This window comes from Saccharothrix sp. S26 (genome assembly GCF_021390395.1).
GTDB lineage: Bacteria > Actinomycetota > Actinomycetes > Mycobacteriales > Pseudonocardiaceae > Actinosynnema.
Map to the genome: position 1 here is coordinate 114,458 of NZ_JAJUWT010000013.1, position 115,343 is coordinate 229,800.

The window sequence follows — 115,343 nt, forward strand, 5'->3', positions numbered from 1 at the left end:
CGGCAGGCTCCGGAACCGGTCGAACACGCCCTTGCCGATGTCGGTGTTCAGGTTCACCCCGGTCGCCATCCCGCCGAACATGGTCGTCTGCACCATGATCGCGGGCAGCAGCAGTTGCAGGTACTCGTGCGTCGACCCGGCCACCGCGCCACCCAGGAGGTACACGAACAGCACCACGAAGATCACCGGTTGCAGCGTCACGTCCAGCAGCTGCTCCGGCGACCGCATCGTCTTGATCAGGCTGCGCCGGGCCAGCGCCAGGCTGTGCCGGGCTAGGGCGAACGGTCGCCGGTCCGCCTCCTGGCGCACCGCCACCGGTGCGGTCGCCACCGTCGTCATGCCGCCACCTCCGTGTGCTTGCCGGTCAGCGTGAAGAACACCTCGTCCAGGCTGGGCAGCCGCAGCGACAGCTCGGTCACCGCGATCCGCCGCTGGTCCAGCCGCCGCACCACCTCGGTGAACGCCGCGTCACCGTCCACCGGCACGGTCACCACGCCCCGCCCGGTCGACTCCGGCCGGTGCCCGGACACCTCGGCCAGCACCGCGGCGGCCTCCGCCAGCCGGGCCGGGTCCGCAGGCCGCACCAGCACGGTCTGCCCGCCGACGATCCGCTTGAGCGACGCCGGCGTGCCGTGCGCGATCACGCGCCCGTGGTCGATGACCGAGATCTCGTCGGCCAACGCGTCCGCCTCCTCCAGGTACTGCGTGGTCAGCAGCACGGTCGCGCCGTCGGCCACGAGTGCGCGCACCACGTTCCAGATGTCGTCCCGCTTGGCCGGGTCCAGCCCGGTGGTCGGCTCGTCCAGGTAGATCACGTCCGGTCGGCCGACCAGGCTCGCCGCCAGGTCCAGCCGACGGCGCATGCCGCCGGAGTAGGTCTTGACCTGCCGCCCGCCCGCCTCGGTGAGCTCGAAGTCGCGCAGCAGCTCCGCGGCCCGCGCCTTGGCCTGCGCCGTGCGCAGGTTGAGCAACTGCCCGATGAGCACGAGGTTCTGCGTGCCGGTCAGGTCCTCGTCCACCGAGGCGTACTGCCCGGTCAGCCCGATCAGCCGACGCACCCGCGCCGCGTCGGACACCACGTCGAGCCCGCCGACGGCGGCACGTCCGGCGTCCGGCCGCAGCAGCGTGGCCAGGATGCGCACCGCGGTGGTCTTGCCCGCGCCGTTCGGGCCGAGCACCCCCAGCACGGTGCCCGGTCGCGCGGCGAGGTCGACGCCGGCCAGCGCGGTCGTCTTGCCGTACCGCTTGACCAGGCCCTCCGCCTCGAAGGCGTACTCCATGTCCGTTCCCCTTCCTGTGTTCGGGGCGGACAGTCCCGGATGGACATGTCATCGGGCGCGCAGATCCGTGTCAGGCCGCGTGTCGAGACCCGTGCCGATGACATGCCGAGGTGTTCACAGACGTTCGCAGGCGTTCCGGGCCGTTCCGGGCTCAACCCGCCGGCACCCGCCGGACCGTTCGACGTTCCGCTTCCCGAAGCGGAACGCGCGCGTTCGGTTCTGCGCAACGCTTCGCTGAGTCATCCTGAGCCCCTCCGCACCCCCGGTCAGCGGTGCCCCGTTCCGGGGACGGACCTTGTCCGACGCGTCCGCCCGCTGCTGACCTTGCCGGGGTCCGACGTCACCCCAGGAGGAACTCTCGATGACCGTTGCCCACGACGATCCCCACGTCGCGCGGCTGTTCGACCACCTGGCACGGCTCGTCTGCGACGGCGTCGGCGACCCGCTCGACCTGCACGGGCAACTGCTCGAGCTGGCCATGGAGAACTCGCCGGACGTGGCCCGCTACTGGAAGCAGGTCGGGGTGGGCGTCGGCGTCCCCGACTCCGCCTACAAGGACGGGGGTCCGCACCTGTTCCCGGACGCGCCACCGGTGCGGGTGTTCCGCACCAGCGGAACGACCGGCAGCGTCCGCGGCACCGTGCGCTACTCCCGGCTCGGGCTGGAGCTCAAGCGCCTGGCCATCACGGCCAACGCGAAGCGGCACCTGCGGCCCGACGACGGGGTGCGGCCCGTGGTGCTGCCGTTCGCGCCCTCCGAGGAGGCCGCACCGGAGATGGCGATCGCGTTCGACATGGCGCGCGTCGCCGAGTCGTGCGGCGACCCGGAGCTGAGCACGGCCGTCGTGGGCGCGGACGGGGTGGACTTCGACCTGCTGGCGCAGCGCCTGGACGCCGCCGTGGCGGAGGGCCTGCCGGTGGTGCTCGTCGGCGCGACCTTCGCGTTCGTCAACATCTGCGACGCCTTGGAGGCGCGGGGCCGCAGCTGGGAGCTGCCGCCCGGCTCGCGGATGTACGACGGCGGCGGCTTCAAGGGCCGATCCCGGGTCATGCGCGTGGACGACCTGCGCGCGGCCGTGCGCCGGGTCTTCGGCATCGAGCACCACGGCAACATCTTCGGGATGACCGAGCTGGCCAACATGCTCTACGACGCCGCCGACACCCCGGTCGGGCCGTTGGGCGAGCGGCCCAAGGGCAGCCACCCGGCGGGCGGGCCCAAGGTCCGCGACCCGCGCACGCGGGAGCACCTGACCGAGGGGCAGGGGCTGCTGGAGGTCACCGACCTGTCGCTGCTGGACCGGCCGCACGTGCTGCTCACCGGCGACCTCGGCATCGCCGGGCCGGACGGCGTGGCGATCGCGGGCCGCATCGCGGGCAGCACCAGCCGCGGCTGCTCGCTGACCCTGGACGAGATGACGGCAGGTGCGGCATGACGGTGTCGTGGACCCCTGGCCGGCTGACGGCCGACGGCGTGCCGTTCACCCTGAAATCCGGCGCGCACGAGTGGCGCGGCGTGCGACCCGCCGACTGGGCCGCGGTCGGCGACGGCCTGCGGGCCGCGCACGAGGACCTGCGCCGGCTGCCCGTGCGCCGGATCGTCGACGCCGTCGACGCGGTCGTCGACCTGTGGTCCAAGCGGGACTTCACCGCCCGCCGCGCGGCCGTGCGCAACGCCGCGCTGGTCACCGGCATGTCGGAGGAGACGATCGACCGCGCGCTCGACGCCGAGCTGGGCAACCTGCGCGCCGAGCCGCTGCTGGCGGCGTTGACCCGGGAGCTGGGCGACCCGGAGGTGCTCGACGGCTTCCGCGGCGGCACCACGGCCGTCGGTCCGCGCACCGTGCTGGCGGTGTTCTCCGGCAACGTGCCCGGCCTGCCCGCGCGGTCGCTGGTGCGGGCGCTGCTGGTGAAGGCGTCCGTGATCGCCAAGATCCCGGCCCGCGAGCCGCACTTCACGGCCGCGTTCCTGCGCACCCTGCACGACGTGGAGCCGGTGCTGGCCGACGCCGTCGTGGCCACCTACTGGGACCGCGACGACGAGGCCGTGCTGGAGGCGGCGCTGGGCCAGGCCGACGCCGTGATCGCCTACGGCGGCGACCAGGCGTGCGCGGCGATCCGCGCCAAGGTCGGGCCGCACCAGCTCTACGAGGAGCACGGGCACAAGCTCTCGTTCGGCATCGTCAGCGCCGAGTACGCGGTACTGCACGGTCCCGCCGAGGTGGCGCGGCGGATCGCCGCCGACTGCAGCGAGTTCGACCAGCACGCGTGCCTGTCGCCGCAGGTCTACCTGGTGCAGCGGGAGCACGCCCGCGCGATCGCCGAGCACCTGGCCGCCGCGATGCGGCGCGAGGCGCGGGACAGCCCGCCCGGGACGATCGACGCGCAGGACGCCACCGTGCTGCAACACCGCCGGCTCGTGGCGGAGTGGCGTGCGGCGACGTCGGACTACAGCGAGGTCTGGGCGTCCGGCGGTCTGGAGTGGACCGTGGTGCTGGACGACGCGCTCATGCCGCTCAGCGGTGCGGGCAACCGGGTCGCGCGCATCGTGGCCGTGCCGGACGTGGACGCCGCGGTCGACGCGATGCGGCCGTTCGCCAGGCACCTGCAGAACGTCGGCCTCGGCGCGGTCGGCGAGCAGTTCCGGCGCACCGCCCGGGAGCTGGCCGTGCTCGGCGCGAGCCGCGTGTGCGCGCCCGGCGCGATGACCAAGCCGTCCATGGTGTGGCGGCACGACGGGCAGCCGCGCATCGCCGGCCTCGTGCGCTGGTGCGACATCGAGCTCCACCCGGAGCTCGGCAGACCCTAGCCCCGCCCGGGGCGACGACTGGCGCCGTGCGCCGCCCGTGCGGGTGGGGCACGGCCATCCTCTGGGGAGGATCAGCAATGTCCGTAACGGGGATCGGCGCGCCCGGCGCGCCGGCGGAGACAGACCGCCGCCGAGTGGTGGAAGCCGTGGCCTTCGTGCGGGACCGGGGCACCGGCGACGCGTTGGCCGCCGTGGTGGGTGACGGGCCGGCCGCGTCCCTGTCGGGGCACCTGGAGTTGGCGCACGCCGCGGTGCTCGTCGACGCCGCACGGCCGGTGGACGTGATCAGGGCGTTGGCCGACCTGGGCGTGGTAGCGAGCGAGCCGTGCCCGAGCGGGGTCGTGCGTGGTCGGGCCGGGCAGGAGTTCGACGTGCGGGTCGTGTGCGGCGCGGTCGGCGCGCGTGAGGTGCGCCTGCTGGTGCCGCGTGACGGCTCGGCGTTGTCCGAGGCCGACCGGGAGGCCGGGTCGCACGTGGCGTTCCGCGTCACCGGTGACGACGTGGTGCTGCGCGGGGTGTGCGAGACGTTGCGGGAGGCGGGCCTCGCCGCGGACGGCGGCGACCACGACGGGCAGGCGGCCACGTTCTACTTCCGCGGCGCGAGCCGGTTGGCGGTGCGGGCCGACGGTCACCACGCCGAGCTGCTGGAACGCCACGTCGGACGCCCCGACCAGCCGCGGCGCACGATGCTGGACCTGATGACCGGCGCCTGGCGGACCCGGGCCGTGGCGGCGGCGGCCGAGCTGGGGATCGCGGACCTGCTCGCCGACGGCCCCCGCGACACCGCCGACCTGGCCGCGCGCACCGGCACGCGCCCGGACAAGCTGCGCCGCGTGCTCGCCTACCTGGCCGGGCTGGGCGTGCTCCGGCGCGACGGCGAGCGGTGGGCGTTGACCGAGGCGGGCACGATGCTGCGCGGTGACGTGGCCGGGTCGCAGCGCGACCTCGCGCGCATCTACGGCGGCCTGTTCTACCGGTCGTTCAGCGGGCTGGAACACGCCCTGCGCACCGGCGAGAGCGGGTTCCGCCACGTCTACGGCGCGCAGCCGTTCGAGCACTTCGCCGCCCACCCGGCCGACGCGCGGCTGTTCGAGGGCGCGATGGCGGCGGGCACGGCGTTCCTCGAACTGGTGCCCGGCCTGCTGGACCTGCCCGCCTCCGGCACGGTGATCGACGTGGGCGGCGGCGACGGGCGGCTGCTCGACCTCGTGCTCACGGCCGCGCCGGGCCTGCGCGGGGTGCTGTTCGACCGGCCGCACGTGGCTGGCGCGGCGACCGAGGTGCTGGCGGCCCACGGTGCGCGGGCGTCTGTGGTCGCGGGCGACTTCTTCCACGACCCCGTGCCCCGGGGCGGCGACCTCTACCTGCTGTCGCGGATCATGCACGACTGGGACGACGAGCGGTGCTCGACGATCCTGCGCAACGTGCGCGCGGCGATGGCCGAGGGCGCGACGCTGGCCGTGGTCGAGCGCCCGATCCAGGACGACCCGCGCACGTTGCTGCCGTTGGCGTTCAACGTCCACATGATGGTCAACACGGTGCAGGGCGGCGAGCGGACCACCGAGGAGCACCGGAGGTTGTTGGCGGCCAACGGCTTCGCTCTGGAGGATCTCCGCGAGCTGCCGCTGGACATGGCGGTGCTGGTGGCGCGGGCCACGGTGTGAGCGCTCTCACCGGTCCGGATGCTGGAAATCGGCTTCCTCGTCGTCCACCCGGCCGACGAGGATCGCCGCGTGCCCGTCTTGAGCGAAACCCCTGCCACACCCCGCTCCCACTCCTTCGTCCCGCTCGTGTCGATGAGCCTGCTGACCGGTGTCGGGTACGCGTTGGCGGGCCCGTTCCTGTCGCTGTTCCTGATCAAGGAGGTCGGCGCCGGCCCGGTCGCGGTCGGCGCGTTCCTGCTGATCAGCGCCCTGGCGTCGATGCTGGTGAGCACGCTGGTCGGGCGGTTGTCCGACGCGCGGGCGATCCGCCGCACGCTGCTCGTGGTCGCCGGGGTGTCCGGCGCGGTGGGGTGGGTGCTGTTCTCGGCGTTGCGGAACTACTGGCTGCTGCTGGTGGTCGCGGTCACGTTCTGGGCGGTCTCGTCCTCGCAGATCCCGCAGATGTACGCCTACGCGCGGCAACTGCTGGAGCGCAGCGGTTCGGCGAGGGCGCCGCTGGCGATGAGCGGCCTGCGGATGACGATGTCGATCGCCTGGGTGGGCGGTCCTCCGCTGGGCGCGCTGCTGATCGGGGGCGGCGGGTTCACCTGGCTGTTCGGCGTGAGCGCGGCCATCTACGTGGTGGCGGTCGTGGTGGCGCTGACGTGGCTGCCCGAGCTGGGGCCGGCCGCACCGCCGGTGCACGAGGTGGCGCGGCGGTCCGGGCTGCGGCGGGAGGTGGTGCTCGCGGCGCTGGCGTTCGTGCTGCTGCAAGGCGCGACGACGGTCGGCGTGACGGCGATGCCGTTGTTCGTGACCGAGAGCCTGGGTGGCACGACCGGTGACGCGGGCCTGGTGCTGGGGTTGTGCGCGGCGCTGGAGATCCCGCTGATGCTGGCCTTCGGCGCGTTGGCGCTGCGGGTCAACCACCGGGTGCTGGTGCTGTCGGGTGGTGCGGTCGCGCTGGTGTACTACTCGGTCATGCTGCTCACCCAGGCGACGTGGCAGGTCATGGCGGCGCAGGTGCTGCACGCCGTGGTCATCTCGGCGGTGATGGGCGTCGGCATCTCCTACTTCCAGGACCTGGCGCCCGACCGGCCCGGGTACGCCAGCACGCTGTTCACCAACACCTACAAGACCAGCGCGATGCTCACCGGGCCGTTGGTGGGCCTGGCGCAGCACTTCGGCTACCGCACCGCGTACGGGATGGGCCTGGCGATGTCGGCGGTGGGCGTGGCCCTGCTGCTGGCCGCACGTCGGAAGGTGGCCGCGTGATCGAAGAGCTGCGGCGGCGGCAAGCCGAGTTGCAGGCGGGCGCGGACGCGGTGGTGGCGGACCTCGGACTGGCTGAGCCGCTGTCGGCGCTGGGCGAGCCGGTGCGGACGGGCAGCTCGGCGTTGGGCCTGATGGTGGTGCCCGACATCGACATCACGGTGGTGTGCCGGTCGTTGGACGTGGCCGCCGTGGTGGAGCTGGCCGCCCGGCTCGGGCGGCACGAGCGGGTGCGCGCGGTGCGGTTCCGCAAGGACCACGGCCGCTGGAACGCCGAGCCGGACGCGTACCCGGACGGGCTCTACCTGGGCCTGAAGTACCGCGACGGCGACGGGCCGGAGTGGAACGCCGACATCTGGTTCGTGGACGAGCCCGACCGCCAACCCGACCTCGGGCACGTGCGCGCGTTGCCGGGCCGGCTCACGCCCGAGGCGCGGGCGGCGATCCTGCTGATCAAGCACGCGCGGCCGGACTACCGCAGCTTCGACGTCTACCGGTCGGTGCTGGACGACGGCGTTCGGACACCCGAGGACTACGACGCGTGGCGCACTACGCACGGTCAATGAACCGACCGTCCGGTTTGCGCTCATCGAGCGGTTCTCCGCGAAATTCGGGTCTCGGGGCCGGTGGCGTTGCTAGACCTTCCTGCAGGGGGAGGAGGTCACGGTGCCCAAGGGTTTCTACACCGACGACCGGGGCCGCGTGCGGGTGCGGTCGGCCGCCGGCGGGGGAAGGCGCAGCAGGTCGGCGCTGATGGCCGGGCTGATCGCGTTGAGCGCGGTGGGGTACGGGGGAGCGGTCGGGCTCAGCGCGGGCGGTGCCGCCGGTGGCGGCGGTCCGGGGCTCGGCGTCGAGCAGCGCAAGGAGGAGAGCGGCGAGCTCGCGCGGCTGGGTGACGCCGACGCGGCGTGGCGGCGGATGGGGCTGCGCGGGCTGAAGCGGACGGAGAAGCAGCACGCGGCGTGTGAGGACGCGTCGTTCGGCGGTGTGCGGGAGTTCCTGCGGCGGCACGGGTGCGCGTCGGTGGACCGGGTGCTGTTCATCGTCGGGGACGACGTGGGCAACTCGGCGGTGATCGCGGTGGCGTGGGTCGGGTTCGGCTCGCGCGGCGACGCGCGCGCGTTCCAGGATCTGGTGGACGCGGCCGGCACCGGTGACGTCAAGGCGTTGGGCGCGGCCCAGGTGGGGCTGCCCGACGTCGCGTTCACCGGGGCCAACTACGGCTCGGAGCGGGACCGGACCACGGTCGCCGTCGCCGAGGCCGAGGTGGCGACCGGGTACGTCACGCCGGAGGTGCTCGACGCGTTGGCGGAGGTGGCGGCGCGGCTGCCCCGGTGAACACCGGGTCGCCGAACGACGCCCGGCGGGCGGCCCGGCGCAACGTGCGCAGCAGCACCGGGCCGGTCACCAGGACCAGGACCGTGGTGGTGATCGCGCGGCCGACGTCCCAGCCCAACGACGTGGCCAGGCTGAACAACACCACGCGCACCAGGTTGTCCAGGATCGGCGCGCCCGGCTGGAACGACAGCGTGGTGCTGCCCGCGCCCAGCGCGAACGGCCAGAACGACAGGTTCAGCAGCAGCCCGTAGACCAGGGACGCGGCGGCGCTGTACGCGGCGAGCAGGGCGAGTTCGGCCCGGCCCCGCCACGACGGCAGCAGGCCCGCGCCCAGCGCCACCCAGGCCGCGCCGAGCATCTGGTACGGCAACCACGGCCCGACCCCGCCCGTGAGCAGGGCGGACGCGAACAGCATCGTGTTGCCGAGCACGAACCCGAAGCCGGGCCCGAACACCCGACCGCCGAGGACCAGCAGGAAGAACACCGTCTCGACCCCGGCCGTGCCCGCGCCGAGGGGCCGGATCGCCGCGCCCAACGCCGACAGCACGCCCAGCATCGCCACGGCCTTGGCGTCCAGCCCACCCTCGCTGATCTCGGCCAGCACGACGGCCAGCACGAGCGGCAGGAGCAGCGCGAACGTCCACGGCGCGGTCGCACCCCGTGCGATCACGGCGTCCGGGGAGACGAGCAACGGCCACCCGAACGCGACCACGCTGATCCCCGCCGCCACGACGAGCGCCAGGGTGGCCCGCGGCCGGATGCGAACCGCCCGGTTCGCCGGCCTCATCGGGCCGCCAGGGCCGTGCGCACGTCGGCCACCGTCAACCAGGGCTCCGGGGCCAGCACCTTGGCCACCTGCGGCGAGAAGATCGGCGACGCGGTGACCACCTCTGCGGTCGGGCCGTCCGCCACCACCTCGCCCTCCGCCAGCACCACCACGCGGGTCGCGTACTCGGCGACGAACTCCACGTCGTGCGTCGCCAGCACGATCGCGTGACCCCGGTCGGCCAGCTCCCGCAACGCCGCCGCCAGCCGGGTCTTGGCCGGGTAGTCCAGCCCCCGCGTCGGCTCGTCCAGCAGCACCGCCCGCGGTGACGGGGTGAGCGACACGGCCAGCACGAGCGCGAGCCGCTGCCCCTCCGACAGGTCGCGCGGGTGCCGGTCGTCCGGGATGCCGGGCGCGAGCCGGTCCACCAGCGCGCGGCACGTGCCCGAGGGCCGGCCCGACTCGCGGTCGGCCTGCGCGCACTCGCCGCCGACCGTGTGCAGGTACAACAGGTCACCGGGCTGCTGGGGCACGAGCCCGATCGCCTCACGGCGCGGACCGGGCTTGAGCGCCGCGGGGTCGACACCGTCCACCGCCACCTCGCCGCCGGACCGCTTGCCCGTGCCCTGCACCGCCCACAGCAGGCTCGACTTGCCCGACCCGTTGCGCCCCATCACGGCCACCCGCTCGCCCGCGCCGACGCTCAACGACACGCCCCGCACCGCGTCCACAGTGGAGTACCGCACCCGCAGGTCGCGCACCCGCACCACCTCCGCCGACCCCGGTGACGTCACCTCGGGCGGCGACGCGAGACGGTCGCGCAACGGACCGGCCAGCCGCCGGGCGTCGCGGATGGACACCGGCACCGGCTCCCACCCGGCCAGTTGGCCCAGCCGCACCACCGGCGGCGCGACCGGCGCGTCGGCCAGCACCGAGCCGGGCTCGCCCGCGACCGGCGGCTGCCCGCCGCCGGGCAGCCACACCACGCGGTCCGCGTACTGCGCGACCCGTTCCAGCCGGTGCTCGGCGATCACCACGGTCATGCCGAGGTCGTGCACCAGGCGGTGCAGCGCGGCCAGCACGTCCTCCGCCGCGCCGGGGTCCAACGCCGACGTCGGCTCGTCCAGCACCAGCACCGGCGGGTGGGCGGTGAGGGCCGCGCCGACGGCCACCCGCTGCTGCTGGCCGCCCGACAACGTCGCCAGCGGCCGGTGCCGCAGCTCGGCTAGGCCCAGCAGGTCCAACGTCTCCTCGACCCGCTTGCGCATCACCGGGTTCGGCAGCGCCAGCGACTCCATCGAGTACGCCAGCTCCTCCTCGACGGAGTCCGTGACGAACCCGGCCTGCGGGTCCTGCCCCACCATGCCGACGACGTCGGCCAGCTCGCGCGGCGGGTGCGTGCGGGTGTCCCGGCCGGCGACCAGCACGCGGCCGGTGAGCGTGCCGCCGGTGAAGTGCGGCACGAGGCCGTTGACCGCGCGCAGCAACGTCGACTTGCCCGAGCCGGTGCGCCCGACCACCAGGCACAGCTCGCCCTCGGGCACGTGCAGGTCCACCCCGGCCAACGCGGGCGCGGCGGCGTCGCGGTAGGTGACGGAGACGTTCTCGAACCGGATCACGTGTTCACCCTGTTCCTGGCGATGACGACGGGCGCGAGCGCGCACAGCAGGCCGATCGCGGGCAGCAACGGCAGTTCGGGCACGGTCAGCGGCACGGTGCTCGGCGTCAGCGCCGAACCGCCCCAGCCCCGGGGCGCGAGGAACGTCGCCAGCGCCGCGACCACCCCGGACGCGACGATCAGCAGCTCGCGGGAACCCCACCGGTCCGGCCGGTACCGGCTGCGCCGCACCCGACGCGACCCCGTCCACAACCCGGCGACGGCCGCCACCGCGCCCGCGACCAGCATCTCGATCGCGGGCGTGCCGCCGCCGAGCAGCCCGTACGCGCCGACGCACAGCCCCAGCAACCCGCCCAGCACCAGCGCCCCGGTGAGCACCCTGGCCCGCTTCGGCAGCCCCGCCGTCCGGCCGTACCCGCGCGAGTCCATCGCCGCGGCCAGCACCAGCGACCGTTCGAACGCGTCCTCCAGCACCGGCACCATGAGCAGCCGCATCGCCTTCACGCCACGCACCACGTCACCCCGCAACGCGCGGGCCCGCCGCACCGACCGCGCGCTGGCCACGAGCTGGGGCGCGACCGTCAGCGCCACCACCACGGCCACGCTGACCTCGTACAAAGCGGCGGGCAACGACCGCAGCAGCCGCTTGGCGTTGGCCAACGCGTTCGCCGCGCCCACGCAGCACAGCAGCGTCGCGAGCTGAAGCCCTTGGTACACCGCGAAAGCCAGACCCTCGGCGCTGACCGGCCCACCCAGCCGGATGCCCTTGGCCCACTCGGGCAACGGGATCTCGGGCAACGTCACCAGCACCGTCGGGCCGCTCACGCCGCCCAGCAGCACGTGCAGCACCACCCGGACCGCCAGCACGACCAACGCGAACTTGAGGAACACCCCGTACGCGCTCGCCCACGGGCTGTCGTCACGGCACGACACCGCCACGTATCCGGCCACCGCGATCACCAGCGCCAACAGCAACGGGTTGGTGCTACGTCCGGCGACGGCGGCCAGGCACAACGCCCACACCCACCACGCGCCGGGGTGCAGGCTCACTCCGCCGCCTTGGCGCGCCGCCGCGCGGTCCACACGCCGAGCCCGGCCAGCGCGGCGATCATCACGATCCCGACGACGAGCCCGACCGCGCCACCGGAGTCCGCAGGCGGTTCCGCCACCGGTGGCGGGGTCGTCGGACCGGCCGTCGTGCTGCCGGTCACCGTTCCCGCCGAGGAGGGCGGGGTGGTCGTGGTCTCGGGAGTGGTCGACGCGGTCGTCGTCTCGGACTGCTCGGACGTCGGCTGCACGGCTTGGCCCGGCTGCTCGGGCACGACCGGCTGCCCGGGTTGGGCAGGCTGCCCCGGCTGCGCGGGCGGGGCCGGTTGGCCGGGCGCGGGTGGTTGCGGCGCGGGCGGGGCGGGCTGCGGCGCGGGTGCCGGTGGCGCGATGCCCGGTGGTTCACCCGCCCCGAACGACCAGCCCTCCGCGCTGCCGGGCGCGGGGTCGTACGCGGCGGCACTCGTGCCGCTGTAGACCCACGACCCGCCGGGCTGCCCGTGCCAGTAGCCCCAGTACGCCGTGGTCGGGGACGTGTTCACGCACGGGTCACCGCTCGGCTGGCCGTTGATCCGGCACACGAACCCGGGCTGTCGCGCCGCGAACGTGTAGCCGAACCCGGCGGCGGTCAGCGCGGCCGTGCCCGTGGCCGGATCACCCGCGGCGCACCCCGTCCGCACGCCGCCGCCCAGCGACCGGAAGTCCACGACCACCGTGACGCCCGAGCAGTCGGCCGCCTGGGCGGTCGGCGGCGCGCACGTCAGCGCGAACCCGACGACGGCCAGGGCCGCCAGGGCCCGTCGCACGCCGCCCCTCACGGCGCGACGAGGACGGCGGCCGTCGTGCCGCGATCACGTGCGGTCACTTCCGGGCCTCCGCGTGCCGGCGGCGCGACACGGCGACCACGAGCACGCCGCCGACCAGCAGCAACGCGCCGACCCACAGCATCGGGCCGACCTGCGCGCCCGTGCGGGCCAGCGAGCCCCGGTTGGCGGCCACGGCCACCACCGCGGCGGTCGTCGTGCCGGCGTCGGAGGTGATCACCGGATCGGTGCTGGTGGTCGTGGTCGTCGTCGTGGTGCTCGTGGTGGACGAGGTCGGGACCGTCGTGGTGACCGGGCAGTCGAGCACCGGCGCACCCGCCTGGCCGCCCCGCGCGGACAGGTCCGCGAAGTTCACCCCGACCAGGCCGAGCACGCCCTGGGCGCTCGCCCGCAGCGACGTGGTCCGGGTGAACCCGACCCGGTCGAACGCGATCGCGCCCCGGTCCGGCTCGGCGGCCGCGCACCCGACCTGCAACGACCGCAGGAAGCCCGCCGCCTTGTCCGCGGCGGCCGTGCGGCCGCCCGCGCGCAGCGCCTGGGCCGCGAGACCGGTGCTGTTGGCGTTGCCCTCACCCGCCGCGCCCTCGTCGCGGAACCCGCCGCCGGGCTGCTGCACGCCGCTGAGCCAGTCGAGCGCCTGGCCCGCCTCGGCCGTCTTGTCGACCGCCAGCAACGCCTGCGCGACCATCGAGGTGGCGTCCACGTGCGAGGCGCAGGTCGTGGCCTCCAGGATCAGCGGGAACCCGCCGTCCGGGCACTGCGTGCCGACGAGGTAGTCGACGGCGGCCCGCGGCGCGCCCCGCCACCGGTCCAGCGCGAGCACCGCGAACGCCTGGGTGAACCCGTTGGAGTAGTCGCCGTACTTCGACTTGTCCTGGAACCGGCCGGACGGCGCCTGCAACGCGGTGAGGCCGGCGATCAGGTCGACGCCGCCGAAGGCGCTCGGGTCCAGCCCGCGTGCCTGCACGGCCAGCGCCAGCTTGGCGTGCGCGCCCGCGAACGACTCGGTGGGGTCGCCGAAGCTCAGGTAGTTGGCGAGGATCTCGGGCTCGGCCAGCCACGCGGTGGCCTTGTCGGCGCTGTCGGACGCGACGCCGGCCGCGGTGAACGCGAACAGCGCGTCCAGCGTGAGGCCCTGGTCGGGGTAGGCGGTGCCGTCGAGGACGTTCTCGAAGTGGTCGCCGTCCACGAGCTGCCGGGCCAGCCAGCCGGCGGCGGCGTCGCTCACGTCGGTCGTCGGCGCGGCCTGGCCCAGGGACGGAGCCGACCCGAGCACGGCGAGGGCAGCGACGACGACGGCGGCGGTCCGTCTCAACGACATGTTCGGCCTTTCCGGGGCGCAAGGCGCGAGCGGACCCCGGACAGCCGCGACCGACTTCCCCCGGGCTCCGACCCGTTGACCTCGACGGTGTCAGGAGCGTGGCACGCGTGGCGGGTGTTCGGGCTCGTCCCGGGTGGGACCTACCGTTGCGGGTCAGCGCCGGATTTCGACCGGCTTCCCCCGTTCCACGCGCGATTGCCGATCGTCTGTCACGGATCTCGGCGTGTCAATCCGCCTCTAGCGCGATGCTGCTCACCCCTACGTACGGTTACCGTCGGTCGATTCGATCTGGGGAAGAGGGGTGTTCGATGACGACTCTGGCGTCCGTGCGCGACGGCTTGGTGGCGTGGGTCGCACGGCGTTCGGCGACGCGGTGGGTGTTGGGCAAGATCGGTTCGCGGGCGTTCGCCCTGCTCCCGGACCGTGCGCTGGTTCCGCTGAAGCGGGACGGGGTGGTGCCGGTCGCCGAGTTGGAGCGGATGCGGGTGGCCGGCGCGGTGCACCGGATCCCGGTGCCGTTCGGCCTGCGCGTGTGGTTGGTCACCGGTCAGGACGAGGCCAAGAAGGTGCTTTCCGACACAGGTGCGTTCAGCAACGACTACGCGCGCCTCGGGGCCGCGGTCGGTCGGCTGGAGCAGTCGCCCGGCGGCCTGGGCTTCGCCGACCCGCCGGACCACACCCGGCTGCGCAAGCTGCTCACGCCCGAGTTCACCATGCGGCGGCTGTCGCGGCTCGTGCCGCGCATCGACGCGATCGTCACCGAGCGGCTCGACGCCATGCAGGCCGCCGGCAGGCCGGTGGACCTGGTCAAGGAGTTCGCCCTGCCGATCCCGTCGCTGACGATCTGCGAGCTGCTCGGCGTGCCCTACGAGGACCGCGACCGGTTCCAGGAGCTGGCGGCGGCGCGGTTCGACCTGTTCGGCGGGGCGGGGCAGGCGTTGGGCGCGATCTCGGAGTCGCTGTCGTACATGCAGGAGATCGTGCGCCGGGAGCGCCGGTCGCCCGGTGACGGGTTGATCGGCTCGATCATCCGCCAGCACGGCGACGACGTGAGCGACGTGGAGCTGGCGGGGTTGGCCGACGGGGTGCTGACCGGCGGGTTCGACACGACGGCGTCGATGCTCGCGCTGGGCGCGATCGTGCTGCTGAAGGACGACGCCGCGCGGGCGGCGATGCGGGACGACGACGCGGCGGCCGCGCCGTTGGTGGAGGAGCTGCTGCGGCACTTGAGCGTGGTGCAGGTGGCGTTCCCGCGGTTCGCCCGGCACGCGTTGAAGGTGGGCGAGCAGCAGATCGAGGAGGGTGACGTCGTGGTGGTGTCGCTGTCGGCGGCCAACCGCGAGGAGGCGTCCGAGTTCGACGCGGGCCGGCCGGCGTCGCAGCACCTGGCGTTCGGCTACGGGGCGCACCGGTGCGTCGGCGCGGAGCTGGCCCGGATGGAGCTGCGCGCGGCCTACCCGGCGTTGCTGCGCCGCTTCCCGAACCTGCGCCTGGCCGACACGCGGCCCGCGTTCCGGACCGCGTCGATCGTGCACGGCGTCGACTCGTTGTACGTGCACACCCGCTGAGCGCGTTCCGAGCGTTGAACTCGGGGGTTCTGAACGTAGGACACGCGCCGCGAACGTAGGACTCTCGCGAGAGTCCTACGTTCGCGGCCCGTGTGTCGAACGTTCGGGTACGCCGAGTTCTGCGTTCAGGTGCGGTCGTTGTAGTGGAGCTTAAGGGATGGTCAGGAGGTTTCACTTTTCTTGAAGGCCGGTGTGGGAGACGGTGGACCCATGACCGGACGTGGTGGGATGCGGATGGGCGCTCTGGCCCTGCTGTGGGGCTCGGTGTTCCTGTGGATCGAACTGGCCCTGACCGGGCTGTCGCCGGTGCAGATCACGGTGATCCGCTGCGCGCTGGGCGCGCTCACGCTGCTCGTGCTGGCCCGCGTGAACGGCCAGCGCCTGCCCCGCCGGCTGTGGGGTCACCTCGCGGTCGCCGCGTTCTTCTGCAACGCCCTGCCGTTCCTGCTGTTCGCCGTCGGCCAGCAGACCGTCGACTCGGGCGTGGCGGGCGTGCTCAACGCGACCACCCCGTTGTTCTCGCTCCTGATCGGCTTCGCCCTGCGCACGGACGGCCCCGTCACGCCGGTCCGCGTGCTCGGCCTGGTCGTCGGCTTCGCCGGCGTCACGCTGATCTTCGCCCCCTGGCAGCAGCAGGGACTGCTCAGCCTCGGCGCGCTCGCCCTGCTCGGCGCGGCGGCCGGCTACGCGGTCGCCTTCGCCTACATGGGGCGCAACCTGGTCGGCAAGGGCGGCCCGATCGCGGTGTCCGCCGCGCAGCTCGTCGCGGCCACCGGCCTGAGCACGGCCCTGCTGCCGTTCGACCACACACCCGCCACCCCCAACGTCACGGCCGTCGTCGCGGTGGTGGTGCTCGGCGTGTTCGGCACCGGCTTCACCTTCGTCCTCAACTACCGGATCATCGAGGACGAGGGCCCGACCAGCGCCGCCACGGTCGGCTACCTGCTGCCGGTGGTCTCCGTCGCCCTGGGCGCGCTCGTGCTGGACGAGCCGTTGAGCCCGCGGACCGTGGTGGGCATGGCGGTCGTCCTGGCCGGTGTCGCGCTGACCCGGCTGGCGCCGGCCCGGTCAGCGGCGGACAAGCGCCCGCCCGAGCGAACCGGCCATTACCAGTTGTCGGTTATGTCCACTGAGCGTGACGGGGCGGGCGGCCGTTCGACCGACCACCGTTGACCGGGGCATAACCGCTGGTCAGGCTGCTGGTCTGGACCTCGGGCGAGTGAGAGGTAGACCCCGTCAACCCTGCGTCGGGGCGCACTCGTCCGGGTTCTCCAGGAGGAGCCGGCCGTGCGTCCTTTCCCTCGAACCCTCGCCGTCCTGGCCGCCGCGACCACCGCCGCCGGCCTCACCACCACCGCCGCCTCGGCCGAACCCCTGCACCAGGCCGAGATCGTCACGGCGACGGCGTCCGCGACCGCCCACCCCATCAAGGACTCCTACATCGTCCTGCTCGGCCCCAGCGCCCGCAGCGGCTCGAGCGTGGCCGCCACGGCGGGCGTCACGCCGACCCACGTCTGGGACGCGGCGCTGCACGGCTTCGCCGCCAAGCTCACCCCGGCGCAGCTGCGCAAGCTCAGCCGCGACCCGGCGGTCGTCACGATCGAGCAGGACGTGCTGGTCACCGACGCGCTCGACGCCACCCAGGCCAACCCGCCGTCGTGGGGCATCGACCGCATCGACCAGACCGCCCTGCCGCTGTCCAAGAGCTTCACCTACAACTACACCGGCGCGGGCGTGCACGCGTACGTCATCGACACCGGCATCACGCCGGGCCACGCGGACTTCGGCGGCCGGGCCACGTTCGACTACAACGCCATCGACACCGACAACACCGACTGCCACGGCCACGGCACACACGTCGCCGGCACGGTCGGCTCGGCCACCTACGGCGTCGCCAAGGGCGTGCGGCTGCACGGCGTGAAGATGATGAACTGCTCGGGCAGCGCCACCACCACGTCCGCCCTCAACGCGATCAACTGGGTCACGGCCAACCACGTCAAGCCGGCCGTGGCGAACACGTCGTGGAACTTCACCGCCTCGGCGAGCCTGGAGACCGCGATCCGCAACATGATCGCCGCGGGCGTCTTCCTGGCCACGTCGGCGGGCAACACCGCGAGCAACTCGTGCGACCGGCTGCCGCGCAAGGTGGAGACGGCCAGCGTGGTGGCGTCGTCCACGAGCACCGACGGCCGGTCGTCGACCTCCAGCACCGGCCCGTGCGTGGACATCTACGCCCCCGGCAACCTGATCGTGTCGACCGTGCGCACCGGCGGCGCGGGCACGATGAGCGGGACGTCCATGGCCACGCCGCACGTGACGGGCACGGCCGCGCTGTACAAGCAGCGGTTCGGCGACCAGTCCTCGGCCACCGTGCACAACTGGCTGAACGCGAGCGCCACGCCGAACGTGATCGTCGGCGGCGACACGGGCGGCACGGTCAACCGCCTGCTGTTCACCAACGGCCTGTGAACCTCCCCGGCGCGCGGGGGTGGCGCCCTCACCCCGCGCGCCGGGGAACCTCAGTCGTCCAGCACCGCCGACAGGTGCCGGGCGATGGTGGACACGTGCGGCAGGTCGATCATCGACAGGTGGTCGCCCGGGACCGGCACCACCTCCAGCGAGCCGCACGCGTCGGCCCACCCCAGGTCGTCGTCGTCCTGCCGGCGCAGGTAACGGGGGTCCAGCAGGGTGGTGAGGGTCTCCCGGTCGGTCGCCCGGTAGAACACGACCCGGCCCGGGTAGTGCCGGGGCGTGAACCGCTCGGCCGCCCGCGCGTCCAGGTAGGACGCGCGCTGGTGGCGCAACGCGCCGGGGCTGATGCCCACGTCGGCGACGGCGGCCAGCACCGCGTCGATCTGGCCCACGTCGTCCAGCCCGGACAACGCCTCCCACGGCAGCTCCACGCGCCGCCCGTAGACCTCTTCGAGGTGCCGGGCGTAGCGGGCGAACCGGTGCCGCACCAGGTCGGCGGGCGTGACGTCGGGCGCGGGCAGCGGGCGGACGGTGTCGATCATCACCACCAGCGCGACCTCGGCCCCCGCGTCCCGCAGCCGGCACGCGACCTCGTGCGCCAGGCACCCGCCGAACGACCAGCCGCCCAGCACGTACGGCCCGGACGGCTGCACGGCCCGCACCAGCTCGGCGTACCGCGCCGCCTTGGCCGGGATGTCCGGCACCTCGTCGATCCGCTCGTACCCGTGGCACGGCCGGTCCTCCAGCAACCCGGCCAACGGCTCGTACACGCTCGTCGGCCCGCCCGCCGGGTGGAACAGGTGCAACGGCCGCCGCGACCCGCCCGCGCGCAACACCCGCACCGGACCGCCCGCGTCCTCGAACGCCGCGCGCAGCCGTTCGGCCATGGCCTCCACGGTCGGCGACGCGAAGACCTTGTCGTCCACCTCGACCCGGCGGCGCAGTGCCGCCAGCAGCCGCTCCCGCGAGCCGCCGAGGGCGAAGAAGTCGTCGTGGACGCCGAAGTCGCGCCGGCGGAGCACCTCGGCCCACAGCCCGAACAGCCACCGCTCGGTCGGGTCGCGCGGACCCACCGGGGTCGACGTCTCGGCGGCCGACCCGCGGACGTGCCGCTCCACGTCACGCAGGCTCGCGCCGCGCAGCAACAGCGGCACGGGCAGCTCCACGCCCAGGTCGTGCTCGACCGCGTTGCGCAACCGCATCGCCATCAACGAGTCCAAGCCCAGTGACGTCAACGGCAGCGAGGGGTCCGGCGCACCGCCCATCACCCGCGCCACGATCGCGCTCACCCGGTCGGCCCGTGGAACTTCGGACGGCGGCTGGAGGAACGACTCGAAGAACGGCCGGTGCGCCAACCGCGGGAACAGCTCCACCACCCGCCGCCGGTCGAACCGCACCACCCCGGTCGCCACCCGCCCGGACAGCAGCAGCGCCTCCACCGCCTGCACGCCCTCGGCCGGCGAGATCGGCCGCAGCAACGGGTTGTCGGTGTCGCGGGCCAACCCGACCCGGCTCCACGCGCCGAAGTCGATCGTCGTCGCGGGCAGCCCGGCCGCCCGCCGCCACCGGGCGAACCCGTCCAGCCACGCGTTGGCCGCCGCGTAGGCGACCTGACCGGGTGAGCCGAGCAGCGCCGCCGCCGAGGAGAACACCACGAACCAGTCCAGCCCGTGCCCGGCCGTGGCCTCGTGCAGCCGCAGCGCACCGGCCACCTTGGGTCGCAGCACGCGCCGGACGTCGGCCGCGTCCAGCCGGTCGAACGGCGCGTCGGCCAGCACACCCGCCGCGTGCACGACGCCGCACAGCCGCGACCCGCCGTCCACCGCCGCCGCGACCGCGCGGTCGGCCACCCCGGGTTCGGCGACGTCACCGGTCAGCACGACCACGTCCGCGCCGAGCGCCCGCAGCTTCGCCACCTCGGCCCGCGCGTCGGGCGAAGGCTCACGACGGCCGCACAGCACGATGCGGGCGGCACCCCGTTCGGCCAGCCAGCGGGCCATGACCAGCCCCAGCGCGCCCAACCCGCCGGTGACCAGGTACGCGCCCGAGTCGACCGCGGACCCCGTCGTGGGCACGTCGACCTCCACCCGCCGCAGCCGTGCCGCGTAACGGGCGCCGTCACGCCACGCCACCTCGTCGTCGGCCTGGTCGGCGAGCAGTTCGCGGGGCAGCGCCGTGACGTCGTCCACGTCCACGACGGTGGCCCGCAGCTGCGGCCGTTCGAACGCCAGCACCCGCACCACGCCCCGCCACGCCGCCTGGTCCGGCACGCCGGCCTCGCCGTCCAGCACGCACGCCGCGTTCCGCGTGACGATCCACAGCCGCCGGGTGTCGTGTGCCAGTCCGGACAGCCGCACGAGGTCCTGCTCGAGGCTGTCGGGCACGAACACGATGCCGTCCGCTCCGGCCGCCGGGTCGGTCGTCACGCGGTGCCCGGCGTCGGTCAGGGCGCCGGCCACGTCGGGGTCGTCGGACAGCAGCAGCCACGTGCGGGGCGCAGGCTCGACGGCCGGCAGGTCGTGCCGCTCCCACCGGGCCTCCAGCGCCAGCCCGGACAACACCGCGGACGCGGGTCGCACCCGGACGTCCACCACCTCCAGCAGCAGCGTGCCGGCGTCGTCGTACAACCACACCGACCCGGTCAGCCCACCGCCGCCGCTGTCGCCGATCACGGCCTCGCAGCGGTGCGCCCGCCGGGGGTCTCCGTGCAGCCGCACGGCACCGATGCCGACCGGCAGGTACGGCCCGCCGGCGGCGAGGTCGAGCGCGGCGGCGGCCAGGGCGTGCAGGCACGAGTCGAGCAGCGTCGGCGGCAGCCGCAGCGCGCGGTCCGGGCCTTCGGGCCGGTCCAGGATGCAGCTCGCCACGCCCACGCCCGCACGGGCCGACCGGACGCCCCGGAACACCGGCCCGTAGTGCATCCCCACCTCGGCCAACCGGTCGTACAGGCCGACCGGCCGCAGTCCACCGCGGACCGGTGGGGGAGGGCCGGGTTCCTCGGCGGGGACGATGGTCGCGGTCGCGTGCCGCACCCACCCGTCGGCGGTCTTGGCGTGCACCTCGACGCGTCCGTCCCGGAACGTGGTGCTCAGCGCGACCTCGTCGGCCAGGGGCAGCAGCGCTTCGAACACCACGTCCCGCACGGACAGCGGACCGGCCACGGCCCTCGCGCCGGCGGCCAGCGCGAGCTCCACGCAGGCCGCGCCGGGCAGCACGGCGGTGTCCTGCACCCGGTGCTCACCCAGCCAGGGCAGCGCGGCCAGGCCCACGTCGGACTGCCACGCGTGCGTGCCGTCGGGCAGCTCGACGTGGTCGCCGAGCAGCGGGTGCCCGGCCCGGCGGGGCGGGGGAGCGGTCCAGTGCGGTCGGTGCTCCCAGGGCGCGGTCGGCACGTCGGTGACGTGGTGGGCGGGGCCGAGTCCGTGCAGGTGCAGCGACGCGAGGTTGTCGTGGAAGGTGGCCACGTCGTCGGTGTCCCGGCGCAGCGAGCCCACCAGCACCAGGTCGGGCGCGTGCTCGGCGATCGCGGGCAGCGCCACGGGGTGCGGCGAGACCTCCAGGAACGCGGTGCGGCCGTCCTCCAGCGCGGCGGTCACGGCCTGGGTGAACCGGACCGGCCGGCGCATGTGCGCGACCCAGTAGTCGGCGGTGAACGGCGGCGCGTGCCTCGGGTCGGCCAGCACCGTCCCGTACAGCGGCACGTCACCGGGCCGTCCGGTGACGCCTCGCAGCGCGGACGCCAACTCGGCCAGGACCGGCTCGACGGCGGGGGAGTGGCCGCTGGTGCGCAGCGGCAGGACCCGCGCCGCACCCCCGTCGGCCTCGACGCGGGCGACCAGCGCGGCGAGCCGGTCGGCGGGGCCGGACACGGTGCAGCGGCGTGGTGCCGCGTGCACCGCCACCGACAGCGCCGGGTCGTCCACCTCCTCGGCGGGCAGCTCGACCGCCGCCATGCCGCCGTCACCGGACGCGTCGACCACGTCCAGCAGCCGGGCGCGGGTGGTGATCACCAGCGCGGCGTCCGGCAGGGACAACGCGCCGCTCACGACGGCCGCGGCGACCTCGCCGGCGGACTGCCCGATCACGGCGGCCGGGCGCATCCCGCGCGACTCCCACAGCCGGGCCAGCGCCACCTGCACGCCGAACAAGGCGATCTGCCCGTCGCCCAGGGCGTGCGACGGCGTCTGGAGCAACGCCCGCACCGAGTGCGGCGCGATCAGCCGGTCCACCTCGTCCACCGCCGCCGCGAACACCGGTTCGGCGGCGAGCAGCCGACGTCCCATGCCCGCCCAGCCCGAGCCGTACCCGGAGAACACCCACACCGCGCCGGTCCGCCGTCGCGCCCGGCTCACCGGGTGGTCCCCGGACGCCACCGCGCGCAGCCCGGCGACCACGGCGTCCCGGTCGGCTCCGGTGACGACCGCCGCGTGCGGCTCGCGCCCACGCCGCCGTGCCAGCGTCGCGCCCACTTCGTGCAGGTCGGCGTGCGTGGTGGACAGCCAGCGCGCCAACTGCGACGCGTGCCGCCGCACGCGTTCCTCTGACGTGCCCGGCACCACCAGGAACGCCGGTCCGTCGGGCCGGTCCACCGGGTCGGGAGCGGGAGGTTCCTCCAGCACCACGTGCGCGTTCGTGCCGCCGAACCCGAACGACGACACACCGGCCGTGACGCGGCCCGAGTAGCGGGGCCAGGGCGTCGGCTCGGTCACCACGCGCAGCCCGGTGAAGTCGATGTGCGGGTTGGGCGCGCGGAAGTGCAGGCTCGGCGGGACCTCGCCGTGCCGCACCGCCAGCACCGCCTTGACCAGCCCGATCACCCCGGCCGCCGACTCGGCGTGGCCGAAGTTCGACTTCGCCGACCCGAGCAGCAACGGCCGGTCGGCCCGTGCCGCCGCGTCCGGCACGAGCACGTCGCGCAACGCGCCCGCTTCGATCGGGTCGCCGAGCAGGGTGCCGGTGCCGTGCGCCTCGACGTAGTCCACCAGGGACGGGTCGACGCCCGCGTCGGCGTACACGCGGCGCAGCAGGTCGGCCTGCGCTTGCGGGTTCGGGGCCATCAGGCCGTTCGAGCGGCCGTCGGAGTTCACCCCGCTGCCCCGGATCACCGCCAGCACCCGGTCGCCGTCGCGGCGCGCGTCGGACAGGCGCTTGAGCACGACCGCCGCGCAGCCCTCGGCTCGGGCGATGCCGTCGGCGGCGGCGTCGAACGGCTTGCACCGCCCGTCGGCCGACAGCAGGCCCGCGCGGTGGAAGGTGAGCGTCACGGCTGGACCGAGCAGCAGGTTCACCCCGGCGACCACGGCGGCGTCCGTCTCGCCCGTGCGCAGGCTCTGGCACGCGTGGTGCACCGCGACGAGCGACGACGAGCACGCCGTGTCGACCGCCAGGCTCGGCCCGCGCAGGTCGAGCAGGTAGGACAGCCGGTTCGCGGCGATGCTCAACGCGCCACCGGTCGCCGTCCACGGCTCCACCCGCCCGAGGTCGGCCGCGCTCGACGCGCCGTACTCGCCGGTGGAGATGCCGACGAACACGCCGGTCCGGGTGCCGCGCAGGGTGTCGGGCGCGATGCCCGCGTGGTGCAACGCCTCCCACGACACCTCCAGCACGAGCCGTTGCTGCGGGTCCATCAACGCGGCCTCGTGCGGCGCGATGCCGAAGAACTCGGCGTCGAAGCCCTTGAGGTCGGCCAGGAAGCCGCCGAACCGGGGCGTGCCGTCGGGCAGGCCCGGCCACCGGTCCGGCGGTGCGGGCGCGACCGCGTCACCGCCCGAGCGCAGGAAGTCCCACAACCGGTCGGGGCCGTCGACGCCGCCGGGCAGCCGGCAGCCGACGCCGACGACCGCGACGGGATCGGCGGTCGGTCCGACGAGCCGGGCGTCCACCGCGGGGGCGGGCGCGGCGAGGTGGCGGGCCAGGCGGGCGATCGTGGGGTGCTCGTAGAACACCGTCGCGGGCAGCGGCACGCCCAGGAACTCGCCCAGCGCGCCCGCGAGCACGACGGCGTCACGCGACGACAGGCCGACCTCGGCCAGGGGTTGGTCGAGGTCCATCTCGCCCCCGGGCAGGTCGGCGAGTTCCGCGACAGCGCGCGCCAACCACGCGCGGAGTTCTGCTTCCGCCGGCGTGCCGAGGCCGCTCATGGGTCACCTTTCATGTGATTTGCACAAAACGCGGGGGAAGTATTCGCGAGGCAGGGGGAAAGTGTCCGCGATCCGGGTGTCTCCGGAGTGAGACCGATCGTGGCCTGGGTGAACGTCGGTGAACAATACGCCGATCGGGTTAACGAGGCTTCGTGTGAAGTAGCCGTTGACAGTTCTCGTACTCGCCGGTAGCTTCTGCGCCCGACCTGGTTGGAAATCGCTTAGGCAAGAGTTGTGACGGCCACACAAAAGCTATTTCGGAATTTGTCATCGCGCAGAGGAGAGGGTGCTCATGACGGTCACCGCGACCACCGCCGGCACGGTCGTGGACGCCGTGCGGCGCTGGGCACGCGAACGGCCCGGCCGCACCGCGTTCACGTTCCTGGACCACGAGGCGCACCCCGACGGCGTGCCGGTGTCGCTGACGTGGGCCGAGCTGGACGCGCGCGCCTGTGGCGTGGCGGCGGAGCTGCGCCGCCGATGCGCCCCCGGCGACCGTGCGCTGCTGTTGCTGCCGCAGGGATTGGACTACGTGGTGGCGTTCGTCGCCTGCCTGTACGCCGACGTGCCGGCCGTGCCGCTGTTCCCGATCACCGGCGACGGCCACCGCGAACGCCTCGACGGCATCCTGCGCGACTGCGCGCCGAAGGTCGCCCTCACCGCCGCGCCCGTCGCCCTCGACCTCGACGTGGTGGTGGTCGGCAGCGTGCCGCCGTCGGCCGAACCTCCCGTGCGGCGGCTCGGCGGCCCGGCCTACCTCCAGTACACGTCCGGTTCCACGCGCACCCCTGCGGGCGTGGTCGTGACCGACCGGAACTTCCAGGTCAACGTGCGCCAAGCGCTCACCGCGTACGGCTTGGCGGACGTGGAGGCGGCGCCGGTGAGCTGGCTGCCGCTGTTCCACGACATGGGGTTGGTGCTCGGTGTCGGCGTGGCGCTGACGACCGGCGTCGAGGCGGTGCTGATGGACCCGCTCGCGTTCCTCTACCGGCCCTCGCGGTGGTTGCGCGCCCTGCACGGGCGACGTCACGTCATCAGCGCCGGGCCGAACTTCGCCTACGACCTGTGCGTGCGGCGGGTGTCGGCGGCCGACCGGTCCGGGCTGGACCTCAGCGGTGTCGTCGCGTTGATCAACGGCTCCGAGCCGGTGCGCGCCGCGACGCTGGCCGGGTTCCAGGAGGCGTTCGGGCCGTGCGGGCTGCGGTCGGACGCCCAGCGCCCGTCGTACGGCCTGGCCGAGGCGACCGTGTTCGTGACCGCCGCGGCACGGCCGACGTCCACCGGGTTCGACCGCGCCGCGCTGGCCAGGGGACGCGCGGTGCCGACGGACGACCCGGAGCGGGCGAGCGTGCTGGTCGGCTGCGGCAGGGCGGTCGACCAGCACCTCGCGATCGTGGACCCGTCGACCGGCTCGCCGGTCGACGGCGACCGGGTGGGCGAGATCTGGGTGTGCGGGGAGAACGTCTCGCCGGGGTACTGGTCGGCCGGGGACGGGTTCGGCGCGCGGCTCGACGTGCCCGGGTTGCCCGAGGGGCCGTGGCTGCGCACCGGTGACCTGGGCGTGCTGCACGAGGGCCAGTTGCACGTGGTCGGCCGGATCAAGGACCTGATCGTCGTCGACGGCCGCAACCACTACCCGCAGGACGTGGAGGCGGTCGTGGAGGAGGCGGACGACGTGATCCGGCGCGGTCACGTCGCCGCGTTCGCCGTGCCGACCGACGAGGGCGAGGCGATGGTCGTGGTCGCCGAACGCGCCGCCGAGGTGCCCCGCGAGGCCGTCGACCAGACCCGCGTCCGGGGCACGGTGCGCGCGGCGGTGTCGCGGCGCTACGACGTGCGCGTGCGCGACGTGCTGGTGGTCGAACCGGGCTCGGTGCCGAAGACGTCCAGCGGCAAGCTCTCCCGCGCCGCCTGCCGCGACCGCTACCTCGCCGGCCTGCTGCCCGCCTCATGACCACTGTTCGCGATCTTGCCGGCGAGGTCTGACAAATCCGGGAGAACTGATGTCGCGCGTGCTGCTGCTCGCCCTGTCCGCGGTCGTCCTCATGGTCGTTCCGGCGCACGCCGCGCCGCCGGTCGCGGCCGATGGCGGGGCGCTCGTCGTCGGCGAGAGGTGGCTCGACGGCCGCACCGTCGACCTCACCGTGTCCTCGCCCGCGATCGGTGGGCAGGTGCCGGTCCGCGTCCTCACCCCGCCGGGCTGGTCGCCGACCGCGTCCCGCACCTGGCCGGTGCTGTACCTGCTCCAAGGCGTCGGCGACGACTACACCTCGTGGGCCAGGGAGACCGACGTCGAGGAGCTGTCCGCGTCCAGTGACGTGCTGGTCGTCATGCCGGACGGCGGTCGCGCCGGCTGGTACACCGACTGGTGGAACGGCGGACGCGGCGGCACGCCCCGGTGGGAGACCTTCCACACCGCCGAGCTGCCGCAGCTGATCGAGCGCGACTACCGGGGCGGCACGGCACGCGCGGTGGCCGGGCTGTCGGCCGGCGGCACGGGCGCGTTCGGCTACGCGGCCAAGCACCCCGGCATGTTCCGGGCCGCCGCCTCCTACAGCGGCCTGCTGTCGACGCAGTTCCTCGGTGTGCCCCAGTTCATCTACACCACCGTGCTGCGCGAGGGCCTCGACCCGTACGGGCCGTGGGGCCGCGAAGCCCTGGTGCCCGCCGTCTGGGCGGCGCACAACCCCAAGCAGCTCGCCGCCAACCTGCGCGGCCTGTCGCTCTACATGTCCTACGGCAACGGCCTGCGCGGGGCGCTCGACACCGACTGGTGGTCCTACGACCCGTTCGAGACGATCGTCGGCACCACCTCCCCGGACTTCGTGGCCCGGATGCGGTCGCTGGGCATCCCGATCACCGTCAACGCCTACGGCGGCGGCACGCACACGTGGAAGTACTGGCAACGGGAGCTGCGGGCGTCCTGGCCGATGCTGATGTCCGCGCTCACGTGAACCGCGCCGTCGTGCCGGTGGTCTGCTTCGCGGCCTTCGTCACCGCGCTGGACAACAGCGTCCTGATGGTGGCGCTGCCGACCATCGGCCACGACCTCCGCCTGTCCACCCGCGACCTGCAGTGGGCCGTGATCGGCTACATGCTGGTGTTCGCGAGCCTGATGGTGGCGGCGGGCGCGGTGGGGGACCGGTTCGGGCACCGGCGGGTGCTGGTGGTCGGGCTGCTCGGCTTCGCCGCCGCGTCGCTGGGCTGCGGCACGGCGCACGACGGCTGGGAGTTGGCGTTGTGGCGGGCCGCCCAGGGCGCGGCCGCGGCGGCGATCGTGCCGGCCGGGCCCGCCTTGCTGCGGACCACCCTCGACGCGGCACGACGCCGGACCGCGATGGCGGCGTGGACGGCCGCGTTGGCGGCGGCGCTCGCGGTCGGGCCCGCGTTGGGCGGGCTGCTCAGCGAGGCGGCGCACTGGCGGTGGATCTTCCTCGGCAACGTCCCGCTGTGCGTGGTGGCGGCCGTGCTCGCCGCCGCGGGCCTGCCCGCACGCCGGATCACCTGGCCGGCACCGGTGCCGATCCGCTCCACGGCGGCGTTGACGGCGGCCGTCTTCACGGTCACCGCGACCGTGCTCAGCGTCGGCGGCGACGGGCCGGTGGGTGCGCTGGTCGCGTTGTCGGGCGCGGCGTGCGTGCTGTTCGGGTCGGTGGAGCGGTCGTCGGAGCGCCCGTTGTTCCCGCGGGGGTTGGCACGGTCGGTGTTCGTCGTCGGCACGGTCGCGCAGGCGTTGTGGGGGCTGGCGGTCAGCGGTGTGCTGTTCGTGCTGCCGCTGCACCTGCACCGCGCCGAGGGCTTCACCCCGCTGGGCACCGGCCTGTTCTTCGTGCCCGCCGCCTTGGCGGTGATCGCGGGCACGCCGGTCGTGCCCGCCCTGGTCGACCGGCTCGGCCCGTGGCGCACGGCGGCGTGCGGGCTCGGCGCGGTGACGGCCGGGTTGGCCGCGATGCCGTTGGCGAACCCGCCGGTGCTGCTCGCGTGCCTGTTGGTGGTCGGTTTCGGCTCCGCGTTGACCACCCCGCTCACCACCGCGGCGCTGGACGCGGCCGACGCCCGGTCGGCCGGGGTCGCCTCGGCCACCGTCACCGCGAGCCGTGAGCTGGCCGGCGCGTTCGGCGTCGCGGTCATCGGCCTGGCGTTCGGCGCCGCGGGCCACGTCGCCGCGCTGGTCGTCGCCGCCTGCGTCGGCGCGGTGGCCCTCGGCGTCACCCTCGCGCTCGGCCTGCGCCCGGCGAACCACTTGTCGCGTTCCGGCGACGCTCGGTAGTCGCCGGTGCGAGGATCGGTCCATGGGGACCACCGCGCTGGTGCTGCCGCTCGCCGACCCCGACGCCGACCTGGCGACCGTCGGCGGGAAGGGCGCGTCGCTGGCCAGGCTCGCCGCCGCGGGCCTGCCCGTGCCGGACGGCTTCCACCTGACCACGCACGCCTACCGCCGCTTCGCCGCGGGGCTCGAAGCGGAGATCGACCTCGGCGACGAGGCCGCGATCGTCGCCGCCTTCGAACGCCACGCCATGCCGGAGGACGTCGCCGACGCCATCCGCGCGGTCCTTCCGCCCGGCCCGGTCGCGGTGCGGTCGTCCGCGACCGCCGAGGACCTGCCGGACCTGTCGTTCGCGGGCCAGCACGACACGTTCCTCGACGTGTCCGGGGACGACGTGCTCGCCGCGGTCAAGCGCTGCTGGGCCTCGCTGTGGACGGCACGCGCCACCGCCTACCGCGCCCGGCACGGCATCACCGACGTGGCGATCGCGGTGGTGGTGCAGCAGATGGTGCCCGCCGAGGCCGCCGGGGTGCTGTTCACCGCGAACCCGGTCACCGGCGACCGCACGGAGACCGTGGTCAACGCCGCTCCCGGCTTGGGGGAGGCCCTCGTCGGCGGGTCCGTCACCCCCGACGAGTACGTGGTGGGCGCCGACGGCCGGGTGCGCCGGACCGGCTCGCTGCTGCCCGACGCACGGGTGCGGGAGCTGGCCGCGTTGGGCGCGCGGATCCAGGAGCTGCACGGCGTGCCGGTGGACGTCGAGTGGGCCGTGGCGGGCGATCGGGTCGCCGTGCTGCAAGCCCGGCCGATCACCGCGCTGACCGAGGTCTGGAACGACTCACTGCGCGGCGACTACCTGTGGACGTGCGCGAACCTGCGCGAGGCCGTGCCGAGCGTGATGACGCCCGCGACCTGGTCGTTCGCCCGGGCGCTCGCCCAGCCGCCGATTGCCGGGCACCCGACGTCGGGCAACATCGGCGGCCGGTTCTACCTCGACCTCAGCGCCGCGCTGGCCGTCGGCCAGGCGCTCGGCCTGACGCGCGGCGGGTTCATGCAGCGGGCGGTCGAGCTGTACTTCGGCCGCATCCCCGCCGGCGTGGAGGTGCCACCGCTGCCGCTGTCCCGCTGGGCCGTGCTGCGCGCGGCGATCGGCGCGGCCCTGCCGTTCCTGCGGCAGGGCCGCGAGTTCCGGGCGAAGATCGACGGCCTGCTGGCCTCCGCGCCCGCCCGGGCCGAACGCCTGCACGCCGCCTTCCGCGCCGCCGCCACGCCCGCCGAGCTGCTGGCGCTGTGGGAGTCCGATGTGGACGAGGTGCTGCACGTGGACGCGAAGGTGTTCGACTCCGGCGCGCGCACCGGCTCCATGTCGTCGGTCAAGCTGCGCCGCAAGCTGGTGGTGCTGGTGGGGGAGGACGACACGACCGCGTTGTTGACCGGCGCGCACGGCGCGGCGGGGGAGTTGGAGAGCCTGGGCCCGGTGCTCGGCCTGGCCCGGCTCCGGCGCGGCGAGATCACCCGCGAGGAGTACGCGCGGCAGTACGGGCACCGGTTCGCCGACGAGTTCGAGGTGTCCGCGCCGCGCCCCGCCGAGGACCCGGGGTGGCCCCGGTGCGACGACATCGGCATCGATCCCGAGGAGCTGCTGGCCAGGCAGGCCGCCGTGCGTGACGCGGCGTGGGGGCGGTTGCGGGCCGCGCACCCCGGCAAGGTCGCGCGCCTGCGCCGCCGGGTCGACCGGCTCACCGCGCTGGCCCGGGAACGGGAACGGGCGCGGTCGGAGTTCGCCCGGACGTTCGCCGTGCTGCGGGCGTTCCTGGTGCGGGCGGGCGAGGTCACCGGGCACGGCGACGCGGTGTTCTTCCTGCCGATCGAGGAGACGCTGCGCGTCCTGGCGGGCGACGAGACGCCGTTGGCGGCGGTGCCCGCGCGCCGGGCCGCCTACGACCGCTACCGCGCGCTGCCGCCGTACCCGACGGTGATCCGCGGCCGGTTCGACCCCGAGGCGTGGGCCGCCGACCCGAACCGCCGGGTGGACGTCCACGACGCCTGCGCCGCGCCCCTCGGCGACGACGTGTCCGGCTTCCCCGGTGCGGCGGGCGTGGTGGAGGGCGTGGCGCGGGTGATCCGCGACGTCGCCGACGGCGCGGACCTGGAGCAGGGCGAGATCCTGGTGACCACGGTGACGAACATCGGCTGGACGCCGCTGTTCCCCCGCGCCGCCGCCGTGGTCACCGACGTCGGCGCGCCGCTGTCGCACGCCGCCATCGTCGCCCGCGAGCTGGGCATCCCGGCCGTCGTCGGCTGCGGCAACGCCACCACCCGCATCACCACCGGCGACCGCCTCCGGGTGGACGGCGGCCGCGGCACCGTGACCGTGCTCGGTGCCGATGCGCCGTCCGGGTAAGAAGCTCGTGAAGATCCCGAGAACGGCAGGTGGTCCTGCTATCGGTGGACCGGGAGGGATCCGCCGCCGGTGAGGGGAACGCGGTAGTGGGGGAGTTGTTGGTGCTGGGCCCGGTCCGGGCGCGGGCCGGCGCTCGGCTGGTCGAGGTCGGGCACGCCCGGCAGCAGTGCGTCCTGGTGGCGCTCGCGGTCGACGCGAACCAGGTCGTCGGCGCTGACCGACTGCTGGACCGGGCCTGGGGCGAACGCGTACCGGCGAAGGGCCGCGCGACCCTGTACGCCTACCTGTCCCGGCTGCGCCGAGTGCTGTCCGAGCTGCCGGACGTGACCATCGTGCGCCGCTCGGGCGGCTGGGTACTCGAGGTCGACCCGGACGCGGTGGACCTGCACCGGTTCCACCGCCTGCTCTCCCACGCCCCGAGCACGCCCGACCCGGCGGCGGGGTCGGCCGCGGTGGAGCAGGCGCTGGCGCTGTGGCGCGGGGAGCCGTTCACCGGGCTGGACACGCCCTGGATCAACGCCGTCCGGGAGTCGTTGGAGCAGCGCCGCCGGGGCGCCGAGCTGGACCACACCGACCTGGCGCTGCGGGCCGGCCGGCACGCCGACGTGCTGCCCGTCCTCGCTGCCCGCGCCCGCGAGCACGTCCTCGACGAACGGGTCGCCGCGCAGTACCTCCTGGCGCTGTACCGCAGCGGCCGCCAGGCCGATGCCCTGGCGCACTACCACGTGGTGCGGGCACGGCTGGCCGAGGAGCTGGGCGCCGATCCCGGTGCCGAGCTGCGAGCGCTGCACGAGGCCATCCTCACCGCCGACGTCGCGCTCACCGTGACCGAGCCCGCGCGGGTCGTCCCGCGCCCGGTGCCCCGGCAACTGCCCGCCGCGCCGTCGCACTTCACCGGCCGCGCGAGCGAACTGGCCACGCTGACCACCACCGCCGGCGACGCCACGACCGCGGTCATCGCCGGCCCGGGTGGCATCGGCAAGACCTGGCTGGCGTTGCACTGGGCGCACCGCAACGCCCACCGCTTCCCGGACGGGCAGCTGTTCGTCGACCTGCGCGGGTTCAGCCCGGACGGGCCGCCGCTGGACCCGGCGGTGGCCGTGCGCGGGTTCCTCGACGCGCTCGGCGTCGAGCCCGGTCGCGTCCCGGTCGACGCGCACGCCCAGGCCGCCCTGTTCCGCAGCCTGGTCGCGGAGAAGCGGGTGCTGCTGGTGCTGGACAACGCCGCCGACACCGCCCAGGTCGTCCCCGTGCTGCCCGGCACGGCCTCCTGCGCCGTGCTGGTCACCAGCCGCAACCGCCTGCCCGGCCTGGTCACCGGCCACGGCGCGCGCCTGCTGGCCCTGCCCGTCCTCGACCACGCCGAGGCACGCCGCCTGCTCACCGCCCGGCTCGGCCCCGCGAGGGTCGACGCCGAACCCGTCGCGGTGGCCGACCTGGTGCGCTCGTGCGGCGGGTTCCCGTTGGCGTTGAGCATCATCGCGGGCCGCGCCGACACCCACCCGCACCTGCCCCTCGCCGCCCTCGCGGCCGAGCTGCGCGACAGCGGACTGGACGCGCTCGACGACGGCGACCCGGTCGCGAGCCTGCCCGCCGTGCTCTCCTGGTCCCATCGCGCCCTCACCGCCGACCAGGCCACCGCGTTCGCGCTGCTGAGCACCGCACCCGGGCCCGACATCGGCCTCCCCGCCGCGGCCTGCCTCCTCGACCTGCCCCCGAACGACACCCGGACCGCGCTGCGAGCGCTCGAACAGGCGTCGTTGATCATCCAGGACGCCCCCGGCCGCCACCGGATGCACGACCTGGTCCGCACCTGGGCCACCACCGTCGCGGCCCTCCTGCCCGAAGAAGTGCGGCAGGCCGCACTGCGGCGGGTGCTCGACTTCTACGTCCACACCGCTCACGCCGCCGACCGCCTGCTGTACCGGCACCGCCTGCCCGTCCGGCTCGACCCGCCGGCGCCGGGCGTCCGACCCCAGCCGCTGCCGGACGTGCCCGCCGCGTTGGCCTGGTTCGACACCGAGCACCCCAACCTGCTCGCCGCCCAGGACACCGCCGGCGAACATCACCACGCGGTGTGGCAGATCGCCTGGGCGTTGAGCACCTTCCACACCCGGAGGGGACGCCGGCGCGACGAACTGGCCGCGTGGCAGGCGGCGCTGGACGCCGCCGCTCACGTGAGCGACCCCACCGCCCACACCGTCATCCACCGACACCTGGGCGGCGCGTACGCCGACCTGGGCCGCCACGCGGAAGCCACCGAGCACCTGCACCGGGCGCTGGCCTTGGCCGAACGCCACCACGACCTCCTGCACGAGGGCCACATCCGCTACTACCTCGCGTGGGCGTCGGAGCGGAGCGGTGACTACCGGCAGGCCCTGGAGCACTCCCGACGGGTACTGGACCTCGTGGCCGGGCACGACAACCCGGTGTGGGAGGCCGACGTGCTCAACCAGGTTGGCTGGCACGCGGCCCGGGTCGGCGACCACGACACCGCCCGCACCCACTGCCGGGCCGCCCTCGCCCTGCACCGACGCCACCACAACGCCATCGGCGAAGCGCACGCGCTGGGCAACCTGGGCTACGTCGACCACCTGGCCGGAGAGCACGACCAGGCGCTCGACCGCTACCGACAGGCCCTCGCCCTCTACTGCCGCGCCGGTGACGCCTACCACGAGGCCACGGCCCGCGACCTCATCGCTCAGGCGTGCGCGGCCCTCGGCCGGCACGAGGAGGCGCGTGTGGCCTGGCGCGAGGCGCGGCAGCTCTACCGTGAACAAGGACGCCACGACGACGCCGAACGCGTCCGGCATCAGCTCGACGAGCTGGGCACGTCGTCCGCGCTCGTGATCGGCTGATCAGCCCCGGCCGCCTTCGTTCGAGTGACCGTTGCGGCAGGCGGAGTATTCCATTGAGGTGACGGAATCGTTACAGTCAGTGTCTGGGAACGCTCCCAGAAACGACAACGAAGGGGTTGTTGTGCGAAATCTGCTGGCGGCGGTGGCCGCTGTGGTGTCGATAGCCGGTTTGGTGGTGATCGGCGGGACCAGCACCGCGGGTGCGGCTCCCGTCTGCGCCGTGGACTACAAGCTCAACCAGTGGGCCACCGGGTTCACCGCCAACGTGACCGTGACCAACCAGTCCGCTCCGGTCACCTCGTGGAAGCTCACCTGGACGTTCGCCGGGAACCAGTCGGTCAGCTCCGGCTGGAGCGCCGACGTGAAGCAGTCCGGCGCCGTGGTGACGGCGTCCAACATGCCGTGGAACGGGTCGCTGGGCACGGGCGCGAGCGCCCAATTCGGCTTCCAGGCCACCTACAGCGGCACGAACGCGGTGCCGACCGACTTCGCGTTCAACGGCGTCTCGTGCAGCGGTGACGGCCCGACGACCACGTCCACGTGGCCGACCGACACGTTCACCACCACGACCACGACGACCACGTCCACGACGACGACCACGTCCACCGTGCCGGTCGGCTGCGGCACGGCGGCGGTGTGCGACGACTTCGAGCAGCAGACCGGGGCCACCCCGACCGGCCGCTGGACCGTCGGCGCGGCCAACTGCACGGGCCAGGGCTCGGTCGCCATCGACAGCTCGGTCGCGCACAGCGGCCGCAAGTCGGTGCGGGTCAACGGCGCGTCCGGCTACTGCAACCACATCTTCTTCGGCACGCCGCTCACCGGCACCGGCACCGTCCACGGCCGGTTCTACGTCCGCCACACCACGGCGCTCCCGCAGCAGCACGTGACGTTCATGGCGATGAAGGACTCCGCCGACGGCGGCAAGGACCTGCGGATGGGCGGCCAGAGCTCGGCGTTGCAGTGGAACCGCGAGTCCGACGACGCGACCCTGCCGGAGCAGAGCCCGACGGGCGTGTCCAAGAGCAAGCCGCTGCCCACCGGCCAGTGGAACTGCGTGCAGTTCACCGTCGACCCGGCGGGCCGGCTCTCCACCTCGCTGAACGGCTCGGTGGTCGAGGGCCTGGTCGCCGACGGCGTGTCCACGCCCGACATCGACTCGCAGTGGCTGCGCAAGACCAACTGGCGGCCCGCCGTCACCGACCTGCGGTTGGGCTGGGAGAGCTACGGCGACGGCGCGAACACCCTCTGGTACGACGACGTGGCGATCGGCTCCTCGCCCATCGCCTGCTGAGGTGAGGCCCGTGGGGGAGGGCCGGTGACCGGACCTCCCCCACGGGTCGGCTCAGGCGGCGTTCACCGAGACGTCGTCCAGCACGAACGAGGTCTGGTAGGACCAGTCCTCGGTGCCCGTGAAGCTGATCGCGACGGTCTGGCCCGCGTACGCGCCCAGGTTGAAGGTGCGCACCTCGTAACCCGAGGGGTTGAGGTTGGTGTAGGTCGCCAGCGTGGTGCCCGCCACCGAGACCGTGAAGGTGTCGAACACCGCCGGCTCGTACTCCTCGGTGCTGATCTTCAGCCACAGCGACAGCGTCGTGTTGGCGCAGCCCGCCGGGATGGTGACGGTCTGGGTCAGCGTCTCGGTGTTGCTGTAGCCGTAGCCGCTGATCCAGGAGGAGCGGGTGCCCGTGCGGGGCGCGCCCTCGCCGGTCCACGCCGCGATGGTGTGCGTGGCGTTGGACCAGCCGGTGGTGCCGCTCTCGAAGCCGCCGTTGACCGCCTTCTCACCGGGTGCGGTGCACGAGCCGCCGGGCGGGTTGACGGTCCAGGTGAACGTGGTGCTCGCGGACTTGCCCGCGCTGTCGGTCACCGTGGCGGTGACGGTGTAGGAGCCCGCCGTGGTGGGCGTGCCGGAAATCAGGCCCGTACCGGCGGCGATGGTCAGGCCGGGCGGCAGGCCGGTGGCCGACCACGTGTACGGCGGGGTGCCGCCGGACGCCTTGAGCTGCAGGCTGGTGGCCGTGCCGACGCTGCCGGTCTGGTTGCCGGGCGGGGTGATCGACGGCGTGCCGGGGCCGGGGCCGCCGCCGGTGTTGACGAACAGCAGCCGGTTCGGCGAGCCCGTGCCCGGACCGCTGATCTTGTTCGCGGTGGAGTTGGTGATCATCGCGCTCGCCACCTGCGCGGGCGTCAACGACGGGGTGGCGCCGAGCAGGACCGCCGCGCCGCCCGCCACGTGCGGCGCCGCCATGGACGTGCCGCTGATGGTGTTGGTCGCGGTGTCGTTGGTCATCCACGCCGAGGTGATGTTCTGGCCCGGCGCGAAGATGTCCGTGCACGTGCCCCAGTTGGAGAACGAGGCGCGGGCGTCGGTGTTGGTGGAGGCGTTCACCGTGATGGCCTCGGCGACGCGGGCCGGGGTGAAGTTGCACGCGTCGGCGTTGGAGTTGCCCGACGCGATCGCGTAGGTCACGCCGTCGGCGATCGAGTTGCGGACCGCGGCCTCGCCGGTCGGGTCGCTGCCCTGGCCCCCGAGGCTCATGTTCGCCACGGCCGGGCCCGAGGTGTGGTGGCCGGTGACCCAGTCGATGCCCGCGGCGACACCTGCGAACGAGCCGGAGCCGGAGCAGTTGAGCACCTTGACCGCGATCAGCCGCACGCCCTTGGCGACGCCGTGGGCCGTGCCGCCGACCGTGCCCGCCACGTGCGTGCCGTGGCCGTTGCAGTCGGTGTTGTTGCTGTCGACGGTGTTGGTGCCCCAGGACGCCCGGCCGCCGAAGTCGGAGTGCGTGGTCCGGATGCCGGTGTCGATGATGTAGGCGGTGACGCCGGTCCCGTCGCTGGGGTAGGTGTAGGACGAGTCCAGCGGCAGGTCGCGCTGGTCGATCCGGTCCAGGCCCCACGACGGCGGGTTCGGCTGGGTCGCGGTGGCCTTGACCTCGCCGTTCTGCTGGACGTAGGCCACGCCGGGCTCGGCGGCCAGCCGGCGCGCGGCCCGTTCGGACAGCGTGCCGGCGAAGCCCTTGAGCGCGTGGCGGTAGGTGAAGTCGACCTTGGCGTCGTACTTGGCGCTGAGGTCGGCGGTGAGCGCGTCGACGCTCTGGGTGGACAGCTGGTTGTAGACGACGATGTAGCTGTCCTTGATGGCGGTCGGGTTGCTCGCGCCGAGGATGTCGCCTTCGGCCGCGGCGGGTGTGGCGCCGGTGGCCAGCGCCGTGGCGGTCGCCGCGACCGCGGCTAACGCGATCAGGGCTCTTCTGGATCCGCGAACGTCTCCCATTGCAGGGTTCTCCCTCGTGCAGGGGTTGCGGCCGACCCGTAGCGGCACGGGGCGGCCGGGGGAGTGGAGGTTCTGCGATCACGTTCGCGCGGACGTGATCGGGAACGTTAGAGGACCGCCAGGGGTCGGACAATCGGCCGCCAGTGGGAACGACCTGCGGCATTCCGAACAGTGGACCTGATCGGGTGAGCCCCGCCCCGGTGGTCAAAACGCTTAATAACTTCAGTGTTGACTAAAACAAGTCTTCCTCCGGCACTCGACCGAGCACCGAAGGAAGACTTCCCACAAAAAACGACCAAGAAGGTCAGCGTCCGACGTAGGCGCGCAGGTGCTGGGCGGTCAGCGTGGAGGCGTGTTCCACCAGGTCGGCGGGCGTGCCGGTGAAGACGACCCGGCCGCCGTCGTGCCCGGCGCCGGGACCGAGGTCGATGATCCAGTCGGCGTGCGCCATGACGGCCTGGTGGTGCTCGATCACGATGACGGTGTTGCCGTCGTCCACGAGGCGGTCCAGCAGGCCGAGCAGCTGGTCGACGTCGGCGAGGTGCAGGCCGGTCGTGGGCTCGTCGAGGACGTAGGTCGACGCCTTCTCGGCCATGTGGATGGCGAGCTTGAGCCGTTGCCGCTCGCCGCCGGAGAGGGTGGTGAGCGGCTGGCCGAGGGAGAGGTAGCCGAGGCCGACGTCGACCAGGCGGTCGAGGATCGCCCTGGCCTGCTTCTCGGTGAAGAACTCGCGGGCCTCGGTGACGGACATGCCGAGCACCTGGCTGATGTCTCGGCCGCGCAGCTTGTGGGTGAGTACTTCGGCGGTGAACCGCTTGCCCTCGCACTCCTCGCAGACGGACGCGACGCCGGCCATCATCGCGAGGTCGGTGTACACCAGGCCGATGCCCTTGCACTTCGGGCAGGCGCCTTCGGAGTTGGCGCTGAAAAGGGCGGGTTTGACGCCGTTGGCCTTGGCGAAGGCGGTGCGGATCGGGTCGAGCAGCCCGGTGTAGGTGGCGGGGTTGGAGCGTCGTGAGCCGCGGATGGGCGCCTGGTCGACGGTGACGACGTCGTCGCGGCGGCCGAGGCAGCCGTGGATGAGGGAGCTCTTGCCGGAGCCCGCGACGCCGGTGACGACGGTCAGGACGCCGAGGGGGATGTCGACGTCGACGTCGCGGAGGTTGTGCAGGTTCGCGCCGGTGATGGGCAGGTGGCCGGTGGGTGTGCGGACCTGGTCGCGCAGGCGGGCGCGGTGGTCGAGGTGGCGGCCGGTGAGGGTGTCGGAGGCGCGCAGTCCGGCGACCGTGCCGGTGAACGTGATGTGGCCGCCGTTGACGCCCGCGCCGGGGCCGAGGTCGACGACGTGGTCGGCGATGGCGATGGTCTCGGGCTTGTGCTCGACCACGAGGACGGTGTTGCCCTTGTCGCGCAGGCGGAGCAGGAGGTCGTTCATGCGCTGGATGTCGTGGGGGTGCAGGCCGACGGTGGGTTCGTCGAAGACGTAGGTGACGTCGGTCAGGGCGGAGCCGACGTGGCGGACCATCTTGACGCGTTGGGCCTCGCCGCCGGAGAGGGTGGCGGCGGGTCGGTCGAGGCTGAGGTAGCCGAGGCCGATCTCGACGAGGTTGTCGAGGAGTTCCTTGAGGGTGGTGAGCATGGGGCCGACGGAGGGTTCGGTGATCTTGGCGACCCAGTCGGCGAGGTCGCTGATCTGCATGGTGGAGCAGTCGGCGATGTTCAGGCCGTCGATCTTGGAGGAGAGGGCGGCGGCGTTGAGTCGGGCGCCGCGGCAGGTGGGGCAGGAGGTGAAGGTGACGGCGCGGTCGACGAAGGCGCGGAGGTGGGGTTGCAGGGATTCGCGGTCCTTGCCGAGGTAGAGGCGTTGGACTTTGACCAGGAGGCCTTCGTAGGTGACGTTGGTCTTGCCGATCTTCACCTTGGTGGTGTCGCGGTTGAGGAAGGCGTCCCATTCCTCTTCGGTGAAGTCCTGGAGCTTCTTGTCGGGGTCGTAGAAGCCGGATTGCACGTAGGTCTGGACGTACCAGTTGTCGACGGTGAAGCCGGGGACGGTGATGGCTCCCTCGTTGAGGGACTTGGTGCGGTCGACGAGGTGGTCGACGTCGACCTTCGAGACGCGGCCGAGTCCTTCGCAGGTCGGGCACATGCCTTCGGGGAGGTTGAAGCTGAACGCGCCGGAGGTGCCGACGTGGGGTTGGCCGAGGCGGCTGAACAGGATGCGGAGCATGGTGTGGGCGTCGGTGGCGGTGCCGACGGTGGAGCGCGAGTTCGCGCCCATGCGTTCCTGGTCGACGATGATGGCGGCGCTGAGGTTGCGCAGGGCGTCGACGTCGGGTCGGCCGAGGCTGGGCATGAAGGACTGGATGAACGCGGTGTAGGTCTCGTTGATGAGTCGTTGGGACTCGGCGGCGATGGTGCCGAAGACGAGGGAGGACTTGCCGGAGCCGGAGACGCCGGTGAAGACGGTGAGTCGGCGTTTGGGGATGTCGACGGACACGTCGGCGAGGTTGTTCTCCCTCGCGCCGCGGACCTGGATGACGTCGTGGCGGTCTGCTGGTGCGGTCATCGCCTGGCTTCCCCCTGGTTTGTTTATGCCGTAAAGTTCGATCGCGGGCACGGTACTTTACGCTGTAAAGGGGTGACAAGTGGCGGTCTTCGCCGGGCAGGGTGACGCGGGCCGGTCGATGCGGCTGCTGTGGCGTGCGCCGGGTGGCGGGTCGGGGTCGGGCCTGTCGGTGGAAGCGATCGTGGACGCGGCGGTCGCGGTGGCGGACCGGGACGGCATGGCGGCGTTGTCGATGCGCGCGGTGGGTGAGCGGTTGGGGCGGTCGGCGATGGCGTTGTACACGTACGTGCCGAGCAAGGCTGAGTTGCTGGACCTGATGTACGATCGGGTGTTGGGGGAGATGCCGTCGGAGTACCCGCTGGACGCGGGGTGGCGTGCGGCGTTGGGTGCGTGGGCGCGGGACGCGCGGGAGTTGTACCTGGCGCACCCGTGGGCGTTGCAGGTGTCGCAGGCGCGGCCGGTGCTGGGGCCGAACGAGTTCGCGATGGTGGAGGCGCTGCTGCGGATCCTGCGGCCGACGGGGTTGGGGTCGTCGGTGTTGCGGGGTGTGGTGGGCGCGGTGGTGCAGTTCGTGCGCGGTGCGGCGGGGGTGATCGCGGAGGCGCGGCGCGCGGCGCGGGAGACGGGGCTGACCGACGAGGAGTGGTGGTTCGCGCGGTCGGGGGTGTTCGAGGAGGTGGCCCCGGACTTCGCGGAGCGGTTTCCGTTGTCGGCGTGGTTGGGCGCGGAGGAGCCGCCGGTGGTGGAGGGGGAGGAGTGCGTGCCGTACCTGGAGCGGGACGCGGCGCGGAACTTCGCGACGGGGTTGGAGGTGCTGCTGGACGGTGTGGAGGCGGCGGTGGCGCGTGCCGGTGGGGGCTGAGGTCCCGTCAGGTGCTGGACCCTGGTGGAGTCGACGATTCCGCTTTCCAACACTGCCCGGTGGTCGCGGAGTCGGCCGGGCAGCAGTTCCCGTGTGCGTTTGTACTGCGAGTTGCGGCCGTTGGGCGATCCGCTCGACCTCCCGCCGGCACTCCTCATGATCAACGCGAGTCGGTCGCCGTCCGGCTCGATCTCGAACTCGGCGTCGAGCACGGTCCCCGTGTCGCCTGCTGCCCGCACGACTTGATCGTCGTTCGTCGGTGCGACGGGGTTGCCTCAGGGATCCGGACGTCGGTCGTCCGGTGGTGGGATACGGTGTGGAGGTTGGCGCGGACGAGGGAGGTGGGACCCATTTTCGCTGGTGTGCATCGGGTCGCTCCCGGCCGCGTCGTGGCGGTGTGAGGGGCGCCCGCGGGGTTTTCGGCGCGAGAGGCGTTCGTCGTGATGGATCTTGATGTGGTCGCGCGGTTGCGTGCGGCGGGGTGTGTGTTCGCCGAGGACGAGGCGCGGGTGTTGGTGGAGGCCGCGCGTGGTCCGGAGGAGTTGGAGCTGTTGACGGCGCGGCGGGTGTCCGGGTTGCCGTTGGAGCACGTGGTGGGGTGGGCGGAGTTCTGCGGGTTGCGGGTCGTGCTGGAGCCGGGTGTGTTCGTGCCGCGTCGGCGCACGGAGTTCCTGGTTCGGGTGGCGGTGGGTGTGCTGCGGCCGGGTGGGGTGGTGGTGGACCTGTGTTGCGGGTCGGGTGCGGTGGGGGCCGCGGTGGTCGATCGGGTGCCGGGGGTGGAGTTGCACGCGGTGGACGTGGATGCGGCGGCGGTGGCGTGTGCTCGGCGCAACGTGGGCGCGGGTCGGGTGTACGAGGGTGATCTGTACGAGCCGTTGCCGGTGTCGTTGGCGGGTCGGGTGGACGTGCTGGTGGCGAACGCGCCGTACGTGCCGACCGGGGCGATCGGGATGATGCCGCCGGAGGCGCGTGAGCACGAGCCGCTGGTGGCGTTGGACGGTGGGGTGGACGGTCTGGACGTGCAGCGGCGGGTGATCGCGGGTGCGGCGCGGTGGTTGGCGCCGGGTGGGCGGTTGTTGGTGGAGACGGGGGCGCGGCAGGCGTCGGGCACGGTCGAGGCGTTCGCGCGGGGCGGGTTGCGCGCCGAGGTGGTGTCGGACGAGGAGCTGTCGGCGACCGTGGTGGTGGGTTCGCTGTCCTGAGCGGTGTGTTGAGCACTCGCTCAAATCTGGCTACCCTGCGATTTGAGCACTCGCTCAAATCGGGGGGTGGCCGGTGGTCGAGCGGACCGTGGTCGTGGTGGGTGGCGGCATCGGTGGCCTGGCGGCGGCGGTGGCGTTGTGCCGGGTCGGGTGGCGGGCGGTGGTGTTCGAGCGCTCGGCCGGGTTCGGCGAGGTGGGCGCGGGGCTGTCGCTGTGGCCGAACGCGTTGCGCGCGCTGGAGGCGCTCGGGGTGGCGGACCGCGTGCGGGCGCTGGGCGCGGTGGAGACGGCGGGCGGTGTGCGCGACCGGTCCGGTCGGTGGTTGTCGCGGGTGGACAACGCCGAGGTCGCGCGGCGTCACGGCCTGCCGCTGGTGGTGCTGCGCCGGGCGGACCTCGTCCGGGTGTTGGCCGAGGCGGTGCCGCCGGGGTGCCTGCGGTCCGGTGACGAGGTGGTCGGGGTGCGGGCGGACGGTGAGGGCGTCGCCGTCGAGCACCGGGACGGCGTGGTCCGGGCGGACGTGGTGGTGGGGGCCGACGGCGTGCACAGCGGGGTGCGGCGGCGGTGGTGGCCGGAGGCGAGCGGCGCGCGTTACGCGGGGTACACGGCGTGGCGCATGATCACCGAGCCGGTGGACGGGCCGTCGGAGGGTGCGGTGGTCTGGGGTCGCGGTGAGCGGTTCGGGTTCACCGCCCTGTCGGGTGGGCGGTGGTACTGCTTCGGGACCGCGGCCGTGCCCGCCGGTGGTGGTGGGAGTGATGAGCGGGAGGCGGTGTGCCGCCGGTTCGGCGGGTGGCCGGACCCGGTGCCCGCGCTGCTCGCGGCGGTGCCGGAGGGCGGTGTGGTGCGGCACGACGTGCACGTGCTGCCGCCGTTGGCCACGTACGTGCGCGGCCGGGTGGCGTTGGTGGGTGACGCGGCGCACGCGATGGACCCGGCCCTGGGACAGGGCGCGGGGCAGGCGTTGGAGGACGCGGTGGTGCTCGCCGCGTGCCTGGGGTCGGCGGGCACGGTCGAGTCGGCGTTGGCCCGCTACGACCGGTCGCGCGGGCCTCGCACGCGGGCGGTCGCCCGCCGTTCGGCGAGGTTGGGCCGGGTGGCCCGCTGGTCGTGGCCGCCGGCGGTGGCGGTCCGGGACCTGGCGGCGCGGCTGACGCCCGCCGGGGCGACCCTGCGGGCCATGGGCCCGGTCCTGGGCTGGACGCCGCCCGTGCTGCCGGATGGTGGCGACGGACGTCATCGGCAAGGACGGGCTCGCCGTGCCTGACTGGACCTACCACCCGCTGCGCGGGATCGCCGCCGCGCTGCTGGGCACGAGTCGGTCGCGGCGGGTGGCGCTGCGGGCGTTGGCGGTCGTCGGGTCGTCGCCCGGTGGCGGTCGGGCGGTGTCCTGGGTGTTGGGGCACCGGCACGCGCCGTCGTGGCTGGCCGGTTCGGTGGCCGGTGTCGCGGTGCGCAGCCGGCTCGGTGCGGTGGTGCCGCCTGAGGTGGCGTGGGCCGCGGTGAGGGCGTTGCCGCTGCTGGGCGCGGGAGTGGTCGAGGTCGGGCCGGTCGGGCCGGCGGACGTCCGCGCGGTGCGCGTGGCCGCGAGGGGTCGGCGCGTGCCGGTGGTGGTGCGGGCGACGGGGCCGGACGTGGCGGGCGCGTTGTCGCCCCACGTCGACGCCGTGCGCGTCGGGGCCGACCCCGATGTGGTCCACCTGCGTGCGACGTCGCCGGCCCGCGCGGTCGACGCCCTGGCGGACCCGGCGAAGGTGGTGCTGGCCACGCCGGAGGTGCTGGTGCACGCCGGTCCCGGGTGGTTCTCCCGCGTGGTCGAGGCGGCGACGCCGACGCGCCCAGCTCCCTCGGTGCGTGACGTGGGGTGGGATCCGCGACGGTGGCCGGCGTGGTGGTGGGGCCTGCTGATGGGCCTGGGCATGGTCGCCGCGGGGCTGGGCGCCGCCGCGATCACGCTCGGCCCGGTGCTGCTGTGGTACGACCGCGGTTTCCTTGGCGCGGACGTGGACCGGTTGCACGGCATCAACCACCACCTGGTGCACTTCCTCCAGCACGACCGGATCACCATGGCGGGCGCGATGGTCGCCATCGGCGCGCTCTACGTGGGGTTGGCGGTCGGCGGCATCCGGGCGGGACGGCCGTGGGCGCGCGAGGCGTTGCTGGTGTCGGGGTGGATCGGGTTCCCGACGGTGCTGTACTTCCTCGGCTCCGGGTTCGTGGAGCCGTTGCACACCGCGGCCGCGGTGGTGTTGTTCCCGATGTTCCTGGCCGCGACCCGGCGTCGACCGGACGACCCGCGGTGGACGCCCTGCCCGGACGGGCCCGAACGCGAACGGCGGCGGGCGCTGGTCGGGCAGTTGCTGCTGGTGTGCACGGGAGTCGGGTTGTTCGTCGGCGGCGCGGTGGTGTCGGTGGTCGGCCTGTCGGACGTGTTCGTGCCCAGCGACCTGGTGTTCCTGGGCGTCGGGCCGGAGGTGTTGGACGAGGCCAACGCGCGGCTGACGGCGTTCATCGCGCACGACCGGGCGGGCCTCGGCGGCGTGGTGATGTCGGCGGCCGCGGCGATCACGCTGCTGGGCGCGTGGGGTTGGCGGCGGGGCGAGTCCTGGGTGTGGTGGTCGCTGGCGGTGGCCGCGGCCGCCGGGTTCCTGCCCGCGGTCGTGGTGCACGGCGTGATCGGCTACACCGACGCGGGCCACCTCGCGCCGGTGTTCGCCGGGATCGGCCTCACCGCGACCGCCCTGGTCCTGGCCCGCCCGTACCTGTGCGCACGCCGGGAGCGGGACCGGGCGGCCTCGCCCCTACCGTGATGGCATGGGCGACACCCGACAGCGACTGATCGACGGCGCGATCGAGACGATCCGGCGGCACGGCATCACCGGCACGTCGGCCCGCTCGATCGCCGCCACCGCGGGCGTCAACCAGGCCCTGGTCTTCTACCACTTCGGCAGCGTGCACGAGCTGCTGGAGGCGGCGTGCCTGGCCGCGACCGAAGCCAGGGTCGCGGCGTTCGCGGCCCGGCTGGACGAGGTCGCCGACCTGCGCCAGTTGCTGGACCTGGGCCGTCGCCTGCACGCCGAGGAGCGGTCGCTGGGCAACGTCATGGTGCTCGCCCAACTGCTGGCCGGCGCGCAGGCGGACCCGGAGCTGGCCAAGGCGACGTCGGCCGCGCTCGGGCTGTGGATCCGGCCGGTCGAGCGCGTGCTGGAGCGGCTGTTGACCGGCTCGCCGGTCGGCGGCCTGGTGGACACCGCCGGGCTGGCCCGGGCGGTGTGCGCGGGGTTCATCGGGCTGGAGCTGTTCGAGGGCGTCGACCCCGCGGGCGCGAACGCCGCGCTCGACGCCTTGGACCGACTCGCGGTGCTCGTGGACGTGGTGGAGGACCTCGGCCCGGTCGCCCGCCGCGCGCTGCGGGCCAAGCTCCGCAAGTCGGAGACCTGAGACGTCAGCGGCCGACCACGCCGTCGCTCAGCTCGCGCGCGATGTCGAGGTGGCCCACGTGGCGGGCGTACTCCTGCAACAGGTGGAACAGGATCCACGCCAGCGTGGCGCGGGGCGCGTCGGGCCGGTCCCCGCGCACGGCGCGGTCGGTGAGGGCCGACTCGGCGGCGATCTCCCGCGACCGGGCGCACTCGTCGAGGTAGAACGCCCGGATGCCGTCGGTGGTGTCACCGTCCTCGACGACCCACTCGGCGCGCTCGACGTCCGGGTTGCCGTAGGGCCGCTCGACGTCCTCGCCGCGGAAGCACCACCGCAGCCAGCGCAGCTCCACGTGCGCGAGGTGCTTGACCATGGCCAACGGCGTCCAGCCGCTGGGCAGGCGGCTGGTGCGCAGCTCGTCCTCGGACAGGCCGTCGATCTTGCGCAGCACCGCGTCGCGGTAGTGGTCGAGGTAGGCCAGCAGCAGCTCGCAGGTGTCGGTGAGGTCGGGCGACGGCTCGTCGGGCACCGCGATGCGCGCGTACACGCGCGTGCCGTCGACCTCGAAGGTCGCGCCCGCCTTGCGCAGGACCGTCATGGCGGCGACGTTGCCGGTGGTGGTGTCGGCGACGATCGTGGTGACGCCGCGCCGGGGTGCCTCCTCGATCACGCGGCGCAGCGCGGCCAGGCCGACACCGCGGCCGCGGGCGCAGCGGGCGATCCACATGCCGGTCTCGCCCTTGGCGGTCAGCCGTGCCATGCCCACCGTGCGGTCGTCCAGCACGATCTCGTAGGCGTCCTCGGCGAAACCGCGGTAGAACTCGCGGAACTCGTCGGGTCGGTCCAGCGCCCAGCCCGGCGGCATCACGTCGGCCGGGTCCGCGTCGGCCACCGCGAGGCCGAGCAGCCGTTCCACCGCCGCGTCGTCCACCCTCCGCAACCTGATCATCGCGCCAGCTCCTTCTCCAACGGGGTCCGGAAGCGGGGGATCACGCGCACCCCGCCGATCCAGGACGCCAACCGGTCCGCCTCCCGGGCGATCGCCGCTTCGCCGTCCGCGCCGACGTCGCGCAGGAGCTCCCACACGACTTCGCCGTCGGCGCGCTGGGCCCACCCGCCGACGACCTCGCCGTGCCACCAGACGGTCGGGCCGACGTTGCCCGCGGTGTCGAACAGGCGCGGCCGGTGCCGGGCGGGCAGGTACCAGTCGCGAGCCTGCCATCCCATCGGGGTCGGATCCAGTGCGGGCAGCAGCGCCGCCCACGGCCGCGGCTCCGGGACGGGCTCGAGGTCGTCGGGCAGGGCGTAGCCGGTGCCGGTGGACAGGCGCACCTCGACCGCGCCCGCGGCGGCCAGGGCCTTGCGGGTGTGGCCGAGGTTCCAGCCGGTCCACCACTTCAGGTCGGCCTCCGTGCCCGGCCCGTAGGCGGCGAGCCAGCGGCGGGCCAGCTCCGCGCGGGCGTGGTCCGGGTCGAGCTCGGGCCACGGCGTGGCGGGCTCCCAGCGGAACTGGGTGCCCAGCCACGTGCCCAGCGGGCGGCCCCGGCGCATCCGGCCGTCCGCGGCCAGCACGCGGATGATGCGGCTGGACACGTTCTGCCGGGCCTCGTAGGGCTTGCCGGCGGCGACGACGACCTGGTCGAGCAGCGCCGGGACGTCACGGGTGAGCTCGACGGTGGTCGCCGCGCCGCGCCGCCGCAACGCCTCCAGGGTGTCCTGCTCGACCTCGGCGAGGCGGTCGGCGTCCCAGCCCGCGCCCTCGGCCAGGAAGGCGACCAGCTTGCGGCGTTCGTTCGCGGCGACGGCGGCTCCCGCGGCGGCGTGCACGACGGGCGCGGTCGCGGCGGTGACGGCGAACATCGTGCGGCGCATGCACAGCAGCCGCTCCAGCGTCCGCCGCTCGTAGAGCGCGTCCTCCACCTCGGCCACCGAGGGCCGTTCCAGGCGGGCGCACGCGGACAGGAACACCGTGGCCGGGTCGGTGGCGTGCAGCCCCACCACGGCGTCGACCACGTCCTCCACCGCCGCGGCACGCGCGGCGAGCAGGTGTCGCACACCCAGGCGGGCGCGCCGCCCGGCGTCGTCGATCTCGGGAAGCGTCACCGGCACATCCTCGGCGATCTACCCTGGCCGACGAAACCGGGATCGCGGAACCCGGACACCCCCTGGACGAGGACGCGATGTCGGCAACACGGCTGCTGGTGCTCGGGGTGGTGCGCGGCTACGGGCGCGCCCACGGCTACCTGATCGGCAACGACCTGATGTCGTGGGGCGCGGGGGAGTGGGCCAACGTCAAGTGGGGCTCGATCTACCACGCGCTCAAGCAGCTCACCAAGGACGGCTGCCTGGTCGACCACGACGTGCCACCCGGCCGCACCGACTACGAGATCACCCCCGCGGGGGAGGCCGAGTACCGCGTGCTGCTCCGCGACGCGCTGCGGCGGCCGGAGACGCGGCCCGACCTGCTCGCCGCCGGGCTGGCGCTGCTGCCGTCGCTGACCCGCGAGGAGGCCGTGGACCTGCTCACCGAACGGCTCGCCGCGCTGGAGGCACGGCGTGACGCGGCGCGCGGGCAGGCCGGGCGGTGGCGTGAACCGGCGCACGTCAAGGAGCTGTACGGGCTGTGGGAGCACACCGCGGCCACCGGCGCCGAGTGGACCCGGGGCCTGGTCGAACGCCTGCGCGCGGGCGCGTACCCCATGGCCGGCGAGCCGGGATCGCCCGGCGCGCCCGGCAGTTGGGCTATACTCAAACTTGAGTAGCGAGGGGGAGCGCTGAACACAGGGTTGGAGCGGTACGCGGCCGTCTTCGAGGCCGCCGACCCGCCACGCACATCCACGATCGCCTTCTACCCCGCCCAGGATCCGCCCGCCGACACCGGCCCCGACCAGGGGACACCCGGCCCCGACCGGCTCACCGTCGCCACCCCGGACGGCGGCACGCGGACCGTGCCCGCCCTGCGCCTGCCGGTGGCCGAGGCCGTCCCGCTGCTCAGCCGTGCCCGGCGTGCACCGCACGCCCACCCCGCCACCGCGTTCTGGGGCGCGGCCGTGGTCGTGGCGCTGCAACTGGTCGCCCGCGGCCGGGTGCGTCCCGCGGTCACCGACGGGGACTTCGACGCCTGGCTGCTCGGCCCGCTCGACGCCGCCGACCACGCCCGCGTCCGCGACTTGGCCCACGCCATGCCCGCGCACGCCCGAGCCGTGCCGCTGTCCGGGCGCGACCCGCTCGAACTGACCGACGCCGAACCGCTGCTGCACGCCTTCCTCGACGCCGTCGCCGACACCATGCCGCGCGGCGCGGCCGCGGTGCACGCCGCCGGCGCGCCCGCGTTCGCCGCGACCGCCCCCCAGCAGGTGCCGCACCTGCGCGACTGGGCCGACCAGGGCGTGCGCATCTCGCTGCGGATCGAGGGCCTGGGCCCGTTCCGCGCCGTCGTGCAGGTCCACGACCTCGCCGACCCGGCCCGCGTGGTCGACGCCGCCGAGCTGTGGGCCTCGGCCAACCAGCGCTCCCGCGCCGACGCCATGGTCGCCCTGCGCCGCGCCGCCCGCGCCTGGCCGCCGCTGGAACGGCTGCTCGACCAGGCCGTGCCCGACGAGGTCGCCCTGCTCGACTCCGACATCGAGCACCTGCTCGTCACCGGCGCGGTCCGGCTCGCCGGCGCGGGCGTGGAGGTGCACTGGCCCAAGGACCTCGTGCGCGACCTCTCCGCGAGGGTCCTCATCGGCGAACGCCCCACCGACCGGCCCGCGTTCTTCGGACCAGACCAGCTCACCTCCGTGGACTGGCAGCTCGCCCTCGGCGACGACCCGCTCACCCCCGAGGAGCTGGACGCCCTCGCCGAGGCCACCCGGCCGGTCGTGCGGCTGCGCGACCGCTGGACCCTCGTCGACCCCGAGCTCGCCCGCCGCGCCCGCGAACGCCACCTCAAGCCCGTCACCGCGATCGACGCCCTCGGCGCGGCCCTCACCGGCACCACCCACGTCGACGGCGTGGAGGTCGAGGTCGCCGCCACCGGCTGGCTGGACGAGCTCAAGTCCCGCCTCGCCGACCTCGACCGCGAACCGATCACCGCACCACCCGGGCTGCGCGCCACCCTGCGCGACTACCAGCTGCACGGCCTGCGCTGGCTGGACCGCATGACCTCGCTGGGCCTGGGCGCGTGCCTGGCCGACGACATGGGCCTGGGCAAGACCGTCACGCTCATCGCGCTGCACCTGCACCGCGCCCGGCGCGACCCCGGCCCCACCCTGGTGGTGTGCCCCGCGTCGCTGATGGGCAACTGGCAGCGCGAGATCGAGCGGTTCGCGCCCGGCGTGCCCGTCCGCCGCTTCCACGGCCCCCGCCGCGAGCTCGCCCGCGACGGCTTCGTGCTCACCACCTACGGCACGATGCGCCTGGACGCCGACCGGCTCGCCGACGTCGACTGGGGCCTGGTCGTCGCCGACGAGGCCCAGCACGTGAAGAACCCCGCCTCCGACACCGCCAAGGCCCTGCGCCGCATCCCCGCCCGCGCCCGCGTCGCCCTCACCGGCACCCCGGTCGAGAACACCCTGTCGGAGCTGTGGGCGATCCTCGACTGGACCACCCCCGGCCTGCTCGGCACCCGGGCCGAGTTCAAGGCCCGCTGGGCCGGGCCGATCGAAGCCGACCGCGACCACGAGACCGCGCAGCGCTTCGCCCGGCTCGTGCGGCCGTTCCTGCTGCGCCGGCGCAAGACCGACCCCGGCATCGCGCCCGAGCTGCCGCCCAAGACCGAGACCGACCAGCCCGTCGCCCTCACCCGCGAACAGGCCGCGCTCTACGAGGCCGTCGTGCGGGAACTCATGGCCGAGGTCCGCGAGGCCGACGGCATCGCCCGGCGCGGCCGGATCGTCAAGCTCCTCACCGGCCTCAAGCAGGTCTGCAACCACCCCGCCCAGTACCTCAAGGAGACCTCGCCGAAGCTCGCCGGCCGCTCGGGCAAGCTCGAACTGCTCGACGAGCTGCTCGACACCATCCTCGCCGAGGGCGGCGCGGTGCTCGTGTTCACCCAGTACGTCGCCATGGCCCGGCTGCTGGAACGCCACCTCGAAGGCCGCGGCGTGCCCACCCAGCTGCTGCACGGCGGCACGCCCGTCGCGGTCCGCGACGACATGGTCCGCCGCTTCCAGGACGGCGAGTGCCCCGTGTTCCTGCTGTCCCTCAAAGCCGCCGGCACCGGCCTCAACCTCACCCGCGCCGACCACGTCGTGCACTACGACCGGTGGTGGAACCCCGCCGTCGAGGACCAGGCCACCGACCGCGCCCACCGCATCGGCCAGACCCGGCCCGTGCAGGTGCACCGGCTCATCGCCGAGGGCACCATCGAGGACCGCATCGCCGCGATGCTGCGCGCCAAGCGCGACCTCGCCGACGCCGTCCTGGCCCGCGGCGACGCCGCGTTCACCGAACTGTCCGACGACGAACTGGGCAACCTCGTCGAACTCCGGAGCGGCACATGAGCGACCGCGTCAAGGGCTTCCCCGCGTTCGGCAAGGGCGTGCGCCACACCCGCTCCTGGTGGGGCAAGGCGTGGCTGCAAGCCCTGGAGGACACCTCGCTGGACCAGGCGCCGCTGCGCCAGGGCCGCAAGTACGCCCACGCCGGGCTCGTCGGCACCATCACCGTCAGCCCCGGCCGCCTCGCCGCCACCGTCTACGACACCGAGGACACCTACCACACGGTCGTCCACGTCACGCAGCTCACCGACGCCGAGTGGAACCGGTTCCTCGGCCAGGTCGCCGCCAAGGCCGGCCACCTCGCCGCGCTGTTCGACCGGGAGATGCCCCGCGAGCTCGCCGACGCCGCCGCCGACGCGGGCGTGCCGTTGCTGCCCGGCATCGGCGACCTCGACCCCGAGTGCACCTGCCCCGGCTGGGAACTGCCCTGCCGCCACGCCGCCGCCCTGTGCCACCAGGCGTCCTGGCTGCTCGACGCCGACCCCTGGGTGCTGCTGCTCCTGCGCGGCCGCGACCAGGACGAGGTCGTCGCCGGCGCGCGGCCCACCAGCGGCGTCCTGGCCACCGCCGCCTACGCCGAACCCGTCCGCGACCTGCCCGACGACCCGCCGCCCGCCGACCTCGGCCCGCTGCCGGAGTTCGAGCCCGCGCCCGGCCTCGACGTCGAGGTGCTGCGGTTGCTCGTCGCCGACGCCGCCGCCAAGGCCCGCGAGGTGCTCGCCACCGGCCGGTGGCCCGCCCCCGACGACCGGCGCGACCACATCCGCATGGCCGCCACCCACCCCGCCCTGCGCGACCGCCTCGACGCCGAACCGCGTGCCGTGCGCGCCTGGCGACAAGGCGGCGCGACCGCCCTGGACGTCCTCGAACAGCCCTGGACCCCCGGCAAGACCGACACCGCCCGCGCCCGCGCCGCCTGGGACCGCGGCGAACTGCCCGAACCGACCGTGTGGCGCAACCGCTGGACCGTCCACGACCGGCAACTGCGCTACGGCCGCGACGGCCGCTGGTACCCCTACCGCCGCGTCGACGGGGACTGGTGGCCCACCGGCACCCCGCACCGCGACCCCACCGCGGCCCTCACCGACGCCGACTAGCCCCGGCCCGCCGAAAGCACCCGAAGCCGGGGGAGGGTCGCCTACGCTCACCAGGTGGTCGACTCACCACCGAACCCCACCCAGGTGCGGCTGACCAGCCCGCGCTCGGCCCGCGCGCCGAAGATCCTCGCGGCCGTCGTCGCGGTCGGCGCGCTCGTCGGCGGCACGAATACCGTGGCGCGCTCGCAGACCTGGTGGGAAGTCGTGCTGTGGGTGGGCGCGTCCCTCCTGGTGATCCTCGTCGCGGTCAGCATCGGCGCGACCGCCGCCGAGGACGCCCGCGCGTCCGCCGCGCTGCGCGCCACCGCGGTGCCGGCCCGAGCCGAGGTCGTCGAGGCCGAGTACGTCGACGAGGGCGACGACCCCGCGTACCGGCTGACGCTGTGGATCACCCCGCCGGGCGGCGTCGGCTTCCCGGTGGAGCACCGCTGCGACCACCTCACGTGCGTCACCGCCGCCGGACGGTCCGACGCGGTGCTCGACGTCCTCGTCGACCCGACCGTGCGCACCTGGGCCGTCGTCCACTGAAGCGGGTCGAACCGTCCACTGTCACCACGGAGGCACCGGAACCGCAGGTGAAGCCCGCTTCACCACACCTGTGGTACCACACCTGTGGTGGTCGGCGGCGGTGGCGGCGACCCAGGGTGTTCCCGGGACGGACGGGGTCGCCGCCACCGCCGAGGCGGTGACGTCCGCGAAGGCCGCGACGGACCGGCCCTAGGTGATCACACCCGGCATCACCGCGGCCGTCCGCTTGCGGCGCAGCCACACCTTGCGCGAACCGTCGCCGAACAGCAGCGTCCGCGACAGCTCCCACCCCGCGAACTCCGCGTGGATCGTCAGCTGCGTCGTCGCCGTGCGACGGGAGACACCGGCCGGCAACCGCAGCGGCCGGTACTCCCAGTCCCCGTCGACCACCCCTTCGCCCGTCATCCGATCACCTGCATCCCTGCGCCGTCCCCGGACGCGACGAACACGCGCCCGCTGCCTGGATCAACCGCCACCGAATCCGGCTGGCGGACCGTGGCGAAGCGCTGCCGCTCCACCGGCTCCGCACCCGCCACGTCGAACGCCACGACCTCGTTGCGCCCGGTGAGCGTGATCCACACCAGGTCGCGCGCCTCGTCATAGGCCATCCCGTACGGCTCGCCCGGCAAGGGGTAGCGCAGCCGCATGATCAACGGGCCGGTGGAGAACGCCATCAGCTCGCCACCCCGCGTGTCCACCACGAACACCCGGCCGAACCGGTCGGCCACCGCGTTCGTCGCGCCCTCGCCCGCGCGCAGCCCCGCACCGGGGCCCTCGGCCGCCGGGTCCAGGTCGAACACCGCGCTGCGCGGCCGGTCCAGCACCACCGCCGCGTCGCCCACCGCGACCAGCCGGTCCGGGCTGGAGATGCCGCGCACCACGTGCCCGTCCACCGACACCTGCCGCAGGTCCCGCTGCGCCACCAGCGTCTTCCCGCCCACCCGGGCGGTGTCCACGGGCGCTCCGTCCACCGCGCGCTGCGCCGTCGTCCCATCGGGCCGGATCGTCACCACGACACCGGCGGGCACCACCGCCTCCACCGCGTCACCGACCGTGACCAGCCGTTCCGCCGGACCGGGCAACGGCACCACCACCGGCTCACCCGGCGCGTCGACGGGGTAGAGGGCCACCGACGGCGGATCGGCCACCGCGACCGCCACCCGGCCACCGGCGACGGCGACCGACGTGGCCCGTCCCAGCGGCACCACCCGGCCCTGGGGGACACCCGCCTGCTGCGGCGACGCCGCGGGCCGCGCGGGCTCCAACGTGGCCGCGAGCTGCAGCGGATCGGCCGGGTTCTCCTCGGTCGCACAGCCCGAGACCAACGCGACCCCGGTGAGCACTACCGCCGCCAGTCGGCGCAACGTCGGACCTCCCAGTCGACCCCGTTCAGCCCTCCCAGCATCCATCACCGAACCACCATCGTCACGCAGGGGGCGGGTGTTGTCGTTGGTCTGGGCAGGTGATAGTCGGCCGCCACGCGTACTACCCGGCCTTCCCCGGCGACTATCCCAGGTGAACGGGGAGGCGTCGCGATGACGGTCGAGGAGCTGCGCAACCGGCACGGGCAACTGCTGCGGGACCGGCGGGTGGTCGACCGGCTCGACCCGCCCGCGCGGCCCGCCGACACCGCCGAGCGCTACCACACCTGGAACCAGGTGGCCGCCGAACCGCTGCCCGACCTGCTCGGGCGGCTGGTCGACGTGCGCGTCCGGCCCGCCGCCTACCGGCCCGCGCACCTGCGGGAGCTGCAACGCGTCCTCGACGCGGTGCAACCCGAGGTGCTGCACCTGGCCCGTGCCGCCGGCTGGGACACCGCCACCCCCGTGCTGGCCGGCGTGTTCCCCACCGGCACCCTCGACGCGCTCAGCGTCCCCGTGCCCGGCCGGGGCGTGCTGGTGCTGGTCAACACGTCGCTGCCGGACCTGCTCGGCGCCGTGCTCAAGACCATGACCGGCGCGCTGCCCCACTACGGCCCGCCACCCCTGCTGACCGCCGAGCAGGCGTCCTACGCGCTGGCCGAGGCCCTCAACGCCCACCTGTACGGCAACGGGGCGGTCGAGCCGCGGCGGCTGCCCGAGCTGTCCGGGCAACGCGCGTCGCTGGTGTCGCTGATGGGGCGGCGGGCGACCCAGTTCGTGCTGGCCCACGAGGTCGCGCACGTGCTGGCCGGGCACCTGCCGCACGCCCGACGGCTGACCGACCCGAACACGCCGGTCGGCGCGCTGGACGCCCGGTCCGTCGGCTGGCCCCGCGAGCACGAGGCCGACCGGATCGCCGCGGTGATCATGCTGCGCAGCCTGGACGGCCTCACCCACCGCGAGCTGGAGGCGTACGAGCCGTGCCTGGTCGCGGCCGTGCTGCTGGTGCTGTTCCTGCACGAGGTCACCGACCGGCTCGCCGACGAGCTCGGCCTCACCGTCCCGTTCGCGGGCAACCACCCGCCGCCCGTGCGGCGCATCCAGACCCTCGTCGAGCACCTCGCCGGGCACGTGCGCACGCCCCGCGCCCTCGACCTCGCCGCCGACCTCGCCACCTGGCTGGAGGGCAGGCTCGGCGACGTGCGGGAGTGGTTCCGGCTGGTCGACGAGACGCTGCTGGGCGGACCCGCGCCCGGCGCGTGACCTCATCGGCACCACGGTCGAGCAGTACGACTTCTTGCCTTACGGGCCGTCGCGCGGTTCAGCCCAGCGGCCGTTCCGGGTAGCCGAACTCCACCGCGCTCACGTCGTCCAGCGCCGCCCGGATCGCCGGGGGCAGCGTCAGCTCCTCCGCCGCCAACGACCCGAGCAGCTGGGCGGTGTCCCGGGCCCCCACCACGGGGGCCACCACGCCCGGCCGGTCCCGCACCCACGCCAGCGCCACGCACAGCGCGTTGGTGCCCAACCCGTCCGCCGCCGTCGCCACCGCCTGCACGATCCGCGCCGCCCGCTCCGTGCGGTGCTGCTCCACGTACCCGGCGAAGTGCGCCGACGCGCCCCGCGAGTCCGACGGCGTGCCGTTGCGGTACTTGCCGGTCAGCACGCCCCGGCCCAGCGGGGCCCACGGCAGCAGCCCGATCCCGTGGTGCTGCGCCGCCGGCACCACCTCCCGCTCCACGCCGCGCTCCAGCAGGGAGTACTCCACCTGCGTCGACACCAGCGGCGTGTGCCCCGGCAGCGCCGCCGCCGTGCCCAGTTGCCAGCCCGAGTAGTTCGACACCCCCGCGTAGCGGACCTTGCCCGACGCCACGGCCGCGTCCAGCGCGGACAGCGTCTCCTCCAGCGGCACGTTGGCGTCCCACGCGTGCAGTTGCCACAGGTCGATGTGCTCCACGCCCAGCCGGCGCAGCGACCCGTCCAACGCGTGCAGCAGGGCCCCGCGCGACGCGCCGCCGCCGAACGGGCCGTCGTTGCGGCGCGCGACCGCCTTCGTGGCGATCACCAGCTCGTCGCGCGGCACGACCTCGCCCAGCAGGCCGCCCAGGATCCGCTCGCTCTCGCCCTCCACGTACACGTCGGCGGTGTCCACCAGCGTGCCGCCGGCCTCGGCGAAGGCCAGCAGCTGGGTGGCCGCCTCGTCCGCGTCGGTGTCCCGGCCCCAGGTCATCGTGCCCAGGGCCATCCGGGAGACCCGCAGTCCGCTGCGCCCGAGGTATCGCTGTTCCACGCGGGGGAGCCTAAAGGGTGATCGAATCCGCGGCGGCTCGTGGCACGCGCGAGGTCAAGCCCCAATCCGGCCACGATCGGGGCACACCCGCCCTGGCGGACCAGGTTACCGACCGGTAGGGTCGGCGCTCGTGCGACTGGGACTGAACCTCGGGTACTGGGGCGCGGGCAACGACGCCGCGAACCTCGAACTGGCCAGGGAAGCCGACCGACTGGGCTACTCGGTGGTGTGGGCCGCCGAGGCCTACGGCTCCGACGCGCCCACGGTCCTGGCGTGGGTGGCCGCGCAGACCGAACGCGTCGACGTCGGCAGCGCGATCCTGCAGATCCCGGCCCGGACGCCGGCGATGACCGCGATGACCGCCGCCACGCTGGACTCGCTGTCGGGCGGCCGGTTCCGCCTCGGCCTGGGCGTGTCCGGGCCGCAGGTCTCGGAGGGCTGGCACGGCGTGCGGTTCGACAAGCCCCTGGGCCGCACCCGCGAGTACGTCGACATCGTCCGCGCCGCCCTGCGCCGCGACCGGCTGCGCTACGACGGCGAGCACTACACGCTGCCGCTGCCCGACGGCCCCGGCAAGGCGCTCACCCTCACCGTGCACCCGGTGCGCGAGCACATCCCCGTCTACCTCGCCGCCGTCGGGCCGAAGAACGTCGAGCTGGCCGGCGAGATCGCCGACGGCTGGCTCGCGCTGTTCCTGTCGCCCGAGCACTCCGGCGACGTGCTCGCGTCCCTGCGGGCCGGCCGGGAGAAGGCGGGCAAGACCCTCGACGGGTTCGACATCGCCGCCACCGTCCCGATGGTCGTCGGCGACGACTGGCGCGCGTGCGCCGACCGCGTCCGCCCCTACGCCGCGCTCTACGTCGGCGGCATGGGCAGCAGGCAGAAGAACTTCTACAACGACAACGCCGCCCGGATGGGCTTCGCCGCCGAGGCCGCCGAGGTGCAGGACCGCTACCTCGCCAAGGACTACGAGGGCGCGATGGCCGCCCTGCCCGTCGACTTCCTCGACGCCACCTCGCTGCTCGGGAGCAAGGAGCGCATCGCCGACAAGATGCGCGCCTACGCCGAAGCGGGGGTCACCACACTCACCCTTTCGCCCATGCTGCAAGATCTCGATCAGGGGATCGCCGCGCTCCGCACGGCGATCGAAGCTCTGGATCTGGCAGGAGTGGGTAGTTGAGCTGGTTGCAGGCCATCGTCCTCGGACTCGTCCAAGGGCTCACGGAATTCCTGCCCATTTCCTCGTCGGGTCACATCAGGATCGTCTCCACACTGTTCTTCGGCAACGACGCGGGCGCGTCGTTCACCGCGGTCATCCAGCTCGGCACCGAGGTCGCGGTGCTGATCTACTTCGCCAAGGACATCGGCAACTTCATCGCGGCCTGGTTCCGCGGCCTGTTCAGCAAGGCCGCGCGCAAGACCGAGGACTACCGGATGGCCTGGTACGTGATCATCGGGTCGATCCCGATCAGCGTGCTGGGCTACCTGTTCAAGGACGAGATCCGGTCCTCGCTGCGCAACCTGTGGATCACCGCGACCGTCCTGGTGGTGTTCGGCCTGCTGCTGGGCCTGGCCGACCAGTTCGCCCAGCACGTCCGCGACAAGCTCCAGCTCAAGGACGCCGTCGGCATGGGCCTGGCCCAGGCCCTCGCGCTGATCCCGGGCGTGTCCCGCTCCGGCGGCACCCTCACCGCGGGCCTGTTCCTCGGCCTGGACCGCGCCTCCGCGGCCCGCTACTCGTTCCTGCTGGCCCTGCCCGCCGTGTTCGGCGCGGGCATCTTCAGCATCCCCGACGTGCTCGAACGCGCCGAGCCCAACGCCGCCTCCGTGCCGCAGATGATCGTCGCCACGATCGTGTCGTTCGCGGTCGGCTACGCCACGATCGCGTGGCTGCTGCGCTACGTCTCCAAGCACAGCTACTCGGTGTTCGTGTGGTACCGGCTGCTGCTCGGCATCGTCCTGATGGGGCTGCTGTCGATGGGGCTCATCAACCCGACATAGGGTTGGCGGCGTGGCTACCGTGATCTTGCTGCGACACGCCCGCTCCACCGCCAACGGAGCGGGCGTCCTCGCGGGCCGCCGACCCGGCGTGACGCTGTCCGAACGGGGTGAGGAGCAGGCCGCGGCGCTGGTCGACCGGCTGGCCGGCATCCCGGTCGCCGCCGTCGTCACCTCGCCGCTGGAACGCTGCCGGCAGACCCTCGCACCCCTGCTCGACCGACTCGGCCTCGACGCGACCGTCGAACCCGACCTCGCCGAGGTCGACTACGGCCAGTGGACCGGGCGGGAGATCAAGGAACTGCTCGAAGAACCCCTGTGGCAGGTCGTGCAGCAGCACCCGTCCGCCGCGGTGTTCCCCGAGGGCGAGGGCCTGGCCACCGTGCAGGCGCGGGCCGTGGCCGCCATCCGGGCCCACGACGCCCGCGTCACCGCCGAGCACGGGCCCCGGGCGGTGTGGGTCGCGTGCAGCCACGGCGACGTGATCAAGGCCGTCCTCGCCGACGCGCTCGGCGTGCACCTCGACGGCTTCCAGCGCATCGTGGTCGACCCCGCGTCGGTGTCGGTCGTGCAGTACACCGAGACCCGGCCGTTCGTGCTGCGCGTCAACGACAACGGCGGCGACCTGTCCGCCCTCGTGCCGCCGCCGGAGAAGACCGAGCAGGCACCGTCGTCCGACGCGGTCGTGGGCGGCACCACCGGCGCGTGACCTCGCCCTGAGCACCGCGTGGCCCCCGGACAGTGCAGGGTAGTCCGGGGGCCACGGTGCGCTTGGCCGGGGCGGGCGGCCTCGTGCAGACGATCGTATTGGCGTTAACTCGCGGACAAACCTCCCGGCTTCGGCCCGGCATCCGGCGGTATCGCGCCGCTTGCCCAGGTCAGCCCGCCCACCCTCACCCGGCCTGACGGCATAACCGCAGCTCAACAGGGGTGGAAACACCGGCGAAACAAACGCGCAAGCGGTCGGGTGCCCCAACCGGTTGCACCGTTCGGCCCCGGCCGGAAGGACCGGGCGTGTTAGAAGTTAACAACCCGGCGTGCGCTCTTGATCACAGTCCGAGGCGGGTGACCGCGTTGTCCTCCAACGGGTTCGCCGTGCGGATGTAGCGGTGCACCGTGCGCGGGTTCGTCCAGCGGCCCTGCCGCATGATCTCCCGGTCGCTCGCGCCGCCCAGCGCCGCCTGCGTGGCGAAGCCCGCCCGCAGCGAGTGCCCGCCGAACAGCGCCGGGTCCAGCCCGGCCTTCGCCGCGTACCGCTTCACCACGTCCGACACCGCCCGGTCCGACATCGAGCGGCCGCCCAACCGGCCGTGCCTGCTCACCGACGGGAACAGCGGGCCGCGCGCCGGACCGGGCTGGTAGGAGTGGCAGCGGTGCGTCGCCCCCCGCTCGCCCTCGTCCTCCAGCAACGCCCGCGGGTCCGCCGCCGTGAGCACGTCCACCCAGTCCGCGAACGCGCACACCGGGCACGTCGGCCGCCGCGCGCCGCGGGGCAGCACCACCCGCTGCCGGTGCGCGCCCGTCTGGTCGGTCTTCGTCACGCCCAGCTCCACCAGCAGCAGCGGCTCGTGCGTGCGCGGGTCCACGTCCACCGTGACGTCCTCCAACGCCACCGCCGCCAACTCGCTGCGCCGCAACGCGCCCGCGAACCCCACCAGCAGCAGCAACGCGTCACGCCGGCGTGCCAACCCCGTCGGCCAGCCCGGCGGCGGCAGTTCCGCCAGCAGCGCCTCCAACGTGCCCAGCAGCACCGGCCGCTTGCGCCGCGGCTGCGCCTGGCGCGTGCGGCGGACACCGCGCAACGTCAACCGCACCACGTCCGAGCGGGTGGGGGAGGGCAGGCCGCCGGCCGCGTGCACCGCCGCGATCGCCGCCGCCTTGCGCTCCAGCGTGGACGGGCCGAACGCGGGGGAGCCGTCTTCCTTCGTCGCGTCCGCCGCCACCGCCAGGTACACGGCCACGTCCACCGGGTCCGCGGGCAGCGCCACGCGACCCTCGGCCTCGCACCACGCCGCCCAGCCGACCCAGTCCGAGCGGTAGGCGCGCAGCGTGTTCGCCGACTGGGCGGCCCGCAGGTAGCCCGCCAGCGCGTCGGCCTGCTCGGCGTCGAACCGGCGCCGCACCTGCTCCAGCGCGGCGAAGTCCACCAGTGCCGCGTGCTGCACGCGGTCGAGTTCCGCGCGCACCGGCTCCGGCAGGGTCACTGCGCCACTCTAACATCTTTGCGGCCTTAATATCTTCAGTGTGGATTAATAGACCTCTTGACCAGGGTCGCTACTATGCGAAATCGTGCGCGCCCTACAACACCCGGACGTGGAGGATCTACGGCTCGCGACCGTGCTCAGCGCGCTCGCCGACCCGGTCCGGCTGCGGATCGTGGCCGAGCTCGCACGATCGGGTGGAATCGTGTGCGGCCAGTTCGACGTGCCGGTCAGCATGTCGACGCTGTCGCACCACCTCAAGGTGCTCCGGGAGGCCGGGGTGCTGCGCGTGACGCCGCACGGCAGCTACCGCAAGCACGAGCTGCGGCGCGAGGAGATGGAACGCCGGTTCCCCGGCGTGCTGGACTCCATCACCAGGGTGATCGAAGCACCCTGACCGCGGCGGCGCTCACCAGCCCGGCAGGAACAGGCAGAACGGGTGACCGGCCGGGTCGAGGTACACGCGCACGCCCTCCTGCGGCTGGAAGTCGGCCAGGGTGGCGCCCAGCGAGACCGCGTGCGCGCCGGCGGTCTCCAGGTCGTCCACCAGGATGTCCAGGTGCGCCATCATCCGCTGCTCGCCGTCGGTCGCGGGCCAGGTGGGGCGCCGGTAGTCCGGTTCGGTCTGGAACGACAGCCCGGCGCTGCCGTCCGGTGGGCGCAGGGTGGCCCAGCCCGGTTCGTCGTCGCGCAGCGGCCAGCCGAGCAGGTCGCGGTAGAAGCGGGCGAGGGCCTGGGCGTCGGGTGCGTCGAGCACGGTCGCGGTCAGCTTCAGCACGGTCCTGATTTTCACCCGGCCGGGGGATCTTCGCAGCGCGGCGGACACGGGCGGGGGCGGCCGGATCGCTCCGACCGCCCCCGTTGGTGTCCCGTGCGCGCGGGTCAGCCGCCCGGGTTGGGGTGCGGCAGCTCGCCGTACTTGGGCGCGTGCTGGGAGATCTCGAACAGCGCCTCGCCGAGCCGGTAGTCGTTCTGCTCGAAGCAGCCCTTGCCCAGGGTGTGGGCGTAGGCGGAGCAGGTGCCGTCGAGCTGCCTGGTCAACTGGGCGGCGGCGGCGAGGTAGCCGAGCGAGTTGTCGGTGCGAGGCATGTACCGGTCGCCGATGGAGGAGCCCGCGGAGGCGATGAGCAGCAGCAGGGCGGCCAGGACGCCGAGGCCGGTCGACGGCGAGGCGAACGCGGCGCGGACGCGGGCGACGCCGTCGAAGCGGCGCACGCCGTAGTGGGCGGCGAACCCGGTGAGCAGGAGCAGGCAGTAGAGCAGTTCGGCGGTGCTGCGCGGCCACAGCTGCACGGCGTCGGCGGCGTACATCTGGGCGCCGAAGTAGAAGCGCAGCAGCCAGGCGCCGGCGAAGGTCGTGGTCAGGAGGATGACGGCGGTGCGGCTGCGTGCCACCGCGATGGCGGCGGCGAGGCCGACGAGGGCGAGGATGGTGAACAGGCCGACGCCGCCGAGTTCGCCGGGCGGCGGCCAGGGGCCGGTGTTGCCGGGCAGGTCGCCGCGCCACATGGCGATGTAGGCGGGTTCGGTCCAGGTGTCCCAGTAGAAGTAGCGGTCCTTGACCGAGCCGGAGGCGGTGAGCAGGCCGAACAGGTGGCGGGAGGACACGGCGACGAAGACGGCGGCGGTGATGGCGACGAGGGCGAGGCCCTTGAGGCGGCCGGTGCGCCAGGGGAACAGCACGAGGGCGGAGATCAGCACGCCGGGCGCGGACCAGACGAACCAGCCGGAGTAGATGAGGAACACCAGGCCGAGGGCGATGCCGAAGCCGATGCCGCCGAGGACGATGGCGCGCCAGGGTGTGTCGGCGGCGCGGCGCAGGCGGCGCAGCAGGGCGAGCAGGACGGCGACCATCACGACGAGCATGAGGTTGGTGTAGGGCTTGTAGGGGTCGATCAGGACCATGCCGGGGACGACGCCGAGGCCCAGGGCCCACAGGGGTGAGAGCAGCAGTCGCCAGGAGAGGTAGGCGACGGGGCCGAACAGGGCGGTGCCGATGATCTGCAGCGCTTTGAGGGAGTGTTCGGGGTCGGTGTCGGTGAGCTGGGAGAACCAGGCGATGGCGTGGACCCAGCCGGGTGGGTAGTCGGCCTGCATGGTGCCGGTGTCGAGGAGGGTGTGCGCCCAGCGGACGAGGGCGCCGGAGTCGCCGCCGTTGGCGTTGAGGCCCCAGGAGGTGCCGCGCAGGGCGACCAGGACGGCGCCGGCGACGAGTCCGCTGAACAGGCCGGCGGCCGCGGCGGCGGCGATGCGGCGGGTCAGGGGCGCGTGGGCGGTCCAGCGGGTGCGGGCGGCGAGCACGGCGAGCAGGAGCAGGACCGCGGCGATGAGGGCGAAGCGGAGTTGGAGCGCGGCCAGGCCACTGATCTGGCCGATCCGGTCGAGCGGGTTGACCTCGATGCCGCGGGCGAGGAGCACCATCAGCGCCGCGGCGGCCACGGACACGACGGCTTCGGCGGCGACGAGCCATCCTCGGCGGGGTGGTGCGGTGGTGGGCGGCGGCGGGGTGTGCTCGGGGCTGGTCCGCGGCGGTTGTTCTGGCGCGGTCGACAGCACCGTCGATCACTTCCTCACGGGTTTGGTGGTTCCGAATGCGTGGCGGGCGAGGAGCTTGGCGCTGGCGGCCTGCCGTGAGGTGACGGCGCCGGGCAGCAGGAGCAGGGCGTGCAGGCGGGAGGACAGGTGGCGGCGGGCGGCCTTGGCGGCGCGGTGCCAGCCGATGCGGTCCATGCGCTCGGCGACTTCGAGGAAGAAGTCGCGTTCTTCGGTGAAGCGCCTGCCGAGGGAGGCCAGGGAGGAGGACACGCTGGCGTCGTGGCGGCGGTACTGGAAGCAGACGTCGGGGACGACGACGAGTTGTCCGCCGCGTTCGAGCAGGTCGAGCATGAGGGCGAGGTCGAGCACGACGCTGAGGCCTTGGCGGAAGCCGAGGTCTTTGAGGGCTTCGCGGCGCCAGCACAGGGAGGGGAAGTAGGTCCAGTTGCCGCGCAGGAGGCTGATGGCGAGGTCTTCGCCGCCCATGACCTTGGGGGTGGTGGTGTCGGGGGCGTAGAGGCCGCGTTTGACGCGGTCGGTCAGCGGTCGGACGACCTGGCCGGTGCTGTCGATGACCTCGACGCCTGCTTGGACGACGTCGGCGTCGGGGTGGCGCTGGGTGGTGCGGCGGATGGTGCTGACGTAGTTGGGCAGCATCGCGTCGTCGGAGCCCATGACCACGAGGAAGTCGCGTTCGGCGAGGTCGAGGCACTTCTGGAAGTTGGCGTTGATGCCGAGGTTGCGCTCGTTGCGCTGGTAGTGGATGCGGTCGTCGCGCAGCGAGTCGAACCACTCGGGCAGGCCGTTGTCGGTGACGCTGTCGTCGATGACGGTGAGGTGCCAGTTGCCGTCGTCCTGGGCGATGACGCTGCGCACGGCGGTCTTCAGGTACGAGATGTCCCCGTAGTGGGGGAGCATGATGTCGATGCCGCTCATGGTCACCTCGTACGACCGACGATCAGGTTGCGGTGTGGAACACCCATCCCCTTGCCACGACCCTTCCCCTTGCGCCCTGTCCCTCGTGGTTCCACCCGAGCGCCGGGGATACCGGCTTTCAGGAGGTGGCGACGAGGCAGCCTACTGTGTTGGCGGTGAGCGCAGACATCATGCCCCCGAGTCGGTTGAGCCCTGCTGTCGTCGTGGGGTTGGGCACGTTGGTTCTCGGTGCGTCGGGTTACGCGTTCGTGGCGATCGCGGGTCATTCGTTGTCGGCGGCGGAGGGTGCGGCGGTCGCGGCGTTCTACCTGTTGGTGAACATCGTGGGTCCGGGCATCTTCTCGGCGTTGGAGCAGCAGGCCAGTCATGCCACGTCGCGGGCGTTGGCGCGGGGTGAACGTGCTGGTGGGGCGGTGCGGCGGGTGGGTCGTGAGGGTGTGGTGCTGACGGTGGTGGTGTTGGGTGTGCTGGCGTTGGTGTCGCCGGTGTTGGTGGATCGGTCGTTGAAAGGTTCGTGGTCGTTGTTCGTGGCGGTGGTGGTGGCGGTGGTGACTTCGGCGGCCATTTACCTGGCGCGTGGTGTGTTGGGGGGAATGCGGCGGTTCACCGGTTATGCGGCGACTTTGGCGGGTGAGGGTTTCGCGCGGTTGGCGGGTGCGATCGCGGTGGTGGTGGCGGGTGTGGCGGGTGCGGGTCTGTTCGGGATGACGTTCGCGTTGGGGACGGTCGTGGGTGTGGTGGCGGGGTTGGTGTGGTTGCGGTCGCGGCCGGTGTCGGCGGTGGGTGGGTCGGTGGGGCCCGAGGCGGGGTCGGAGCGGGTGGAGAGCCTGGCGTTGCTGGTGATGGCGGGGTTGTTGGTGCAGGCGGTGGCGAACGTGGCGCCGATCGTGGTGACGGCGCGGTTGCCGCAGGACGCGGCGTTGGCGTTGGCGTTCTCGTCGGCGTTCATCCTGGTGCGGGTGCCGTTGTTCGTGTTCTCGCCGGTGCAGGCGTTGTTGTTGCCGGGGTTGACGGAGGCGGCGACGCGGGGTGACCTGGGTGCGGTGCGGGCGGTGTTGCGGCGGATCACGGTGTGGGTGTTGGTGGTGGGGGTGTTGGGTGCGGTGGGGTCGGCGGCGCTGGGTCCGTGGGCGGTGCGGGTGTTCTTCGGTGCGGAGGCGGGGTTGTCGTGGGTGTTGATGGGTGCGTTGGGGGTGGGGACGTTGTTGTTGATGGTGGCGCAGGTGTTGCAGCCGGCGTTGATCGCGTTGGGGGCGCGGTCGGCGATCACCGGTTCGTGGGTGGCGGGCACGGTCGTGCTGTTGGGGGTGTTGGTGTTGCCGGGGTCGCCGGTGGTGGTGGCGACGGTGGCGCAGTTGGCGGGTCCGTTGCTGGTGGCGGCGGGGATGGCGGTGGCGTTGGCGCGTCGGTTGGCGCGGGTGGGTGCGGCCGGGGCGGTGTGAGTGCGAGGTTCACCTGATCGGGAAGGTTTCGCCTGGTCGGGCGACGGGGGCGTGGGCGCGTTCGGCGGCTTCGGCGGTGCTGAGGGTGTGGCCGACGTGGGTGAGCAGGAGGCGTCGGGCGTCGCGGGCGGCCGCGGCGGCGTCTTCGGGGGCGCAGTGGTGCGGTCCGGCGCCGTCGGCTTCGCAGAGGAACAGGTCGGCGCCGGTGGCGAGGTCGTCGAGGGCTGGGCACGGTGCGGTGTCGCCGGAGTAGGCGAAGGTGGTGTCGTCGTGGGTGGCGCGCAGGCCGAAGGCGGGCAGCCCGTGGTGGACGGCGCGGGTGGTGAGGGTGATGTCGCCGATCTCGGTGTGGTGGCCGTCGTGCAGTTCGTGGACGTCGAAGGCGGCGGAGGCGGGGTTGGGCGCGGCGCCGGCGAGGAAGGTCTCGAGCCGGTCGGCGAGTCCGGGTGGGCCGTAGAGGGGGATGGGGGCGTGGGGTTGTTGGTCGGCGAACAGCAGCGCGTAGTAGTAGGGCAGCAGGTCGGCGGCGTGGTCGGCGTGGGTGTGGGAGATCCAGACCGCGTCGAGGAGGTCGGGTCGGTGGTGGCGTTGCAGCTCGGCGAGCGTGCCGGGGCCGGCGTCGACCCACACGGCGGTGTGCTCGGTGCGCAGGAGGTAGCCGGAGCAGGGGTTGCCGGGGCGCGGGTAGGGCGTTGCGGTGCCCAGGACGGTGAGGCGGAAGGTCACGGGGCAGTGTGGCGCAGGACGTGCACGCCCGCCGCTGTTTTCAGGTAGGCCCAGGTGGTGGCGCCGGTGGTGGCGAGGCCGACGTGGGAGGCGGAGGTGCGGGCGAGGTCGTCGGGCAGCGGCACGGGGGTCCAGTCGTGGCCGGTCCAGCGGTGGAAGGCGGGTCGGGTCTCGAAGGTGCGGCGGGTGGCGCGCACGCCCCAGGTCCAGCCGGCGGCGACGCCGTGGACGCTGAGCCGGCCGGTGTCCTCGGGGGCGGGGAGGGGGTGCCACTGCTCGCCGTCCCAGCGGTGCACGCGCAGGCCTTCGGTGTCGCGGACGTGGCCGAGCCACACGTCGTCGGGTGCGGTGGCGGCGAGGCGGGCGACGTGGCCGCGGTCCAGGCGGGGGCCGGTGATCTCGGTCCAGGTGTGGCCGTCCCAGCGGACGAGGACTGGGTAGGTGTAGGTGGCGGGTCCGGCGCCGGCGAGCCCGCCGCCGCCCGCCCACAGGTCGTGGGGTCCGGTGGTGGTGACGGTTTGGAGTCCTTCGCGGGCGGAGGACAGGGCGGGGCGCAGTCGCCATGCGGCGCCGTCGTAGTGCAGGGTGTCGCGGCCGGTGCCGACGACGTGCACGTCGTCGGGTGCGAGCGCGGCGACCGCTTTGGCCCAGGTGATGCGCGGGGTGGGCACGACGTGCCAGGTGGTGCCGTCGTAGTGCAGGACGAGTGGGCGGCCGGCGCTGTTGCCGACGGCCCAGACGTCGTCGGGCGCGGCGGCGGACACGCCGGCGAGGCTGGCGGGTGCCGGTAGGGCGGGCAGCGGTTCGACCCGCCATTCCCGTCCGGTCCAGCGAAGGACCAGCGGTGTGGTCGGGCGGCTGGTGAACACGCCGGTGGTGCCCGCGAGCCAGGCGTGGTGCTCGCCCGCGGTCGCCAGGTCGGCCAGTGCGGTGCTGGGCGGCAGCACGGGCACCGGCACGGGTCGGAACAAGCCAACTCCCCCTCGATGGGTCGTCCCCCGACTCATCGCGTGATCCACCTCATCGGCCGGGGTGGCGGCGCGCCAGCCGCCGAACGGCGGTTTGTGGTTGGCGCGACCGCAGGCCCCCTACCGCGGTCGGGCGCGTTGTTCGAGGTAGCGGCGTTCCGGCAGGCTGAGCGTGGCGCGGGCGGCGCGGGCGTAGTGCTCGCGGGCCGCCTCGTGGTCGCCGGCCAGGTCCAGCAGGTGGGCGCGCACGGCGTGGACCCGGTGGTGACCGGCCAGTGCCGGGTCCGCGGCCGCGTCGTCGAGCCGGGCGAGGCCGGCCGTCGGTCCGTGGACCATGGCGGCGGCGACGATGCGGTTGAGGGCGACCATGGGGCCGGGGGCGATGGCGTGCAGCAGGTCGTACAGGGCCAGGATCTGCTTCCAGTCGGTGGCGGCGGTGTCGCGGGCTTCGGCGTGCAGGGCGGCGATCGCGGCTTGCAGTTGGTAGGGGCCGATGGTGGTGGTGGCGAGGGCGTCGCGCACCAGCCGGGTGCCTTCGGCGATGAGTTCGGTGTCCCAGCGGGAGCGGTCCTGCCCGGTCAGGGGCACGAGCGAGCCGTCGGGGCGGGTGCGGGCGGGTCGGCGGGCGTCGGTGAGCAGCATGAGCGCGAGCAGCCCGGCCGTCTCGCCGTCGTCGGGCAGCAGGGCGCGCAGTTCGCGGGTGAGGCGGACGGCCTCGGCGCAGAGGTCGACGCGGTGCAGGTGGTCGCCGGAGCTGGCGGTGTGGCCCTCGGTGAAGATCAGGTAGAGGACGTGGCGCACCGCGTCGAGCCGTTCGGTGCGTTCGTCGTCGGTGGGTGGGGCGAAGCGGGCGCCGGTGGCTTTGACGCGTTGCTTGGCGCGGCTGATGCGTTGGGCGACGGTGGCTTCGGGCACCAGGAACGCGCGGGCGATCTCGGCGGTGGTGAGCCCGCCGACCGCGCGCAGGGTCAGCGCGACCTGGGACGGCGGGGTCAGTGCCGGGTGGCAGCACAGCACCAGCAGGGTCAGGGTGTCGTCCACGCCGGGCGCGGGGTCGGGGTCGGGTGGGGTGAGCGCGAAGGCGGTGTCCTCGCGGCGGCGGCGTGCGGTGTCGGCGCGCCACAGCTCGATCCGGCGGCGTGAGGCGACCGTGATGAGCCAGGCGGTGGGGTTGTCCGGGATGCCGTCGACGGGCCAGCGGGTCGCCGCGGCCAGCAGCGCCTCCTGCACGGCGTCCTCGCAGGCGTCGAACCCGCCGTGGTGGCGCACCAGCGCGGCCAGGGCTCGGGGCGCGAGTTGCCGCAGCAGCGGGCCGATCGGCGTCACCGCAGGAAGTCCTCCAGCGACGGCCGGGCGGGCCGCACCTCGACCAGGCCCAGTCGCGCCTCGGGGACGCGGGCGGCGATCTCCACCGCGCGGTGCGGCGTGGCGACGTCGACCAGGTAGAACCCGGCCAGCAGCTCCTTGGCCTCGGCGAACGGCCCGTCGGTGGTCAGCGTCCGCCCGTCGCGCACGGTGACGCGGGTCGTGCGGGCCGGGTCGGCCAGCGCTTCGGACACCACCAGCTCGCCGGAGGCGGCCAGTTCCTCGTCCAGCGCGGCGTAGGCGTCCAGACCGGCGGCCTTGTCCTCGTCGGCCAATCGGTCCCAGATCGCGCGGGACTCGGGGTTGCTGTAGATCAGGACGAGGTACTTCACGCGAACCCTCCGGAGAAAAACCGCCCGGGCATGTCGAGAACGGGTGCCCAGCTTCTACGTACCCCGTGACGGGCGCCCGACGGGGGTGCCCCACCGGGAAGGAACACCACCATGAGCGAGTCCGACGACATCCGCGAGCTGCTGGAGCGGCGGGCCGCCGCGCTGCGTGCCGGCGACGCGGAGCGCCTGGTCGCCGACTACCTGCCCGACGTGGTCGCCTTCACGCTCGCCCCGCCGCTCGCGCACACCGCACCGGAGGTGCTCGACCCGGAGGCGAAGCGGGCCTGGTTGGCCTCGTTCGACTCGGCGGTGGACTTCGAGGTCCGGGACCTGCGGATCTCGGTCGACGGCGACCTGGCGTTCTGCCACAGCCTCAACCGCATGTCCGCCGTGCCGCGCGGGCGCCAGGAGCCGTTCACGCTGTGGTACCGCTCCACGGTGTGCCTGCGGCGGGTCGACGGGGTGTGGCGGGTGGCGCACGAGCACGACTCGACGCCGTTCCACATGGACGGCAGCTTCAGCGCGGCCCTGGACCTCACGCCGTAAGGGCCCGGGTCAACGCGTCCAGCGCGGCGCGGTAGGCGTGCTCGGCCGGGGTCGCGTACCCGACGACCACGCCCTGCCGCGTCGCGGCACGCGGGTCGTGCCAGTGCTCGCGCAGCCCGGAGACCGCCAGGCCGAGTGCGGCGGCCCGCGCCAGCACGGCGGTCTCGTCGTGGTGCTCCACCAGCACGTGCAGCCCGGCCGAGACGCCGCGCACGGGCAGGCCCAGGGCGTCCAGCCGGCGCACCAGCAGGTCGCGCCGCCGGCGGTCGCGCCGCCGGCGGTAGCGCAGCCGGCGGCCGCGCACGTGCCGGTCGTAGGCGTGCGTGGCGATCAGGTCGGCCAACGCCAACTGGCCGATCGCCTCGGTGTGGTGGTCGGCGTACAGCTTGGCGTCCACCACGGGGTCCACCCAGCGCGGCGGCAGCACCAGCCACCCCAACCGCACCCCCGGTCCCAGGGTCTTCGACGCGCTGCCCGCGTACACGACGTGGTCGGAGGCGGTGCCCTGCACCGCGCCCAGCGGGTGCCGGTCGTAGCGGAACTCGCCGTCGTAGTCGTCTTCCACCAGCATCGCGCCCGAGTCGCGCGCCCACGCCGTCAACGCCCGCCGCCGCGCGGGGTGCAGCGGCGTCCCGGTCGGGTACTGGTGCGCCGGCGTCACGACCGCCGCCGCCACGCCGTCCGGGACGGTCGCGCCCCGCTCATCCACCGGCAACGGCGTCACCGCGCGGCCGGCGCGGGCCACCACGTCGCGGTGGAACGGCAGCCCGGGGTCCTCCATCGCCACCGGCCCGTCCACGACCGACGCCAGCAGCGCCAACGCCTGCACGTACCCGGAGGTCACCACGATCCGTTCCGGCGTCGCCTGCACCCCGCGCGTGCGTCCCAGGTACTCGGCCAACGCCGTGCGCAGCTCGACGCGGCCGCGCGGGTCGCCGTAGCCGTGCGCGCCGGCGGGCGCCGCGAGCAGTGCGCGTCGGGTGGCCCGCAGCCAGGCCGTGGTCGGGAACGCCGACACGTCGGGGCTGCCGGGCGTGAGGTCGTGCCGCGGTCCGGGCGCGTCGGGGGCGGTGGCGACGGCGGGCGTGGTCGGCCGGGACAGCGGCGCGACCCGCGTGCCCGCGCCCCGCCGGGCCGTCAGGTAGCCCTCGGCCACGAGCTGGTCGTAGGCGGCGGCCACGGTGTTGCGGGCCAGCCCCAGCTCGACGGCGAGCCTGCGGGTGGCCGGCAGCCGCGCGCCGGGAGCCAGTCGGCCCGCCCGGATCGCCTCCCGCACCGCGCGTTCCACCGCGCCGCGGCGGGTCAGCGCGGGATCGAGGTCGAGGTGCAGGTCGACGCCCGCACCGGTCCGCTGGTCCGACACGGGACCGGACCCTAACCAGGATCCGCGCCTCGGCGCGGCCGAATGCACGTCCGGGCACTCGAATTCCGGTGCGAAGGAATTCGCCCAGCGGGCGGGGAATGCGGCGTCACGGACAAACCGTGCGGGGACTCCAAAACCGGTCTTCGGCCGGCCCTCGCCGAGGCAGGAGGGGGTGTCGCGTACTGTCGTCGATCTTCCCCGAATCCGCGCGAACCTGTTTTCCCGAGCCGCAGGCCGACTTCCCGGCCGCCGTGCGCGCCGCCAACCCCGACCTGGTCATCAACGCCCGGATCGACGAGTTCCTCAACGGCGGCAAGTCGTTCGACGACGCCGTGCGGCGCGCGCGGGCGTACTTCGAGGCGGGTGCGGACTGCGTCTACCCGATGCGGCTGCCCGGCGACCGGGTCGCCGAGTCCGTCGAGGCCGTCGGCCGCCGCCCGGTGAACATCGCGCACGGCCCGGGCGCGCCCACCCCGAACGACCTGGCCCCGTGAAGATGGCCACGGACATGCTCGACGGCGGCAGCCCCTACCGCGGCTGAACTACCCACCGGTAACACCCATTAGGGTGAGTCCCATGCACGAGTGGGACGCCGACACGCGGGTGGACGCGACGGGGGACGGGCGGTTCGCCGCCGACCTCACCGACCGGTGGCACAGCGCCGGCGGCCGGCCCAACGGCGGCTACCTCGTCGCGTTCTGCCTGCGGGCGCTCGGCGAGGTGCTGCCCCACCCCGACCCGCTCGTGGTCAGCGCCCACTACCTGCGCCCCGGCGTCGTCGGACCGGCCCGCGTCGACACCGAGGTGGTGCGCCTGGGCCGACGGCTGTCCACCGGCGAGGCACGCCTGACCTGCGGCGACCGCGAAGTGCTCCGCGTCGTCGCCTCCTACGCCGACCTCGGCGACCCCACCGGTCGCGCCCTCGATCTCGGCGAGGCGCCCGACCTGCCGCCGCCCGACGAGTGCGTCGACGTCTACGGCGGGCGGCGCCTGCCCGAGGTCACCGTCGCCGACCGTGTCGACCTGCGCGCCCCCAAGCCCCACGGCTGGGTCGAGGGCCGGCCCAGCGGCGTGCCGAACGCCGAGTTCTGGATCCGCTTCGCCGACGGCCGCCCCGCCGACACCGCGAGCCTGGCCACCCTGGTCGACACCGCCGCGCCCGCCGTCATGGAGCTCGGCGTCACCGACTCGGCCACCGTCGAGCTCACCGTGCACGTCCGTGCCCGCCCGACCGCCCCGGGGTGGCTCGCCGCCCGCGTCGCCACCCGCCACCTCGCCGGCGGCTACTACGAGGAAGACCTCGAACTGTGGGACGTGACCGGCCGGCTGGTCGCCCAGTCACGCCAACTCGCCGTGTCGGCCGGCCGATAATCGGCAGCCCCACCGGCCCGGCCTCGATATCCTTGACCCAAATGAACCAGATGTCGCACGCTGACCTGCGCCAACGCCTGTCCGAACTGATGTCGCGGGACCAGCGGAGGCTGGCACGCAGGCTCGACGGCGCGCGCAAGGTCCGCGACGACACCGCCCGCGCCGCCGTCCTCGCCGAGATCGAAGCCGAGGTCGAGGCCGCCGAGCTGCGCGTCGCCCTGCGCCGCGAGGCCGTGCCGAAGATCACCTACCCGGCCGAGCTGCCCGTCAGCGCCCGCAAGGACGACATCGCCGCGCTCATCCGCGACCACCAGGTCGTGATCGTCGCCGGCGAGACCGGCTCGGGCAAGACCACCCAGTTGCCCAAGATCTGCCTCGAGCTCGGCCGCGGCGTGCTCGGCCAGATCGGGCACACCCAGCCGCGCCGCCTCGCCGCCCGCACCGTCGCCGAGCGCGTCGCCCAGGAGCTGGACACCCCGCTGGGCAGCGCCATCGGCTACAAGGTCCGGTTCACCGACCAGTCCGGCGAGGACACCCTGGTCAAGCTCATGACCGACGGCATCCTGCTGGCCGAGATCCAGACCGACCGGATGCTGTCGCGCTACGACACGATCATCATCGACGAGGCCCACGAGCGCAGCCTCAACGTCGACTTCCTGCTCGGCTACCTCAAGCAGCTGCTGCCCCGGCGGCCGGACCTCAAGGTCGTCATCACCTCCGCGACCATCGACCCGCAGCGGTTCTCCCGGCACTTCGGCGACGCCCCGATCATCGAGGTCTCCGGCCGCACCTACCCCGTCGAGGTGCGCTACCGCCCGATCGTCGACCCCGAGGACCCCGACGCCGACCCCGACCGCGACCAGACGCAGGCCATCTGCGACGCCGTGCGCGAACTGCAGGCCGAAGGGCCCGGCGACGTGCTGGTGTTCCTGTCCGGCGAACGCGAGATCCGCGACACCGCCGACGCCCTGGCCGCGCTGGAGCTGCGCGACACCGAGATCCTGCCGCTGTACGCGCGGCTGTCGTTCGGCGAGCAGCACCGCGTGTTCCAGCCCCACCGCGGGCGACGCGTCGTGCTCGCCACCAACGTCGCCGAGACCTCGCTGACCGTGCCCGGCATCAAGTACGTCGTGGACCCCGGCACCGCCCGCATCTCCCGCTACAGCCACCGCCTCAAGGTGCAGCGGCTGCCCATCGAACCGATCTCGCAGGCCTCGGCCAACCAGCGCAAGGGCCGCTGCGGCCGCGTGTCCGAGGGCATCTGCGTCCGCCTGTACAGCGAGGACGACTTCGAGGCCCGCCCGGAGTTCACCGACCCGGAGATCCTGCGCACCAACCTCGCCTCGGTCATCCTGCAGATGACCTCCATCGGCCTGGGCGACATCGCCGCGTTCCCGTTCATCGACCCGCCCGAGGCCCGCAACATCACCGACGGCGTGCAACTGCTCCAGGAGCTGGGCGCGATCCTGCCCGCCGAGCAGAAGCTCACCCCGCTGGGCCGCAAGCTCGCCCAGTTGCCCGTCGACCCCCGCCTGGCCCGCATGGTCATCGAGGCCGACCGCAACGGCTGCGTCCGCGAGGTCATGGTCATCGCCTCCGCCCTGTCCATCCAGGACCCCCGCGAACGGCCCTCCGACAAGCAGCAGGCCGCCGACGAGTTCCACGCCCGGTTCAAAGACCCGGACTCGGACTTCACCGCGTTCCTCAACCTGTGGCAGTACCTGCGCGAGAAGCAGAAGGAGCTGTCCAGCAACCAGTTCCGCAGGCTGTGCCGCACCGAGTTCCTCAACTACCTGCGCGTGCGCGAGTGGCAGGACATCTACCAACAGTTGCGGCAGGTCGCGAAGACCCTCGGCGTGCACGTCAACGACCAGCCCGCCGACCCCCGCAACGTGCACGTGTCGCTGTTGTCCGGGCTGCTGTCCCACATCGGCGTCAAGGACGTGCCCAAACGCGACCCGGGCAAGCGCGCCGCCACGGAGTACCTGGGCGCGCGCAACGCGAAGTTCGCGATCTTCCCCGGCTCCTCCCTGTTCCGCAAACCACCGCAGTGGGTGATGGCCGCCGAACTGGTCGAGACCTCACGGCTGTGGGGCCGCACCGTGGCCAGGATCGAGCCCGAGTGGGCCGAGAAGCTCGCCGAGCACCTGGTCAAGCGCACCTACAGCGAACCGCACTGGGAAGCCAAGCGCGGCTCCGTCGTCGCCCTGGAGAAGGTCACGCTCTACGGCGTGCCCATCGTCGCCTCCCGCAAGGTCAACTACGGGCGCATCGACCCCGAGCTGTCCCGCGAGCTGTTCATCCGCCACGCGCTCGTGCAGGGGGAGTGGACCACCCACCACAAGTTCTTCCACCACAACCGCGCACTGCTCGCCGAGGTCGAGGAGCTGGAGAACCGGGCCCGCCGCCGCGACATCGTCGTCGACGACGACACCCTCTACGACTTCTACGACCAGCGCGTGCCCGCCGACGTCGTCTCCGCCCGGCACTTCGACACCTGGTGGAAGAAGACCCGCCACACCCAGCCCGACCTGCTCACCTTCGACAAGGCGATGCTGGTCAACGACCGGGCCGCGATCACCCCCGACGCCTACCCCGACCAGCTGCGCCGCGGCGGCCTCACGCTGCCGCTGAGCTACCGGTTCGAACCCGGCGCGGCGGTCGACGGCGTCACCGTCAAGCTGCCCCTGCCCGCGCTGACCACCCTGCCCGACGACTCGCTGTCCTGGCAGATCCCCGGCCTGCGCACCGAACTGGTCGTCGCGCTCATCCGGTCGCTGCCCAAACCCGTGCGCCGCAACTTCGTGCCCGTGCCCGACGTCGCCGCCGCCGCCCTGACCGGCATCGACGCCGACGAGCCCTTGCTGCCGGCCCTGGAACGCGAGCTGCGCCGGCTCACCGGCGTCGTCGTGCCGCGCGAGCAGTGGCAGCTCGACCAGGTGCCCGAGCACCTCAAGCTCACGTTCAAGATCGTCGACGAGCACGATCGCGAACTCGCCCAGGGCAAGGACCTCGCCGCCCTCAAGGCCCAGCTGCGCGGCCAACTGCGCGAGACCCTGGCCGCCGCCGCGAGCAACCTCGCCCGCACCGGCCTGACCACCTGGGACATCGGGGACCTGCCGCGCACCGTGCAGCGGCAGCGGTCCGGCATCGTCGTCACCGCCTACCCGGCCCTGGTCGACAAGGGCGACACCGTCGCCGTCGAGATCCTCGACACCCCCGGCCGCCAGCGGCAGGCCATGTGGCGCGGCACCCGCCGGCTGCTGCTGCTCACCACCCCGTCCCCGGTCAAGACCCTGCAACGCGGCCTGAACAACGCCGAGAAGCTCGCGTTGACCCGCAACCCGCACGGCGGCGTCGCCCCGCTGCTGGCCGACTGCATCGGCGCCGCCGTCGACAAGCTCCTGCGCGACGCGGGCGGCCCGGTGTGGACCGAGGCGGCGTTCGCCAAGCTCGCCGACCACGTCCGCCGCGGCCTGGGTGAGACCACGTTCGACGTCGTGCACAAGGTCCGCCGCGTGCTCGAAGCCGCCCAGGACGTCGAACTGCGCATCAACGGCGTGCGCGGCCCGGTGTTCGAGGAGTCCCTGGCCGACATCAGGGCCCAGTTCACCGGGCTCGTGCACAAGGGCTTCGTCACCGAAGCCGGCGCCGACCGGCTCGTCGACGTGCACCGCTACCTGCAGGGCATCGCGCGGCGGCTGGAGAAGCTGCCCGAGAACGTGCGCCGCGACCAGGAGTGGATGGACCGCGTGCACGCCGTGCACGCCGAGTACCGCGAACTGCGCGCCGCGCTGCCCGCCGACGAACCGCACGAGGAGCTCGACGAGGTGCGGTGGATGATCGAGGAGCTGCGGCTGAGCTACTTCGCCCAGACCATCGGCACCCGCTACACCGTCTCCGACAAGCGCATCTACAAAGCCCTCGACGCCGTCCCCCGCTGAGCACACCCACCGACCGCACCCGGCGGCGCTACTGCTCGCACTGCTCCAGCAGCGTCCGCAACGCGTCGGCGACCACGACCTTCGTGTCGTCGTCCAACGGCTCCAGCAGCCGCGCGTACTGCCGCATGTGCTCGGCCAGCATCCCGTCCACCAGCCGCGCGCCCCGCTCGGTCAGCTTGATCCGCACCACCCGCCGGTCCGCCGCGTCGGGCTCCCGTTCGACCAGGCCCTTGGCCTCCATCCGGTCGATCCGGTTGGTGATCGCGCCCGCCGTGACCAGCGACGCGGACAGGAACGCGCCCGCCGTCATGCCGTGCGCCGACCCCGCCCGCCGCAACGTGGTCAACACGTCGAACTCGCCCGGCTCCAGGTCGAACCGACCCACGAACTCCCGCAGCTCCCGCTCCAGCAGCCGCGCCAACCGCGTCACCCGCGCCAGCACCGCCATCGGCGCGGTGTCGACGTCCGGGCGCTGCACCGACCACTGCGCCAGCACCAGGTCGACCGCGTCCGCCATCACCCCTCCCGACGCTTCGCCGACGCACCGGCACCGGGCAGACGTGTGCCCGAGATCGCGGGCCCCCCTGTGATCCGCACACCCCAACCGTATTCGTGATCGACAACGCGTGCGGGCGTCCCGGCGAAAACCGGCGCGACGGCCCACCGACCCCCGCGCGCCCGGTCCAGTCACGGCCCCCGGTCGCCGGAACCGGCGTTGCGCCGACCGCCGCGCACCGATCACCCCAACGCCGCAACCCGTCCCGGGCAACCCCGGCTCTGAAGCGGACTCGGGCCGTCACGCGCCCCGCAACTGCACCACGACCACCGTGATGTTGTCGTGCCCGCCCGCCGCCAACGCCACCTCCACCAGCCCCCGCGCCACCTCGATCGGCGGCACCCCGCGCGGCAGCACCTCCAGCAGGTCCTCCGGCTCGGGCACGTAGTTCCACAACCCGTCGCTGCACAGCACCAGCAGCCCCGGCGTCTCCACCTTGAACGTCACCGTCTGCGGCGCGTCCACCCCGGAGTCCGCGCCCAACCACCGCGACAGCACGTGCGCCCGCCGGTCGGTCAGCGCCTCCTCCTCGGTCAGCACCCCCTCCGCCACCAACTGTGCCGCCCACGTGTCGTCCGTGGTCAACCGCGCCGCGCCCGCCTCGGCCACCAGGTACGCCCGGCTGTCGCCGACCCACCCCACGGTCGCCGAACCGTCGGTCACCACCACCGACACGAACGTGCAGGACGGCGCGACCTCCGCCGCCTCCGGCCGCGCCAACCGGCCGACCGCCTCGTTCGCCGCCACCACCGCGTCCCCGGTCAACGCCTCCGCGTCCATCCCGGACCGCAACCCCGTCAGCAGCACGTCCACCGCCGTGTCCACCGCCTGCTGCGACGCCTGCTCGGCCCGCTCCGACGACGCCACCCCGTCGCACACCACCGCCGCGACACCGCGCCCGCGCACCCGGCCGAACGCCATCGAGTCCTCGTTGCGCTGCCGCCGCTTGCCCCGGTCGCTCACCCCGGCCACCCCGGGCAGCACGAACTCCACCCGGTCCCGCGCCGACGGCCGCGCCCGCCCGCACTGCTCGCACGACCCGTCCGCGTCGAACTCCTCGCCGCCGCACACGCAGCTCGGCGGCCACTGCGCCCCCGGACCACCCACCGGCGTCCGCTGCACCCGCAGGTTGCGCCCGCACGCCTCGCAGAAGCGGTCCTGCGCCGACACCGGCGACGCGCACTCCGGACACGATTCCATCGTCACACCAACGTCCTGGGCCGGACCGCGTTCGCGCGGTCGACGAGGGCGATGCGCTCCTCGGGGCTGTCGGCCAGCCGCGCCAACTGCCGGTAGCAGCGCTCCAACCCCAACCTCAGCCCCGTCTCGCTCACCTCGCAGTCCAGCAGCGTCCCCGCCACGACCCCGCCGCGCGGCAACGACTCCAACGCCACGCCCAACAACTCCACCGTCAACCCGACCCGCCTCGCCACGTCCAACTCCAACCCCGACAGCCTCGCACCGGCCGCCATCACCTCCGACAACGCCTCCGACCCACCGCGGCCCGCGCACTCCCTCGCCGCACCCAACTGGGCCCGCACCGCCGCCACCTGCGCCGCCACGTGGTGGATCGACGTGTCCGGCACCGAGTGCAGCACACCCACCGCGGCCTCCCGCTCACCCCGGGCCACCAGCACCCTGGCCAGCCCGAACGCCGCCGACACGTACGCGTGGTCGGTCCGCCACACCACCTCGTACCCGGCCGCGGCCGCCTCGCCGTCACCCGACGCCTCCGCGCACACCGCCACCGCCAACTTCGGCGCCGCCTCACCCGGCAACGCGTCGCGCACCCGCTCGAACACCGACCGCGCCCGCTCGTGCCGGCCGTCCGCCAACGCCGCCACACCCCGGTACCAGCCCGGCCGCCAGTCGTCCGGAGCCGTGGTCCGCAAGTCGTCGGGGTCGAACGGCGACGCCAACGCGTCCAGCTCGCCCACCGCCTCCCGCACCCGGCCCGCCTCGATCAACGCCCGCACCACCTGCAACCGCACCTCGACCGTCCGCACCGGGGCCACCCGCAACGCCGCCACCACCTGATCGGGGTCACCCGTGGTCGCCGCCGTCGCCAGGAACCCCGCCGCCTCGTCGGAGGTGTCCACCTGCGGCACCGGCAACCCCGTGGCCGCCGCCCGCACGTCCAGCCCGCCCTCCGTGCCGAAAGCCCGCCGCTCCGGCGTGAACTGCCGCGACACACCCGGCCTCGGCACCCCGTCCTGCTGCGCCAGCACCTCACGCAGCACACCGGTCAACTGCTCGGCCATCTCCTCCGCCGAGCCGAACCGCTGCTCCGGGTCGGGGTGCGTGGCCCGCAGCAGGAACCGGTGCAACGAGTCGTGCCGGCGCAACAACGGCTGCTCCGCGGGATCGGGCAACGACCCCAGGTACCGGCCCCGGAAGTCGAACTGGAAGCTCATCACCGCCAACGCCCGACCCACCGTGTACAGGTCGGAGGCCACCGACGGGCCCCGCGTGCCGATCTCCGGCGCCTGGTAGCCGACCGTGCCGTAGATGGGGGAGTGCCGGTCGTCGACGCGCCGCACCGCGCCCAGGTCGATCAGCTTCAACTGCTCCTCGGTCTGGATCACGTTGTCCGGTTTGAAGTCGCAGTACAGCAGGCCGAGGCCGTGCAGGTAGCCCAGCGCGGGCAGCACCTCCAGCGCGTAGGCGATCGCCTGCGCCACCGGCAACGACTCCGTCCCCGTGCCCTCGGCCCGCAACTGCTTGATCATGTCCTTGACCGACGTGCCGCCCACGTACTCCATCACGATGTAGTCCACGAGCTCGCCGCTGGCCCGGTCGACGTGCTGCACGAAATTGTGGATCTTGACAATAGTAGGGTGCTCCACCTCGGCCAGGAACCGGCGCTCCGCCATCGCCGCCGCCATGGCGTCCGCGTCACCGGAGTCCAACAGGCCCTTCAACACCACCCACCGGTCGCTGACCGCGTGGTCGGCGGCCAGGTAGATCCAGCCCAACCCGCCGTGCGCCAGGCAGCCGAGCACCTCGTACTGGCCGTGCAGCACCTCGCCGGGCACGAGCTTCGGCGTGAACGAGTAGTGGTGCCCGCAGTGCGCGCAGAACCCCTCCACCCGACCCGGCTCGCCGTCCCGGCCGCGCCCGACCTCCTTGCCGCAACTGGAGCAGAACCGCTTCGCCTCCGGCACCTCCGGGTCGGTCAGCACGGCCGCCTTCGGATCCCGGTAGGGCACCGGTGGCACCTCCACCAACCCGGCCCCCAACCGCCCGCGCCCGGACGGCCGACTGGCCGCCGACGCCCGCCGCGACCGCGCCACCGACACCCCGACCGACCACGGAGCCGTCCCGGGCCCGCTGTCGGGCCCGGTCACCGGACCGCTCAACGCGCCCGTCGCCGCGCCGACATCCGGACCGGCATACGCGCTGGTAGCAGGCCCACTGTCCACCCGCACCCCGACCTCACGCCCACCGACGACACCCTGCCCGACGCCACCGACCGCCCCAACCCCGCCACCCGCCGCACCGCCACCCGCTGAGCCGACAGCCGAACCGGCACCAACACCCGTTCCCGCACCGCCCACCGCACCAGTACCGCCCACCGCCCCGGCACCACCGCCCGCACCGGGCGACCGTCGGCCCGTCCCGCCGGCTCCACCGCTGCTCTCACCGCCGCCTTCACCGGCGGCCGCGGGCGGGGTCGTGGCCAGGACCGGGGCGTCCAGGCCGCACTCGTCGCACAAGCCCCGGTCGTCGACCGCGCCACCGCAGCCGGCACGTGGACACGTCCTCATCGGCCCTCCGTCCTAGCCGCCACCGCCGCCGCACCCGATTCCGCCACATCGGGAAAACGTCCCGGCCACCCGTCGAGTGCCCCGGCCACCTCCGCCGCCACGTCCGAGGCCCGCATGTCAGTCCCGGTACACGGCGGCGGGCGGGGTCGGAGGATCGCCCAGCCACCGCTGGTGCAGCCGGGCCCACGTGCCGTCCGCCCGCAGCCGCTCCAGCAGCGCGTTGACGAACCGCACGAAGTCCTCGTCGGCCTTCGGGAACGCCATCCCGTACGGCTCGTCGGTGAACTGCGGCCCCACCACCTTCGTGTACGGGTCCTGCGCGGCGAACCCGGCCAGGATCGTGTCGTCGGTCGAGATCGCGTCCACCTGGCCCTGTTGCAGCATCACCAGGCAGTCCGTCCAGTTCGGCACCGACACCGGCACGGGCTTGGGCGAGGCGGCCGCCACGTTGGCCAGCGAGCTGGAGCCCTTCGTCGCGCACACCCGCTTGCCGCCCAGCGACTCGATGCCGGTGACCTCGGAGTTCGCCGGCACCAGCACCCGCTGCCCGGCCTGCAGGTACACCGTGGAGAAGTTCACCTTCTGCCAGCGCTCGCAGGTCGCCGTCATGGTCCGCACCACGATGTCGACCTCGCCCCGCTCCAGCGCCGGTATCCGCTGCTCGGAGGTCAGCACGGTGAACTGGATCGCGTCCGGGTCGCCCAGCACCGCGCGGGCGACCTCCCGCGCCAGGTCGACGTCGAAGCCCTCCAACTCGCCGGAGATCGGGTTGCGGAACCCCATCAGGTACGTGTTCTGGTCCACGCCCGCGATCAGCCGCCCCTGGGCCTGGATCCGGGCCATGGTGGACCCGGCCGGCATCTGGCCCGGCGGCGGCAGCGGCCCGGTCGGGCGCAGGCTCGCCCTCGGGTCGCACGACGACGGCGGCACGTCCGCCGTGCTGGGCGGCGCGGTCAGCTCCACCGCGTCGGCCGGCCGCGGCGGGCCCGGCGAACCACCGCCGATCGGCGGCGCGCCGCTGGGCACCGGGGCGCACGCCGCCGTCACCACCAGGACCAGGACCGCGAGCAGCCGTCTCATCGGTACTCCTTCAGCCGCTGCCACAGCCCGAACGTCGACGTCGACGCCGCCAGCAACGCCAGCACGACCACCGCGGGCACCACCCCGCGCAACCCGGCCCGCGCCCGCCCGATCGCGTCGGTCAGCTCCGCGCGCGCCGCGCCGATGGCCTCCACCAGGTCCGAGTCCAACGCGTCGAACGCCGCGGCCGAGCCGCGCGGGTCCTGGCCCAGCGCCAACGCCACCGCCGCGGTGTAGTCGCCGACCTCGTCGGCCTGGCGGACCCGGCGGTGCGCGTCCTGCCACCGGGCGTGGTGCTCCACCGCCGCCACCACCGGCGGCGTCGGGTTCATCGCCCGCGCCCGGCCCAGCAGGTCGTCCAGCACCTCGTCGGCCTCGGCGTACTCGGCCTCGTAGGTCGCGCCGCTCCCGCGTGCCACCAGCGTCAACGTCTCGTCGCCGCGCGCGGTCAGCGTCGCGATCCGGGCCCGCGCCAGCAGGTCGACCAGGGTGGCCTCGTTCTTGCTCTCCGAGGCGTTGTAGACCGCCACCAGGCTCCCGGCCAGCACCCACAGCAGTGAGATCGCGGTCAACGCGGTCGCCACCACCAGCCCGGGGTTGAGCACCCGGTTCGTCCGGCGGGTCAGGTACCGCTGCGCGAACACCAGCACCGCCAGGGTCGCCGCACCCAGCAGGGACTCCAGCCACGGCAGCGACCCGGCGTCCTCCAGGTCGCGCACCACGTTCCCGGTCTCCACCCCGTACAGCTCGCGCGCGGCCGGCAGCAGGTGCGTGCGCATCAACGTCGACGCCTCGCGCAGGTACGCCGCGCCCACCGGGTTGCCCTGCCGGTTGTGCACGCGGGCCGTCTCGATCAGCCCCGTGTACACCGGCAGCTGCCCCGACAGCGTCGACAGCGCCTCGGTCAGCTCGGGGGAGCGGGTGATCTCGGTGGTCGCCGCCGACAGCGCCGCGGCGGCCTTCGCCACGTCCGCCTCGTACCGGCTCCGCAGCGCCGCCGACTCCACCCCGCCGGACAGGAACGCGCTCGACGCGGTCGCGTCCGCGTCCGCCATCGCCCGGTAGACCTCCTGCGCGGCGAACGCCAGCGGTTCGCTGCGGTCGGCCAACGCCTCCAACGCGCCCGAGCGGCGCTGCACCGACGCCGCGGTCACCGCGCCGACCAGCAGGCCCACCACGATCAGCAGCAGGGCCAGCAGGCTCAACCTGCCCGGCGTGCTGCGCGCGAGACCCGTCACCCGGCGCAGGGCGCCGCGGTTGCGCTGAGCCTCGACCAGCACGACCGCCCCCTTCCCGAGGTGATCGGCGCCACTCGCCGCTCAGACAGCGTAGATCCAGAATCCACCATTCGGGACGTGAACGGACGCGCCCGGCCGGTGCACGGCTACGGGTTCGCACTCATCGGGTGACACGGTCACCCCTGGCGGAGTCGCGCGCGCACCTCCATCAGGGCCTCGCCGAGCAGGTTGAGCCCCAGCCAGGTCGCCGGGTCGGCCGCCCGCTCGTCGTCTGCGGCCAGCCCGATGCCCCACACCCGGTCCAGCGGGCTCGCCTCCACCAGCACCCGGTCACCGGTGCCGAGCAGGAAAGCGCGGAGGTCGTCGTGCGCGCCGAACTTCGCCAGGTTCCCCCGCACCACGATCTCCAGCCGGTGCGCCACCCACGCGTCCTCGGTGAAGCCGCGCACCCGCCGGCCCAGCGCCTTCGCCTCGCCGGGCGTGCGCGCCGCGAGCACCCGCTCGGCGGTCTCGGCGTCGTCGAACAGCCGCGCCTTGCCCCACATCATGAAGTGCTCGGCGGTCGGGTAGGTCAGGCCGTCCACGGTGAACGGCGCCTCCCACCACTGGCTCAGGCAGTGCTTGCCGGCGGGCGCGCCGGGCCGCGCCCGGTGGCCCCAGAAGAACAGGTACTCGGTCACGCCGCAGACCGTGTCACACCCGCGGCCCGCGGCACGACACCGTTTCGCCCGCCCGAGCCGCCTAGCGCGGCGGGAGGGGGAGCGGCAGCGCGGGCAGCCCGTCCATGCTGACCGCGTTGAAGTCCTTCTTCTCGCAGTACGCGGAGAACTCCTCGTCGGACTTGCGGCCGAAGTACTCCTGGTGCAGCGTCCGCTCGGCCCGGTAGTCCATGAACGGCACGGCGAAGCCGCAGGTGTCGCTGATGAGCTTCGCGGTAACCACCACGACCGCCCGCAACGCCGGGCCGTCCGCGTCGCCGAACCCGGCCACCAGCTCGGCGAACCTGGGGTCGTCCCGGAACACCGGCTCACCCGTGCCGTGCACGCGCACGATGTTCGGCGGCCCGTCGAACGCGCACCACATCAGCGTGATGCGGCCGTTCTCGCGCAGGTGGGCGATCGTCTCGGCGTGACTGCCGCCGAAGTCCAGGTACGCCACCCGCCGCTCGTCGAGCACCCGCCACGTGCCGCGGCGGCCCTTGGGCGACAGGTTCACGTGCCCGTCGGCGGCCAGCGGCGCGGTGGCGGTGAAGAACAGCGGCTGCTCCTCGATGAACTCGCGCAGGCGTCCGTCGATCCGGTCATAGGTCTTCCCCATGCCGGCCAGTATCGCCGACGATCAGGTACCGGCGGACATCACCGCTCTTCAGACCGGGCAACGGCCACTCCCTCGACACGTCCGGTAGCCCGTCCGGCACGGAACGCGGTCGTGCGCGGACCCCGCACCGCGCCAACCTGCCCCGCTCAGGCCGCGCCGAACCAGCGGGGCAGGTGGTCGAGCAGGTCGCGCTGATCCGCGCCGACCCACGCCACGTGCCCGTCCGGCCGCAGCAGCACCGCGGGCACGTCCAGCTCCTCGCTGACGTCCACGACGTGATCGACCCGATCCGCCCAGCCGCCGACCGACAACCGGCCGGTCTGGTCGAGCAGCAGGCCGCGACCCGCGCGCGTCAGCTCGTAGAGCCGCCCCCGCTCCAGCCGCACGTCCCGCATCCGCCTGCCCAGCAGCTCGTGCCCCTCACCGAAGTCGTAGCGCACGTCCAACGCGGTGATCTTCCCGATCAGGTGCCGGTGCACCACCTCGAAGTCCATCAACTCGGCCAGCAGCCGGCGCACCGCCCGCGGCCCCGGCTCGGCCGACATCAGCTCCATCTGCGCGCGGGTGGTGTCCAGCACGTCCGCGGCCACCGGTCGCCGTTCGGCCTCGTAGGTGTCCAGCAGCCCGTCCGGGGCCCAGCCGCTGACCTCGGCGGCCAGCTTCCAGCCCAGGTTGAACGCGTCCTGCACGCCCAGGTTGAGGCCCTGGCCGCCGGTCGGCGGGTGCACGTGCGCCGCGTCGCCCGCCAGCAGCACCCGCCCCGCGCGGTACCGCTCGGCCAGCCGCGTGGCGTCGCCGAAGCGGGACAGCCAGCGCGGCGAGCGCACGCCGAAGTCGGCGCCGGCGACCGCCCGCAGCCGCTGCCGGAACTCCTCGATGGTGGGCGCGACGGCCCGGTCCTCGGCCACCCCCTCGGCGGGCACCAGCACCCGGTACACCCCGTCGCCCAACGGCAGGAAGCCGAACCGCTGCTCGGTCTTGCGGACCTCGGCCGTGACGGCGGCCAGCGTCTCCGGCGGCGCGTCCACCTCCATCTCGCCCAGCAGCGTCTCGACGCCGGCCGGTTCGCCCGGGAAGCCGATGCCGAGCAGCTTGCGCACGGTGCTGCGGCCCCCGTCGCACCCGACCGCGTACCGGGAGCGCAGCGTCGTGCCGTCGGCCAGCGTGACGTCCACCCCGGTGTCGTCCTGCTCCAGCCCGACCACCTCGTGGCCGCGCCGGAGCTCGGCCCCGAGCTCGACGGCACGTTCAGCCAGCAGGCGGTCGGTGACGGGCTGCCGGATCGCCAGGACGTAGCCGTGCGCGCCGTCCAGCCGTGCGGGTGTCGGTTTGTCGATACCGGCGAAGAATCCGCCGACCGGGCGCTGCTTGCCGTGTTCCAGGAAACGCTCCAGCAAACCGCGCTGGTCCATCACCTCGATGCTGCGCGCGTGCAGGCCGAGCGAGCGGACGACTCGCGTCGGCTGCGCGTCCCGGTCCAGCACGAGCACGCGCACCTCGTGCAACCGCAGCTCCGCGGCCAGCATCAACCCCGTCGGCCCGGCGCCGACCACGATCACGTCGAACATGGATCCCCCCGTGCGAGAAAGAGAACGGCGCGACCGGCCGCGAATCGCGAATTCCGACCGGTCACGGCATCGGGCGGAGATTCTGCGGCACCACCCGGGTCTTGCCGCAAGACCCCCGGTGCGCTATAAATTAGAAATGGCAAGGGGACAACTGTCTTCCTTGCCTTCGTCATGTCCGGCCCTCACGTGACCCGGTGACCGCGTCGAGCCCTCGCCGCAGCAGGTCGCGTTCCGCGTCGTTGCCGGCCAGCTTCAACGCCCGCCGGTAGGCCACCGCCGCCTCCTCGTCCCGCCCCAGGCGGCGCAGCAGATCCGCGCGCACCGCGTGGAACAGGTGGTAGCCCGGCAACGGCGACTTGCCCCCGGCCAACCCGTCCACCAGCGCCAACGCCACCCGCGGCCCCTCGACCTCCGCCACCGCGACCGCCCGGTTCAACGCCACCACCGGGCTCGGCGCCACCACCGTCAACTGGTCGTACAGCGCCACGACCTGCGCCCAGTCCGTGGGCGGCGGATCGCTGTGCACCGCGTTGATCGCCGCCTGCACCTGGTACGGGCCCGGCCGGCCGCGCCGCAGGCACCACCTCACCAGCTCCCGCCCCTCGGCCACCATCGCCGGATTCCACCGCGACCGGTCCTGCTCGGCCAACCGCACCAGACCGCCGTCCGGACCCGTGCGCGCCGGGCCGCGCGCGTGCAGCAGCAACATCAACGCCAACAGCCCGACCACCTCCGGCTCGTCGGGCATCAGCTCCACCAGCACCCGCCCCAGCCGCACCGCCTCCGCGCACAGCTCCTCACGCACCAGCACGCCACCCGAACTGGCCGAATACCCCTCGTTGAACACCAGGTACACCACCGCCAGCACGGCACGCAGCCGACCGGGCAGCTCCACCGCGTCCGGCACCCGGTACGGGATCCGCGCGTCCCGGATCTTCGCCTTCGCCCGCACCAGCCGCTGCGCCATCGTCGGCTCCGGCACCAGGAACGCCCGCGCGATCTCCGCCGTCGACAACCCGCCGAGCAGCCGCAACGTCAACGCCACCCGCGCCGCCGGGTGCAACGCCGGGTGACAGCACGTGAAGATCAACCGCAGCCGGTCGTCACCCACCGCGTCCACCTCGACCACCTCGTCCCGGGCGTGCAGCAACGCCGACTGGGCCTGCCGGGAGTCCCGCGTGGACTCCCGGCGCAGCCGGTCGATCGCCCGGCGGCGGGCCGTGGTGACGATCCACCCCGCCGGGCTCGGCGGCACACCGGTCTCCGGCCACCGCGTCACGGCCTCCGCGAACGCGTCCTGGACCGCCTCCTCGGCGACGTCGATGTCACCGAACACGCGGACCAGCACCGCGACCGCCCGGCCGTACTCCGCCCGGAAGACCTCCTCGACCGCCGGCACGTCAGCCGGGGATGTCCTGGAACGGCCGCACCTCGACCGGCAGCCGGCACGCCACGCTCAGCCGCCGCCCCCACGCCAGCGCCGCGTCGAGGTCCGGCACGTCGATGATGCTGAACCCGCCGATGTGCTCCTTGGTCTCGGTGAACGGCCCGTCGGTCACGACCAACTCGCCGTCGTCGCGCGGCCGCAGCGTGGTCGCCGTCTCCGGCTTGTGCAGACCGCCCGCGAACACCCACACCCCGGTGTCGCGCATGTCGGCGTCCACGGCCTGGACGTCCTTCATGATCTCCTCCAGGACCTCCGGCTCGGGGGTGCCGGGGCCGGTCGGCTCGATCACGCTGAGCAGGTACTGGGTCATCTCGTGCTCCTCAGGTCGGGGGAACTCTCCGCACCCTCTACACGAACGGCGGAGCACCACATCGACACCACGCGACAAGAAATTCTCAGACGACCACGACCAGCTTGCCGACCCGCCGGTTGTGCTCCAGGTCGTCGTGCGCCCGCCGGATCTCGTCCAACCGGTAGACCGTGGTCGGGCCCAGCGTCACCTCGCCGCCCGCGACCTGGTCGAGGAACCGTTGCAGCACCTCCGCGGGCAGGTCCGAGCTCTCGCCGCCGTACGCGGTCAGCCGCACCCCCTTCGGCAGGTACTCGATCGGGTAGAACTGCGGCACGATCCACTCGTTCGACAGCATCCCGGTGAAGCACACCGTGCCGTGCACCTTCGTCGCCGCCAGCGTGTCCGGCAACGTCGGCGTGCCCACCAGCTCCAACGCCGCGTCCACCCCGTCCGGGAACAGCTCCCGCACCCGCCCGGCCACCACGCCGTCGTCCACCAGCGGGTGCGCCACGCCGTGCTCGCGCAGCACGTCGAGCCGGTCCGCGCGCCGCGTCGTGGCCAGCACCGTCGCGCCGAGGTCGACCGCCAGCGCCGTCGTGGCGAACCCGAGCGCCGACGTGCCGCCGCGGATCAGCAGCGACTGCCCGGCCCGCAGGTCCAACCCCGTGGTCAACGAGCCGTACGCGGTCTGCAACGTCTCCGGCACCGCGCCCAGCACCTCCCACGGCAGGTCCGAGTCGAACGGGATCAGCAGCCCGCGCGGCACCACCGTGTACTGCGCGTACCCGCCGTCGAACACCCGGCCCATGCCGCCCATCATCGCCGCCACCCGCTGCCCGAGCGGCAGGTCGCAGTCGCTGTCCACCACGCCCACCGCCTCGATGCCCGGCACGCGCGGGAACGTGACGCCCTCCGCCAGCCCCAGCCGGGTGTGCAGCTCCGACCGGTTCAACCCGAACGCGCCGACCTTCACCCGCACCCACCCCGGCGGCGGCTGCGGCACCGGCAGCTCGGTCACCACCAGGTTCTCCACCGGGCCCGGCCCGCTCAACACGACCGCCCGCATCGTCGACCCGGTCATCCGTGGTGCTCCAGGACCGCGTTCAGCATGCGCACCAACTCCTCGCGCTCGGCCGGCGACAACGGCGCCAGCAACGACTCCTGAGCCTGCCCCAGCACCCGGTCCAACCGCCGCAGGTGCGCCACCCCCGACGGGGTGACGGTCACGATGTTGCGCCGCCTGTCCCCGGGATCAGGCCGCCGCTCGACGAACCCCTTCTGCTCCAGTTCGTTCACCGTCGCCACCACGTCGCTGCGGTCCAACCCGCCCCGCCTGCCCAGCTCCGCCTGGCTGGCCGGGCCGAACTCGTCCAACGCGGCCAGCAGCGAGTAGTGGTAGCGCCGCGACCCCATCGCACCCAACGCCTCCGACACCAACCGCGCCGCGTGCGTCGTCGCCTGACCGAGCAGCCAACTCGCCGTCCCGCGCAACCGCCGGGGCGCGCCCGAAGTCTCCATGCGCCCGCAGTCTACCCACTCGTTGGCCAAGCCAACGATCGCCGCGCGTCGAGCTTCAGGCGTGACCGCCGACGGACACCGGGCCGACCGTCAACTCCGGCAGCCCCTCCAAAAACTCCCCGACCCGCGCCACCTCGCGCTCCAGCTCCGCCGACCGCGCCCGCGACAACGCCCCGAACGGCTCCACGGTGACCGCGATCCGCCGACCCGACCGCTTCTGGTGCCACACCCCGGCCACCACGCCGTCCACCAGCAGCACCGGGAAGTTCCCCGCCTGCCCGCCCGACAACGCCCGCTCGGCGGCCCGACCTGGGAACACCACCTCGCGCGGGTGGCTGCCCACCACGTAGGCGTCGAAGTAGGGGAGCAGCCGCACCCCGCCCGGCGGCTCGTCCGGCCACGCCGTGTCGCCGCGCACCACCCACCCGCCCTCGACCCGCTCCACGTCGGCCCGCGCGAACACCTCGTCCACCCACCGCTTCGGCGCGGCCAGCCACCTCGCGAAGTGCGCCGGCGTCGCCGGCCCGTACGACCGCAGGTAGGCGTGCAGCAGCCGCACCGCACCGTCCTCGGCCGGCGCGAAACCCGGCAACCACCGCTGCGGGCTCGTGTAGGCGGTCTTGCGGCCCTTGTTCGGCGCGAAGCACATCGCGCCCGCGTTCGACGCCACCCCCATCGCCTCCACCCACCGCGGCCACGGCGTCCCGCCGAACGCCTCCATCACCCGCTCACCCGCCCACGGCCCGGTCCGCGCGACGACCTCCTCGGTCAACTCGTCACCGGTCAGCTCGGCGTCGCGCAACGCGTCCCCGATCGCCGCCACCACCTCGGCCGCCTGCCCCTCGGTCAACAACCGCAACCGGTGCGGCAGCCGCGACAGCGCACCGGTCCACATCGGCAGGTCCGCCGCGGGCAGCAGGTGCACGGTGCGGCGCGGTCCCCGAGTCTTCACCAGCGTCCGGTCCACCCACACCGCGTCCCGCACCCGCTGCCGCGTCACGGTCGTGCGGATCCCGATCGACAACTCCGCCGCCGACAGGACCTGCGCGTGCGCGCCGCACATCGCCCGCACCACCGCCACCACGTCCGCCGACGGCTCCAGCAACGAGTGCCGCCGCAGCCGTCGGCCGATCACCGGGTTCACCGGACCTTCCCGAAGAACGCGCGCAGCTCACCCGCGAACACCTCGGGCACCTCCAGCGCCACGAAGTGCCCACCCGGCTTGGCGCCGGGCCAGTGCACGATGTCGTTGTGCCGCTCGGCCAGCCGCCGGATCCCGGGCGGACCGCTGTACACCCCCGTCGGCACCCGCTTCTGCCCCTCCGGCCACGCGAACCGCTCGGTGTCGTACATGAACCACGACGACGACCCCGACGTCCCGGTCACCCAGTACAGGGTCGCGTTGACCAGCAGCAGGTCGCGGTCGATGGCCTGCTCCGGCGTGTCCACCGTGATGGTGAACTCCTGGAACTTCTGCATCAACCACGCCAACAACGCCACCGGCGAATCGTGCCAGCCCAACGCGAACGTCTGCGGCGCCGCGCGCAACACCGCGTGGTGATCCACCCCGGAGCCCGCCCAGCCCTGCATCTGCCGGTAGAACTCCCGCTCCTGCTCCGTCAGCACCGGCAGGTCCGCCTCGGTCGGGAACCCCAGGCCACCGTTCACGAACACGCCGATGACGTGCTCCGGCGCGGCCTTGGCCACCTCCGGCGCGATGTACGCGCCCAGGTCGCCGCCCTGCACCCCGTACCGCCCGTACCCCAACCGCGCCATGAGCCCGGCGAACACCCGACCGGCCCGGGCCACGTCGAACGGCCCGGTCGGCTTCCCGGAGAACCCGAACCCGGGGATGCTCGGCACCACCACGTGGAAGTCCCGCAGGTGCTCCAACGCGTCAACGAACTCGATGAACGTGTTCGGCCACCCGTGCACCAGCAGCAACGGCACCGCGTCGGGATCGGCGCTGCGGACGTGCAGGAAGTGCACGTCCAGCCCGTCGACCTCCGTCACGAACTGCGGGAACGCGTTCAGCCGCGCCTCGTGCGCCCGCCAGTCGAACCCGGCCCGCCAGTACCCCGCCAGCTCTCGCAGGTAGTCCACCGGCACACCCCGCCGCCACCCCTCACCCGGCAACGGCTCCACCCAGCGGGCACGGGCGAGCCGGTCGGCGAGGTCATCCAAGTCGGTCTGCGGCACGGCGATGCGGAACTCTCGGATCTCGGTCACGGTGTCGACGCTAGAGCCCGAGTAGGACGGGAACGGTCCTAGATCGACACCGGTGTGCGCCCGTCAGCCGCCGGCGTTCACCGGAGCGCAGAGATCCGCAACGCCGCCACCCGATCCTGCTGGAGAAGGGCGAGCAGTCCCGCGCCACCGTGCGGCCGTGGTCCGGGATGACTGCATCCAGAAGGCAGGGCCGGGCCGATGGCCCGACCCTGCCTCACGACTGCCTGCGTGAGCGGGCCGGGGCTAGCCCCGGACGGCCCCTTCCAGCAGTCCTCGGTGGCGGATCATCCAGGCGGCTGCCCGTGCCCGCCAGGACAACGCCCACAGCGGCCCCGGGTCGGTCGAGTCCGGGGTGATCCCCGCATACGTCGCCTCGGCGGCGCAGTCGCGGATCGCGAACTCGATCATCCGGCCGACGAACCCGTCCCGGTCGCGGGACGAGAGTCCGTAGCCGTCGAGGAACAGTCCCACCTGTCGGGCGCGGTGGTCCGTGTCGGGCAGGTCGTTGCGCTCGGCGACGTCGTCGTCGTGCAACTGGGCGTTCCACCAGGCTGCGGCGGCGATCTCGTCGAGTCGGTCGACGGGACCGGCGAGGGCCCAGTCGATGAGCCCGACGGGGAGCCCGTCGCGGGCCACGATGTGCCACGGACCGGCATCACAGTGCCCGATCACGGTGTCCGGGCCGGTGTGGTGCATCCACCAGGGCTGCCACACCGCGTCGGGTGGCGGCCGGAACCCGGCGGTGGCGTCGTGCAGGTCGCGCAGCAGCGCACCGGCCTGCCGGACGCCTTCGTCGGTCCACGCGTGCGGGTGCACGATGGTTCCGTCGATGTAGGTCAGGACTTCGTTGCCGTCGTCGATGCCGTCACCCACCACGCGGGGCGCGCCGGTGAAGCCGACCTCCTCCAGGTGGCGCAGCAGCGCGTGGACCGTCGTGGTCCAGGGTCGAGCGGGACGCAGGACGGTCCCGTCGGAGTGGGTGACGTCGCTCGGTCCGCCTTCGGCCGCGGTCAACGGCTGTGCGGGTGGTCCGGATTGTGCGGAATGCACGGATTTCTCCTCGTGGAGTGCGGTACGCGGGTCACGGCACCGCGCGCGGCGATGCCTGCGGCCTGGGGGAGGAACCCCGCGGGCCGGTGAGGACCGCTCCGAGCCGAGGAGTGGTGCGCGCTTTGTCTCGCTGATACTGCCGACCACGTGTCGGCGGCACGGTCAGCGCGCGGCGCGCTCCACGGTCGGAGCGATCGTGACTCCACCGGAAACCATGCACGTCATCGTCAGCCTCCTGGAGAACCGAGCCGTGATCGACCGGACGGGGCTGACGCTACCGACCCGCCCCGACCCCGCTCAACCCGTTTACGGGTGGTCAGCGGATGACGGCGTCGGGCGTCGGCGGTTCACCGCGCCCCATCACGCGGCCTCGCGCTCCCGCACCCCGCCGGGGCGAACTCCGCTAGATCAACCCCGGATGCCCGAACTGCGCGATCCGCAGCCCGCCCTCCACCACCACCGTGTCGACCAACCGGAACCCCAGGCCCTCGTACAACGCGATGGCGGGCGCGTTCGCCGCACCCGTCGACACGATCGCCGGCCCGCCCTCGGCCAGCACCTGCTCGACCAGGCGTCTGGCGAACCCGAGCCGGAAGTGGCTCGGGGCCACGCACAGCCGGTCGATGTCCAGCACGCCGTCGACCTTCGCGAAGCCGACGAACGCCACCAGCTCGTTGTCCACGTACCCGCCGAGCCACCGCAGCGGCAGGGTGCGGATGTCGTCCACCGACTCGTGCAACCCGGGTATCGCCGTGCTGCCGATCAACTCCGACTCGACCGCGTACGACAACTGCGCGATCCGGTGCACCGCCTTCGCCGTCTCGTCATCGGTGAGGTCCAGGGGAACGATCATGCGGGCCATCCTTTCCCACGAGGTGATCCGCCGGTTACCCCGACCGATCTCCCGCGGAACTCGCCCGATCAGCCCAGCACGAACGGCAGGCGCGAGGCCAACCCGCCCAGCTCGACCACTTCCGCCTCGGTGGGCGCACGTCGACCGGTGCCGACCAGCAGCACGTCGGTGTCGGTGAACGACTCGGGGAACGCGGCCGCGGCAATCCGCTCCAGCACCTCCCGCGACCCGGCGAGCCCTTCGGCCGGCGGTCGAGGCGCGTGGGGGAGGTGCGCGACCAGGTCGAGGTGGTGCAACGTCCACTCGACGACGTACGCGGACAGGTAGTCGCCCACGGTGAGGACCTCGTCGCGCGTGCCGACCCGGGCCGCGCGGTCGGCGAGCACCGCGGCCCGTCCCGCCGCCGAGCCGACGTCGTCGAGGTGGAACTTCAGCAGCCATGGTTCGCCGTAAGCGGCGGCCAACCGGACGGTCAACGCGTCCAGCGGGTCCTCTCCCGTCGGCGGCGTCGAACTCACGTCCCAGTAGCTGACCGCGTCCCGCGTCGGTTCGCCCTCGGCGGGCGTGGCCAGGGTGATCAGGACGTCCTGGGCGTCGATGACGAGGTGGCACACCAGGTCCCGCACCAGCCACCCGGCGCACCCCGACGGCCGCGCGAAGTCCTCGTCCGCGAGCCCGGCGACCGCCTCCCGCAACGCCGCCCACGAGCGTGAGAAGAGATCCACCCCGGCACCGTAGCCCGGCCCGGGACCGGCGGTCGAGCGACCCGAGGCCCATCGGTCAGAGGTAAGGCGCCGACGGTCGGGGTCACGCCGTCGGCGGCCCAGTTCAGCACGGCAGCGTAGAGCGCCCGCCGGTGTGGGACACCGTTGCGCAGCTGGTCGTCGGTGCAGGCAGCGGTTCCGCTGCCGCACACTCAGCCGTGCAGGAAGATCCGCCGGCCGCCGTCCAGCGACGGGGTGACGTCGGCACCGCCCGGGCCGCAGATCCCCGTGCCCGCGGTCGTCGGCAACGCGTGCTCGGCGGCACCGCCGAACTGCCACTTGTCGGTCGAGCGCAACCAGACCGTTGTCGTAGCCGTAGCGGGAGGCGAACAGCACGAAGCCCGACCCGCGCCGCACCAGCACCGGGTCCTCGATGATGCCGTCCCGCCGCAGCAGTTCACCGCTCGGGTCACCCGCCCGGTGCGCCCCGGTCCCGTCGAACTCGACCATGCGCAGCGACGACGGCGTCCGCTGGGTCTTGTAGAGCGGGAACCGGCGTCCGTCGCTGTCGACGAACGGGGACGGGTCGATCACCCCGGCGTCCGCCACCGGCCGACCCGGCACGGTGTCCTCGCCACCGTTGCGGCCGTCCGGGCACACCAGCGGTACGTCACCGACCGGCACGTACGGGCCGTCCGGTCGGTCGGCGGACGCGGCCCCGAGGCAACGCTGACCCCCGAAGCCCTTCGCGACCGCGGAGAAGTAGAGGACGTAACCGGCCGAGGTCTGCCACGCGTCGGGTGCCCAGAGGTCCCCACCGGCGTCCACCCAGGACGGCGGGTTGCAGCACCCCGGGGTCGGCGACGGACCCGCTCGGCGTGTAGACGGGGGAGGGTCCGGCCGCGGTCGCCGGTGACACCACGGACACCGCCACGCTCCCCACGGCGAGCAGCACGGCACTCAACCTGGGCTTCCAGCGCTTACGGGCCATCGTGCTCCCGCGAAACGGAAGCCCACCACTGACTTCCGATAAGGTTCACTTATCGGAAGTCAGACCGGAACCACCCTATAGCGTTGCGTTGCAGCCAATAACGTTTGGACAAACGTATTACTGCTACGATATCGCCGTGACGACGACCGAGACCTCCGCGATGACCTGCAACTACCCCGGCTGCACGCGCCCGGTGTTCCGGGGCAGTGGGCCGGGACGTCCGGCGGAGTACTGCGACCTGCCGGAACACACCAGGTGGCGGGCGTGGCGGGAACGACAGCGGTTGGCGCAGGCGGAGGCGGAGCAGGAGATCGTCACCGTGACGAAAGGCACGCAGGGGATCACCGCGGGCAAGATCAGGGCCGAGGAACTGCTGGAGCGGTTCCGGGTGCTCGCCGAGCAGCTGTCGGGCACGCTGACGGGGGCGGTGGCGGAGTTGTCCGCGATCGCCGACCCGAGCGTGGCCGAGAGCCAGGTGCAGGCGGTCGAGGCCGAGGCCGCACGGCGGGTCGCCGAGGCGGAGGCCGCGATCGCGAAGGCGGAACGGCGACGGCGTGACGCGGAACAGGCCCGGCAGGCCGCCGAGGCGACCACCGAGGACGCGGTGCGTGCCGCCGAACAAGCCGAACTCGACGCCGAGGCCGCCTACGAACAACGTGACGCGGCACGGGCCGAGGCCGACGCCGCCGTCGCCCGTGCCGAGGAGGAGATCGCCACCATCCGCGTGGAGGCCGCGGCGGCCGTGGAGGAGATCCGCCGCGAAGCGCAGGCGCAGGTCGAGCGGGCCAAGGCCGACGCGGTCGCCCACGCCGAACAGGCCCGGCGGCAGGCCGTGCGCGAGGTCGAACAGGTCCGCGCGGACGCCGAAGCCCAGGTCGACCGCATCCGGCACGAGGCCCAAGCGCAGGCCGAACAAGCCCGAGCCGAAGCGCGAGCACAGGTCGAACACGCTCAAGCCGAAGCGCAGACCCGCGTCGACCAAGCCGTCACCGAGGCCAAGTCGGCCGTCGACCACGCGCAGGCCACCGCCCGAGCCGAAGCCGCCGCCGCGCACGAGGCACGGGTGAAGGCCGAACGTGCCGAGCAGTCGGCCCTCGACGCCCGCGCCGAGCTGGACCGGGCCCGCGCCGAGCTGACCGAGCAGCGCGAAGCGCACCGCGCCCAATTCGACCAGGTCGAACGCGCGGCCCGTGAACGCCTCGACGCCCTGGAGGAAGCCCGCGCCCAGACGCTGGTGCGCGCCGAACGCGCCGAACGCCAACTCGACCGCGTGCAGGCCGAACTCGACGCGCTGCGCTGACACCGGCGGCCGAGCGCAAGAAGGCGGTTCCTCACCCGTTCGACACCGACCGTCGACGTCGATCGGCCGCCGCACACGCACCGACGGTCGTTCCCGCGCCGTGCGGGTCGCACCGCCTGGTCGCTGTCGCGTCATCCCCGCCGGCCGACACGCTGGGTGACGGCGCCTCGGGGACAAGGGATGGGCGTCGACGTGACACCAAGGGGAGGAAGTTCTGTGCTGACCAGATTCCAGACCATGCTCGGTGCGGCCGTGACCGCTCTGTGCCTGGTGCTCGTGTCCACCGCACCGGCCACCGCGCACACCCAGAGCGAGGCGATCGCCAACGGCTGCGGCGCCGGGTTCGCCCCCGCGAGCGACGGCACCAGGGCCGTCACCAACGGCTCGTCGACCTGGGGTTACGTGCACCTGGCGTACAACAGCTCGACCGGCGTCAACTGCGTCGTGACCCGCAAGACCTCCTACCACGGCACCGCGTCGCGGGTCAGCGTCGAGCTGACGGTGCAGAACGTCGACACCTACTACAAGTCCGACCCGGACGCCGCGCACTGGGAGTCGGTGTCCCACTACGCCGCCGGTCGGTGCGTCATGTACTACGGCTGGGTGTGGAACCCGGCGGGCACCGCCCTGGCCGGTGGCGGTCGGCAGACGTGGGGGAACTGCGGCTGAGTCGTCCTCCGGCGGCGGTCGGGAAACCGGCCGTCGCCGGAGGCGGACGATCGACCGACTTCAGAGCCGGACGTCTCCGGTGACGCCCGCGAACTCCAGCAGCCGCGCACCTTCGGTTTCCACGTCGTCCTTCTGCGCCCGGGTCAACGGCCGGAAGAGTTCGACGTCCAGCCCGTCGCGGGTGAGCTTCCACGTGCCGTGCACGAAGCCGTCCACCAGCAGCGTCGGCTTGCCTCCGATGATGATTCCACGCCGGTAGTCTTCGTCGGAGATGACGCGGGTGCGGTCGTCGTGGCCGAGCAGCGCGTTGTCGAACTCGGGCAGGAACCGCGCCGGGGCGGGCGTGTCGGGGTCGGGGCGCGGCGCGTCCGGCAGGTCGTAGAGCGTGCGGCCGCGGTCGTCGGTGAAGACGCGCAGGTCCATCGCCTCGACCACGGTCTTGAGGCGGCTCATGCCCGCCCACGTCTGCACGTCCTTCACCGACGCGGGGCCGAACGCGGCCAGGTAGCGGCGCACGAACTCCTCGATCGGCGCGGCGGGGGTGGCCGGGCCGAGCCAGCGCGCAGCGGTCGTCCACTTCGCCGCCCCCGACCTGCCCCAAACCGCACGGGGTGTGACCTGCACGGACGGCACCAGGAAGCTGCCCGCGTAGCCCAGCGCGGTGACGTCGCGGTCCGGCCAGCGAGTGGCGAGGTGGTCGCCGATCTCGCGCCGGGTGCGCGGCTGCTGCTCCAGCAGGGTGGTGACGACGGTGGTGAACTCGTCGACGTCGAGCCCGTCCACCACGAACCCGAACGGCGAGGACGCGAACCGGCGGTGCAGGAACGGCCGCAGCAGCGGTTCGAACCGGCCGTGGTCGGCGGCGGTGACCAGGTGGATCGTGGCGCGGTGCAGCGACGCGCGGACCACGTGCCGGTCCAGCAGCAGGGTGGAGAGCTCCTCGGGGTGGAACGACCGGATGCGTGACCACAGGCCGTAGTAGGGCGAGAACGGCTCCTGCGCCTGCATGCCGACCAGGTGCTCGACCACGTCCTGAGCGGTCCGGTCCGCCCTTTCGAGCAGGAACTGGCGGTGCAGGGTGGCCCGGTTCAACGCCCGGGTCGTCAGCTTCTCGGTCACGACCCCAGGCTAGGCGTCATCAAGGACAACTTCGGTCCTCGATGACGGGTCGGCGGAGGTGTGGTCGCACCTCCTCCCCGAGGCGGCCCGACTCGTCCACGACGCTCGTGGCGGTGGGCCGGGTGCCGCCGAGCGGCGGGTAGGGCGTCTCGGTGACGGGCTCGGGGCCGGGCGGGACGAGGACGCAGACCGTGCTGAGCTCCGGGTCCGCGAGCGTGCGGCCGCAGGCCTCGGCTTCGGCTTCGGCGGCCGGGCGACGGCTGCGGTGTCCAGGAACGCCTCGCCGGTCACCGCGGCGCCCAGCGGTTGCAGGGACACCCCCAGGTGTGCGGTTCCCGCTTTCGCGGTCGGCAGCTCCCTCCCCCGCGCTACCCAGCGGTGGCGTTGACCTCGCGGCGCAGCGCGACGGCGTCGGCACGGACCTGTTCGGGTGGTTCGCGGTCGATCAGGGCGCGGCGCATGAGCGCGGCGACGGCGGGCTGGTGCTCGGGGGTGAAGCCGCGGCGGGTGATCTCCTGGGTGCCGATGCGCAGGCCGCGCAGCCCTTCGTCGATGCGCTGCCACGGCAGGCTGATGCCGCTGAGGTAGACGCCCGCCTCGCCGAGCAGCGCGGCCGCCGCGTCGCCGCCGCCGAGGGTCAGGGCGTCGACCGCGAGGTGGTGGGAGCGGGTGAACACGCCGTCGTGGCGGGCGACGTCGAAGCCGGCTTCGGCCAGTGCCCGGCCCAGCGCCTGGGCGTTGGCGATGCAGGCCCGCGCGTAGTCGGGTCCGCGTTCGGTGAGTTCGGCGGCGGTGATGGCGAGCGCGCCGAGGCGTCCGGCGTCGTAGTTGGCGAGCATGCCGGGGTAGGCGACGTTCGAGACGCGTTCGGCGAGGTCGTCGTCGCGGGTGACGACGCAGCCGCCGGACGGGCCGCCGAACGACTTGTAGGTGGAGAAGGTCATCAGGTGCGCGCCCTCGTGCAAGGGCCGCTGGAACTCCTTGCCCGCGACGAGCCCGGCCATGTGGGAGGCGTCGTAGACGAGGATCGCGCCGACCTCGTCGGCGGCCGCCCGGACCGCGGCGACATCGTGCGGGAACAGCATGAGGCTCGCGCCGATCACCACGATCCGGGGTCGGTGGACCTTGAGGAACCCGGGCAGCTTGGCGTAGTCGAGGTCGAGCTCGTCGGGCAGGTAGGGCAGGTCGACCACGGTGAGGCCGCGGATCGCGGGCACGCCCTGGGCGTGGTGGCTGGCGTGGCCGCCGGCGAACTCGGGCAGGACGGCGATCTTGTCGCCGGCGCGGGCGAACGCGGTGTAGACGGCGAGGTTGGCCAGGGTGGCGCTCTGGAGCCGGACCTCGGCGAACCGGCCTTCCATGAGCGAGGCGACGAGCATCGGCGCGAGGACTTCGAGGGTGTCGAGGTGGTCGAGCCCGACCTGGTACTTCTCGCCGGGCCAGCCCATGCTCGGCCGGCTGGACACGCTGGCCCGCACGGCGGCCGCGGCGGCGGGGCTGAGCACGTTGGTGCCCGCGTAGAGCACGATCCCGTCGTCGTCGACCTGGGCGGCGTGCGCGTCGAGGGCTTTGCCGACGGCGTCGGCGACACCGGCGGCGGACAGGTCGGCGGAGACGGCGGCCTCGACCTCGGCGAGCCTGCGTTGCGCCTGCGGCGAGGCCCAGGGTGCGATCCTGCTGTTGGTCACGACCGGCAACGCTAGGGCGTCGGCGCGGGGTGGGGCGACCGTCCGCGGACTGGAGTTGTTCCTACAGTTGTCGGAATGCAGGAGCTGCTGGACGAGCTGTCCCGGGTGTTGGGACGCGGGGTGTCGGTGGACGACGTGGCGGGCCGGGTGGTCGCGCACAGCGCCCAGACCGACGACGTGGACCAGGCGCGGGTGCGGGCGATCCTGACCCGGCGGGTGCCCGCGGACGTGGCCGCGTGGCAGGAGCAGCACGGTGTCGCGACCGCGACGGGGCCGGTGCGGGTGCCGGAGAACGCGGCGCTGGGGTTCCAGCAGCGGGTGGGTTTCCCGTTGCGGCACAACGGGGTGCTGGTCGGTTACCTGTGGGTCCTCGGCGAGGTGCCGGAGGTGGACCTGGGTGAGCGGTTGGCGGCGTTGGCGGCGCAGGTACCCGCCGGTGAGCGGACGCCGGTGCGGGTGGTGGTGGCGTTGGAGCCGAGGGTGGTGCGCACGGTGCCCGCGGGTGAGGCCGTGCCGGAACTGCCGGGGCACGTGGGGGTGAGCGACCCGCACCCGCCGGACCGGACGGGTGCGGCGTACCAGCAGGCGTTGGCGGCGGCGGAGCTGGCGCGGCTGGACCCGGCGTTGCCGGATCGGGTGCGGTGGTCCGAACTCGGCGCGTACCGGCTGCTGCTCGGCGCGGCGCCGGACGAGGTGCTGGCGGGGCTGTCCGACGTGCTGCTGCGGACGTTGGAGGTGTACCTGGACTGCGGCTGCGAGGTGCGGGTCGCCGCGCAACGGCTGCACCTGCACCGCACCAGCCTGTACTACCGGCTGGGTCGGATCGCCGAGCTGACCGGGCGTGACCTGGCCGACGGCGGGGCGCGGCTGGAGCTGCACCTGGCCCTCAAGCTCGTCCGGTTGGCGCGGCGTCCGTAGGGTCGGTGTCGTGCTCCTGTGGATCAACGGGCCGTTCGGCGGCGGCAAGACGCAGACCGCGCACGAGCTGCTGCGGCGGCTGCCGGGCAGTTTCCTCAGCGACCCCGAGCACGTCGGGTTCGCCCTGCACCGGATGACGCCGCGTGCGCTGCGCGGTGACTTCCAGGACCTGGCGTCGTGGCGGCGGGGTGTGCTGGAGGTGCTGGACCGGGCGGCGAGCGGGCACGACGGGGTGATCGTGGTGCCGATGACGGTGGTGGAGCCGGAGTACTTCCGCGAGATCGTCGGCGGGTTGCGCGACCGGGGGCACGACGTGCGGCACTTCGCGCTGATGGCCGAGCGGGAGACGGTGGTGCGGCGGCTGCGGGAACGCGGTCTCGGGCACGTGGCGCGGGTGGCGCTGGGCAGGGACGTGCCGTTGCGGCGGGAGAGCTTCGCCCTGCGGGTGCTGGACCGCTGCCTGCGGCGGCTGCGTGAGCCGGAGTTCGCCGAGCACGTGTGGACCGACCACCTCACGGTGCCGCAGGTCGCGGAGCGGGTCGCCGCGTCGGCCGGGCTGACGTTGACGCCGAACACCGACGGCAGGCTGCGCGGGCGGGTGCGGCGGACGTGGGTCTCGGTGAAGCACATCCGCTTCGACTGACCGTGCGGCGCCCGGGGAGCCTGACTTCGGTGACGCACATCGGCGTCGGGTCGACGGCGTCACCCGGCAGGCGGGACGCGCTAGGGTGATCAACTTCGGTGACCGATGTCAAGGAGTGACGTGCCCGACGACCTCGGCCTGCTGCTGTACCTGCCGCACCGCGAGCTGGAGGACCGGGTGTTCGCCGCGCTGGCCGCGGCCGGGTTCGACGACGTGACGCCCGCCCAGGCCCGGGTGTTCCACCGGATCGACCCCGACGGGTCGCGGTTGACCGAGCTGGCGGAGGCCGCGCGGATCACCAAGCAGACCGCCGGTTTCCTGGTCGACCAGCTCGAACGCGCCGGTTACGTGGAGCGCGGCCCGGACCCGACCGACGCGCGGGCCCGGCTGGTCCGGGTCGCCGAACGGGGGCGTTCGGCGACCCGCGTCTGCCTGGCCGCGGTCGTCGAGGTGGAACGGGAGTGGACCGCTCACCTGGGTCGGCCGCGGATGGCGGCGCTGCTGGACGCGTTGACCCGGTTGCGCGAGATCACCGACCCGGAGCGGTGACTAAACGCAGGTCGGCGAGTGGGGTTGGGGGCCGTGGCCCAGTTCGACGCGGATGTCGTCGGTGTCGGCGAGCACGACCACGGTGCCGCGCTCGCGGGTCCAGCCGTCGGAGACCAGGAAGTACTTGGCCCCGACCTTGCCGAACAGGCGCAGGCCCGGGTAGCGGAACCGGTAGCGGGAGCCGTCGTCGGCCAGGGGTTGCTCGCAGGCGCCGGGCGCGGTGATGTGCAGGCGTTGCCCGGCGTAGACGACGACGGCGGTCCGGCCGGACACGTCGTCGGCGTACTGGCGGGCCAGTTCGACGCCGCGGACCTCGGCGTAGTTGCCGGCGGACCAGAACAGCGACAGCGACACGACGGCGAAGGTGAGCGCCCTGGTCCACGTCGGGTGCGGGTCGGGGCGCCGCCAGCCGAAGTAGACCAGCAGGCCGGTGAGCACGGTGACGTTGGCCAACGCCTCACCGATCCGCTGCACGGTGTCGGGCTGGTCCTTGCCGGGCGCGTCCCGGTCGGTCGGAGCGGTCATGGGATCGCGGTCCCGTGGGCCCGGCCGGTCCACTGCCCACCCCGGCACAGGTGCGCGGCGGCGTGGCGGAGCAGGCCGGGGATCGGACCCCACGCGCGGTTGCGGGCCGTGATCGTCCTGCCCGTGTCCTTCCCGGTGGGTCGGGTGGTGCTCGTCCGGTCCGTCGGGGTGTCGCCGCCAGGGTGGTCGAACACCCCGGTCTCGCACGAGGTGACGCCGACGACCGCCGCCGCCGCCACCGCCCCTCTGGTGATTCGATCGGGTGATGGGCCGTTACGACGAGAGGAGGCGGTCGAGGACGCGGACGCCGAAGCGGAGGCCGTCGACGGGCACGCGCTCGTCCACGCCGTGGGGCATGGCGCGGTAGTCGTAGCCGGGTGGCAGGGACAGCGGCGCGAAGCCGTAGCAGTCGATGCCGAGCCTGGTGAACGCCTTGGCGTCGGTGCCGCCGCCCATGCAGTAGGGCACGACCACGGCGTCGGGGTCCTCGGCGCGCAGGGCGTCGGCCATGGCCTCGAACCACGGCGAGTCGATCGGCGCCTGCACGGGCGGATCGTCGGCGATGAACTCGCGCCGCACGTCCGGGCCGAGGGCGGCGTCGATGGAGGCGAGCAGCTCGTCCACCGCGCCGGGCAGGGTACGTACGTCCAGTTCGGCGGTGGCGCTGCCGGGGATCACGTTCACCTTGTACCCGGCTCGCAGCACGGTGGGTGTGGCGCTGTTGCGGATGGTGTTCTCGACCAGCGTCGCGGCTGGGCCGAACCGGGCGATGGTGGCGTCGACGTCGGTCAGGTCGACCGGCACGTCCAGGGCGGCGCCGACCCGTTCCAGGAACGCCCGCACGGTGGGGGTGAGCCGCACGGGGTGCTCGATGGCGGCGACGCGGCCCAGGGCGGCGAGGAGCTTGGCCACGGCGTTGTCGTCGTTGCGGCGCGAGCCGTGCCCGGCGCGGCCGGTGGCGGTCAGGCGCAGGTGGGAGGTGCCGCGTTCGGCGGTGCCGACGGGGTAGACGCGGCGTTCGCCCACCGGGTAGGAGTAGCCGCCGGACTCGCCGATGGCGGCGGTGCAGCCGGCGAAGAAGTCGGCGTGGTGGTCGACCAGCCAGTGCGCGCCGAGCTCGCCGCGGTCCTCCTCGTCGGCGACGAACGCGAGCACGATGTCGCGGCGGGGCCGCCGTCCCTCGCGAGACCAGCCGCCGAGCACGGCCAGCACCATGGCGATCATGTCCTTCATGTCGACCGCGCCGCGGCCCCACAGGTAGCCGTCGCGCTCGATCCCAGCGAACGGTGGCACGCTCCACTCGGCGGCGTCGGCGGGCACCACGTCCAGGTGCGCGTGCACGAGCAGCGCGGGCAGCCGCGGGTCGGTGCCGGGCACGCGGGCGAGCACGTTGCCGCGGCGCGGTGCGGGTTCCAGGACGGTGGCGGGCACGCCGGCGGCCTCGAGGTGCGCGGCGACGAACTCGGCGGCCTCCCGTTCGCCCGCGGACTCGCCGCCGCCGTGGTTGGTGGTGTCGAAGCGCAGCAGCGCGGCGCACAGGTCGACGACGTCCTCAGCCATAGATGCCCTCCACGGCCCCGGCCGCGATCGCGGTGACGACCTTGAACGCCTGCATCGCCAGGGTCATGGACTCGGCGTCGAACCCGACCCGGCGTGCTCCGATCCGCGTCACGGTGGGGACGACCGCCGCGGCGGCGGCCAGGTGGGTGGCGTCGAACTCGACCTCGATCCGGTGCGGCGCGACCGCGCCCGGTGTCCGCCCGGCGCGGCTCATGGCCGCTCGGGCGGCGGCGGTGATGCGTTCGGCGGTGACCCGCGGGGGCGCGCAGATGGCCGCGTAACGGCTGACGCACTCCTTGACGGCGACGACCTCGGCGTCGGGCGCGTAGTCGCGGGCCTCCTCGCACGCCTTGTCGTCGCCGGTCACGAGCAGCACGGGGACGCCGTGCTCGGCGGCCAGCGCGGCGTTGAGCCCGCCCTCGCCGGCGGGTTCGCCGTCCAGCCACACGCCGGTGACGGAGTTCTCCAGGTAGGTGTGCGCGAGCACGCCCTCCTGGCCCGCGCCCGCGTGGTAGCCGAGGAACACCACGCCGTCCACGCCGGAGTCGACGCCCTGCATCATCGACAGCGGCTTGTGCCGCCCGGTGAGCAGCCGCGCCCCGGTGTCGAGGTCCTCGAGCAGGAGGTTGCGCTGGGAGGAGTGGGCCTCGTTGACGAGCACGTCGGTCGCGCCGCCCGCGCGCAGGCCCGCGACGCAGGCGTTGACGTCGCCGGTGAACAGTCGCCGGAACCGCTGCCACTGCTCGGTCTGGGGTAGGACGTCCGCGGTCCAGGTGACGCCCGTCGCCCCCTCCATGTCCGCCGAGATCAAGATCCGCATGCGTTCACCGTACCGAGGTGATGTCGGTTCTTGACGCGCGCCACGACGGAGTGGTTACTTCTTGACTTCCACTCACGGGCGGGAGGTGGTCACTGTGGGTATCCGGCGTTTCGGCGCGGTCACGGCGGTGGCGGCATTGGTGGTGCTGCCGGTTCCGACACCGGCGCAGGCGCAGCAGGCGGTGACGTTGCGGGTCGCGATCACCCAGCAGGTGGATTCGCTGAACCCGTTCCTGTCGGTCTTCCAGGCGGGCACCGAGGTCGGCAGGCTCATGTACGACTACCTGACCGCCTACGACGTCAAGGACCAGCACCCGGTCGAGGGCCTGGCCGACCGGTGGGAGTCCTCGCCGGACCGGCTGACGTGGACCTTCCACGTGCCGGAGGGCAAGAAGTGGTCCGACGGGCAGCCGATCACCGCCAAGGACGCCGCCTTCACCTACGACCTGATGATGCGCGACGAGGTCGCCGCCACGGCCAACGGCAGCTTCACCGCCGAGTTCGAGTCGGTCACCGCGACCGACGACCGCACGCTGGTGATCAAGACCAAGCAGCCGCAGGCGACCATGCTGGCGCTGGACGTGCCGATCGTGCCCGCGCACGTGTGGTCGAAGGTCACCGACATCGCCGAGTACCGCAACGACCGGACACCGGTCGTGGGCAGCGGGCCGTTCGTCCTCACCGAGTACCGGGCCAACGAGTTCATCCGGTTCAAGGCGAACAAGGACTACTGGCGCGGCGCGCCCAAGTACGACGAGCTGACGTTCACCTACTACAAGACCGCCGACGCCGCCGTGCAGGCACTGACCAAGGGCGAGGTGGACCTGGTCAACCGGATGGGCCCGGCCCAGTTCGACTCGCTCAAGGACTCCGAAGGCATCACGCGCAACCAGGCGCAGGGCCGCCGCTTCAACGAGATCGTGATCAACTCCGGGGCGGCCACGCGCACCGGCGAACCGATCGGCGACGGGCACCCGGCGTTGAAGGACGTCGTCGTGCGCCGGGCGATCGCCAAGGCGCTGGACCTGGACGCCATCATCGCCAAGGTCAACGGCGGCTACGCGCAGCGCGGCACGGGCCCGATCCCGCCGGTGTTCGCCGACTACCACTTCAAGCCCGAGTCCCCCTACCCCTACGACCCGGCGGCGGCCAACGCCGACCTGGACCGGGCCGGGTACGCGCGGGGCGCGGACGGCATCCGCGTCTCTCCCGAGGGCAGGCGGATGCAACTGCGGCTGCTCGGGCACGCCAGCCGCGCCTACGACGAGCAGACCGCCGAGTTCGTCAAGCGGTCGCTGGCGGAGCTGGGCATCGTGGTCGACGTGCAGATCGTGTCGGACAACCAGCTCAACGAGGCCGGCACGGCCGGCACGTTCGACCTGCAGTTCTCCGGCTGGGGCACCAACCCCGACCCCGACTTCATCCTGTCGCTGCACACGTGCGGCCAGCGGCCCAACGCCGACGGCAAGGGCGGCACCACCGACACGTTCTTCTGCGACCCCGAGTACGACGCGCTGTACGCGCAGCAGCGCGCCGAGTTCGACCCGGCCAAGCGCCGCGAACTCGTGCGCAGGATGCAGCAGCGGTTCTACGACCAGGTGCCGGCCGTGGTCCTGGGCTACGACAACGCGCTGGAGGCCTACCGCAGCGACAAGTTCGCCTCGTTCCCCGTGCAGCCCGACCCGGGCGGCGTGATCATGGCGCAGAACGGCGTGTGGGGGTACTACGGCGCGACACCGGTGGCGTCGGCGGGCCAGGACGGGGGCTCGAACACCGGCCTGGTGCTCGGTGTGGTGGCCGGGGCGCTGGTCGTGCTGGTCGGTGGGGTGTGGCTGGTGGGTCGGCGGCGCGGCCTGCGCGCGGAGGACCGCGAGTGATCCGGCACCTGGCGGGCAAGGTCGGCGGTGCGCTGGTCAGCCTGCTGTTCGTGGTGGCGCTGGGGTTCTTGCTGTTCCGGGTGATCCCGGGTGACCCCGTGGTCGCGATGACGCGGGGCCGCCCGGTCACCGGCGACCAGCTCGCCGAGCTGCGCGCGCGGCTGGGCGTGGACAAGCCGTTGACCGAGCAGTTCGTGGACTACCTGGCCGCCGCCGTGCGCGGCGACTTCGGCACGTCCTACGTCTACAGCCGGCCGGTGCTGGAGCTGATCGGCGAACGGCTGTGGCCGACCGTGCTGCTGACCGGCACGTCGACGGTGCTGGCCGTGGTGATCGGGCTGTGGCTGGGCATCCGGGGCGCGTGGCGGCGCGGGTCGCGGTCGGACCGGATCTCCACGGGCCTGGCGCTGGCCCAGTGGGCGATGCCGACGTTCTGGCTGGGCATGCTGCTGTCGCTGGCCACCGGCGACCTGTTCCCCAGCGGCGGCATGCGCTACCCGGACACGCCGCCGGACTTCCTGTCGCAGTCGCTGGACGTGGCGCACCACATGGTGCTGCCGTGCCTGACCATGATCGCCGTGGTCTACGCGCAGTACCTGCTGGTGATGCGGTCGTCGTTGCTGGAGGAGATGCACGCGGACTACCTGACCACGGCACGGGCCAAGGGGTTGCGCGACGACCTGGTGCGCCGCCGGCACGCGGTGCCCAACGCGTTGCTGCCGACCGTGACGCTGGTGTTCCTGCACCTGGGGCTGGTGGTGTCGGGCGCGATCACGGTGGAGACGGTGTTCTCCTGGCCCGGGCTGGGGCTGTTGACCTACGAGGCGCTGACCGGACCGGACCTGCCGCTGCTGCAGGGCACGTTCGTGGTGCTGGCGGGAGCGGTGATCACCATGAACGTGTTCGCGGACCTGCTCTACCGGGTGCTCGACCCGCGGGTGCGTGCGTCGTGACGGCGATCGCGTGGCAGCGGCGGCGGGCCGCGGCGGGAGCGACGTGGCGGGAGTTCGCCTCCCAGCGCGGCGGCCTGGTCGGGTTGGTCGGGTTGGCGGTGATCACGCTGCTGGCGCTGCTGGCACCGTGGGTGACCGACGCGTCGGGGCTGGACGTGACGCGGGTGACCGCCCGGCCGTGGGAGCCGCCGTCGTCCACCTACTGGCTGGGCACCGACCACAACGGGCGGTCGGTGCTGCTGCTGACGTGGTGGGGCACCCGGATCTCGCTCGTGGTGGGCCTGGCGGCCACGGTGCTGTCGGTGCTGATCGGTACCGTGGTCGGGATCGCGGCGGCGCACTTCGGTGGGTGGGTGTCGGCGGTGCTGATGCGGTTCACCGACTTCTTCCTGGTGCTGCCGTCGCTGGTGCTGGCGATCGCGTTGTCCACGGTGCTGCCGCGGGGATTGGGCACGATCGTGCTGGCGATCGGGGTGACGGCGTGGCCCGCGACCGCGCGGCTGGTGCGGGCGCAGACGCTGGCGGTGGAGGCGCGCCCGTTCATCGAGCGGGCCCGGGCGCTGGGCGGCGGGCACGGGCACGTGATCGGGCGGCACGTGCTGCCCGCGGTGCTGCCCCTGGTGTTCGTGAACACGACGTTGACCGTGGCCAGCGCGATCGTGGCGGAGTCGACGCTGTCGTTCCTCGGGTTGGGCGACCCGACCCGGGTGTCGTGGGGGTCGCTGCTGCACGCGGCGAACATGCACGGCGCGGTGTCGCAGCGGGCGTGGTGGTTCCTCGTCCCGCCCGGCCTGGGCGTGGTGTGCGTGGTGCTGGCGTTCACGCTGTGCGGGCGGGCCCTGGAGACGGTGCTCAACCCGCGGCTGAAGGGGGAGCGGTGAGCGGCCTGCTGGAACTGCGCGACCTGAGCGTGCACTACCGGAGCGCGCGCGGCGAGGTGACGGCCGTGCGGTCGGTGTCGCTGGGCCTGGAGTCCGGGCAGACGCTGGGGCTGGCGGGGGAGTCGGGCTGCGGCAAGTCCACCGTGGCCATGTCGGTGCTGCGGTTGCTGCCGCGCACCGCGCGCGTCGAGGGCCAGGTGCTGCTCGACGGCGAGGACGTGCAGGGCATGACGTGGGGCCGGCTGCGGGCGGTGCGGTGGGCGGCGGCGTCGGTGGTGTTCCAGGGCGCGATGCACGCGTTGAACCCGGTGCACCGGGTGGGCGAGCAGATCGCCGAGCCGATGCGGCTGCACGGCGTGAGCGGGTCGGTGTCGGCGCTGCTGGACCAGGTGGAGCTGCCCGCCCGCGCGGCCCGCGCCTACCCGCACGAACTGTCGGGCGGGCAGAAGCAGCGGGTGATGATCGCGATGGCGTTGGCGTGCGAGCCGCGCCTGGTGATCGCGGACGAGCCGACCACCGCGTTGGACGTGGTGGTGCAGGCGCAGGTGCTGGCCGTGCTCAAGCGGCTGGTGACCGAGCGGGGCATCGGGCTGGTGATGATCAGCCACGACCTGTCGGTGCTGGCCTCGACGTGCGACCGGCTGGCCGTGATGCGGCACGGGCAGGTCGTGGAGGAAGGTCCGGCGCGGCAGGTGATCGCCTCGCCGACCCACCCGCACACGCAGGCGTTGGCGGCGGCGTTCCCGACCGTGGGCGATCCGGCGTCGCGGCACGTGACGCCGTCGGAGGTCGCCCCGGACGGGCCGGTACTGCTGCGCGCGGAGGGCGTGCGGGTCGACTTCGGCGCGACCAGGGCCGTGGCCGGGGTGGACCTGGAGGTGCGGCAGGGCGAGATCGTCGCGTTGGTCGGCCAGTCCGGGTCGGGCAAGACCACGTTGGCGCGCACGTTGCTCGGGTTGCAGAAGCCGACCGCCGGCCGGGTGCTGTTCGAGGGTCGGGAACTGCCCCGGTCGGCGTCGGGCCTGCGCGCCTACCGGCGGCAGGTGCAGCTGGTGTTGCAGGACCCGACCAGCGCGTTGAACCCGCGGCACTCGGTGTACGAGGCGGTCGCGGAAGGGCTGCGCATCCACCGGGTGCAGGGCGACGAGGCCGCGCGGGTCGCCGAGGCGTTGTCGCAGGCCGAGCTGCGCCCGCCGGAGCTGTTCTTCCCGTCGCTGCCGCACGAGCTGTCCGGCGGCCAGCGCCAACGCGTGGTGATCGCGGGCGCGTTGGCGCTGGGTCCCCGGCTGCTGGTCGCGGACGAGCCGGTGGCGTCGCTGGACGCCTCCGTGCGCGGGGAGATCCTGGCGCTGCTGCTGCGGCTGCGCCGTGAACTCGACCTGGCCGCCCTGGTGATCACCCACGACCTGGGCCTGGCGTGGACCATCGCCGACCGGGTCGCGGTGATGTACCGGGGCGAGCTGGTGGAGCAGGGCACGGTGGAGCAGGTGCTGCTGTCACCGCGGCACGACTACACGCGCACCCTGCTCGCCGCCGTGCCTCACGACCAGCGCAGCACCCGGCCGAACTGGACCAGCTCGCCGTAGTGCTCCGGGCGGCGCGCGCCGAGCGCCAGGGCGAGCAGCGGCTTCGCCGCCTCGGTGGGGGTCGAGGCGTCGCTCATGTCGGGGAACCAGGGGCGGGAGGCGTCGGTGTCGACCAGCCCGGGGCAGACCGCGGCGATCAGCGTGCCGGCCGCCGTGTCGGCGTCCCGGCGGCGCCCGGCCACCGCGCGCACGGCCGCGACCTGGCCGACCTTGGAGGGGATGTTGATCCAGTCCGGCCAACCCCGGCGCGACGCCGTGCCGTCGAGCACCGCGTCGCGCCAGGCCAGGATCGTGGCGTCGACCTCGTCCAGCGACCGTGCGGCGAAGTGCTCGTGCAGGTGGCGGGGTAGGTGGCGCAGGGTGCCGAAGGAGCTGGCGACCACCAGCAGCGCCCCGCCGGGCCGCAGGAGCGGGGTGAACGCGCGCAGCACGTGGGAGGTGCCGAGGTTGTTGGTGTCGACGAACGGGCCGACCTGCTCGGTCCACGGCACGTCGGGGGCGAGCCGTGCGGCGGCGTTGGAGAGCACGACGTCCACCCCGCCGTGGCGTTCCCGCAGGTCTTCGGCGAAGGAGGCGACGGAGTGCGGGTCGGCGACGTCGAGCACGGCGGGGCGGACGACGTCGTGCCCGATGGCCGCCGCGGCGTCGGCCACGCGCCCGGCGTCCCGTCCGGTGAGGTAGAGGACGTCGGCGGGGGCGGCGCGGTGCGCGAGACCTTCGGCGAGGGCGAACCCGAGGCCCTGGTTCGCGCCGGTGACGACGGAGATGCGACTCATGCCCTCATGGTCGTGCGGCCCCGGGAACCGATCGGTTCCCTCTGACCTGCACTTTTCTTCACCGACCGGTCCACTGACGGGTGAATCTGCCCCCGACCATCAACGATAACGCCGTTTCGGTCCGGGTCGAACGTCGGTTGAAACAACGAGGCCGGCAACCAACCCCTGCCCCGCCACCACCCTCGGGCAACACCCCCTCGGGCAGCACTGCGCGAGGAACGCGGAGTCACCGCCCGTCGGCCAGGCGCAGCATCGCCCTGGACACGCGGACAGGCCCGGGTGGGGACCGGGCCCGGGCGCGTGGCCGTGCTGCCGCGGCCGGCCAACGCAGCGGTCGCCCCGCGGCCCCACCGGGCGGCGCCGGACGCCCCGCCCACCCTGCGCCAACCCTGCGCCACGCGCTGCCGGGCTTACCCTGCCGCGCTCGACCCGACCGCGGGCGGTCGGATGTCGGAGCCCGGCCGCCCGTCGCGCGACGCGGCTCGCGGATCGGGTCGCGGATCAGGTCGGCGGTCGGGTCGGCGGTCGGTGCCCGGGTCGGTCTTGTGCGGGTCGGGCTCCGGACCGGGCGGTCGGTTCGCGGCGCGCACGCTGGCGTCCCGCCTGGCGTCGAGCAGGTCGCCGGTGTGCTCCTCGGCCCACGCGGCGAGCGCGCGGACCGGGGTGAGCAGCGAGCGGCCGAGGGCGGTGAGGGCGTGCCGGCCGTCGACGCTGGTCAGCAGGCCGTTGGCGCGCAGCCTGGCCAGCGTCTGGGTGAGCATCTTGTTGCTGATGCCTCCGATCCGGTCCAGCAGCTCCCCGTACCGCAGCGGCCCGTCGCCGAGGGCGACGACGACCACGACCGACCAGGTGTGCCCCACGACCTCCAGGGTCGTGCGGGCGGGGCAGTCGGACAGGAACACGTCGTAGTCGCTCACCCCGTCACAAGTACCGCTTGAGCTCCCGCTTCGCCAACGACATCCGGTGGACCTCGTCGGGGCCGTCGGCCAGGCGCAGGGTCCGCGCGGAGGCCCACAGCTCGGCCAGCGGGAAGTCCTGGCTCACGCCGCCCGCGCCGTGCGCCTGGATCGCCTTGTCCAGCACCCACTCCGCCATCAGCGGCGTGCCGATCTTGATCGCCTGGATCTCGGTGTGCGCGCCCTTGTTGCCGACGGTGTCCATCAACCACGCCGTCTTGAGCACCAGCAGCCTGGCCTGCTCAATCCGCACCCGCGACTCGGCGATCCACTCCTGCACGACGCCCTGGCGCGCGATCGGTTGGCCGAACGCGACCCGGGAGATCGCGCGGCGGCACATGAGTTCCAGGGCGCGCTCGGCGATGCCGATCAGCCGCATGCAGTGGTGGATGCGGCCGGGGCCGAGGCGGGCCTGGGCGATCGCGAAGCCCTCGCCCTCGCCGGCGATGAGGTTGTCCGCGGGCACGCGCACGTTGTCGAAGACGATCTCGGCGTGCCCGCCGTGCGAGGCGTCGGTGTAGCCGAACACGTGCATGCCGCGCTTGACGTGCACGCCCGGCGTGTCGCGCGGCACCAGGATCATGGCCTGCTGGCGGTGCCGTTCGGCGTCGGGGTCGGTCTTGCCCATCACGATGAAGATCGCGCAGTTGGGGTTCATCGCGCCCGACGACCACCACTTGCGGCCGTTGACGACGTACTCGTCGCCGTCGCGGACGATGCTGGTGGCGATGTTGGTGGCGTCGGAGGACGCCACGTCCGGCTCGGTCATGCAGAACGCGGACCGGATCTCCCCGTCGAGCAGGGGCCGCAGCCACTGCTTCTTCTGCTGCTCGGTGCCGAACATCGCCAGCACCTCCATGTTGCCGGTGTCCGGCGCGGCGCAGTTGAGCGCCTCGGGTGCCAGGTGCGGGCTGCGGCCGGTGATCTCGGCCAGCGGCGCGTACTGCAGGTTGGTCAGGCCGCCGCCGTGCTCGGGGTCGGGCAGGAACAGGTTCCACAGGCCCTGCCGGCGCGCCTCGGACTTCAGCTCCTCCAGCACCGGCGGCCGCGCCCACGGGTCGTCGGCCTCGGCGAGCTGCCGCTCGGCGACCGGTTCGGCGGGGTAGACGAACTCGTCCATGAACCGCAGCAGCTTGGCGCGCAGTTCCTCGGTCTTGGCGTCGTAGGCGAAGTCCATCAGTGCTCCCCTGAGGTCGCGGCGAGTCCCTGCCGGACCAGCGGCAGGGTGAGGTGGCCGATCTGGTCGAACCCCGCTCCCACGGTCTTGCCGCGGGTGAAGCGGAAGTGGATGCCTTCGAGGATCACGGCGAGCTTGAAGTACGCGAACGCCGTGTACCAGGCCAGGCCGCCGGTGTCGGCTCCGCTGCGCTCGGCGTAACGGCGCACCAGCTCGTCGGTGTCGGCGAACCCGGGCAGCGTCGGCACGGTCCCGGTGATCGGGTCGTCCTCGCGCGCGCCGATGCCGTTCCAGTACACGCACAGCAGGCCGACGTCGGCCAGCGGGTCGCCCAGGGTGGCCATCTCCCAGTCCAGCACCGCGCTGATGTCCAGCGGGTCCTGCGTGACCAGGACGTTGTCCAGCCGGTAGTCGCCGTGCACGATCGTGGCGCGGGCGGAGTCGGGGACGCTGTCGGCGAGCCGGTCGCGCAGCTCGTCGATGCCGGGCAGGTCACGACTGCGGGAGGCGTCGAGCTGCTTGCCCCAGCGGGCGACCTGGCGCTCGAGGAAGCCGTCCGGTCGGCCGAAGTCGGCCAGGCCGACGTCCTTCGGGTCGACCGCGTGCAGGTCGGCGAGCACGTCGACCAGCCGTTCGGACAGCGCGCGGGCCCGGTCCGGGGTCAGCCACGGGCACTGGTCGCGGTGCCGCAGCGCCACGCCCGGCACCTCTTCCATCAGGTAGAACGGCGCGCCGATGACGTCGGTGTCCTCGCACAGCAGCTCGACCCGCGGCACGGGCACGGCGGTGTCGGCGAGGGCCTTGATCACCCGGTGCTCGCGGGCCATGTCGTGCGCGGTGGCCAGCACGTGGCCCAGCGGCGGCCGGCGCAGCACCCAGCGCTGCTCGCCGTCGGTGACGCGGTAGGTGAGGTTGGACCGACCGCCGGGGATCAGCTCCCCGGTCAACGGTCCGCTGCCGAGGTGGGCGGCGAGCCGGTCGAGGTCCAGGCCGGGCAGTTCGGTCATGCGGCGACTCCCCTGAGCTGGGCGATCACCGCACGGGTCGTGTCGGCGTCGGTGTGCCGGTGGGCGTGCAGGCCGACCGCCTGCGCCGCTTCGACGTTGACCGGCGCGTCGTCGAAGAACACGCACCGGTGGGCGGGCAGGCCGATCAGGTCCAGCGTGTGCCGGAAGATGCGCGGGTCGGGCTTGCGCAGCCCGATCCGGCCGCTGATCACGATGGTGTCGAACAGCTCCAGCAGCAGCTCTTCGGGGTAGCCCTCGCCCCAGCTGTTGGACAGCAGCACGGTCCGCAGGCCGTCGGCGCGCAGTTCGCGGACCAGCTCGACCATCTTCGGGTCGGGGTGCGCGCTGCCGAACATGCGGCGCAGCAGCCCTTTCGACGCCACCTCGCGGCCGTCGAGGGTGAGCAGTTCGGCCGCGAGGAGGGCTTCGAACTCGTCGGGGGTGAGTTCGCCGGTCTCCAGCCGGGCCACCGGGCTGTCGGGTGCCGCGTCACGTCCCATCCACGTCCGCATGGTGCGGCCGTAGCGGTCCCGGTCGATGTTCTCCGAGGTCAGCCAGTCGTCGATGAAGGCGGGCACGGAGACCGTGAGCACGCCGCCCCAGTCCAGCACCACCGCGTCGATGCGCCGTTCGTCCACGTCGCGAGGGTACCGACCGGTCGGTATGTCGGCAAGCCCGATACTCGGTGTTCATTTCGGAAAACGTGAACGCGGTGTTCGCGTTTGACATTTCGCCATTCGCTTCGGCATTGTCCGCCCCGGCGATCACGTTCTCTTCTTCAAGCCCCTCACCTGGGATTATCAGTCACGTGTCGGTGTTTTCGAGGGGGAAGTCATGCCGATCCTGGTCACCGGGGCGACCGGCACCGTCGGGCGGTGCGTGGTGCGTCGGCTGCTCGCCGCCGGCCGATCGGTGCGTGCGCTGACCCGCCATCCGGCTGTCGATCGAGCGTGACGGTCCGGCGATCGTGGACGTGCCGACGCGGGCGGAGGTGCGGCGGCTGACGCACCTGGGGCACGACGACCCGAGCCGTCCCGACGACGATCCGCTGGAGTCGTGGCACCGGGTGTTCCACCGGGCGATCGAGTCGTCGCAGATGGAGTGGACGCACGTGTTCCCCGGCGAGTTCATGGCGAACACGCGGGAGTGGGCCGCGTCGATCCGCGCGGAGGGCGTGGTGCGGGCTCCGTTCGGCGACCGGACGAGCGCGAGGACGACATTGCGGCGATCGTGGTGGAGGCCCTGGTGGAGGACGGGCACGCGGGGCGGACCTACTGGCCGACCGGTCCGGAGCCGGTGCGCCGGCGGGACGCGGTGCGGATGATCGGTGAGGCGATCGGGAGGGAGGTCGGGTTCGTGGAGCCGACCGCCGGGCAGGCGCGGGAGCTGTGGCGCGAGGTCTACCCGGCCGAGGTGATCGAGTGGTTCCTGGAGATGGGCCGCCACCCCGAGGGCAACAGCTGGGTGTCACCGGACGTGGAGCGGGTGCTGGGTCGGCCCGGTCTGACGTTCGACCGGTGGGCACGCGACCACGCCGCCGACTTCCGCTGAGACCACGGGCCGTCAGGCCGGTTCGGGGACGGCGTTGCGCAGCCGGATACCGCTGAACCCGAGCGTGCTCGCGGTCACCCGCCGCCAGAACGGCCACAGCGTGGCCATCAGCCGCAGCTCGATGCCGGCCTCCTCGTGCAACGCCAGCAGGTCGCCGACGGGGTCGGCCGGGCCGAGCGGTTCGACCGGTTCCGTGGCGACGTGCGCGTTGGGCGGGTCGCCGAACGGCCTGAACGCCCCCGCGTCGAACCGGTAGGCGTACACGCGCGCGGTCTGCATCCGGCGCAGCCAGCCGAACTCGATCGCGTGCACCCGCTCGGCACCCAGCCACTCCCGGTCCCCGGCGGTGGTGGTCGGCTCCACCCACGCCAGGGCACGCGGGCACTGGCGCGGGAACCAGTAGTCGGGTGCTCGGTCGTGGTCGACGGCCCACACGTAGGCCTCGGGTTGGCGGGCCGTGGCGGCCACGTGCGGCTCGAACCGGGTGATCGTCGGGTTCTCGGAGAAGTGCAGCACTTGGCCCGGTGCCGGTCGCATGGCCGACGATCGTGCCGGAACCCGGCCGGCTCGCTCCACCGATTTCCGTGTCGACCCTTGGCCCGGGGTCTGAGGTGGCCCGGGGTCTGAGGTCTGGCGTCTGAGGTCTGGCGTCTGACGTCGGCCCTGGGTCTGCGGGTGCCGGGCTCGGTACCGCCCGGCCGGGTAGTCGCGGACAGGCGGCCGGGGCCTGCACGCGGGAAGTG

Annotated in this window: 99 protein-coding genes, 1 pseudogene and 1 riboswitch (1 of these 101 cut by a window edge); of the genes and pseudogenes, 45 read left to right on the top strand and 55 right to left on the bottom strand. The window is 73.5% G+C overall.

What is annotated here, in order from left to right; translation table 11 throughout:
* On the bottom strand, positions 1-339 hold the start of the coding sequence (locus tag LZG04_RS22050) for an ABC transporter permease (protein ID WP_233819701.1). The gene continues 474 nt to the left of window position 1, outside the view; the window shows 339 of its 813 coding nt (coding positions 1-339); it begins with the start codon at positions 337-339; the stop codon falls past the left edge of the window.
* Positions 336-1,280: an ATP-binding cassette domain-containing protein gene (locus LZG04_RS22055; RefSeq protein WP_233819702.1), complete on the bottom strand. Its 945-nt coding sequence runs from the start codon at positions 1,278-1,280 to the stop codon at positions 336-338. The genes LZG04_RS22050 and LZG04_RS22055 overlap by 4 nt, the downstream gene beginning before the upstream one ends.
* 361 nt (positions 1,281-1,641) lie before the next feature.
* Between LZG04_RS22055 and LZG04_RS22060 the strand changes: the two genes are divergently transcribed.
* From LZG04_RS22060 to LZG04_RS22085, 6 genes are all read left to right on the top strand, one after another.
* Positions 1,642-2,712 (top strand): acyl-CoA reductase, encoded by a 1,071-nt coding sequence (locus LZG04_RS22060; protein ID WP_233819704.1) that lies wholly within the window; start codon positions 1,642-1,644, stop codon positions 2,710-2,712.
* A complete protein-coding gene (locus tag LZG04_RS22065) occupies positions 2,709-4,085 on the top strand; it encodes an acyl-CoA reductase (RefSeq protein ID WP_233819705.1) in 1,377 nt (458 codons plus the stop codon). Before LZG04_RS22060 ends, LZG04_RS22065 begins: the two co-directional genes overlap by 4 nt.
* 77 nt (positions 4,086-4,162) lie before the next feature.
* The gene (locus tag LZG04_RS22070) at positions 4,163-5,749 is read left to right on the top strand and encodes an acetylserotonin O-methyltransferase (protein WP_233819706.1); all 1,587 of its coding nucleotides are present in this window, start codon (positions 4,163-4,165) and stop codon (positions 5,747-5,749) included.
* A gap of 69 nt (positions 5,750-5,818) precedes the next feature.
* Positions 5,819-7,003 carry a sugar efflux transporter gene (locus LZG04_RS22075; RefSeq protein ID WP_233819707.1) on the top strand — a complete coding sequence of 395 codons (1,185 nt, stop codon included), beginning with the start codon at positions 5,819-5,821 and terminating at the stop codon, positions 7,001-7,003.
* Positions 7,000-7,566 (top strand): hypothetical protein, encoded by a 567-nt coding sequence (locus LZG04_RS22080; RefSeq protein WP_233819708.1) that lies wholly within the window; start codon positions 7,000-7,002, stop codon positions 7,564-7,566. Before LZG04_RS22075 ends, LZG04_RS22080 begins: the two co-directional genes overlap by 4 nt.
* Before the next feature lie 100 nt (positions 7,567-7,666).
* Positions 7,667-8,338: a hypothetical protein gene (locus LZG04_RS22085; RefSeq protein ID WP_233819709.1), complete on the top strand. Its 672-nt coding sequence runs from the start codon at positions 7,667-7,669 to the stop codon at positions 8,336-8,338.
* Here LZG04_RS22085 and LZG04_RS22090 read toward each other — a convergent pair.
* From LZG04_RS22090 to LZG04_RS22110, 5 genes are read right to left on the bottom strand one after another with little or no spacing between them, the layout of a single operon-like run.
* Positions 8,283-9,125 (bottom strand): ECF transporter S component, encoded by an 843-nt coding sequence (locus LZG04_RS22090; RefSeq protein WP_233819710.1) that lies wholly within the window; start codon positions 9,123-9,125, stop codon positions 8,283-8,285. The two genes, LZG04_RS22085 and LZG04_RS22090, sit on opposite strands and share 56 nt — an antisense overlap.
* Positions 9,122-10,723 (bottom strand): ABC transporter ATP-binding protein, encoded by a 1,602-nt coding sequence (locus tag LZG04_RS22095; protein ID WP_233819711.1) that lies wholly within the window; start codon positions 10,721-10,723, stop codon positions 9,122-9,124. The genes LZG04_RS22090 and LZG04_RS22095 overlap by 4 nt, the downstream gene beginning before the upstream one ends.
* Positions 10,720-11,772: an energy-coupling factor transporter transmembrane protein EcfT gene (locus LZG04_RS22100; RefSeq protein ID WP_233819712.1), complete on the bottom strand. Its 1,053-nt coding sequence runs from the start codon at positions 11,770-11,772 to the stop codon at positions 10,720-10,722. The genes LZG04_RS22095 and LZG04_RS22100 overlap by 4 nt, the downstream gene beginning before the upstream one ends.
* Positions 11,769-12,575 (bottom strand): hypothetical protein, encoded by an 807-nt coding sequence (locus LZG04_RS22105; RefSeq protein ID WP_233819714.1) that lies wholly within the window; start codon positions 12,573-12,575, stop codon positions 11,769-11,771. Before LZG04_RS22105 ends, LZG04_RS22100 begins: the two co-directional genes overlap by 4 nt.
* A 55-nt stretch (positions 12,576-12,630) precedes the next feature.
* Positions 12,631-13,914, bottom strand: a complete 1,284-nt coding sequence (locus LZG04_RS22110; RefSeq protein WP_233819715.1) for a prenyltransferase/squalene oxidase repeat-containing protein — start codon at positions 13,912-13,914, stop codon at positions 12,631-12,633.
* Positions 13,915-14,005: 91 nt separating this feature from the next.
* Positions 14,006-14,143, bottom strand: a riboswitch (cobalamin riboswitch).
* Positions 14,144-14,222: 79 nt separating this feature from the next.
* On the opposite strand from LZG04_RS22110, the gene LZG04_RS22115 reads away from it, so the two are divergent.
* The 3 genes from LZG04_RS22115 (at position 14,223) to LZG04_RS22125 (ending at position 17,951) form a co-directional block, all read left to right on the top strand.
* Positions 14,223-15,482 carry a cytochrome P450 gene (locus LZG04_RS22115; RefSeq protein ID WP_233819716.1) on the top strand — a complete coding sequence of 420 codons (1,260 nt, stop codon included), beginning with the start codon at positions 14,223-14,225 and terminating at the stop codon, positions 15,480-15,482.
* Positions 15,483-15,692: 210 nt separating this feature from the next.
* Complete coding sequence (locus LZG04_RS22120; protein ID WP_233819717.1) at positions 15,693-16,655, top strand: DMT family transporter; 963 nt, start codon at positions 15,693-15,695, stop codon at positions 16,653-16,655.
* A gap of 114 nt (positions 16,656-16,769) precedes the next feature.
* Complete coding sequence (locus tag LZG04_RS22125; RefSeq protein WP_233819718.1) at positions 16,770-17,951, top strand: S8 family peptidase; 1,182 nt, start codon at positions 16,770-16,772, stop codon at positions 17,949-17,951.
* A 50-nt stretch (positions 17,952-18,001) separates the two neighbouring features.
* On the opposite strand, the gene LZG04_RS22130 is transcribed toward LZG04_RS22125, so the two are convergent.
* On the bottom strand, positions 18,002-24,094 hold the full coding sequence (locus tag LZG04_RS22130) for a type I polyketide synthase (protein WP_233819719.1): 6,093 nt from the start codon (positions 24,092-24,094) through the stop codon (positions 18,002-18,004).
* A 292-nt stretch (positions 24,095-24,386) separates the two neighbouring features.
* Here LZG04_RS22130 and LZG04_RS22135 point away from each other — a divergent pair, with 292 nt between their 5' ends.
* The 6 genes from LZG04_RS22135 (at position 24,387) to LZG04_RS22160 (ending at position 34,917) form a co-directional block, all read left to right on the top strand.
* Positions 24,387-26,048 (top strand): fatty acyl-AMP ligase, encoded by a 1,662-nt coding sequence (locus LZG04_RS22135; RefSeq protein ID WP_233819720.1) that lies wholly within the window; start codon positions 24,387-24,389, stop codon positions 26,046-26,048.
* A 49-nt stretch (positions 26,049-26,097) separates the two neighbouring features.
* On the top strand, positions 26,098-27,048 hold the full coding sequence (locus LZG04_RS22140) for an alpha/beta hydrolase family protein (protein WP_233819721.1): 951 nt from the start codon (positions 26,098-26,100) through the stop codon (positions 27,046-27,048).
* On the top strand, positions 27,045-28,364 hold the full coding sequence (locus tag LZG04_RS22145; protein WP_233819722.1) for an MFS transporter: 1,320 nt from the start codon (positions 27,045-27,047) through the stop codon (positions 28,362-28,364). The genes LZG04_RS22140 and LZG04_RS22145 overlap by 4 nt, the downstream gene beginning before the upstream one ends.
* Before the next feature lie 22 nt (positions 28,365-28,386).
* The gene (locus LZG04_RS22150; protein ID WP_233819724.1) at positions 28,387-30,765 is read left to right on the top strand and encodes a PEP/pyruvate-binding domain-containing protein; all 2,379 of its coding nucleotides are present in this window, start codon (positions 28,387-28,389) and stop codon (positions 30,763-30,765) included.
* A gap of 86 nt (positions 30,766-30,851) precedes the next feature.
* The gene (locus LZG04_RS22155; RefSeq protein ID WP_233819725.1) at positions 30,852-33,623 is read left to right on the top strand and encodes a BTAD domain-containing putative transcriptional regulator; all 2,772 of its coding nucleotides are present in this window, start codon (positions 30,852-30,854) and stop codon (positions 33,621-33,623) included.
* A 121-nt stretch (positions 33,624-33,744) separates the two neighbouring features.
* Positions 33,745-34,917: a cellulose-binding domain-containing protein gene (locus LZG04_RS22160; protein WP_233819726.1), complete on the top strand. Its 1,173-nt coding sequence runs from the start codon at positions 33,745-33,747 to the stop codon at positions 34,915-34,917.
* Between the two features lie 51 nt (positions 34,918-34,968).
* Here LZG04_RS22160 and LZG04_RS22165 read toward each other — a convergent pair whose 3' ends face one another.
* Positions 34,969-36,903, bottom strand: a complete 1,935-nt coding sequence (locus LZG04_RS22165; RefSeq protein ID WP_233819727.1) for a S8 family peptidase — start codon at positions 36,901-36,903, stop codon at positions 34,969-34,971.
* 304 nt (positions 36,904-37,207) lie between these two features.
* Positions 37,208-39,469, bottom strand: coding sequence for an excinuclease ABC subunit UvrA (locus LZG04_RS22170; RefSeq protein ID WP_233819728.1), 2,262 nt, complete (start codon positions 39,467-39,469; stop codon positions 37,208-37,210).
* A gap of 79 nt (positions 39,470-39,548) precedes the next feature.
* Between LZG04_RS22170 and LZG04_RS22175 the strand changes: the two genes are divergently transcribed.
* The 5 genes from LZG04_RS22175 (at position 39,549) to LZG04_RS22195 (ending at position 44,974) form a co-directional block, all read left to right on the top strand.
* Complete coding sequence (locus LZG04_RS22175; protein WP_233819729.1) at positions 39,549-40,331, top strand: TetR/AcrR family transcriptional regulator C-terminal domain-containing protein; 783 nt, start codon at positions 39,549-39,551, stop codon at positions 40,329-40,331.
* Positions 40,332-40,774: 443 nt separating this feature from the next.
* Positions 40,775-41,533 carry a putative protein N(5)-glutamine methyltransferase gene (locus LZG04_RS22180; protein WP_233819730.1) on the top strand — a complete coding sequence of 253 codons (759 nt, stop codon included), beginning with the start codon at positions 40,775-40,777 and terminating at the stop codon, positions 41,531-41,533.
* A 73-nt stretch (positions 41,534-41,606) separates the two neighbouring features.
* Entirely contained in the window at positions 41,607-42,800 is a 1,194-nt protein-coding gene (locus LZG04_RS22185; RefSeq protein ID WP_233819731.1) for an FAD-dependent monooxygenase, read from the top strand.
* Positions 42,754-44,343 (top strand): hypothetical protein, encoded by a 1,590-nt coding sequence (locus tag LZG04_RS22190; protein WP_233819733.1) that lies wholly within the window; start codon positions 42,754-42,756, stop codon positions 44,341-44,343. The genes LZG04_RS22185 and LZG04_RS22190 overlap by 47 nt, the downstream gene beginning before the upstream one ends.
* A 4-nt stretch (positions 44,344-44,347) precedes the next feature.
* On the top strand, positions 44,348-44,974 hold the full coding sequence (locus LZG04_RS22195; RefSeq protein ID WP_233819735.1) for a TetR/AcrR family transcriptional regulator: 627 nt from the start codon (positions 44,348-44,350) through the stop codon (positions 44,972-44,974).
* A gap of 4 nt (positions 44,975-44,978) precedes the next feature.
* On the opposite strand, the gene LZG04_RS22200 is transcribed toward LZG04_RS22195, so the two are convergent.
* On the bottom strand, positions 44,979-45,902 hold the full coding sequence (locus LZG04_RS22200; RefSeq protein WP_233819737.1) for a GNAT family N-acetyltransferase: 924 nt from the start codon (positions 45,900-45,902) through the stop codon (positions 44,979-44,981).
* Positions 45,899-47,056 carry a winged helix DNA-binding domain-containing protein gene (locus LZG04_RS22205; RefSeq protein WP_233819739.1) on the bottom strand — a complete coding sequence of 386 codons (1,158 nt, stop codon included), beginning with the start codon at positions 47,054-47,056 and terminating at the stop codon, positions 45,899-45,901. The genes LZG04_RS22200 and LZG04_RS22205 overlap by 4 nt, the downstream gene beginning before the upstream one ends.
* Positions 47,057-47,133: 77 nt before the next feature.
* On the opposite strand from LZG04_RS22205, the gene LZG04_RS22210 reads away from it, so the two are divergent.
* Genes LZG04_RS22210 through LZG04_RS22225 form a run of 4 tightly spaced genes read left to right on the top strand, consistent with a single transcriptional unit; the run spans position 47,134 to position 52,061 of the window.
* A complete protein-coding gene (locus tag LZG04_RS22210) occupies positions 47,134-47,715 on the top strand; it encodes a PadR family transcriptional regulator (protein WP_233819741.1) in 582 nt (193 codons plus the stop codon).
* A gap of 24 nt (positions 47,716-47,739) precedes the next feature.
* A complete protein-coding gene (locus LZG04_RS22215; protein WP_233819743.1) occupies positions 47,740-50,439 on the top strand; it encodes a DEAD/DEAH box helicase in 2,700 nt (899 codons plus the stop codon).
* Positions 50,436-51,533 (top strand): SWIM zinc finger family protein, encoded by a 1,098-nt coding sequence (locus LZG04_RS22220; protein ID WP_233819744.1) that lies wholly within the window; start codon positions 50,436-50,438, stop codon positions 51,531-51,533. The genes LZG04_RS22215 and LZG04_RS22220 overlap by 4 nt, the downstream gene beginning before the upstream one ends.
* A 54-nt stretch (positions 51,534-51,587) precedes the next feature.
* Complete coding sequence (locus LZG04_RS22225) at positions 51,588-52,061, top strand: hypothetical protein (protein ID WP_233819745.1); 474 nt, start codon at positions 51,588-51,590, stop codon at positions 52,059-52,061.
* A 189-nt stretch (positions 52,062-52,250) separates the two neighbouring features.
* Here the strand turns inward: LZG04_RS22225 and LZG04_RS22230 are convergent, their stop codons facing one another.
* Complete coding sequence (locus LZG04_RS22230; RefSeq protein WP_233819746.1) at positions 52,251-52,466, bottom strand: DUF5703 family protein; 216 nt, start codon at positions 52,464-52,466, stop codon at positions 52,251-52,253.
* Positions 52,463-53,425 (bottom strand): hypothetical protein, encoded by a 963-nt coding sequence (locus LZG04_RS22235; protein ID WP_233819747.1) that lies wholly within the window; start codon positions 53,423-53,425, stop codon positions 52,463-52,465. Before LZG04_RS22235 ends, LZG04_RS22230 begins: the two co-directional genes overlap by 4 nt.
* Before the next feature lie 171 nt (positions 53,426-53,596).
* Between LZG04_RS22235 and LZG04_RS22240 the strand changes: the two genes are divergently transcribed.
* The gene (locus tag LZG04_RS22240) at positions 53,597-54,685 is read left to right on the top strand and encodes a hypothetical protein (protein WP_233819748.1); all 1,089 of its coding nucleotides are present in this window, start codon (positions 53,597-53,599) and stop codon (positions 54,683-54,685) included.
* A 58-nt stretch (positions 54,686-54,743) separates the two neighbouring features.
* Here LZG04_RS22240 and LZG04_RS22245 read toward each other — a convergent pair whose 3' ends face one another.
* Entirely contained in the window at positions 54,744-55,709 is a 966-nt protein-coding gene (locus LZG04_RS22245; protein ID WP_233819749.1) for an aldo/keto reductase, read from the bottom strand.
* A gap of 130 nt (positions 55,710-55,839) precedes the next feature.
* Between LZG04_RS22245 and LZG04_RS22250 the strand changes: the two genes are divergently transcribed.
* Genes LZG04_RS22250 through LZG04_RS22260 form a run of 3 tightly spaced genes read left to right on the top strand, consistent with a single transcriptional unit; the run spans position 55,840 to position 58,416 of the window.
* A complete protein-coding gene (locus LZG04_RS22250) occupies positions 55,840-56,889 on the top strand; it encodes an LLM class F420-dependent oxidoreductase (RefSeq protein ID WP_233819750.1) in 1,050 nt (349 codons plus the stop codon).
* Complete coding sequence (locus tag LZG04_RS22255) at positions 56,886-57,710, top strand: undecaprenyl-diphosphate phosphatase (RefSeq protein ID WP_233819751.1); 825 nt, start codon at positions 56,886-56,888, stop codon at positions 57,708-57,710. The genes LZG04_RS22250 and LZG04_RS22255 overlap by 4 nt, the downstream gene beginning before the upstream one ends.
* A gap of 10 nt (positions 57,711-57,720) precedes the next feature.
* The gene (locus LZG04_RS22260; protein WP_233819752.1) at positions 57,721-58,416 is read left to right on the top strand and encodes a histidine phosphatase family protein; all 696 of its coding nucleotides are present in this window, start codon (positions 57,721-57,723) and stop codon (positions 58,414-58,416) included.
* Positions 58,417-58,756: 340 nt separating this feature from the next.
* On the opposite strand, the gene LZG04_RS22265 is transcribed toward LZG04_RS22260, so the two are convergent.
* Positions 58,757-59,911, bottom strand: coding sequence for a site-specific integrase (locus LZG04_RS22265; protein ID WP_233819753.1), 1,155 nt, complete (start codon positions 59,909-59,911; stop codon positions 58,757-58,759).
* Positions 59,912-59,996: 85 nt separating this feature from the next.
* On the opposite strand from LZG04_RS22265, the gene LZG04_RS22270 reads away from it, so the two are divergent.
* Positions 59,997-60,305, top strand: a complete 309-nt coding sequence (locus LZG04_RS22270; protein ID WP_233819754.1) for a helix-turn-helix transcriptional regulator — start codon at positions 59,997-59,999, stop codon at positions 60,303-60,305.
* Positions 60,306-60,317: 12 nt separating this feature from the next.
* Here LZG04_RS22270 and LZG04_RS22275 read toward each other — a convergent pair whose 3' ends face one another.
* The 3 genes from LZG04_RS22275 to LZG04_RS22285 form a co-directional block, all read right to left on the bottom strand.
* Entirely contained in the window at positions 60,318-60,683 is a 366-nt protein-coding gene (locus LZG04_RS22275; RefSeq protein ID WP_233819923.1) for a VOC family protein, read from the bottom strand.
* A gap of 107 nt (positions 60,684-60,790) precedes the next feature.
* Positions 60,791-62,464 carry a hypothetical protein gene (locus LZG04_RS22280; protein ID WP_233819755.1) on the bottom strand — a complete coding sequence of 558 codons (1,674 nt, stop codon included), beginning with the start codon at positions 62,462-62,464 and terminating at the stop codon, positions 60,791-60,793.
* A gap of 6 nt (positions 62,465-62,470) precedes the next feature.
* Positions 62,471-63,379 (bottom strand): glycosyltransferase family A protein, encoded by a 909-nt coding sequence (locus tag LZG04_RS22285; RefSeq protein ID WP_233819756.1) that lies wholly within the window; start codon positions 63,377-63,379, stop codon positions 62,471-62,473.
* Positions 63,380-63,534: 155 nt separating this feature from the next.
* Here LZG04_RS22285 and LZG04_RS41915 point away from each other — a divergent pair, with 155 nt between their 5' ends.
* A complete protein-coding gene (locus LZG04_RS41915) occupies positions 63,535-64,821 on the top strand; it encodes a hypothetical protein (protein ID WP_267937317.1) in 1,287 nt (428 codons plus the stop codon).
* 9 nt (positions 64,822-64,830) lie between these two features.
* Here LZG04_RS41915 and LZG04_RS22295 read toward each other — a convergent pair whose 3' ends face one another.
* The 4 genes from LZG04_RS22295 to LZG04_RS22310 all read right to left on the bottom strand — a co-directional run bounded on the left by LZG04_RS22295 (position 64,831) and on the right by LZG04_RS22310 (position 68,212).
* Positions 64,831-65,547 carry an MBL fold metallo-hydrolase gene (locus LZG04_RS22295; protein ID WP_308199242.1) on the bottom strand — a complete coding sequence of 239 codons (717 nt, stop codon included), beginning with the start codon at positions 65,545-65,547 and terminating at the stop codon, positions 64,831-64,833.
* Complete coding sequence (locus tag LZG04_RS22300) at positions 65,544-66,518, bottom strand: hypothetical protein (protein WP_233819757.1); 975 nt, start codon at positions 66,516-66,518, stop codon at positions 65,544-65,546. The genes LZG04_RS22295 and LZG04_RS22300 overlap by 4 nt, the downstream gene beginning before the upstream one ends.
* A 117-nt stretch (positions 66,519-66,635) precedes the next feature.
* Positions 66,636-67,841 (bottom strand): RNA polymerase sigma factor, encoded by a 1,206-nt coding sequence (locus tag LZG04_RS22305; RefSeq protein WP_233819758.1) that lies wholly within the window; start codon positions 67,839-67,841, stop codon positions 66,636-66,638.
* The gene (locus LZG04_RS22310; RefSeq protein WP_233819760.1) at positions 67,838-68,212 is read right to left on the bottom strand and encodes a YciI family protein; all 375 of its coding nucleotides are present in this window, start codon (positions 68,210-68,212) and stop codon (positions 67,838-67,840) included. The genes LZG04_RS22305 and LZG04_RS22310 overlap by 4 nt, the downstream gene beginning before the upstream one ends.
* Before the next feature lie 111 nt (positions 68,213-68,323).
* Here LZG04_RS22310 and LZG04_RS22315 point away from each other — a divergent pair, with 111 nt between their 5' ends.
* A complete protein-coding gene (locus LZG04_RS22315; RefSeq protein WP_233819761.1) occupies positions 68,324-68,758 on the top strand; it encodes a nuclear transport factor 2 family protein in 435 nt (144 codons plus the stop codon).
* Here the strand turns inward: LZG04_RS22315 and LZG04_RS22320 are convergent.
* Positions 68,748-70,121 (bottom strand): PLP-dependent aminotransferase family protein, encoded by a 1,374-nt coding sequence (locus LZG04_RS22320; RefSeq protein ID WP_233819762.1) that lies wholly within the window; start codon positions 70,119-70,121, stop codon positions 68,748-68,750. The genes LZG04_RS22315 and LZG04_RS22320 overlap by 11 nt on opposite strands.
* A 251-nt stretch (positions 70,122-70,372) precedes the next feature.
* On the opposite strand from LZG04_RS22320, the gene LZG04_RS42650 reads away from it, so the two are divergent.
* The 3 genes from LZG04_RS42650 (at position 70,373) to hrpA (ending at position 75,436) form a co-directional block, all read left to right on the top strand.
* Positions 70,373-70,615, top strand: coding sequence for an isocitrate lyase/phosphoenolpyruvate mutase family protein (locus tag LZG04_RS42650; RefSeq protein ID WP_233819763.1), 243 nt, complete (start codon positions 70,373-70,375; stop codon positions 70,613-70,615).
* An 82-nt stretch (positions 70,616-70,697) separates the two neighbouring features.
* Positions 70,698-71,492 (top strand): thioesterase family protein, encoded by a 795-nt coding sequence (locus tag LZG04_RS22330; protein WP_233819764.1) that lies wholly within the window; start codon positions 70,698-70,700, stop codon positions 71,490-71,492.
* 41 nt (positions 71,493-71,533) lie between these two features.
* On the top strand, positions 71,534-75,436 hold the full coding sequence (hrpA, locus tag LZG04_RS22335) for an ATP-dependent RNA helicase HrpA (protein ID WP_233819765.1): 3,903 nt from the start codon (positions 71,534-71,536) through the stop codon (positions 75,434-75,436).
* A 28-nt stretch (positions 75,437-75,464) separates the two neighbouring features.
* Here hrpA and LZG04_RS22340 read toward each other — a convergent pair whose 3' ends face one another.
* The 19 genes and pseudogenes from LZG04_RS22340 to LZG04_RS43055 all read right to left on the bottom strand — a co-directional run.
* Positions 75,465-75,953 (bottom strand): MarR family winged helix-turn-helix transcriptional regulator, encoded by a 489-nt coding sequence (locus LZG04_RS22340; protein WP_233819766.1) that lies wholly within the window; start codon positions 75,951-75,953, stop codon positions 75,465-75,467.
* 279 nt (positions 75,954-76,232) lie between these two features.
* Positions 76,233-77,192: a protein phosphatase 2C domain-containing protein gene (locus LZG04_RS22345; RefSeq protein WP_233819767.1), complete on the bottom strand. Its 960-nt coding sequence runs from the start codon at positions 77,190-77,192 to the stop codon at positions 76,233-76,235.
* A gap of 2 nt (positions 77,193-77,194) precedes the next feature.
* Positions 77,195-79,759: a tetratricopeptide repeat protein gene (locus LZG04_RS22350; RefSeq protein ID WP_233819768.1), complete on the bottom strand. Its 2,565-nt coding sequence runs from the start codon at positions 79,757-79,759 to the stop codon at positions 77,195-77,197.
* Positions 79,760-79,876: 117 nt separating this feature from the next.
* Positions 79,877-80,839: a glutamate ABC transporter substrate-binding protein gene (locus LZG04_RS22355; RefSeq protein ID WP_233819769.1), complete on the bottom strand. Its 963-nt coding sequence runs from the start codon at positions 80,837-80,839 to the stop codon at positions 79,877-79,879.
* Positions 80,836-82,119, bottom strand: a complete 1,284-nt coding sequence (locus tag LZG04_RS22360) for a hypothetical protein (protein ID WP_233819771.1) — start codon at positions 82,117-82,119, stop codon at positions 80,836-80,838. The genes LZG04_RS22355 and LZG04_RS22360 overlap by 4 nt, the downstream gene beginning before the upstream one ends.
* A gap of 134 nt (positions 82,120-82,253) precedes the next feature.
* Positions 82,254-82,757: an NADAR family protein gene (locus LZG04_RS22365; RefSeq protein WP_233819772.1), complete on the bottom strand. Its 504-nt coding sequence runs from the start codon at positions 82,755-82,757 to the stop codon at positions 82,254-82,256.
* A gap of 61 nt (positions 82,758-82,818) precedes the next feature.
* On the bottom strand, positions 82,819-83,394 hold the full coding sequence (locus tag LZG04_RS22370) for a pyridoxamine 5'-phosphate oxidase family protein (protein WP_233819773.1): 576 nt from the start codon (positions 83,392-83,394) through the stop codon (positions 82,819-82,821).
* 146 nt (positions 83,395-83,540) lie between these two features.
* On the bottom strand, positions 83,541-84,962 hold the full coding sequence (rox, locus tag LZG04_RS22375) for a rifampin monooxygenase (RefSeq protein WP_233819774.1): 1,422 nt from the start codon (positions 84,960-84,962) through the stop codon (positions 83,541-83,543).
* Between the two features lie 169 nt (positions 84,963-85,131).
* Positions 85,132-86,361 carry an RNA polymerase sigma factor gene (locus tag LZG04_RS22380; protein WP_233819775.1) on the bottom strand — a complete coding sequence of 410 codons (1,230 nt, stop codon included), beginning with the start codon at positions 86,359-86,361 and terminating at the stop codon, positions 85,132-85,134.
* A gap of 1 nt (position 86,362) precedes the next feature.
* The gene (locus tag LZG04_RS22385; protein WP_233819776.1) at positions 86,363-86,719 is read right to left on the bottom strand and encodes a YciI family protein; all 357 of its coding nucleotides are present in this window, start codon (positions 86,717-86,719) and stop codon (positions 86,363-86,365) included.
* 85 nt (positions 86,720-86,804) lie between these two features.
* A complete protein-coding gene (locus tag LZG04_RS22390; protein ID WP_233819924.1) occupies positions 86,805-87,767 on the bottom strand; it encodes a zinc-binding dehydrogenase in 963 nt (320 codons plus the stop codon).
* A gap of 11 nt (positions 87,768-87,778) precedes the next feature.
* Complete coding sequence (locus LZG04_RS22395; RefSeq protein WP_233819777.1) at positions 87,779-88,219, bottom strand: MarR family winged helix-turn-helix transcriptional regulator; 441 nt, start codon at positions 88,217-88,219, stop codon at positions 87,779-87,781.
* Between the two features lie 55 nt (positions 88,220-88,274).
* A complete protein-coding gene (locus LZG04_RS22400) occupies positions 88,275-89,363 on the bottom strand; it encodes a winged helix DNA-binding domain-containing protein (protein ID WP_233819778.1) in 1,089 nt (362 codons plus the stop codon).
* Entirely contained in the window at positions 89,360-90,448 is a 1,089-nt protein-coding gene (locus LZG04_RS22405; protein ID WP_233819783.1) for an epoxide hydrolase family protein, read from the bottom strand. The genes LZG04_RS22400 and LZG04_RS22405 overlap by 4 nt, the downstream gene beginning before the upstream one ends.
* A gap of 243 nt (positions 90,449-90,691) precedes the next feature.
* Positions 90,692-91,498, bottom strand: coding sequence for a phosphotransferase (locus LZG04_RS22410; protein WP_233819786.1), 807 nt, complete (start codon positions 91,496-91,498; stop codon positions 90,692-90,694).
* A gap of 403 nt (positions 91,499-91,901) precedes the next feature.
* A complete protein-coding gene (locus tag LZG04_RS22415; protein ID WP_233819787.1) occupies positions 91,902-92,351 on the bottom strand; it encodes a GNAT family N-acetyltransferase in 450 nt (149 codons plus the stop codon).
* Between the two features lie 68 nt (positions 92,352-92,419).
* Positions 92,420-93,076 carry a maleylpyruvate isomerase N-terminal domain-containing protein gene (locus tag LZG04_RS22420; protein WP_233819788.1) on the bottom strand — a complete coding sequence of 219 codons (657 nt, stop codon included), beginning with the start codon at positions 93,074-93,076 and terminating at the stop codon, positions 92,420-92,422.
* 191 nt (positions 93,077-93,267) lie between these two features.
* Positions 93,268-93,411 (bottom strand): hypothetical protein, encoded by a 144-nt coding sequence (locus LZG04_RS22425; RefSeq protein ID WP_233819789.1) that lies wholly within the window; start codon positions 93,409-93,411, stop codon positions 93,268-93,270.
* A gap of 25 nt (positions 93,412-93,436) precedes the next feature.
* Positions 93,437-94,015, bottom strand: a pseudogene (locus LZG04_RS43055) (family 43 glycosylhydrolase); the annotation flags it as partial.
* A 167-nt stretch (positions 94,016-94,182) separates the two neighbouring features.
* On the opposite strand from LZG04_RS43055, the gene LZG04_RS22430 reads away from it, so the two are divergent.
* On the top strand, positions 94,183-95,346 hold the full coding sequence (locus LZG04_RS22430; protein WP_233819791.1) for a hypothetical protein: 1,164 nt from the start codon (positions 94,183-94,185) through the stop codon (positions 95,344-95,346).
* Between the two features lie 216 nt (positions 95,347-95,562).
* Positions 95,563-96,015, top strand: coding sequence for a hypothetical protein (locus LZG04_RS22435; RefSeq protein WP_233819792.1), 453 nt, complete (start codon positions 95,563-95,565; stop codon positions 96,013-96,015).
* A 60-nt stretch (positions 96,016-96,075) separates the two neighbouring features.
* Here the strand turns inward: LZG04_RS22435 and LZG04_RS22440 are convergent, their stop codons facing one another.
* Together LZG04_RS22440 and LZG04_RS22445 are read right to left on the bottom strand one after the other, a co-directional pair.
* Positions 96,076-97,134, bottom strand: a complete 1,059-nt coding sequence (locus LZG04_RS22440; RefSeq protein WP_233819797.1) for a winged helix DNA-binding domain-containing protein — start codon at positions 97,132-97,134, stop codon at positions 96,076-96,078.
* A 368-nt stretch (positions 97,135-97,502) separates the two neighbouring features.
* The gene (locus LZG04_RS22445) at positions 97,503-98,822 is read right to left on the bottom strand and encodes a DegT/DnrJ/EryC1/StrS family aminotransferase (RefSeq protein ID WP_233819799.1); all 1,320 of its coding nucleotides are present in this window, start codon (positions 98,820-98,822) and stop codon (positions 97,503-97,505) included.
* A 75-nt stretch (positions 98,823-98,897) separates the two neighbouring features.
* Here LZG04_RS22445 and LZG04_RS22450 point away from each other — a divergent pair, with 75 nt between their 5' ends.
* The 3 genes from LZG04_RS22450 to LZG04_RS22460 all read left to right on the top strand — a co-directional run bounded on the left by LZG04_RS22450 (position 98,898) and on the right by LZG04_RS22460 (position 100,932).
* On the top strand, positions 98,898-99,740 hold the full coding sequence (locus LZG04_RS22450) for a CdaR family transcriptional regulator (protein ID WP_233819802.1): 843 nt from the start codon (positions 98,898-98,900) through the stop codon (positions 99,738-99,740).
* A 10-nt stretch (positions 99,741-99,750) separates the two neighbouring features.
* Complete coding sequence (locus LZG04_RS22455; RefSeq protein WP_233819807.1) at positions 99,751-100,383, top strand: AAA family ATPase; 633 nt, start codon at positions 99,751-99,753, stop codon at positions 100,381-100,383.
* Positions 100,384-100,503: 120 nt separating this feature from the next.
* A complete protein-coding gene (locus LZG04_RS22460) occupies positions 100,504-100,932 on the top strand; it encodes a MarR family winged helix-turn-helix transcriptional regulator (RefSeq protein ID WP_233819808.1) in 429 nt (142 codons plus the stop codon).
* On the opposite strand, the gene LZG04_RS22465 is transcribed toward LZG04_RS22460, so the two are convergent.
* From LZG04_RS22465 to LZG04_RS22480, 4 genes are read right to left on the bottom strand one after another with little or no spacing between them, the layout of a single operon-like run.
* Positions 100,933-101,457: a hypothetical protein gene (locus tag LZG04_RS22465; RefSeq protein ID WP_233819809.1), complete on the bottom strand. Its 525-nt coding sequence runs from the start codon at positions 101,455-101,457 to the stop codon at positions 100,933-100,935.
* Positions 101,454-101,696, bottom strand: a complete 243-nt coding sequence (locus LZG04_RS22470; protein WP_233819810.1) for a hypothetical protein — start codon at positions 101,694-101,696, stop codon at positions 101,454-101,456. The genes LZG04_RS22465 and LZG04_RS22470 overlap by 4 nt, the downstream gene beginning before the upstream one ends.
* A 34-nt stretch (positions 101,697-101,730) precedes the next feature.
* Positions 101,731-103,017, bottom strand: a complete 1,287-nt coding sequence (locus LZG04_RS22475) for a M20/M25/M40 family metallo-hydrolase (RefSeq protein ID WP_233819811.1) — start codon at positions 103,015-103,017, stop codon at positions 101,731-101,733.
* Positions 103,010-103,837, bottom strand: a complete 828-nt coding sequence (locus tag LZG04_RS22480; protein ID WP_233819813.1) for a M55 family metallopeptidase — start codon at positions 103,835-103,837, stop codon at positions 103,010-103,012. The genes LZG04_RS22475 and LZG04_RS22480 overlap by 8 nt, the downstream gene beginning before the upstream one ends.
* 94 nt (positions 103,838-103,931) lie before the next feature.
* Here LZG04_RS22480 and LZG04_RS22485 point away from each other — a divergent pair, with 94 nt between their 5' ends.
* Genes LZG04_RS22485 through nikE form a run of 4 tightly spaced genes read left to right on the top strand, consistent with a single transcriptional unit; the run spans position 103,932 to position 109,133 of the window.
* Positions 103,932-105,713 carry an ABC transporter substrate-binding protein gene (locus LZG04_RS22485; RefSeq protein ID WP_233819820.1) on the top strand — a complete coding sequence of 594 codons (1,782 nt, stop codon included), beginning with the start codon at positions 103,932-103,934 and terminating at the stop codon, positions 105,711-105,713.
* The gene (locus tag LZG04_RS22490; protein ID WP_233819822.1) at positions 105,665-106,666 is read left to right on the top strand and encodes an ABC transporter permease; all 1,002 of its coding nucleotides are present in this window, start codon (positions 105,665-105,667) and stop codon (positions 106,664-106,666) included. Before LZG04_RS22485 ends, LZG04_RS22490 begins: the two co-directional genes overlap by 49 nt.
* Complete coding sequence (locus tag LZG04_RS22495; protein ID WP_233819824.1) at positions 106,663-107,547, top strand: ABC transporter permease; 885 nt, start codon at positions 106,663-106,665, stop codon at positions 107,545-107,547. The genes LZG04_RS22490 and LZG04_RS22495 overlap by 4 nt, the downstream gene beginning before the upstream one ends.
* Positions 107,544-109,133, top strand: coding sequence for an ABC transporter ATP-binding protein (nikE, locus tag LZG04_RS22500; protein ID WP_233819826.1), 1,590 nt, complete (start codon positions 107,544-107,546; stop codon positions 109,131-109,133). The genes LZG04_RS22495 and nikE overlap by 4 nt, the downstream gene beginning before the upstream one ends.
* On the opposite strand, the gene LZG04_RS22505 is transcribed toward nikE, so the two are convergent.
* The 5 genes from LZG04_RS22505 to LZG04_RS22525 form a co-directional block, all read right to left on the bottom strand.
* On the bottom strand, positions 109,088-109,909 hold the full coding sequence (locus LZG04_RS22505; RefSeq protein WP_233819827.1) for an SDR family NAD(P)-dependent oxidoreductase: 822 nt from the start codon (positions 109,907-109,909) through the stop codon (positions 109,088-109,090). The two genes, nikE and LZG04_RS22505, sit on opposite strands and share 46 nt — an antisense overlap.
* 410 nt (positions 109,910-110,319) lie before the next feature.
* The gene (locus tag LZG04_RS22510; protein WP_233819829.1) at positions 110,320-110,826 is read right to left on the bottom strand and encodes a helix-turn-helix domain-containing protein; all 507 of its coding nucleotides are present in this window, start codon (positions 110,824-110,826) and stop codon (positions 110,320-110,322) included.
* Between the two features lie 4 nt (positions 110,827-110,830).
* The gene (locus LZG04_RS22515) at positions 110,831-112,042 is read right to left on the bottom strand and encodes an acyl-CoA dehydrogenase family protein (protein WP_233819831.1); all 1,212 of its coding nucleotides are present in this window, start codon (positions 112,040-112,042) and stop codon (positions 110,831-110,833) included.
* Entirely contained in the window at positions 112,042-113,049 is a 1,008-nt protein-coding gene (locus LZG04_RS22520) for a phosphotransferase family protein (protein WP_233819833.1), read from the bottom strand. Before LZG04_RS22520 ends, LZG04_RS22515 begins: the two co-directional genes overlap by 1 nt.
* On the bottom strand, positions 113,046-113,687 hold the full coding sequence (locus LZG04_RS22525; RefSeq protein ID WP_233819835.1) for an HAD family phosphatase: 642 nt from the start codon (positions 113,685-113,687) through the stop codon (positions 113,046-113,048). Before LZG04_RS22525 ends, LZG04_RS22520 begins: the two co-directional genes overlap by 4 nt.
* A gap of 196 nt (positions 113,688-113,883) precedes the next feature.
* Between LZG04_RS22525 and LZG04_RS22530 the strand changes: the two genes are divergently transcribed.
* Together LZG04_RS22530 and LZG04_RS22535 are read left to right on the top strand one after the other, a co-directional pair.
* The gene (locus LZG04_RS22530) at positions 113,884-114,003 is read left to right on the top strand and encodes an NmrA family NAD(P)-binding protein (RefSeq protein ID WP_374202851.1); all 120 of its coding nucleotides are present in this window, start codon (positions 113,884-113,886) and stop codon (positions 114,001-114,003) included.
* 276 nt (positions 114,004-114,279) lie between these two features.
* Positions 114,280-114,600: a hypothetical protein gene (locus LZG04_RS22535; protein WP_233819837.1), complete on the top strand. Its 321-nt coding sequence runs from the start codon at positions 114,280-114,282 to the stop codon at positions 114,598-114,600.
* A 12-nt stretch (positions 114,601-114,612) separates the two neighbouring features.
* Here LZG04_RS22535 and LZG04_RS22540 read toward each other — a convergent pair whose 3' ends face one another.
* Entirely contained in the window at positions 114,613-115,137 is a 525-nt protein-coding gene (locus tag LZG04_RS22540) for a DUF6886 family protein (protein WP_233819839.1), read from the bottom strand.
* Positions 115,138-115,343 lie beyond the last annotated feature (206 nt).

Excerpts from the sequence above, each read along its gene's own strand:
- LZG04_RS22055 (WP_233819702.1), bottom strand. The coding sequence starts at position 1,280 with ATGGAGTACGCCTTCGAGGCGGAGGGCCTGGTCAAGCGGTACGGCAAG.
- LZG04_RS22060 (WP_233819704.1), top strand. The coding sequence starts at position 1,642 with ATGACCGTTGCCCACGACGATCCCCACGTCGCGCGGCTGTTCGACCAC.
- LZG04_RS22065 (WP_233819705.1), top strand. The coding sequence starts at position 2,709 with ATGACGGTGTCGTGGACCCCTGGCCGGCTGACGGCCGACGGCGTGCCG.
- LZG04_RS22070 (WP_233819706.1), top strand. The coding sequence starts at position 4,163 with ATGTCCGTAACGGGGATCGGCGCGCCCGGCGCGCCGGCGGAGACAGAC.
- LZG04_RS22090 (WP_233819710.1), bottom strand. The coding sequence starts at position 9,125 with ATGAGGCCGGCGAACCGGGCGGTTCGCATCCGGCCGCGGGCCACCCTG.
- LZG04_RS22110 (WP_233819715.1), bottom strand. The coding sequence starts at position 13,914 with ATGTCGTTGAGACGGACCGCCGCCGTCGTCGTCGCTGCCCTCGCCGTG.
- LZG04_RS22115 (WP_233819716.1), top strand. The coding sequence starts at position 14,223 with ATGACGACTCTGGCGTCCGTGCGCGACGGCTTGGTGGCGTGGGTCGCA.
- LZG04_RS22120 (WP_233819717.1), top strand. The coding sequence starts at position 15,693 with ATGACCGGACGTGGTGGGATGCGGATGGGCGCTCTGGCCCTGCTGTGG.
- LZG04_RS22130 (WP_233819719.1), bottom strand. The coding sequence starts at position 24,094 with ATGAGCGGCCTCGGCACGCCGGCGGAAGCAGAACTCCGCGCGTGGTTG.
- LZG04_RS22135 (WP_233819720.1), top strand. The coding sequence starts at position 24,387 with ATGACGGTCACCGCGACCACCGCCGGCACGGTCGTGGACGCCGTGCGG.
- LZG04_RS22140 (WP_233819721.1), top strand. The coding sequence starts at position 26,098 with ATGTCGCGCGTGCTGCTGCTCGCCCTGTCCGCGGTCGTCCTCATGGTC.
- LZG04_RS22150 (WP_233819724.1), top strand. The coding sequence starts at position 28,387 with ATGGGGACCACCGCGCTGGTGCTGCCGCTCGCCGACCCCGACGCCGAC.
- LZG04_RS22165 (WP_233819727.1), bottom strand. The coding sequence starts at position 36,903 with ATGGGAGACGTTCGCGGATCCAGAAGAGCCCTGATCGCGTTAGCCGCG.
- LZG04_RS22170 (WP_233819728.1), bottom strand. The coding sequence starts at position 39,469 with ATGACCGCACCAGCAGACCGCCACGACGTCATCCAGGTCCGCGGCGCG.
- LZG04_RS22180 (WP_233819730.1), top strand. The coding sequence starts at position 40,775 with ATGGATCTTGATGTGGTCGCGCGGTTGCGTGCGGCGGGGTGTGTGTTC.
- LZG04_RS22190 (WP_233819733.1), top strand. The coding sequence starts at position 42,754 with ATGGTGGCGACGGACGTCATCGGCAAGGACGGGCTCGCCGTGCCTGAC.
- LZG04_RS22195 (WP_233819735.1), top strand. The coding sequence starts at position 44,348 with ATGGGCGACACCCGACAGCGACTGATCGACGGCGCGATCGAGACGATC.
- LZG04_RS22200 (WP_233819737.1), bottom strand. The coding sequence starts at position 45,902 with ATGATCAGGTTGCGGAGGGTGGACGACGCGGCGGTGGAACGGCTGCTC.
- LZG04_RS22210 (WP_233819741.1), top strand. The coding sequence starts at position 47,134 with ATGTCGGCAACACGGCTGCTGGTGCTCGGGGTGGTGCGCGGCTACGGG.
- LZG04_RS22220 (WP_233819744.1), top strand. The coding sequence starts at position 50,436 with ATGAGCGACCGCGTCAAGGGCTTCCCCGCGTTCGGCAAGGGCGTGCGC.
- LZG04_RS22230 (WP_233819746.1), bottom strand. The coding sequence starts at position 52,466 with ATGACGGGCGAAGGGGTGGTCGACGGGGACTGGGAGTACCGGCCGCTG.
- LZG04_RS22240 (WP_233819748.1), top strand. The coding sequence starts at position 53,597 with ATGACGGTCGAGGAGCTGCGCAACCGGCACGGGCAACTGCTGCGGGAC.
- LZG04_RS22285 (WP_233819756.1), bottom strand. The coding sequence starts at position 63,379 with ATGAGCGGCATCGACATCATGCTCCCCCACTACGGGGACATCTCGTAC.
- LZG04_RS22315 (WP_233819761.1), top strand. The coding sequence starts at position 68,324 with ATGAGCGAGTCCGACGACATCCGCGAGCTGCTGGAGCGGCGGGCCGCC.
- LZG04_RS22330 (WP_233819764.1), top strand. The coding sequence starts at position 70,698 with ATGCACGAGTGGGACGCCGACACGCGGGTGGACGCGACGGGGGACGGG.
- hrpA (WP_233819765.1), top strand. The coding sequence starts at position 71,534 with ATGAACCAGATGTCGCACGCTGACCTGCGCCAACGCCTGTCCGAACTG.
- LZG04_RS22340 (WP_233819766.1), bottom strand. The coding sequence starts at position 75,953 with ATGGCGGACGCGGTCGACCTGGTGCTGGCGCAGTGGTCGGTGCAGCGC.
- LZG04_RS22345 (WP_233819767.1), bottom strand. The coding sequence starts at position 77,192 with ATGGAATCGTGTCCGGAGTGCGCGTCGCCGGTGTCGGCGCAGGACCGC.
- LZG04_RS22350 (WP_233819768.1), bottom strand. The coding sequence starts at position 79,759 with ATGAGGACGTGTCCACGTGCCGGCTGCGGTGGCGCGGTCGACGACCGG.
- LZG04_RS22355 (WP_233819769.1), bottom strand. The coding sequence starts at position 80,839 with ATGAGACGGCTGCTCGCGGTCCTGGTCCTGGTGGTGACGGCGGCGTGC.
- LZG04_RS22370 (WP_233819773.1), bottom strand. The coding sequence starts at position 83,394 with ATGGGGAAGACCTATGACCGGATCGACGGACGCCTGCGCGAGTTCATC.
- rox (WP_233819774.1), bottom strand. The coding sequence starts at position 84,962 with ATGTTCGACGTGATCGTGGTCGGCGCCGGGCCGACGGGGTTGATGCTG.
- LZG04_RS22385 (WP_233819776.1), bottom strand. The coding sequence starts at position 86,719 with ATGACCCAGTACCTGCTCAGCGTGATCGAGCCGACCGGCCCCGGCACC.
- LZG04_RS22390 (WP_233819924.1), bottom strand. The coding sequence starts at position 87,767 with ATGCGGGCGGTCGTGTTGAGCGGGCCGGGCCCGGTGGAGAACCTGGTG.
- LZG04_RS22395 (WP_233819777.1), bottom strand. The coding sequence starts at position 88,219 with ATGGAGACTTCGGGCGCGCCCCGGCGGTTGCGCGGGACGGCGAGTTGG.
- LZG04_RS22415 (WP_233819787.1), bottom strand. The coding sequence starts at position 92,351 with ATGATCGTTCCCCTGGACCTCACCGATGACGAGACGGCGAAGGCGGTG.
- LZG04_RS22450 (WP_233819802.1), top strand. The coding sequence starts at position 98,898 with ATGCAGGAGCTGCTGGACGAGCTGTCCCGGGTGTTGGGACGCGGGGTG.
- LZG04_RS22465 (WP_233819809.1), bottom strand. The coding sequence starts at position 101,457 with ATGACCGCTCCGACCGACCGGGACGCGCCCGGCAAGGACCAGCCCGAC.
- LZG04_RS22475 (WP_233819811.1), bottom strand. The coding sequence starts at position 103,017 with ATGGCTGAGGACGTCGTCGACCTGTGCGCCGCGCTGCTGCGCTTCGAC.
- LZG04_RS22480 (WP_233819813.1), bottom strand. The coding sequence starts at position 103,837 with ATGCGGATCTTGATCTCGGCGGACATGGAGGGGGCGACGGGCGTCACC.
- LZG04_RS22505 (WP_233819827.1), bottom strand. The coding sequence starts at position 109,909 with ATGAGTCGCATCTCCGTCGTCACCGGCGCGAACCAGGGCCTCGGGTTC.
- LZG04_RS22515 (WP_233819831.1), bottom strand. The coding sequence starts at position 112,042 with ATGGACTTCGCCTACGACGCCAAGACCGAGGAACTGCGCGCCAAGCTG.
- LZG04_RS22520 (WP_233819833.1), bottom strand. The coding sequence starts at position 113,049 with ATGACCGAACTGCCCGGCCTGGACCTCGACCGGCTCGCCGCCCACCTC.
- LZG04_RS22530 (WP_374202851.1), top strand. The coding sequence starts at position 113,884 with ATGCCGATCCTGGTCACCGGGGCGACCGGCACCGTCGGGCGGTGCGTG.
- LZG04_RS22540 (WP_233819839.1), bottom strand. The coding sequence starts at position 115,137 with ATGCGACCGGCACCGGGCCAAGTGCTGCACTTCTCCGAGAACCCGACG.